61 protein-coding genes and 3 tRNA genes (1 of these 64 cut by a window edge) are annotated in these 82,552 nt (G+C 71.3%); 39 read left to right on the top strand and 25 right to left on the bottom strand.

Annotated features, from left to right (window positions below; all coding sequences use genetic code 11):
• The 6 genes from FK529_RS15070 to nirD all read left to right on the top strand — a co-directional run.
• Positions 1 to 1,101 (top strand): ABC transporter ATP-binding protein (locus FK529_RS15070; protein WP_269432098.1); only part of this gene is annotated, 1,101 nt, incomplete at its 5' end.
• Positions 1,098 to 1,973 carry an ABC transporter permease gene (locus tag FK529_RS15065; RefSeq protein ID WP_146562653.1) on the top strand — a complete coding sequence of 292 codons (876 nt, stop codon included), beginning with the start codon at positions 1,098 to 1,100 and terminating at the stop codon, positions 1,971 to 1,973. The genes FK529_RS15070 and FK529_RS15065, both read left to right, overlap by 4 nt.
• Before the next feature lie 173 nt (positions 1,974 to 2,146).
• Positions 2,147 to 6,052 carry a bifunctional nitrate reductase/sulfite reductase flavoprotein subunit alpha gene (locus FK529_RS15060; RefSeq protein ID WP_146562651.1) on the top strand — a complete coding sequence of 1,302 codons (3,906 nt, stop codon included), beginning with the start codon at positions 2,147 to 2,149 and terminating at the stop codon, positions 6,050 to 6,052.
• Entirely contained in the window at positions 6,039 to 7,715 is a 1,677-nt protein-coding gene (locus tag FK529_RS15055; RefSeq protein WP_158635131.1) for an NTP transferase domain-containing protein, read from the top strand. Before FK529_RS15060 ends, FK529_RS15055 begins: the two co-directional genes overlap by 14 nt.
• Before the next feature lie 124 nt (positions 7,716 to 7,839).
• The gene (nirB, locus tag FK529_RS15050) at positions 7,840 to 10,377 is read left to right on the top strand and encodes a nitrite reductase large subunit NirB (RefSeq protein WP_146562647.1); all 2,538 of its coding nucleotides are present in this window, start codon (positions 7,840 to 7,842) and stop codon (positions 10,375 to 10,377) included.
• The gene (gene nirD / locus FK529_RS15045; protein ID WP_146562645.1) at positions 10,374 to 10,781 is read left to right on the top strand and encodes a nitrite reductase small subunit NirD; all 408 of its coding nucleotides are present in this window, start codon (positions 10,374 to 10,376) and stop codon (positions 10,779 to 10,781) included. The genes nirB and nirD overlap by 4 nt, the downstream gene beginning before the upstream one ends.
• A gap of 232 nt (positions 10,782 to 11,013) precedes the next feature.
• Here nirD and FK529_RS15040 read toward each other — a convergent pair whose 3' ends face one another.
• Positions 11,014 to 11,313, bottom strand: coding sequence for a hypothetical protein (locus FK529_RS15040; protein WP_146562643.1), 300 nt, complete (start codon positions 11,311 to 11,313; stop codon positions 11,014 to 11,016).
• Between the two features lie 25 nt (positions 11,314 to 11,338).
• Between FK529_RS15040 and FK529_RS15035 the strand changes: the two genes are divergently transcribed.
• Positions 11,339 to 11,551, top strand: coding sequence for a hypothetical protein (locus FK529_RS15035; protein ID WP_146562641.1), 213 nt, complete (start codon positions 11,339 to 11,341; stop codon positions 11,549 to 11,551).
• Between the two features lie 6 nt (positions 11,552 to 11,557).
• Here the strand turns inward: FK529_RS15035 and FK529_RS15030 are convergent, their stop codons facing one another.
• The 5 genes from FK529_RS15030 to car form a co-directional block, all read right to left on the bottom strand.
• Positions 11,558 to 12,265 (bottom strand): sirohydrochlorin chelatase, encoded by a 708-nt coding sequence (locus FK529_RS15030; RefSeq protein WP_146562639.1) that lies wholly within the window; start codon positions 12,263 to 12,265, stop codon positions 11,558 to 11,560.
• 1 nt (position 12,266) lies between these two features.
• The gene (locus FK529_RS15025; RefSeq protein ID WP_146562637.1) at positions 12,267 to 13,424 is read right to left on the bottom strand and encodes a uroporphyrinogen-III synthase; all 1,158 of its coding nucleotides are present in this window, start codon (positions 13,422 to 13,424) and stop codon (positions 12,267 to 12,269) included.
• Positions 13,421 to 14,833: a nitrate/nitrite transporter gene (locus FK529_RS15020; RefSeq protein ID WP_146562635.1), complete on the bottom strand. Its 1,413-nt coding sequence runs from the start codon at positions 14,831 to 14,833 to the stop codon at positions 13,421 to 13,423. Before FK529_RS15020 ends, FK529_RS15025 begins: the two co-directional genes overlap by 4 nt.
• Before the next feature lie 145 nt (positions 14,834 to 14,978).
• Positions 14,979 to 15,461, bottom strand: a complete 483-nt coding sequence (locus FK529_RS15015; RefSeq protein ID WP_146562633.1) for a single-stranded DNA-binding protein — start codon at positions 15,459 to 15,461, stop codon at positions 14,979 to 14,981.
• 180 nt (positions 15,462 to 15,641) lie between these two features.
• Positions 15,642 to 18,965 (bottom strand): carboxylic acid reductase, encoded by a 3,324-nt coding sequence (gene car / locus FK529_RS15010; protein WP_146562631.1) that lies wholly within the window; start codon positions 18,963 to 18,965, stop codon positions 15,642 to 15,644.
• A 231-nt stretch (positions 18,966 to 19,196) separates the two neighbouring features.
• Between car and FK529_RS15005 the strand changes: the two genes are divergently transcribed.
• The 4 genes from FK529_RS15005 to FK529_RS14990 are packed head-to-tail and all read left to right on the top strand — an operon-like array spanning position 19,197 to position 23,733.
• Entirely contained in the window at positions 19,197 to 20,315 is a 1,119-nt protein-coding gene (locus FK529_RS15005) for an LLM class flavin-dependent oxidoreductase (protein WP_231703105.1), read from the top strand.
• 18 nt (positions 20,316 to 20,333) lie between these two features.
• The gene (gene sfnG / locus FK529_RS15000) at positions 20,334 to 21,443 is read left to right on the top strand and encodes a dimethylsulfone monooxygenase SfnG (protein WP_146562627.1); all 1,110 of its coding nucleotides are present in this window, start codon (positions 20,334 to 20,336) and stop codon (positions 21,441 to 21,443) included.
• Positions 21,440 to 22,651, top strand: a complete 1,212-nt coding sequence (locus FK529_RS14995) for an SfnB family sulfur acquisition oxidoreductase (RefSeq protein ID WP_146562625.1) — start codon at positions 21,440 to 21,442, stop codon at positions 22,649 to 22,651. Before sfnG ends, FK529_RS14995 begins: the two co-directional genes overlap by 4 nt.
• Before the next feature lie 53 nt (positions 22,652 to 22,704).
• Positions 22,705 to 23,733, top strand: a complete 1,029-nt coding sequence (locus FK529_RS14990; RefSeq protein ID WP_146562623.1) for an Atu2307/SP_0267 family LLM class monooxygenase — start codon at positions 22,705 to 22,707, stop codon at positions 23,731 to 23,733.
• A 59-nt stretch (positions 23,734 to 23,792) separates the two neighbouring features.
• On the opposite strand, the gene FK529_RS14985 is transcribed toward FK529_RS14990, so the two are convergent.
• A complete protein-coding gene (locus FK529_RS14985) occupies positions 23,793 to 24,458 on the bottom strand; it encodes an SPFH domain-containing protein (protein WP_146562620.1) in 666 nt (221 codons plus the stop codon).
• A gap of 369 nt (positions 24,459 to 24,827) precedes the next feature.
• Between FK529_RS14985 and FK529_RS14980 the strand changes: the two genes are divergently transcribed.
• Together FK529_RS14980 and FK529_RS14975 are read left to right on the top strand one after the other, a co-directional pair.
• On the top strand, positions 24,828 to 27,275 hold the full coding sequence (locus FK529_RS14980; RefSeq protein WP_231703100.1) for an alpha/beta fold hydrolase: 2,448 nt from the start codon (positions 24,828 to 24,830) through the stop codon (positions 27,273 to 27,275).
• The gene (locus tag FK529_RS14975) at positions 27,272 to 28,156 is read left to right on the top strand and encodes an ABC transporter permease (protein WP_146562615.1); all 885 of its coding nucleotides are present in this window, start codon (positions 27,272 to 27,274) and stop codon (positions 28,154 to 28,156) included. The genes FK529_RS14980 and FK529_RS14975 overlap by 4 nt, the downstream gene beginning before the upstream one ends.
• On the opposite strand, the gene paaI is transcribed toward FK529_RS14975, so the two are convergent.
• The 3 genes from paaI to FK529_RS14960 form a co-directional block, all read right to left on the bottom strand.
• Positions 28,149 to 28,547, bottom strand: coding sequence for a hydroxyphenylacetyl-CoA thioesterase PaaI (gene paaI, locus FK529_RS14970; protein WP_146562670.1), 399 nt, complete (start codon positions 28,545 to 28,547; stop codon positions 28,149 to 28,151). The two genes, FK529_RS14975 and paaI, sit on opposite strands and share 8 nt — an antisense overlap.
• Positions 28,548 to 28,588: 41 nt before the next feature.
• Positions 28,589 to 30,643: a phenylacetic acid degradation bifunctional protein PaaZ gene (gene paaZ, locus FK529_RS14965; RefSeq protein ID WP_146562613.1), complete on the bottom strand. Its 2,055-nt coding sequence runs from the start codon at positions 30,641 to 30,643 to the stop codon at positions 28,589 to 28,591.
• A gap of 88 nt (positions 30,644 to 30,731) precedes the next feature.
• Entirely contained in the window at positions 30,732 to 31,343 is a 612-nt protein-coding gene (locus FK529_RS14960) for a TetR/AcrR family transcriptional regulator (RefSeq protein WP_146562611.1), read from the bottom strand.
• A 101-nt stretch (positions 31,344 to 31,444) separates the two neighbouring features.
• Between FK529_RS14960 and FK529_RS14955 the strand changes: the two genes are divergently transcribed.
• Genes FK529_RS14955 through paaK form a run of 9 tightly spaced genes read left to right on the top strand, consistent with a single transcriptional unit; the run spans position 31,445 to position 39,052 of the window.
• Entirely contained in the window at positions 31,445 to 32,203 is a 759-nt protein-coding gene (locus FK529_RS14955; RefSeq protein ID WP_146562609.1) for an enoyl-CoA hydratase/isomerase family protein, read from the top strand.
• Entirely contained in the window at positions 32,200 to 33,051 is an 852-nt protein-coding gene (locus FK529_RS14950; RefSeq protein WP_146562607.1) for a 3-hydroxyacyl-CoA dehydrogenase family protein, read from the top strand. Before FK529_RS14955 ends, FK529_RS14950 begins: the two co-directional genes overlap by 4 nt.
• A gap of 31 nt (positions 33,052 to 33,082) precedes the next feature.
• Complete coding sequence (locus tag FK529_RS14945; protein WP_146562605.1) at positions 33,083 to 33,895, top strand: enoyl-CoA hydratase/isomerase family protein; 813 nt, start codon at positions 33,083 to 33,085, stop codon at positions 33,893 to 33,895.
• Positions 33,892 to 34,869 carry a 1,2-phenylacetyl-CoA epoxidase subunit PaaA gene (gene paaA / locus FK529_RS14940; protein WP_146562602.1) on the top strand — a complete coding sequence of 326 codons (978 nt, stop codon included), beginning with the start codon at positions 33,892 to 33,894 and terminating at the stop codon, positions 34,867 to 34,869. Before FK529_RS14945 ends, paaA begins: the two co-directional genes overlap by 4 nt.
• Positions 34,862 to 35,158, top strand: a complete 297-nt coding sequence (gene paaB, locus FK529_RS14935) for a 1,2-phenylacetyl-CoA epoxidase subunit PaaB (protein ID WP_146562599.1) — start codon at positions 34,862 to 34,864, stop codon at positions 35,156 to 35,158. Before paaA ends, paaB begins: the two co-directional genes overlap by 8 nt.
• 48 nt (positions 35,159 to 35,206) lie before the next feature.
• Complete coding sequence (paaC, locus tag FK529_RS14930; protein WP_146562597.1) at positions 35,207 to 36,124, top strand: 1,2-phenylacetyl-CoA epoxidase subunit PaaC; 918 nt, start codon at positions 35,207 to 35,209, stop codon at positions 36,122 to 36,124.
• A 2-nt stretch (positions 36,125 to 36,126) separates the two neighbouring features.
• Positions 36,127 to 36,633: a 1,2-phenylacetyl-CoA epoxidase subunit PaaD gene (gene paaD, locus FK529_RS14925; RefSeq protein ID WP_146562593.1), complete on the top strand. Its 507-nt coding sequence runs from the start codon at positions 36,127 to 36,129 to the stop codon at positions 36,631 to 36,633.
• Positions 36,633 to 37,733, top strand: coding sequence for a 1,2-phenylacetyl-CoA epoxidase subunit PaaE (gene paaE, locus FK529_RS14920; protein WP_146562591.1), 1,101 nt, complete (start codon positions 36,633 to 36,635; stop codon positions 37,731 to 37,733). The genes paaD and paaE overlap by 1 nt, the downstream gene beginning before the upstream one ends.
• Before the next feature lie 29 nt (positions 37,734 to 37,762).
• The gene (gene paaK / locus FK529_RS14915) at positions 37,763 to 39,052 is read left to right on the top strand and encodes a phenylacetate--CoA ligase PaaK (RefSeq protein ID WP_146562587.1); all 1,290 of its coding nucleotides are present in this window, start codon (positions 37,763 to 37,765) and stop codon (positions 39,050 to 39,052) included.
• Positions 39,053 to 39,061: 9 nt separating this feature from the next.
• On the opposite strand, the gene FK529_RS14910 is transcribed toward paaK, so the two are convergent.
• The 4 genes from FK529_RS14910 to FK529_RS14895 form a co-directional block, all read right to left on the bottom strand.
• Positions 39,062 to 40,951, bottom strand: coding sequence for a S9 family peptidase (locus FK529_RS14910; RefSeq protein WP_146562585.1), 1,890 nt, complete (start codon positions 40,949 to 40,951; stop codon positions 39,062 to 39,064).
• A gap of 122 nt (positions 40,952 to 41,073) precedes the next feature.
• Positions 41,074 to 41,733, bottom strand: a complete 660-nt coding sequence (locus FK529_RS14905) for a response regulator (RefSeq protein WP_146562582.1) — start codon at positions 41,731 to 41,733, stop codon at positions 41,074 to 41,076.
• Positions 41,726 to 43,351, bottom strand: coding sequence for a sensor histidine kinase (locus tag FK529_RS14900; protein ID WP_146562580.1), 1,626 nt, complete (start codon positions 43,349 to 43,351; stop codon positions 41,726 to 41,728). The genes FK529_RS14905 and FK529_RS14900 overlap by 8 nt, the downstream gene beginning before the upstream one ends.
• A gap of 67 nt (positions 43,352 to 43,418) precedes the next feature.
• Positions 43,419 to 43,492, bottom strand: a tRNA-Arg gene (locus FK529_RS14895).
• 107 nt (positions 43,493 to 43,599) lie between these two features.
• On the opposite strand from FK529_RS14895, the gene FK529_RS14890 reads away from it, so the two are divergent.
• The 3 genes from FK529_RS14890 (at position 43,600) to cmrA (ending at position 47,166) form a co-directional block, all read left to right on the top strand.
• Positions 43,600 to 44,133, top strand: a complete 534-nt coding sequence (locus FK529_RS14890; protein WP_158635130.1) for a PadR family transcriptional regulator — start codon at positions 43,600 to 43,602, stop codon at positions 44,131 to 44,133.
• A 51-nt stretch (positions 44,134 to 44,184) separates the two neighbouring features.
• Positions 44,185 to 46,215 carry an NADPH-dependent 2,4-dienoyl-CoA reductase gene (locus FK529_RS14885; RefSeq protein ID WP_146562575.1) on the top strand — a complete coding sequence of 677 codons (2,031 nt, stop codon included), beginning with the start codon at positions 44,185 to 44,187 and terminating at the stop codon, positions 46,213 to 46,215.
• Positions 46,216 to 46,359: 144 nt separating this feature from the next.
• Complete coding sequence (cmrA, locus tag FK529_RS14880) at positions 46,360 to 47,166, top strand: mycolate reductase (RefSeq protein WP_146562573.1); 807 nt, start codon at positions 46,360 to 46,362, stop codon at positions 47,164 to 47,166.
• Positions 47,167 to 47,259: 93 nt separating this feature from the next.
• Here cmrA and FK529_RS14875 read toward each other — a convergent pair whose 3' ends face one another.
• Positions 47,260 to 48,807 carry a helicase HerA-like domain-containing protein gene (locus FK529_RS14875; protein WP_146562570.1) on the bottom strand — a complete coding sequence of 516 codons (1,548 nt, stop codon included), beginning with the start codon at positions 48,805 to 48,807 and terminating at the stop codon, positions 47,260 to 47,262.
• A 116-nt stretch (positions 48,808 to 48,923) separates the two neighbouring features.
• Between FK529_RS14875 and orn the strand changes: the two genes are divergently transcribed.
• Positions 48,924 to 49,520 carry an oligoribonuclease gene (gene orn / locus FK529_RS14870; protein WP_146562568.1) on the top strand — a complete coding sequence of 199 codons (597 nt, stop codon included), beginning with the start codon at positions 48,924 to 48,926 and terminating at the stop codon, positions 49,518 to 49,520.
• A gap of 100 nt (positions 49,521 to 49,620) precedes the next feature.
• Positions 49,621 to 49,696, top strand: a tRNA-His gene (locus tag FK529_RS14865).
• A 215-nt stretch (positions 49,697 to 49,911) separates the two neighbouring features.
• Here the strand turns inward: FK529_RS14865 and putP are convergent.
• Entirely contained in the window at positions 49,912 to 51,411 is a 1,500-nt protein-coding gene (gene putP / locus FK529_RS14860) for a sodium/proline symporter PutP (RefSeq protein ID WP_146562565.1), read from the bottom strand.
• A 188-nt stretch (positions 51,412 to 51,599) separates the two neighbouring features.
• Here putP and FK529_RS14855 point away from each other — a divergent pair, with 188 nt between their 5' ends.
• Positions 51,600 to 52,445 (top strand): chymotrypsin family serine protease, encoded by an 846-nt coding sequence (locus FK529_RS14855; RefSeq protein WP_146562562.1) that lies wholly within the window; start codon positions 51,600 to 51,602, stop codon positions 52,443 to 52,445.
• 40 nt (positions 52,446 to 52,485) lie between these two features.
• Complete coding sequence (locus FK529_RS14850) at positions 52,486 to 52,965, top strand: nitroreductase/quinone reductase family protein (RefSeq protein WP_146562560.1); 480 nt, start codon at positions 52,486 to 52,488, stop codon at positions 52,963 to 52,965.
• On the opposite strand, the gene FK529_RS14845 is transcribed toward FK529_RS14850, so the two are convergent.
• Both FK529_RS14845 and FK529_RS20390 read right to left on the bottom strand, forming a co-directional pair.
• A complete protein-coding gene (locus tag FK529_RS14845) occupies positions 52,952 to 54,478 on the bottom strand; it encodes a PH domain-containing protein (RefSeq protein ID WP_146562557.1) in 1,527 nt (508 codons plus the stop codon). The genes FK529_RS14850 and FK529_RS14845 overlap by 14 nt on opposite strands.
• Entirely contained in the window at positions 54,465 to 54,989 is a 525-nt protein-coding gene (locus FK529_RS20390) for a PH domain-containing protein (RefSeq protein ID WP_205124398.1), read from the bottom strand. The genes FK529_RS14845 and FK529_RS20390 overlap by 14 nt, the downstream gene beginning before the upstream one ends.
• Positions 54,990 to 55,059: 70 nt before the next feature.
• Between FK529_RS20390 and FK529_RS14835 the strand changes: the two genes are divergently transcribed.
• The gene (locus FK529_RS14835) at positions 55,060 to 56,229 is read left to right on the top strand and encodes an acyl-CoA dehydrogenase family protein (RefSeq protein ID WP_146562555.1); all 1,170 of its coding nucleotides are present in this window, start codon (positions 55,060 to 55,062) and stop codon (positions 56,227 to 56,229) included.
• A gap of 93 nt (positions 56,230 to 56,322) precedes the next feature.
• A tRNA-Lys gene (locus tag FK529_RS14830) sits at positions 56,323 to 56,395 on the top strand.
• A gap of 89 nt (positions 56,396 to 56,484) precedes the next feature.
• On the opposite strand, the gene FK529_RS14825 is transcribed toward FK529_RS14830, so the two are convergent.
• The 3 genes from FK529_RS14825 to FK529_RS14815 all read right to left on the bottom strand — a co-directional run bounded on the left by FK529_RS14825 (position 56,485) and on the right by FK529_RS14815 (position 59,937).
• Entirely contained in the window at positions 56,485 to 57,198 is a 714-nt protein-coding gene (locus FK529_RS14825) for a DUF2510 domain-containing protein (RefSeq protein WP_146562553.1), read from the bottom strand.
• 483 nt (positions 57,199 to 57,681) lie between these two features.
• Positions 57,682 to 59,208 (bottom strand): serine/threonine-protein kinase, encoded by a 1,527-nt coding sequence (locus FK529_RS14820; protein ID WP_146562548.1) that lies wholly within the window; start codon positions 59,206 to 59,208, stop codon positions 57,682 to 57,684.
• A gap of 84 nt (positions 59,209 to 59,292) precedes the next feature.
• The gene (locus FK529_RS14815; protein WP_146562545.1) at positions 59,293 to 59,937 is read right to left on the bottom strand and encodes an RNase H family protein; all 645 of its coding nucleotides are present in this window, start codon (positions 59,935 to 59,937) and stop codon (positions 59,293 to 59,295) included.
• 185 nt (positions 59,938 to 60,122) lie between these two features.
• Here FK529_RS14815 and FK529_RS14810 point away from each other — a divergent pair, with 185 nt between their 5' ends.
• From FK529_RS14810 to FK529_RS14790, 5 genes are all read left to right on the top strand, one after another.
• Positions 60,123 to 60,323 carry a hypothetical protein gene (locus tag FK529_RS14810; RefSeq protein WP_146562543.1) on the top strand — a complete coding sequence of 67 codons (201 nt, stop codon included), beginning with the start codon at positions 60,123 to 60,125 and terminating at the stop codon, positions 60,321 to 60,323.
• A 222-nt stretch (positions 60,324 to 60,545) separates the two neighbouring features.
• A complete protein-coding gene (locus tag FK529_RS14805; RefSeq protein WP_146562541.1) occupies positions 60,546 to 60,842 on the top strand; it encodes a hypothetical protein in 297 nt (98 codons plus the stop codon).
• A 153-nt stretch (positions 60,843 to 60,995) separates the two neighbouring features.
• Positions 60,996 to 61,304, top strand: a complete 309-nt coding sequence (locus FK529_RS14800) for a hypothetical protein (protein WP_146562539.1) — start codon at positions 60,996 to 60,998, stop codon at positions 61,302 to 61,304.
• Between the two features lie 190 nt (positions 61,305 to 61,494).
• Entirely contained in the window at positions 61,495 to 62,235 is a 741-nt protein-coding gene (locus FK529_RS14795; protein ID WP_146562537.1) for a VIT1/CCC1 transporter family protein, read from the top strand.
• 89 nt (positions 62,236 to 62,324) lie between these two features.
• Positions 62,325 to 63,545 (top strand): L,D-transpeptidase, encoded by a 1,221-nt coding sequence (locus FK529_RS14790; RefSeq protein WP_146562534.1) that lies wholly within the window; start codon positions 62,325 to 62,327, stop codon positions 63,543 to 63,545.
• On the opposite strand, the gene FK529_RS14785 is transcribed toward FK529_RS14790, so the two are convergent.
• On the bottom strand, positions 63,483 to 64,811 hold the full coding sequence (locus tag FK529_RS14785; protein WP_146562531.1) for an NAD(P)/FAD-dependent oxidoreductase: 1,329 nt from the start codon (positions 64,809 to 64,811) through the stop codon (positions 63,483 to 63,485). The two genes, FK529_RS14790 and FK529_RS14785, sit on opposite strands and share 63 nt — an antisense overlap.
• Before the next feature lie 124 nt (positions 64,812 to 64,935).
• Between FK529_RS14785 and FK529_RS14780 the strand changes: the two genes are divergently transcribed.
• Genes FK529_RS14780 through FK529_RS14770 form a run of 3 tightly spaced genes read left to right on the top strand, consistent with a single transcriptional unit; the run spans position 64,936 to position 67,484 of the window.
• Positions 64,936 to 65,802, top strand: a complete 867-nt coding sequence (locus FK529_RS14780) for a LysR family transcriptional regulator (protein ID WP_146562528.1) — start codon at positions 64,936 to 64,938, stop codon at positions 65,800 to 65,802.
• 46 nt (positions 65,803 to 65,848) lie between these two features.
• Positions 65,849 to 66,322, top strand: a complete 474-nt coding sequence (gene bcp / locus FK529_RS14775) for a thioredoxin-dependent thiol peroxidase (RefSeq protein WP_146562525.1) — start codon at positions 65,849 to 65,851, stop codon at positions 66,320 to 66,322.
• Positions 66,323 to 66,338: 16 nt separating this feature from the next.
• Positions 66,339 to 67,484 carry an acyl-CoA dehydrogenase family protein gene (locus tag FK529_RS14770; protein WP_146562522.1) on the top strand — a complete coding sequence of 382 codons (1,146 nt, stop codon included), beginning with the start codon at positions 66,339 to 66,341 and terminating at the stop codon, positions 67,482 to 67,484.
• A 181-nt stretch (positions 67,485 to 67,665) separates the two neighbouring features.
• Here FK529_RS14770 and FK529_RS14765 read toward each other — a convergent pair whose 3' ends face one another.
• From FK529_RS14765 to FK529_RS14755, 3 genes are all read right to left on the bottom strand, one after another.
• Positions 67,666 to 73,119, bottom strand: coding sequence for an ATP-binding protein (locus tag FK529_RS14765; protein WP_146562519.1), 5,454 nt, complete (start codon positions 73,117 to 73,119; stop codon positions 67,666 to 67,668).
• Between the two features lie 63 nt (positions 73,120 to 73,182).
• Positions 73,183 to 73,566 (bottom strand): holo-ACP synthase AcpS, encoded by a 384-nt coding sequence (gene acpS / locus FK529_RS14760; protein WP_146562516.1) that lies wholly within the window; start codon positions 73,564 to 73,566, stop codon positions 73,183 to 73,185.
• A gap of 17 nt (positions 73,567 to 73,583) precedes the next feature.
• Positions 73,584 to 82,552: the 3' portion of a type I polyketide synthase gene (locus FK529_RS14755; RefSeq protein WP_146562514.1), read on the bottom strand. Its footprint extends 325 nt past the window's final position; only the last 8,969 of its 9,294 coding nucleotides appear in the window; the start codon falls outside the window, past its right edge; it ends in the stop codon at positions 73,584 to 73,586.

Raw genomic sequence — 82,552 nt, 5'->3', positions numbered from 1 at the left:
CAGGTCGCGGACGGCCCGCAGGCCCCGGCCGGGCCGCAGCCCGCGGCCGGCCCCTCGGCACCGTCGGCACCGACCGACCGGACCTCGACCCCGCAGGCGCCCCAGCGCCCACCGACGCCGCCGGCACGACCGGTCGCGCCCGTGCTTCCACCCGCGCCGGTCAGGCCCACCGACCTCAGGGCCCCTGGCGGCGGCCCCGGCGCACCGGTCATCAGCGTGCGGAACCTCGTCAAGAGTTACGGCGACGTGCGGGCCGTGGACGATGTCTCGTTCGATGTCGTCGCCGGGGGCACGTTCGCCTTCCTCGGCACGAACGGCGCCGGCAAGTCGACGACGATCAGTTGCATCACCACGCTGAAGTCCACGACGTCCGGCACGATCCACGTGGCGGGCATGGAGGTGGGCAAGCAGGACCTCGATATCCGGCGCGCGATCGGCGTCGTCTTCCAGGAGTCGCTCCTCGACCCGGCGCTATCGGTGCGGGAGAACCTGGCGCTGCGCGCGACCTTCTACGGCATCGACGCGACGACCGCGAAGGACCGGATCGCGGGCCTGTCGTCGTTGCTCGGGCTCGAGGAGTTCCTCACCCGCCGGTACAAGGCCCTCTCGGGCGGGCAGAAGCGGCGCGCCGACATCGCACGGGCGCTGATCCACCAGCCGCGCATCCTGTTCCTCGACGAGCCGACGACGGGCCTCGACCCCGACTCGCGCGACCGCGTCTGGTCGACCATCCTCGACCTGCAGAAGCGGCTGCGGCTCACCGTCTTCCTCACGACGCACTACATGGAGGAGGCCGAGCGCGCCGACCGCGTCGCGATCATCGACCACGGCCGCATCGTCAGCACGGGCACCCCGACGGAGCTGCGGAGCACCTACGCCAAGGACGAACTGCGGGTGACCCTGCGCGATCCCCGCCGCTTCGACGAGGCCGTCGGTGCGCGCGCACAGCGGGCCGGGAAGGAGAGGCGCATCGCGGTCGAATCGAGCCGCGAGGCGATGGCGCTGCTCCGCGACTTCGACGCCGACATCGCCGATTTCGAGTTCCGTCACGGGACGATGGACGACGTCTTCCTCGCGATCACCCGGGGCGGTGCGCGATGACCCTCCTGCATCTGACCCGGCGCAACGTCGTCGTCTTCTTCCGAGACCCGGCGGCCGTGTTCTTCTCGCTGCTCTCCCCGATCATCCTGTTCGTGCTGTTCTCCGCCTTCCTCGGCGGCGTGCAGACCGACGCCCTGCAGAAGTCCCTGCCCACCGCGAGCGCCGACGACGTCGACGCCTTCGTCTACTCCTGGGTGATCGCCAACCTGGTCATGATCACCACCGCGACGACCAGCCTGTCGGCGCTGGTCGTGTTCGTGAACGACCGCGTGGGCAACGTCTTCCGGGACTTCCTGGTCTCCCCGATCAGCCGGCTGCAGATGATCCTGGCCTACCTGCTCGGCGCCTTCGTGGTATCGATCGCGCTGAGCACGACGGTGTTCGTGCTCGCAGACGTCTACCTCGGCGTCGTGTACGGGGCGGCGTTGTCGGTCGGGTCACTTGCTCACGCGTACGCCCAGTTGATCGGGTTCTGCCTGCTGTTCTCCGCGATCTGGAGTTTCGTGGTCACGTTCATCGGCTCCGCCGGAGTCTTCACGTCGGTCGCGACGATCGTCGGGACCGCGGGCGGCTTCCTCGCCGGCGCCTACATCACCGTCGGCGCGCTGCCGAGCGGTGTGGTGACGTTCATGAACGTGCTCCCGCTCAATCAGGCCGCGACGCTGATGCGGGGGCCCTTCACTCGCTCCCCGCTCGACGCCCTCGCCGGAGCGTCCGACCAGGCCCGCACCACGATCGAGGAGGAGTACGGGCTCCTGCCCCACATCGCCTCCGCACAGGTTCCCGAGTGGGCGATCTGGTTACTATTCGCGGGCCTGTTCATCGTCTTCGTGCTCCTCGGCGCCTGGCGCATCGGCCGCAGGATCGGTTGAGCGGCCACGAGCCGGGCGCACCGCGAGCCGGCCGGCCTCTTCGCACGAGGTCGCGCCGGCGCAGTCGATCGCAGGACAGCTCACCGCCTGACGGCACCGCGAACGCGCAGCAGGTGACATCGCCGTAACAATCCGGCCCGAGCCCGGAAACACCGCACGGGCACCGTGGCGGCATGGACGTGGAGACGGTGTGCGGGTACTGCGGCGTGGGCTGCGGTCTCAGCCTGCAGGTGCGCGACGGCGCCGTCACGGGCTCCGTCGGCACGAAGCACCATCCTGCCAACCGGGGACGGCTGTGCACCAAGGGCGCCACCACCGTGGACCTGCTCGCGGCGGGCGGGCGGCAAGCTCGCGCCGAGGTGCGCGCGACCCGGGACGCGCCCCGGGCCCCCGTCGACCTCGCCGACGCGATCGCGGCGACCGGGCGGCGGTTGCGGGAGATCCGCGACGAGCACGGGCCCGACGCGATCGCCCTGTACGTGAGCGGGCAGATGACGCTGGAGGCGCAGTACCTCGCGACCAAGCTCGCCAAGGGCTTCCTCCGCACGAAATGGATCGAATCCAACTCGCGGCTGTGCATGGCGAGCGCCGGCACCGGCTACAAGCAGTCCCTGGGCTCCGACGGACCGCCCGGGAGCTACGCCGACCTCGACCACGCCGACGTCTTCCTCGTCCTGGGCGCCAACATGGCCGACTGCCACCCGATCCTGTTCCTGCGGATGATGGACCGCGTCAAGGCTGGCGCGAAGCTCATCGTGGTAGACCCGCGCCGCACCGCCACCGCCGCGAGGGCCGACCTGCACCTGGCCGTCCGCCCGGGCACCGATCTGGCACTGCTCAACGGCCTCCTGCGGCTGTTGGCCGAGAAGAACGCCCTGGACCGGGACTTCATCGACGCCCACACCGAGGGCTGGGACGCCATGCCGGCCTTCCTCGAGGACTACCCGGTGGACCGCGTCGCCGAGATCACGGGCCTCGCGGCCGCCGACGTCGAGCGCGCGGCCGAGCTCATCGGCGGCGCCACGAACTGGACCAGCCTGTGGACGATGGGGCTCAACCAGTCCACCCACGGCACCTGGAACACGATCGCGATCTGCAACCTGCATCTCGCCACCGGTGCGATCTGCCGCACGGGCTCCGGCCCCTTCAGCCTCACCGGGCAGCCGAACGCGATGGGCGGCCGCGAGATGGGCTACATGGGGCCGGGACTCCCCGGCCAGCGGTCCGTCCTCGACGAGGACGACCGCGCCCGCACCGAGGCCCTGTGGGGGCTGTCAGAGGGAACGATCCGCACCGATGTGGGCCACGGCGCCGTCGAGATGTACCGGGAGCTGGGCGCGGGCACCGTGAAGGCGGCGTGGATCATCTGCAGCAACCCCGTCGCGTCGATGGCGAACCGCTCCACCGTCATCGACGCCCTGCGCACCGCGGAGCTGGTGGTCGTGCAGGACGCGTACACCGGCTCCGAGACCGCGGAGTACGCGGACGTCGTGCTGCCCGCGGCGCTGTGGGCCGAGACCGACGGGGTGATGGTCAACTCGGAACGGACCCTCACCCGCACCGCGGCCGCGATACCGCCGCCCGGCGATGCGCTGCCCGACTGGAAACTGCTGTGCCTCGTCGCCGCCGAGCTCGGGTACGGCGCCGACTTCGACTACCCCGACGCCGCCGCGGTCTTCGACGAGCTCAAAGCCTTCCACAACCCGCGCACCGGCTGGGACGTCCGCGGCGTCGACCACGCGCGGCTCACACGGGGCCCAGTGCAGTGGCCCGCGGCGCCCGGCGGGTCCGAACGGAACCCGATCCGATACCTCGATCCCGAGAACCCCGCCCGGGGGCCCGTCTTCGCCACACCGTCCGGCCGCGCGCGCTTTCTCCCCCGCCCGTACCTGCCGCCCGCCGAACTGCCCGACGACGAGTACCCGCTGATCCTCACGACCGGCCGCCTCGCGCACCAGTGGCACACGATGACCAAGACGGGCCGCGTCGCGAAGCTCAACCGCCTCAACCCCGCGCCCTTCCTGCAGCTCAGCCCCGAGGACGCCGACCGGCTCGGCGTCGCCGACGGCGCGCGGGTGCGGGTCTCGAGCCGGCGCGGCGGCGCGACTCTGCCGGTCGCGGTGGACGACGCCGTCCGTCCCGGAGTCTGCTTCGCCCCCATGCACTTCGCCGATGCCTTCGGAGAGGACGTGGCCGTGAACGCGGTGACCAGCGACGCCGTCGACCCCGAGTCCCTGCAGCCCGAGTTCAAGGTGAGCGCAGTCGCGATCACCCCCCTTCCGGCGGACCCGCCCTCCCCCGTCGAGGCGCCGGAGTCCCCCCTCGCAGCGGCACTGGCACCGTACGCCTCCGGCCCGGGCGAACTGACCGCCGAGGCGTCGGGCTTCCTCGGCGGCCTGCTCACCGGCCTGAGCGTCGCACCCCCGTCGGGCGTGCCGACGGTGCCCCGCGACGCCCCGCTCGCCCCGATCGCCCGGGCCTGGCTCGAGGGCGTCCTGGCCGGCGTGTTCGGCGGGGCCCCGCAGGCACCGGCCGCGACAGTGACTGTCGTCTGGGCGTCCCAGACGGGCACCGCGGAGACGTACGCGACGGACTGCGCCGCGGCGCTGCGCGGCGCGGGCATGACGGCGACGGTCCTCGGCGCCGAAGTGGTCTCGCCCGCGCAGCTGACGGGCACCGTGCTCTTCCTGGTCGCTACGACCGGCGACGGCGAGGCTCCCGACAACGGCGTCGCGCTGTGGGATGCGCTGGCCGCGGCCGAGCCCGGCGACCTCGGCGGTCTACGGTTCTCCGTCCTGGGCTTCGGCGACCCCTCGTACGCCGACTTCTGCGGCTTCGCCCGCAAGCTGGACGCCCGGCTCGAGCACCTCGGGGGCGCCCGGCTCGCGCCCCGCGCCTCGTGCGAACCCGACTACGCCGAGACCGCCGCCGCCTGGCTCGGCGCCGTCGTGACGGCGCTGGATCCGGAGGCCGCTCCGCCGCGGCCCACCGCGCCGGAGCCGACGGGGCACTCCCGGACCAATCCGATGCGCACCCGTTTGCTCGAATCCGAGCTGCTCTCCGGCGAGGGATCGGCGAAGGACGTGCGCCGCTTCACCTTCGCGCTCCCGTCCGCCGCGCTCACCTACCGCGCCGGCGACGCGCTGGGGATCTGGCCGGTGAACTCGGGGGCCGTGATCGAGGAGTTCTGCGCCCGCACCGGCGTGCAGCGGGACGCCGCCGACCTGGACCGCAAGGATCTCACGCGGATCACCCCCGAGCTGCTGCGATTCGTCGCGGACCGCTGCGCGGTGAGCGACGAGCTGCACGCGATCCTCGACGAGCCCACGACGTTCGCCTCCTGGACCTGGGGCCGCCAGCTGCTCGACCTGCTCGCCGCGCACCCGGTCGAAGCCACGCCGGCGGAGTGGGAGGCACTCCTGCGGCCGCTCACACCCCGGCTGTACTCGATCTCGTCGAGCCCGCGCGAGGATCCCGACCGCGTCTCGATCACCGTCTCCGTCGTGGTCTTCGAGCACGACGGGCGACGCCGCGGCGGTGCCTGTTCTACGCATCTCGCCGGTCTCGTCGCGGGCGGCGAGGTGGATGTCTTCGTGCAGCCGACCCGCTCCTTCCTCCCGCCGGAGGACGCCGACGCGCCCGCGATCATGATCGGCCCGGGCACGGGCATCGCGCCCTTCCGCGGCTTCCTGCACGACCGGGCCCGCCGCGGCGCGACGGGACCGAACTGGCTGTTCTTCGGCGAGCAGCACGAGGCCACCGACTTCTACTACCGGGCCGAGCTCGACGCCCTCGCCGCCGACGGGGTGCTCACCCGGGTGGATACCGCCTTCTCCCGCGACACGGACCGGAAGGTGTACGTGCAGGACCGGATGCGCGAGCACGCCGCCGAGCTGTGGGAGTGGATCCGGCGCGGCGCGCACGTGTACGTCTGCGGCGACGCGGCCCGCATGGCCCGCGACGTGGATGAGGCGCTGCGCGGTATCGTCGCCGAACACGGCCACCTGGCCCCGCGGAGCGCGGAGGCCTACCTGGCGGCGCTGTCCGCCGAACGGAGATACGTGCGTGACGTCTACTGACCGCGACTCGGCCGCGTCCTTCGACGCGGCCGTCGTCGTGGCCGGTGGCAGTGCTCGCCGCCTCGGGCGGGACAAGCCCGAGGTCGTGGTCGGCGGACGGCGCCTGCTCGACGCTGCGATCGCCGCGGCCGGCGGAGCCGCCGTCGTAGTGGTGGGGCCGTCGCGCGCGGTGCCGGAGCGCGTCATCGCGGTCCGGGAGGAACCGCCGGGCGGCGGACCGCTCGCCGCGATCGCCGCAGGACTCGCAGCCGTCCCCGCGGAGGCTCGGACGGTCGCGGTGATGGCTGCGGACCTCCCCGAGGTGGAGCCGTCGGACCTCGCCCGGATCGCCGCGCTGCGGTCCGCGACCGGCGCGCCGGTGGCCCTCGCGGAGGATCACCACGGCCACGCCCAGTACCTGCTCTCCGTGTGGGACGTCGCCGCGCTGCGCGCCGCAGTCGCGGACGCCGCCGCGGGTGGCCCCGTCCACGCGATCGTGCCGACCGACGCCCCGCGACTGCGCCTGCCGCTCGCGGACGTCGACACCCCGGAGGACCTGGCCCGAGCCGAGGCATCGCCCCTCGCGGTCCGCCGACTCCTCCGGGCCGCCCTTCCCGCGCTCCCGGCGGCGGGCGGTCCGCCGGTGCCCGGTTCCGTACTCGCGGAGCCGCTCGCAGCCGCCGCATCCTTCCCGCCGTTCGACCAATCCGCGATGGACGGCTGGGCGGTCGCGGGCCCGCCACCCTGGCGCCCCGTCCACGGTGCGGCGCGCGCCGGGCACGCCGCGCCGGCACTGGCGGCCCGCACCGCGATGCGCATCGCGACGGGCGCACGCCTGCCCGCCGGTGCCGATCGCGTGATCCGGGACGAGGAGATCTCGCGGGACGGCACATTTCTGACCTGTATCGATCCGCTCCGCAACGACGTCCGACCGACGGGGTCGGCGTGGGCGCCCGGAGCGGTGCTCGCCGCCGCGGGCACCGCGGTCGACCCGGCGCTGGTCTCGCTGGCCACCGCGGCGGGCGTGTCCGCCGTCGCGGCGCGCGGACCCGTGCGGATCCGGCTGCACTCCTCCGGCGACGAGGTCGGCGCGACGGGCGGCGCGGGCCTACCGGAGACCGCGTGGGGCCCTGTCGCCGCGACCTTCGGCGCCGCCGGCTGCGCCGTCGTGCGCGGCCCGCACCTGCCCGACGCGCCCGCGTCCTTCCGCGCCGCGCTCCTGCCCGACGGTGCCGACGTGGTCGCGATCATCGGCGCCACCGGCCGCGGTGCCGCGGACCTGCTGCGCGGCGCTCTCGCCGGGGCCGGGGCGACGCTGCTCGTCGACGGAGTGGACGTACGCCCCGGAGGCTCCCTCCTCGTCGCGACAGTGCCCGACGGGCCGGTCGTGGTGGGCCTGGGCGGCAACCCGATGGCGGCGATGCTGGGGGCCGCGCTTCTGGCGCAGCCCCTGCGCGCTGCCCTCGTGCGCGAGGCGCCGCGCACGGCCGAGCTGCTCCCGCTCGCCCATGCCAGCCCCGACGACCGCTGGCGCATGCTGCCCGTCGAACCCGACGGTCTGGGCCGCTGGGGCCTCCCGTCGACGGTCGCGACGCCGCACCTGCGGGACGCGGTGGGCCGCCGCGCCATCGCCCTGGTGCCCCCGCTCGCGCGGCCCGGCGACCTGGCCGAACGCCTCGCCTGACTCCTCACACCCGTCTCCTCCGCGCTGTGAGGAAGGCGTGATCGTCGGGCAACACGGCGGCACAACCCCGCAACACCGCCTCCTTAGATTCGGTGCCAACGGTTTCCGGCGAGAGGAGAGGCCCATGGGCACCCAGCGCACCGTCGTCGTGGTGGGTCACGGCATGGTCGGGCACAGGTTCGTGGAGGCGCTGCGCGCGCGCGACGAGACGGGGGCCTGGAGGATCGTCGTCCTGGGCGAGGAGGCCGACGGCGCCTACGACAGGGTGGGACTCTCGTCCTACATCGGGGCGTGGGACCGTACCGAGCTGGCGCTCGCGGGCAACGACTACGCGGGAGATCCCCAGGTGGACCTGCGGCTCGGCGCGGCGGTGACCGGCATCGACCGCGACGCGCGGACGGTGACGACGGCCGACGGAGTGATCGCCTACGACGCGCTGGTGCTCGCGACCGGGTCGTACGCCTTCGTGCCGCCGGTTCCGGGCCACGACCTGCCCGGATGTCACGTCTACCGCACCCTCGACGACCTGGACGCGCTGCGCGCGGACGCCGATGCCGCCCTGGCCCGGTCAGCAGAGCCCGTCGGGATGGTGGTCGGCGGCGGCCTGCTCGGCCTGGAGGCGGCCAACGCGCTCCGCACGCTGGGCCTGCGACCGCACGTCGTGGAGGTCAACCCGCGGCTGATGCCGCAGCAGGTCGACACCGGCGGCGGCGAGCACCTGGCCCGCATGATCGGCGACCTCGGCATCGACATCACGCTGTCGTCCGGCACCGTCGACATCGCCCCCGGCGAGCACGGGCTCGCCGTGACGCTCAAGGACGAGAGCGTCGTGGACGCGGCCGTCGTGGTCTTCGCCGCGGGCGTCCGACCGCGCGACGAGCTGGCCCGCGATGCGGGGCTGACCGTCGGCGAACGCGGCGGCGTCATCACCGACCTGTCCTGCGTCACCTCGGATCCCGCGGTCTACGCCATCGGCGAGGTAGCGGCGATCGAGGGGCGCTGCTACGGCCTCGTCGGCCCCGGCTACGCGACCGCCGAGGTGGTCGCGGACCGCCTGCTCGGCGGTGACGCGCAGTTCCCGGGTGCGGACCTGTCGACCAAACTCAAGCTGCTCGGCGTCGACGTCGCCTCCTTCGGCGACGCCCTGGGAACCACGCCCGGCGCGCTCGACGTGGTCGTGAGCGATCCGATCGGCGGGACCTACGCCAAGCTGGTGCTCTCCGACGATGCCTCGACACTGCTCGGCGGCGTGCTGGTCGGCGACGCCTCCCAGTACGGCGTACTGCGGCCACTGGTCGGCTCGTCGCTGCCGGGCGATCCGGTCTCGCTCATCGCGCCCGCCGGCGACGGCTCCCCCGGGATCGGGATCGGCGCGCTCCCCGACACGGCGCAGGTCTGCTCCTGCAACGACGTATCGAAGGGCACACTCTGCGCGGCGATCGCCGACGGCGCCTGCACGGTCGCCGAGCTCAAGGCCTGCACCAACGCTGGCACGTCCTGCGGTTCCTGCGTGCCGCTGCTCTCGCAGCTGCTCGAGGCCGAGGGCGTCACGGTCTCGAAGTCGCTGTGCGAACATTTCGCCCAGTCCCGCGCCGAGCTCTTCGAGCTGGTGCAGGCCAGCGGCATCCGCACCTTCTCCGGCCTGATCGAGCGGTTCGGCTCGGGCACGGGATGCGACCTCTGCAAGCCGACGGTGGCGTCGATCCTCGCCTCCACCAGTTCCGACCACATCCTCTCCGGCGAGCAGGCCTCGCTGCAGGACAGCAACGATCACTTCCTGGCGAACATCCAGCGCAACGGCACCTACTCCGTGGTGCCGCGAATGCCGGGCGGCGACGTGACCGCCGAACAGCTCATCGTGATCGGCGAGATCGCGCGCGACTTCGGGCTGTACACCAAGATCACCGGCGGCCAGCGGATCGACATGTTCGGCGCCACCGTCGACCAGCTGCCGCTGATCTGGCGCCGCTTGGTGGACGCCGGAATGGAGTCCGGGCAGGCCTACGGTAAATCGCTTCGTACGGTGAAGAGCTGCGTCGGCAGCGACTGGTGCCGCTACGGCCAGCAGGACTCGGTCCAGCTCGCCATCGACCTCGAGCTCCGCTACCGCGGACTGCGCTCGCCGCACAAGATCAAGATGGGCGTCTCCGGCTGCGCCCGCGAGTGCGCGGAGGCCCGCGGCAAGGACGTCGGCGTGATCGCCACGGAGTCCGGCTGGAACCTCTACGTCGGCGGGAACGGCGGGATGACGCCGAAGCACGCCCAACTCCTGGCGGGCGACCTCGACCGGGAGACGCTGATCACGTACGTCGACCGGTTTCTCATGTACTACATCCGCACGGCCGACCGGCTGCAGCGTACGGCGCCGTGGGTCGAGGCCCTGGACGGCGGCATCGACCGGCTGCGGGAGGTCGTCATCGACGACGCGCTCGGCCTGAACGCCGATTTCGAGGCCAGCGTCGAGCGGCACGTCGACGGCTACGGCTGCGAGTGGAAGGGCGTCCTCGACGATCCCGACAAGCTCGCCCGGTTCGTCTCCTTCGTCAACGCCCCCGGCGCCCCCGATCCGACCGTCGATTTCGGCGAGAAGAACGGCCGCAAGGTGCCGATCCTGCTGGGCACCCCCACCCTGTCCATGCCACCGAGGGAGGACCGCGCATGAGCACCGCACCCTTCGACCTGCACCGCTGGACCCGTGACTGGACCGCGGCGTGCCCCAGCACCCGGCTCGAACCCCTCCGCGGGGTGGCCGTGCTGCTGCCCGACGGCGCCCAGGTCGCCCTGTTCCGGCTGGCCGACGACAGCATCCGGGCGATCGGCAACGTCGATCCGCTCGGCCGGGCCGCGGTGCTCTCGCGCGGCATCGTCGGCGATCGCGGCGGCTTCCCCGTCGTCCAGTCCCCGCTGAAGAAGCAGGCCTTCAGCCTGCTCGACGGCCGCTGCCTGGACGTGCCCGGCGTCTCGATCCCGGTGTACGCCACGCGGATCTCGCTCGACGGGACGGTCTTCGTCGCGAACTCCCCCGACGTCCGCTTCGGCTACCGTCCCCGCCCCCGCACCCTCTGATCGCACCACCGCTACTCTGCTCCTGACAGCTGAACAGGAGTGGACGATGGCCGGTCAGGGCGATTCTTCCGAGGGACAGCAGGATCGGGGGCCGCTCGCGGCGGCCGACGTGCGGTCCTTGATCGGCGCGATCGCGCCGATCGTCGACGCCCGCGTCGCCGCTGGGACGCCGCACGGGCGGATCGGTCCTGCGGTACTGCACGCCGACGGTGACGGCGCTATCTTGGCCGAGTCACCGGCTGATCGCGGGAACGAGGCCGATATCTACGCCGCGCCCGAGATCCGCGCCGGCGCGGCCCCTACGGCCCGGTCCGAGGTCTTCGCGCTGGCCGGCACGACGTACACCCTGCTCACGGGGCACCCGCCGAACCTGTACGGTGTCGCGACGGTCCGCCGCGATCGGCCCGACCTCGGGCCCGAGGTCGACGGTGTGCTCCTGCAGGCGACCGCGCAGGCTCCCGAGCTCCGGTTCGCGTCGGCGGGACTTCGCCGCTGCACTCGACGAGGCGCTCGACCGGCCGGTGCCGCCCACGGCAGTCCCCGTCCCGGATTCCGTGATGACGACGTCACTCGCGGCGCCACCGGCGCCACCCACCCCGGCGCCGCCCGCTTCGGCCGCGCCCGCCACCTCGGTGCCGCCGACGCCGCGCCCTCCGGCGGCCGCACGCTCCCGGTTCGCGATCCTCGAGGCGGCACTGCCGTTCATCTTCCTGCTGCTGGTCGCGCTCGTCGCGGCCGGCTTCATGGCGCTCTTCCTCAGCGGGTCGTGAGCCGCGTCACTTCCCGTTCGCCGGCACGCCCAGTCCGGCGTGGCTGCGGCGCAGGCAGGCGAGGCGCACGAGCGAGGGGTGCAGGCCCAGCGGTGCCGCGACGACGTCGGCGCCGGAGTCGCGCAGGCGCTGCTGGAACAGCCCCTCCGCGAGGAGGTAGGAAGCGACAGCGACGCAGGGCGCCCCGTCGGACCGGACGCGGGCCACGACCTCGGGGACCGACGGATACCCCTCGCTCTGCTGGCTTGGCGCGGCGAAGGCGATGGATACGCGGCTGCCCACCAGCGCGGAGAGCGCCGCGGCCATCCGCCGCAGTTCGCCCTGCGCGTGCACGTCGCGGGTTCCGGCGGCGGCCATGACGACAGCGTCGCCGCGTTGCCAGCCCGCCTCCTGCAGGCGCCCGAGCATGGCGCGGGCGAGCTCCGGGGACGGGCCGAGCGCGGGCGTCACCGTGGCGGCACGATGGCCGGATTCGGTGACCTCACGCGGCAGGTCCTGGCGCACGTGGAAGCCGCTGGACAGGAACGCGGGCACCACCACTGTGGGCTCGTCGTCGAGCTCGGCGAGGACCTCGGCCGGGGTGGGACCGAGGACGTCCACGAAGGCCACGCGGACGGTCTCGAACAGCCGCGCGGACATCGCCGCGGCGAGGTCACCGACCATCGCGACCCCGCGCTCGCTGCGCGTGCCGTGCGCCACCAGGAGGGTTGCCACGTCAGTGCTCCTCATCGGTCGCGAGGCGGTAGCCCCGCTTGACCACGGTCGCGACGATCTCCTTGTGGCCCAGCCCCGCACGGAGACGCGCCACGGCGGCCTCGACGGCGTGCGGATCGTCGCCGCCCAGCGCGGCGAGCAGGTCGTCGCGGGAGACCACCGCGCCGGGTTCCCGGGACAGCAGGCGCAGCAGGACGATCGACGTGGGGGTGAGCTCGCGCTCCTCGCCGTCGACGACCGCGCCCCGCGCCCGCAGGCCGAGGCGGTGGCCCGCGACCGGGAGGTCCGGGCGGCGGTCGGGCAGGTCCTGTTCGACGAGCCGCGCCAGGGCACCGAGGCGCATGCGCTCGGGGGTGACGGAGGTGATGCCGGCCTGGTCCAGCGGGGTCGCGGTGACGGGGCCCACGCAATAGGGAACGACGGGCCCGCTCAGGGCGCCCCGGACGGCCCCGTCGAGCCCGAGCTCGGCGGCGCGCTCGAGGACCGACGCCGCGGCGGGAGCGGAGGTGAAGGTGATGGCGTCGACCGCCGAGGTGGCGAGGGTCTCGATGATCCGGTCGAGTCCGCTGACGTCCGCCGGCCGCTCCCAGCGGTAGACCGGGACCTCGACGATCGTCGCACCCAGCGCGCGGAGCCCGTCGAGCAGACCGGGGTTCGGATCCCACTTGTCGGGGGCCCCGTGGAGCTGGACCGCGACGCGCAGTCCCGACAGGCCTGTTCTCGCCAGGTGACTGAGCACCTCGGCGGAGGACTCCGACTCGGGCGACCACTCCTCGCGCAGGCCCGCGGCACGCAGCGCACCGGTGGCCTTCGGCCCGCGGGAGATGACCCGGCCGGCGCCGAGCGCCGCGAGCAGCGACTCCGCGACGCCCCACCCCTCTGCCGCCTCGAGCCACCCGCGGAATCCGATGCCGGTCGTCGCGACCAGCAGGTCAGGCGGGGCAGCGAGCAGGGCCTCGGTCGCGGCGCGGAGCCGTTCGTCGTCGGAGAGCGGGACGATCGCGATCGCGGGCGCCGCGAGTACCGTGGCGCCGCGCCGTTCGAGCAGGGTGGCCAGCTCATCGGCGCGGCGCGCGGCCGTGATGGCCACGGTGAATCCGAGAAGCGGCCGGACGGGCGCCTCGGTCATCGGATCGTGCTCCTTCGCTGCAGCGGTCATCGGGTGTCGGCGACGGTGAGCGCACCGTCGCGCGACGTGTACTCCAGCGTCCCATGCCCACGCGGGGCGGGCGTACGCACGTACACCTTCCAGGTGACCAGCGCGGCGACGACGTAGAAGGCACCGAACACCCAGAACGCGATCGTCGCGGTGCCGGAGGACTGATACGAGGCGCGCAGGACCAGGTTGATCCCGACGCCACCCAGGCCGCCGATCGCGCCGGCGATGCCGATCACGGCCCCCGACATCGCACGGGAGTAGTGCGTCCGCGTCGCGTCGTCCGCGTCGAGCGAGCGGGCCTTCGCCTCGAAGATCGACGGGATCATCTTGTACACGGATCCGTTGCCCAGGCCACTGAGGAGGAACAGGGCGATGAACCCGAGAACGTAGGCGCCGAGTACCGCGCCGGACGGGGCCCCGGAGCCTGCAGTGGTGGCCGCAGCGATGAGGACGCCGCCGGCGGCGACCATTCCGGCGAAGACGTAGAGAGTGACCCGGCCGCCGCCGAGCCGGTCGGCGAGCTTGCCGCCGTACACGCGGGAGATCGAGCCCAGCAGCGGGCCGAGGAAGGCGATCTGCGCGGCGTGCAGCGAGGCCTGCGCGGCAGTCTCGCCGCCGGCCCGGAACGTCGCCTGCAGGACCTGCCCGAAGGCGAAGGAGAAGCCGATGAACGAGCCGAAGGTCCCGATGTAGAGCAGGGAGACGATCCAGGTGTCCCGGTCCTTGGCCGCAGCGCGCATGGCCGCCGTGTCGACAGTCGGGACCTGCAGGTTGTCCATGAAGAGAGCGGCAGCGATGCCGGCCACAGCCAGCAGCACCAAGTACACGGCGCACACCCAGTAGGGCTCGCGGTTGCCAACGGTAGCGATGACGAGCAGCCCGACGATCTGCACGGCCGGGACGCCGATGTTGCCGCCACCCGCGTTGAGCCCAAGGGCCCAGCCCTTGAGTCGCTGCGGGAAGAAGGCGTTGATGTTGGTCATCGATGATGCGAAATTGCCGCCGCCGAAGCCGGTGAGGGCGGCGCAGGCGAGGTACACCCACAGGGGCTGCCCCGGGTTCGCGAGGATCACCATCGTGGCGATCACCGGAACAGCGAGCACGAACGCGCTGAAGACGGTCCAGTTCCGGCCGCCGAAACGCGCGGTGGCCAGGGTGTACGGGATCCGCAGGCAGGATCCCACGAGGGTGGCAGTGGCGCCGATGAGGAACTTGTCCGCGGTGGTCAGTCCGTAGACGTCCTGTGGCATGAACAGGACCATCACGGACCACAGCGACCAGACGGAGAAGCCCACGTGCTCCGCGATGACGGACCACAGCAGGTTCCGCTTGGCGATCTTCTCCCCGCCCGCATCCCACTGCTGCCGGTTCTCCGGATCCCAGTCCGTGATCGTGTGTGATCGGCTCATGTCAGACCTCCCGGTGCGTCGACGATCGCTGTCGCGTCGAAGGTAGGCAGCCGATGTTGCGCCACCGGTTCCCGCGGTGTCCGCCCCGTGAACTCGACCTCACGCTGCCGCACGACCGGGTGTGAGATCCTGCGCCTCCCCGAGCCTAGAGGTCCGGTTCGCCGACCAGCGCCGGTCCGCTGACGTCCGGACCGTCGACCGCCGAACCGTCCGCCGGAACGCCGGCGACCGTCTCCAGGGGCGGCGCGACCTCACGGTACCGCTCCCCCGTGCCGACGTACTGGCTCGCGCACATCCGCAGGTTGAGGCCGATCGCGTCGGCCTTGAGGTCCAGCGAGCTGTGCCGCTGCCCGTCGGCGCCGTCGAAGGTCTCGTGCTTGAGTTCGCCGTGCACGATGACGGGCCGACCCTTCGCGATCACCGCGCGTGCGTTGCGGGCGAGCGCGCCGAAGGCCTTGACGTTGAGCCAGACCGTGCTGGTCTGCTTCCACTCTCCGTTGTCGTCCAGGTAGCCGTTGTTGGCCGCCATCGTGAAGCTCAGGAAGTCGTGCCGCTGATCGCGGGCCGACTCCCGGTAGGTCAGATCGTTCGTGACGTTCCCCGCTGCGAATACCAGAACCCCGGGCATGACGCGCCTCCTCGTCGTCTCGCGCGACCGGCGGTTCCCGGCCGTCGTCGACGAGTGTCGCGCGCAGGGCCCGCCCCGGACGGCGTCCGAAGCGGGCCCTGTGGAGGAAAAACGTTACATACGCTTATCTGTGGATGACGGGCGGTTCGGCGGCGTGCCCGTCCCACCGCCGTGGCAGCCCTAGTCGAGCCACCCCGCCGCCGTGAACCCGTCGAGATACCGCTCGATCAGCCCGCGATCGAGCTGCGGGATGTCGCCCGGCCCCACGTTCTCGGCGCGGACGGACTCGCGGAACCGGTCTGCACTGAGCGCCGCGCCGGCGCCGGCCGCGGCGGGCGTCGTGAAGGAGTGCAGCAGCGGCAGCACCGAGCGGTGACGGTCCTCCGGGGGGAGGGCGCGCAGCGCCGCCTCGAATCGCGTGAGCCACTCGTCGTAGTCCGCGATCCGCTCGATCGGGCGGTCCTCGGCGATCCAGTCCACGAAGTCGTCGAGACCCGCGCCGCCCTCGGCGACGTTGAGGACGTGGAACGTGCGGAAACCGGTCCGGCCCGCGGACCCGAGACGGGTGATCGCCTCGGCGGTGAAGTCCACGGGCAGGCCGTCGTAGTGCGCGCGCGGCCCGCTCGGGTCGGCGGAGAAGGACGCGGGCGCGAGGCCCGTCTCGGCGATGCTCAGCAGTAGCCGGGTGAACTGGTCCACCGGGTTGTACTGCCCGCGGAAGCGGCTGTGGGCCAGGATCATGTTCGAACGGAAGACCCGCACCGGCAGTTCCGCGAGGTCGGCGGCCTCGCGGAGGAGCACTTCGCCCGCCCACTTGCTCAGGGCGTAGCCGTTGGCGTAGGCGTCCGCGCCGATCCTGCGTTCGGCGCCGGCCACCCGGACGTCGTCGTCCTCGACGAGCAGACGGCCGTCGTCCTGCGGGACCACCGCCACCGTCGAGACGTAGTCGATCGATTTGCGACGCACGGTGAGCGCGAGCCGGGCGATCTCCGCGGTCCCGACGACGTTCGGGCCGAACAACTGGTCGTAGGGCAGCACGTGGTTGACCATGGCGCCGCAGTGCGCCACGTGATCCACGCGCTCGGCCAGGCGGTCCCAGGTCGGGTCATCGAGACCCAGCGACGGTGCGCCGAAGTCCCCGGCGACCACCTCCAGGTGGCGCGCGGCGAGCTCCCCGAACTCGGCGGTGAGCTCCGGATCCGAGGTCCCGATCGCATCGAAGACGCGAGCGCGAGCGTCGTCGGCGTCGGCCCCGCGGACGAGGGCCACGACGGTGCCGCCGTGCGGCGCGACCCGGCGCAGCCACTCGAGCAGCAGGAACCGGCCGAGGTAACCGGTGCCGCCGGTGACCAGCACCGTCGCGGGCTCGCCGTGCGGGGCGGGGAGAGACGGTGCCGCCGCCAGCAGGCCCGGGTCGATGAAGCGGTCGAGCCGCAGGTCGGACGCGCGGGCGACGACGGCGCCTGCGCCATGGATCGACGCGGCGGTGGGCGCCTGGACGCCGCCCGACCGGGCCTCCTCGATGTGCGCGATCACGCCGCGCAGCGTCGCGGTGGGACCGACGATCGTCTGCACCGGCACCGGCAGGTCGTAGATCCCCTCGAGCGTGGTGGCGAGGGAGAGCGCCGACAGCGAGTCGCCGCCGAAGTCGAGGAACCGGGTGTCCTCGTCGAGCTCCTCCGGGAGCACGCCGAGGGTCAGAGCGGCGGCCCGCACGACGGTCTCCGTCACGGAGCCGTCGGCGTCGAGGGCACGCAGGCCGTCGCGGCGCCGGTTCTCGGCGGCGTCGTACAGGGCGTTCAGCTCGTCGCCGTATCGGGCGACGAGGGCGGGACGGACGAGCTTGCCAATGCCCGAGCGCAGCCCGTTCTCCTGCGAGAAGGGCTCGCGCTCGATGATCACATCGCGCGGCAGCTCGTAGGATGCGAGGTCGTTCGCGCGGGCGATCGCCGCCAGGCCGTCGAGGACGCGCGCACGGGTGTCGGCCTCGGACTCACCGTCGGGACCGGGCGCCGGTACCACCACGCCGAGCAGGTAGGAACGCTCGCTGGTGCCGTAGAGGAAGATCTGGTGCACGTCGGGCCCGGCGGCGTAGGTCGCCTCGAGCTGGGCGATCGGCACGAACTCGCCCTGCGCGAGCTTGATCACGTTGCTGCGGCGGTCGACGTACTCGAGGCGGTCGGGCGCGAGCTCGGCCATGACGTCGCCGGTGTGATAGAAGCCCTCGTCGTCGCGGATCCGCTTGTCCGAGTTGTAGTAGCAGGGGATCAGCTGGGTCGACTTGACCAGGAGCTCGCCGCGAGGATGCGGCGCATCCGTCACGGCGTAGCCGAGCTCGGGGACGTCGATGAGCTTGTATTCGGTGACCGGCGGGCGGACGATCGCTCCGTCGCGCAGGATGCCGCCCGCTTCGGTGGAGCCGTACCCGATCTGGATCTCGACGCCCAGCAGCCATTCCATGAAGGTCTGTAGCTCCGCGGAGAGCGCGGCGCTGGCGCTCATCACCACCTGGAGGCGGCCGCCGAGGACCCGGTCGCGCAGCTCGGCGCGCGCCGTCTCCGTGTCGGTCTCCGACTCGACGGCCAGGAACCGCTGATGGATCAACTCGCACACCCGGGGAACGAAACCGATGGCGGTCGGGCGGACGTCGGCGAGGTCGTCGAACAGCGTCGACATGTCGGACGAGGCGGCGAAGTAGCCGGTGCCGCCCGAGGCCAGCCCGGCGATGAGCCAGTTCCGGCCGTACATGTGGCTCATCGGGAGGAAGTGCAGTAGCGATTCGGACGGCAGGTCGAAGTCGACGAAGGTATCCACCTTCAGCCACGCGTCGACGACCAGCTTCTCCGTGTACATCGCGCCCTTCGGGGTACCCGTGCTCCCCGAGGTGTAGATCAACGTCACCAGGGGGTCGGTCCCGGGCTCGGCCTCGAAGAACTCCGGTGCGGGCAGGACCTCACCCGCGAGGATGTCGGACTCGATCCCCTCGTAGCCGGCGTGCTCGCCGTCGAACACCACGACCCGGGGCGTCGCGGAGGATTCGCCGAGCGCCTGCTCGGCGAGTCCGACCTGGTCAGCGCTGACGGCGAAGACCTTGGGGCGGGTCTCGTCGAGGATCGCGGCGATCCGGGCGGCGGGGGCTCCGGCCTGCAGCGGCACGTTCGGGGCGCCGAGAAGCGTGGACGCCAGGTCGACGGTGACGAAGTCCGCGCTGGTGAAGCCGAGGATCGCGACGAAGTCCCCCGGATCCAGCTCGCTGCGCCACGCCGCCGCCAGCGCAGTGACCCGGCGCCAGATCTCGCCGTAGGTGACGGTGGTGAAGGGCTCCCGGGGGCCGCCCGCCCGCGTCCCGAACGCCGGACGATCCGCGTACCGGGCGAAGATCCGCGCGATCACCTGGGGAAGCCGCTCGGCCTCCGCCGCGGCGGCCCCTGCCGCCGTAGCACCAGCCGTCGCGGTAGTACCGATCGTCGTGGGGCCGTCGCCCCGCTCCGTCTCGATCGACATCTGACACCTCTTTTCACTACGGAACTCTAACTAACTCCTTTCCTAGGGTAGCTACTGACAGGTAGGTGTGCACGTTCGACGCACCGCGAGTCGAACCCTGGCCCCCGACTACGCGCGGTGATGAACTGGAGCTTCGTAATTCTCGCTCCCCGACGGAAGGCCGATGTGAGCTCGCGCACACCTCTCCACCTGCACTGGTTTCTGCCGACCTACGGCGACTCGCGGAACCTCATGGCGGGCGGGCACGGCAGCTCGATGAACGGCGACCGTCCCGCGAACCTGCATTACCTCAAGCAGCTGGCCCTGGCCGCGGAGGCGAACGATTTCGAATCCGTCCTCATCCCCACCGGGCTGTGGTGCGAGGACTCGTGGCTCACCGCTGCGCTCCTCACCGAGGCCACGCAGACGCTCAAGTTCCTGGTCGCACTGCGTCCGGGACTGGTCAGCCCGCTGCTCTCGGCACAGATGGCGAGCACCCTGCAGTGGCAGTCCGGCGGGCGCGTCCTGCTCAACGTCGTCACCGGCGGCGAGTCCTCCGAGCAGCGCGCCTTCGGCGACACCCTGAGCAAGGACGAGCGGTACGCCCGGTGCAGTGAGTTCCTCGACATCACCACGCAGCTGTGGAGCTCGTCCGAACCGGTGAACGTCGCCGGGAAGTACGTCTCCGCGGAGAACGCGCTCCTCGCCCGCCGCCCCGATCCTGCTCCCCCGATCTTCTTCGGCGGCAGTTCGCCCGCCGCCGGCGACGTCGCGGCGAAGCACGCCGACACCTACCTCACGTGGGGCGAACCGCCCGCGCAGGTGACGAAGAAGGTGGATTGGATCCGTGGTCTCGCCGCCGAGCAGGGCCGCGAACTCACCTACGGCATCCGGCTGCACGTCATTTCACGCGACACCAGCGAGGAGGCGTGGGCCGAGGCGAACCGCCTGCTGAACAACCTCGACCCCGCGACGGTGCGCGCCGCCCAGGCGAGCCTGGCGAAGAGCGAGTCCGAGGGGCAGCGCCTGATGCGCGAACTGCACGGCGGCGGCGCGGCCTTCGACGAGGCCGCGGATGCCCGATCGTTGCAGGTGTACCCGGGCCTGTGGTCCGGCGTGGGCCTGGTCCGCGGCGGCGCGGGCACCGCGCTCGTCGGCTCGCACGACGAGGTCGCCGATCTCATCGCCGAGTACGCAGCGCTCGGCCTCGACCACTTCATCCTCTCCGGGTATCCGCACCTGGAGGAGGCGTACCACTTCGGTGAGGGCGTCCGGCCGCGACTCGCGAAGCGCGGCCTGCTCGGCGCGTCCGACGCATCGTCGGAGCCCGTACGCGGCGCCTTCCTGCCCGACCTCTCCCCCACCTCCTAGCCCAGAAGGACTGCACGGATGACAACCGAGAAGATCGCCGACCAGATCAAGTTCGCCTACTGGGTGCCCAACGTCTCGGGTGGCCTGGTCACCAGCGACATCGAGCAGCGCACCAGCTGGGACTTCGAGTACAACAAGAAGCTGGCGCAGACCGCCGAGCGCGTGGGCTTCGAGTACGCCCTCTCGCAGGTGCGGTACATGGCCAGCTACGGCGCCGAGTACCAGCACGAGTCCACGTCGTTCAGCCTCGCCCTGCTCGGCGCGACGGAGAAGCTCAAGGTCATCGCCGCCGTGCACCCGGGACTGTGGCACCCGGCCGTCCTCGCCAAGTTCGGCGCCACCGCCGACCACCTCTCGAACGGCCGGTTCGCGATCAACGTGGTCTCCGGCTGGTTCGCCGGCGAGTTCAAGGCCCTCGGCGAGCCGTGGCTCGAGCACGACGAGCGTTACCGACGCAGCGCGGAGTTCCTCGAGGTGATCCGCAAGATCTGGACCGAGGACAACGTCGACTTCGGTGGCGACTTCTACCGGATCCGCGACTTCACGCTCAAGCCCAAGCCGCTCAACACCCCGGAGCGCCCCAACCCGGAACTGTTCCAGGGTGGCAACTCCTCCGCCGCACGCGTCAACGGCGGCAAGTACGCCGACTGGTACTTCTCCAACGGCAAGGACTTCGACGGCGTCACCGATCAGCTCGACGACCTGCGCCGCGTGGCTCGGGAAGCGCAGCGGGAGGTCAAGTTCGGCCTCAACGGCTTCATCATCGCCCGCGACACCGAGAAGGAGGCGCGCGACACCCTCCGCGAGATCGTCGAGAAGGCGAACAAGCCCGCGGTCGAGGGTTTCCGGGATGCCGTGCAGCAGGCCGGCAAGTCCACCTCGGACGGCCGCGGCATGTGGGCCGACTCGTCGTTCGAGGACCTGGTCCAGTACAACGACGGCTTCCGCACCCAGCTCATCGGCACGCCGGAGCAGGTCGCGGAGCGGATCGTCGCGTACAAGGAGCTCGGCGTCGACCTCATCCTCGGCGGCTTCCTCCACTTCCAGGAGGAGATCGAGTACTTCGGCGAGAAGGTCCTGCCGCTGGTCCGCGAGATCGAGGCGAGCCGCTCCGAGGCACTGGTGTGACGGTCGCGCCGGACGTCGACTCGCGGCCCGCCGCGGCGATCGACACCGCCGAGGCCGCGGTCGCCGCGGCGCGCGAGCTCGCCGACAGGTTCGCCGACGGTGCGGCCGAGCGGGACCGCGAGCGACGCCTCCCCCACGCGGAGGTCGAATACCTCTCCGACGCCGGCCTCTTCGCGTTGACGGTGCCCGACCGCTTCGGCGGACCCGACCTGCCGCCGTCGGTCGTCGCGGAGGTCTTCCGCATCCTGGCGACCGCGGACGCGTCACTCGCCCAGATTCCGCACAGCCACTACGTGTACCTCACCGCCCTGCGCCTCGCGGGGCCGGAGGCACTGCAGCGCAGGATCTTCAAGCAGGTGCTCGACGGGGCGCGGATTGCCAACGCGCAGTCGGAGCGGGGCGGCAGGACGGTCGCAGAGGTGGCGACGACTCTGACGCGCGCGGCCGATCGCGCGTACCTCGACGGCGAGAAGTTCTACTGCACGGGTTCGCCCTACGCGCACCTCCTCGCGGTGCTCGCCCGCGATCCGGACACAGGCGAGCAGGTCGTCGCCTTCGTGCCGGCCGACACCCCCGGCGTCACCATCGCGGACGACTGGAACGCGCTCGGCCAGCGCACGACCGGCAGCGGCACCGTCCGGTTCGACGACGTCGCCGTACCGCTCGACGCAGTCCTACCGCGCTCGGCCGCGGTCTCCGAGCCCACCGGCTACGGCGCGTTCGCCCAGCTGTTGCACGTCGCCATCGACGCCGGGCTCGCTCGCGGCGCGGTGGAGGCCGCGGCCGACTTCGTCCGGACCAAGTCGCGGCCCTGGTTCGAGGCGGGCGTCGACCGGGCGCAGGACGATCCGCTCGTGATCCAGCGCTTCGGCGAGCTGACCGTGGCGGTGCGCGCCGCGGAGGCGGCGCTGACCGTCGCCGGGCGCGCGGTGGATGACGCTTTCGCGACGCCCGGGCCGGACGCCGCGGCGGAGGCCTCGCTCGCCGTGGCCACCGCCAAGGTGCTCGCGGACCGGGCGGCCACCGAGGTGCCGTCGGCGCTGTTCGAGGTGAGTGGCACGCGGAGCGCCGCGGGCGGGCTGGGCCTGGACCGGTACTGGCGCGACGCGCGCACCCATACGCTGCACGACCCCGTGCGGTACAAGGTGCACCATCTGGGCCGGTACACGCTCAACGAGGAGCGGCCGCCCCTCCACGGCGTCGTGTAGCGCCGGACGCGCACTATGCGGACTGCGGTCCGATTGGGTGTACGATGTCGCTCATGACGATTCCCGAGTTCGGCGTGGACACCTTCGGCGGCGTGACCAAGGACGCCCAGGGCGAGCCGTTGCCCCATCCGCAGGTGATCCGCGACCTCGTCGACGAGGCCGTCGCGGCCGACCGCGCGGGCCTCGACTTCTTCGGCGTCGGCGAGCACCACCGCGCCGATTTCGCCGTCTCCAGCCCGGAGACGGTCCTCGCGGCGATCGCCGGTCGCACCGAGACCATCCGCCTCGGTTCCACCGTCACGGTGCTCAGCTCGGACGATCCGGTGCGCGTCTACGAGCGCTTCGCGACGCTCGACGCCGTCTCGAACGGCCGCGCCGAGATCGTCGCGGGCCGCGGCTCGTTCACTGAGTCCTTCCCGCTGTTCGGCTACGACCTGCGGGACTACGAGGTGCTGTTCGAGGAGAAGCTGGAGCTGCTCGCCGCGCTCCTCACCGAGGAGCCGGTCACCTGGTCGGGCACGACGCGCGCCCCGCTGACCGAGCAGCGGGTGTACCCCACCACGGCCGCCGGCATCCGCGCCTGGGTGGGCGTCGGGGGAAGCCCCGAATCGGTCGTCCGCACGGCCCGGTACGGCTTCGGCCTCTTCCTCGCGATCATCGGCGGGCCCGCGGAGCGGTTCGCGGCGTACACCGACCTGTTCCGCCGGGCCGAGAACGAGTTCGGCGGATCGCCGCAACCCATCGCCGTGCACTCGCCGGGGCTGGTCGCGGAGACCGACGAGCGGGCCCGCGACCTGGTCCACGACGGCTGGCTCCGGATGCGCCGCCGCATGGGCGCCGAGCGCGGCTGGCCCCCGCCCTCGCCCGGCGACTTCGAGCGCGAGGTGGAGACCGGAGCGCTGTACCTGGGCTCGCCCGAGACCGTGGCGCGACGGATCGCCGCGACCGTCCGCACCCTCGGCGTCGACCGGTTCGACCTCAAATACGACCAGCCGGTGACCCACGCCGACCTGGTGGAGTCGATCTCCCTCTACGGCGAGCGCGTCGTCCCGATGGTCAAGGACATGCTGAGCGACGACTGACGCCGGTCAGCGGGCGCCTGCCGGCGACCTGCGCGTCGCCTTGTTGCAGCCGTGCGCGGTCACCGACCCGTGTCGCTGAAGACGATCGTCGCGCCGGGCGGCGTCGCCTCGATCATCCGCAGGCGTGCCAGCGCCGGGGAGCCGTCGAGCATCCGGCCGGCGTTGGCGAGCGCCCGCAGCGCGGCCGTCTCGGCCCGCGCCTCCTCCAGCCGGGCGGCGCCCCGCGCCTTGGCGGTGATCAGGCCGACCGCGGCGCTCCGGATCTCGGCCGGCAGCACCACGTCCTTGACCACCACGGTGAGCACCTCGATCCCCACGGACTCGGAGGCCGGGCCGACGCGCGAGCGGATCGCCTCACCGTCGACGGCCGCCGTGCGGCGCACCAGGTCGTCAATACCGATGCCGCCCAGAACCTCCCGCAGCGCGACCTGCGCCGCCAGGTAGACGACGGCGTCGGGATCGGCGGCGCGCTCGAGGTACGCGACGGGATCGGCGACACGCACGCGCAGCGCCATCGACACCCGGACCGGGACGGACTCAGCGGTGACGACCTCCTGCGGCGCGACGGCCAGCAGCCGCTCGGCGACGACGACGGGGACGACGCTGTGCGCCCGACGAACCCGATGAGGGCCGGACTCGAGGACGCGGGCGACGGCGCCGTCCCGGAACTCGACGGCGCGGCGGCCCACCGGCACGACGATGCGTCGGCCGCGGACTGCGGTCATGATCGACACGGTGGATCTCCTCTCGTGGCGGCCCGAGGGCCTTGATGGGTGTGGCGCCGGCCCGCCGGGCGGGCAGCGGCGGCGGGATGTCCCGGGCCGTGGCCGGGCATCGCAGGGCCGCTGCCGCCCGCGCTTCCGGCGGGACGGTGGTCGAGGGACTCGAACCCTCTGAGCCCTGGTGGGGCCGTGCCACTGGTCGGTTTGCCGGTTCGAACACGCGGAACCGGCCGCGGTATCCCGCGCCGGCCACTCCCCGGTCAGTGCCGGATCCCACTCTGACAGCCGTCGATGGCCTATCGCAAAGTCTTTTTCGCCGTGGGCGGAATCCGCGCAGCGGCGAGCGCGGACGAGCGCACCTATCCTGGTCGGGTGCCCCCACCTCGCGCTCTGCGCGGCGCCACAGCGCGCCCGCTCGTCACCGGTGCGGCGCTGGTCGCCGTCCTGATCATCCTGGCCGCCTGCGGCCTCGCGGGAGCAAGCGGCACGCCGTCGTTCCAGCGCACCGACCAAACGATCGACGGGGCCGGGGTGCGCCTGGACACCTCCTTCTTCCGGCCCGACGGTGCCACCCCCGCGCCGGCGGTGCTCCTCGCGCACGGCTTCGGCGGTTCCAAGGAGGACGTGCGCGACGAGGCCGAACAGCTCGCCGGACGGGGCTACGCGGTCCTCACGTACACGGCGCGCGGCTTCGGGAAGTCGACGGGGCTGGTCGGGCTCGATTCCCCCGACGCCGAAGTGGCCGACGCCCGCAAGCTCCTCGACTGGCTCGCCGCGCGCCCCGATGTGCAGCAGGACCGGCCCGGAGACCCCCGCGTCGGAGTGGCCGGCGGCAGCTACGGCGGCGCTCTGGCGCTCCTGCTCGCCGGGCGCGACCCGCGCGTCGACGCCATCGCCCCGCGCATCACCTACTGGGACCTCGAGCAGGCGCTGTTCCCGGGGGGCGTCTACAAGAAGCAGTGGGCCGGCATCCTGTTCGCGATGGGGGGCGGCTGCGCCCGGTTCGAGCCGGCCGTCTGCGAGATGTACACGCGGGTCGCCCAGGGCGGCGCGGTGACGGACGCCGACCGCGCGCTGCTCGCTGCGCGGAGCCCCGCGACGGTGGGCGCGGACATCCGCGTCCCCACGTACCTCGCGCAGGGCGAGCTCGATTCGCTCTTCCCGCTCGAGCACGCCGACGCGGCGGCACGCCGCATCGCGGCGAACGGCGCGCCCGTCGCGGTCGACTGGATCGCCGGGGGGCACGACGCCGGTAGCGCCGAGGACGCTCGAGTGAACGCCCGCACGACGGAATGGTTCGACCGGTACCTCAAGGGCGAGGACGCCCCCGTCGTGCCCGCGTTCCAGGTCTCCCGGTCCGGCGGGGTGGACCGCGAGTCCGGCGAGCGCACGATCCGCGCCTCGAGCACCGACACCTACCCCGGGCTCGGCGGGACCATCACGCGGACCGTCGAGCTGCCGCGTACCCCGCAGCAGGCGGAGAACCCGGCGGGCGGTGCGCCGCCGTCGATCTCGGGCGTCCCTGGGCTCGGCGGCCTGGCCTCCTCCGCCGCTGCGCTCGGCGCCGCCGGGCTCTCACGCGACCTTCCGGCGCAGGCCGCCATCGTCGACTCCGAACCGCTGAGCGAGCCGGTCACCGTGACCGGAGGACCGACGGTGACGATCAGGGTCGACTCCGCCGCACCCGAGGCTGTGCTCTTCGCCAAGCTCTACGACGTGAGCCCCGAGGGCACGCAGACCCTGCCGCAGCAGCTCGCCGCGCCGATCCGGATCCCGGTGACCGGCGGATCGGCCACGGCGACGATCCGGCTGCCCGTCATCGACCACGAGTTCGCGGCCGGTCACCGGATGCGTCTGGCGCTCGCGACCACCGACCTGGCCTATCTTTCGCCGAACGCGCCCGCGACGCACACGATCACGGCGACCGGTCCGCTGACCGTGCCCGAGGTTCCGGCCCTGAAGACTGCGCCGGCGCCGCTGCCCACCTGGGTGTGGGTGCTGCCGCTCGTCGCGCTGGGGATCGCCGCGGCCGTGCTCCTCGTAAGGCGCCCGCGCGGGGCGCCGCCCGTCGACCCGGACCTGGCCGATGTCGCGCTCCAGGTGAGCGGCCTGTCCAAGAAGTACGCGGGCGGCGACGGTTACAGCGTGCGAGACGTCACCTTCCGGGTGGACCGGGGCCAGGTGCTGGGCCTGTTGGGCCCCAACGGCGCGGGCAAGACGACCACCCTACGCATGCTGATGGGGCTGATCACGCCCGATGAGGGCGAGATCAGGGTCTTCGGGCACGCCATCCGGCCCGGCGCGCCGGTGCTCTCGCGGGTCGGCGCCTTCGTGGAGGGCGCGGGCTTCCTGCCGCACCTGTCGGGCCGGGCCAACCTGGATCTGTACTGGCGCGCCACCGGCCGCCCGGCCGATCAGGCGCACCTCGAGGAGGCGCTCGAGATCGCCGACCTCGGCAGCGCGCTGCAGCGCCCCGTGCGCACGTACTCGCAGGGCATGCGCCAGCGCCTGGCCATCGCTCAGGCGATGCTCGGCCTGCCCGACGTGCTGGTGCTCGACGAGCCCACCAACGGCCTCGACCCGTCCCAGATCCGCGAGATGCGCGCCGCGATCGTCCGCTACGGCGCCACCGGCCGGACCGTGATCGTCTCCAGCCACCTGCTGGCGGAGGTCGAGCAGACCTGCACGCACGTCGTGGTGCTGCGCCGCGGCGAGCTCATCGCCGCCGGCACCGTCGACGAGATCGTGCAGGCGGGCGAGGACGGCGGCTCGCGCACCCTCGAAGACGCGTTCCTCCAGCTGACAGGAGACGAGGCATGACCACCACGAAGGACTCCACCGCGCGCGACTCCGCGCACGGCGCCGCCCCGGGGTACACGCCCGGGCACACCCTGACGGTGCGCGTGGAGCTCGCCCGGCAGCTGCGGCGCCGCCGCACCCTGGTGATGGCGGCACTCCTCGCGGCGCTGCCGATCGTGTTGATCGTCGCTCTCGCCGTGGGCACCGACGACGACGGCCGCGGCAGCGGGCGGCCGTCGATGTTCGACGTCGCGACCACCTCGGGGCTCAACCTGACCGCGACCGTCCTCATTGCGGGCACCGGATTCCTGCTGGTGATCCCCGTGGCGCTGTACTTCGGCGACGCCGTGGCCTCGGAAGCGGACTGGTCGTCGCTGCGGTACCTGCTGGCCGCACCGGTCCCACGGACCCGGCTGCTGGTCACGAAGGCCATCGTCGCACTGATCCTGTCGATCGCCTCGATCGCGCTGCTCACGGCGGTCGCACTGGTCGCGGGCACCCTCGCCTACGGCTGGGGCCCGCTGCAGACGCCCGCGAGCACCGCGATACCGGCGGCCGACGGCCTGTGGCGGTTGCTGCTCGCGGCCGGCTTCATCATCGTCTCCGAGCTCGCCACCGCGGGTCTCGCGCTGTGGCTCTCGACCCGCACCGACGCGCCGCTCGCGGCGGTCGGCGGGGCCGTGGGCCTCACCGTGATCGGCAGCGTCCTCGACCAGGTGACCGCCCTCGGCGGCCTGCGCGCCGCGCTGCCGGCGCACTGGCAGTACGCCTGGACCGACCTGCTGCAGCCGGACATCGAGTGGGCGGCGATGGCGCAGGGCGTCGCGCTCTCGGTGAGCATCGCCGTCGTCTTCTTCGCGCTCGCGGTCCGCGGCTTCCGCACGAAGGACGTCGTCAGCTGAGGTCAGGCCCGCCCCTCGCGGGCCCCGACGGGAGGGTTCGGCTGTCGCCGCGGAACTCCGCGATCACCTCGTCACCGCGCCGCACCGTGACGTCGTACAGGCCGTTGCGGCCGAACCGCTCCCGCTCGATCGCAGTCGCGGTGAGCACGTCGCCGAGCCGCGTGGCGCGCAGGAACCGGATGTCGGCGCGCGCGGCGACGGCGGCGTCGCCCCGCGAGTTGCACGCGAGGGCGAAGGTGGTGTCGGCCAGCAGGAAGACATAGCCGCCGTGGGTGATCCCGTGCCCGTTGACCATGGCCTCCCCCACCGTGACCGTCGTGGTCGCGGCGCCGGCGCGGAGATCGACGATCTCGATGCCGAGGGCCCGGGAGGCCTTGTCGGCGGCGAACATCGACCGGGCGGGCTCGCACTCCCCGCCCCGCGCGATGGCGGTCACCGGCCTTCGCCGCCGTCCCGGGTCTTCGCGACGAGGGTCAGCACGTCGTAGGTGGCGACGGGCGCGCCGTCCTGGTTGACGACCACGGCGTCCCAGCGCACCTCGCCGTAGTCGGCGCCGCTGCGCGGGGTGATCTGCTTGGCGGTGAGGGTCACCGTCAGCGCGTCGTCCGCGCGCACCGGGGTGAGGAAGCGGAGCGAGTCGACACCGAAGTTCGCCAGCACGGGGCCGGGCGCGGGGTCGACGAAGAGGCCCGCCGCCAAGGACACCACGAGGTAGCCGTGCGCGACGATGCCGCCGAACAGAGGGTTCGCCGCCGCTGCCACCGGATCGGTGTGGGCGTAGAAGGTGTCGCCGGTGAAGTCCGCGAAGTGGCCGATGTCCGCGAGGGTGACGGTGCGCGGTCCGCCCTCGATGGTGTCGCCGATCCTGAGCTCAGCCAACGACTTCCGGAACGGGTGCTCGTCGCTCTCCACGCGCGGTGCACCGGTGACCCACTGACCGGTCGCGGCGGCGAGCACCTCCGGGGTGCCCTGGATCGCGGTGCGCTGCATGTGGTGCAACACGCCGCGGATGCCACCGAGCTCCTCGCCGCCGCCGGCGCGACCCGGACCGCCGTGCACGAGCACGGGCAACGGCGAACCGTGGCCGGTGGACTCCCCGGCATTCTCGGCGTTGAGCACCAGGAGCCGGCCGTGGTACGGGGCGACCCCGAGCAGGACGTCCCTGGCGAGCCGCGGATCGGCGGTCACCAGGGAGGCCACCAGGCTGCCCCCACCGCGCGCGATCAGCTCGACCGCGTGGGCGGTGTCGCGGTAGCCGATGACCGTCGCGACCGGCCCGAAGGCCTCGATCTCATGCACCTCGGGCGCCTCGGGATCCGTGCAGCGCAGCAGCATCGGAGGCAGGTAGGCGCCGGTAGCGCGGTCCCCGCCGACCACGGCGACGTGGTCCGGATCGCCGACCACCAGCTCGGCGGCCCCGCGGAGCTTGTCCACGGCCGCGAGCACGTCGGTGCGCTGCGCCAGGGAGACGACGGGGCCCATGGTGACCCCCTCGGCGCCGGGCGCACCCACGACCACCCGGTCGAGGCGCGCCCGCGCGGCCTCGATCACCGCGTCGACCATCGACTCCGGGACGAGCGCGCGGCGGATGGCGGTGCACTTCTGCCCGGCCTTGACGGTCATCTCGATCGTGAGCTGCTTGACGTACAGCTCGAACTCCGGGGCGTCCGGCGTGACGTCGGAGCCGAGGACGGAGGCGTTGAGCGAATCGGCCTCGGCGGTGAAGTGCACGCTGCGCTCCACGAGAACCGGGTGCGCGCGCAGGATCGCCGCCGTGTGTGCGGAGCCGGTGAAGGCGACGGAGTCCTGGCCGCCGAGGGCCTCGAGCAGGGGCGCCGGGTTCCCGCACAGCAGCTGCACGGCCCCCTCGGGGAGCAGTCCGGATTCGATGATCCGGCGGAAGACGAGCTCGGTGAGGTAGGCCGTCTGGGTGGCGGGCTTGACGATGGTGGGCACGCCGGCGATGAAGGCGGGCGCCAACTTCTCGAGGAAGCCCCAGACGGGGAAGTTGTAGGCGTTGATCTGCACCGCGACGCCCCGGCGCGAGGTGTGGACGTGCCGCGCGACGAAGGTGCCCTTCTTGCCGAGCTGCTCGACGGGACCGTCGAGGTGGATCACGTCGTTGGGAAGCTCGCGCTTTGCTTTGCTGGCGTAGCTGAGCAGGGTGCCGAAGCCGCCGTCGATGTCGACGGCCGAGTCCCGCTCGGTGGCGCCGGTCCGGGCGGACTCGGCGTAGAACTCCGCCTTGCCCGCCATCAGGGTGAGGCCGAGCGCTTTGAGCGCCGCGGCGCGCTCGTGGAAGGTCAGTGCGGCGAGGGCAGGGCCGCCGGTCTCGCGGGCGTAGGTCGCCATCGCGGCGACGTCCAGGCCGGTCGACGAGACCCTCGCGACCTCGGCCCCGTCGACGGGGCTGACCACCGCTCGGCCCTCGTCCGTCGCGCGGTGCCACCGGCCGCACGCATAGCTCTCCAGCATCCTGCCGCCCATGACGCTCACTCCTTATTACCGTACGTTTGGTCGGTAATAAGAGTGGCCCGCCACGCCTGCGTGTGTCAAGAACGGCCGTCGCCCTCGCTCAGGTACGGCGCAGCCCGTCGAAGGCGATCGCCACGAGGGCGTTCGCCACCTCGTTCACCGGACGATCGGAACGGGGGCGGTACCACTCGACCAACGAGTTGACCATGCCGAACAACAGCCTGCTCGTGACGGCGGGGTCGGCGTCCGGGCGCACGTCACCCTCCGCGACGGCGCCCGCCACCAGGTCCGCGATCACGGCGTCGAATTCGCGGCGCCGCGCCAGCGCGCGCCGCTCGACATCGGAGTTGCCGCGCACACGAAGTAGCAATGTCACGTACGGGAGCTCCGCGACCAGCACTTCGACACTGCGGCGCAACAGGTACTCGAGTCGGTCGACCGACCTGCCGGCGGTCGCGCCCGCCTCGGTGGTCACGGCGAACAACCCGCTCAGCGCGCGACCCAGCGCGAGCTCGAGCAGCTCCTCCTTGCCCGCGACGTGGTGGTAGATCGAGGACTTCGTCAGCCCCAGGTTCTTCGCCAGCACGTCCATGCTCGTGGCGTCGTAGCCGCGCTCGTTGAAGACGCGGACGGCGACCGCGAGGAGGGAGTCGAGATCGTAACCGGGACGACCAGGGGAGCCAGTGCGCCGAGGGGCGGGAGTTGCAGCCATTGTCGGATTCTCCCATCCCGCAACCCGGAGCCGTCCATAATCTTGTTACCGACCGAATGATCGGTTACTATTTCGGGGCATCGACTGAAGGAGGAAGCGCCATGACCGACCCCGCGCCGGCAACCCTCCCCCGCCTCCGCACCGTCTCCGTACTGCGCACGGACGACCGGTACGTCGTCACCCTCGACCGACCGGCGGCGCGCAACGCCATCAACGCCGCGATGGTCGCGGACCTGCACACCGTCTGCGGCCTGATCGAGTCCGATCCCGCCCCGGTCGTGCTGGCGGGCGCCGGCGAGCACTTCGCCGGCGGCGCCGACATCGGGGAGCTCCGCGAGCGCGGGCGCGATCAGGCTCTCGCCGGGATCAACCGGACGTTGTTCGACCGGTTCGCCGCCCTTCCCCTGCCCACGGTCGCTGCGGTGAGCGGCTACGCCCTCGGCGGCGGCGCGGAGCTCAGCTACGCCTGCGACCTCCGGATCGCTGCCGAGACCGCGGTCTTCGGGAACCCCGAGCCCGGGCTCGGCATCCTGGCAGCGGCGGGCGCCACGTACCGATTGCCGGCGCTGGTCGGCGAGTCCGTGGCCAAGCAGGTCCTGCTCGCGGGCCACTCGCTCGACGCAGCGGCCGCGCTGCGCTGCGGACTCGTGATGGACGTCGTCCCCACAGGCGAACACCTCGCCGCCGCGCACCGGATCGTGGACCGCATCACTGCCTCATCCGGGCTCGCGCTGCGCCTGACCAAGGCGATCGTCAGCGGCACCGGGCGAGTCGAGGACGTCGCGCAGGCCGTCCTGTTCGAGACCTCCGACAAACGGGACCGCATGACCGCATTCCTGGAGAAGAGGAACCGCCGATGACCACAGCACCCTCCACCGTGGGCGTCGTGGGCGGAGGCCGGATGGGCGCCGGTATCGCGCAGGTCTTCGCCACGCTCGGCTCGTCCGTCGTGATCGCCGAGAACGGCGACCGCGCCGCCGCGGCGGAGCGTGTGGCCACCGGGCTGCAGCGTGCCGCCGAGCGCGGAACGCTCGGCGGCGCAGCGCCCGACGAGGTGCTCGCACGGGTCGCCGTCGCCGCCCGGATCGACGAGCTCCCCACCGACGCCGAGGTGGTCGTCGAGGCCGTGCCCGAGATCATCGACCTCAAGCTCGACGTGCTGCACCGCGTCGAGGGTGTCGTCGGCCCGCAGTGTGTGATCGCGAGCAACACCAGCTCGCTGTCCATCGCGGTCCTCGCGGCCGCCCTGGACACCCCGTCGCGCCTCGTGGGGATGCATTTCTTCAATCCCGTGCCGGCGTCGACGCTCGTCGAGATCATTCGCACCCCGCACACTGCCGGCGAAGTGGTGGACCGCGTGCGCGGCTGGGTGGAACTGCTGGGCAAGCAGGAGGTACTGGTCAACGACTCCCCCGGCTTCGCCACCAGTCGGCTCGGCGTGTGCCTGGGGCTCGAGGCGATTCGCATGCTCGAGGAGGGCGTGGCCGACGCCGCGTCGATCGACCGGGCCATGGAGCTCGGCTACCGCCATCCCATGGGCCCGCTGCGCTCCACGGACCTCGTGGGCCTCGACGTGCGGCTCGCGATCGCCGAGCACCTCACGTCGACATTGGGCGAACGATTCGCACCCCCGCAGTTGTTGCGCGACATGGTCGCCCGCGGCGACCTCGGACGCAAGACCGGCCGCGGGTTCCACACCTGGTCCTGACCCGCCGGGTCACCATCGCAGAGGAGAACGCATGGATTCCGTCACCCTCACCGTCACGGACGGCCTCGCCGTCCTCACCCTGAATCGGCCCGCGGCTGCCAATGCGCTCGACCTCGCCCTCAAAACGGCCCTGCTCGACGGCGTCCGCGCCATCGCCTCGGACGGGTCCGTCCGGGCCGTCCTGATCCGCGCCGAGGGCCGCAACTTCTGCGTCGGCCAGGACCTCGCCGAGCACGCCGCTGCCCTCGCAGCGTCGCCGGAACGGTCGATGGACACGGTCGCCGAGCACTACAACCCACTGATCTCGGCGATCGCCGGACTGCCGGTCCCGGTCGTCGCCTCCGTCCAGGGCGCCTGCGTGGGCGCCGGCCTGGGCATCGCGCTCGCCGCCGATGTGGTGATCGCCGCCGAGAGCGCCACCTTCGCCACCGCGTTCACCTCCATCGGCCTCGCGTCCGACTCCGGGCTCACCCGCTCCCTCGTCGACGCGATCGGCGCCGTGCGCACCCGCGCTTTCCTGCTGCTCGGCGAGCGGATCTCGGCCGCACAGGCCCTCGACTGGGGCCTGATCGCGCAGGTCGCGCCCGACCACGACGCGGCGGCCACGGCCGAGTCGGCGGCGCGCCGGCTCGCCGCGGGGCCGACGGCCGCCTTCGCCGCGGCCAAGGCCCTCGTCACCGCCTCGCTCCCCCCGCTCGGCGACGCCCTCGAACGCGAGCGCGCAGCCGCAGCGCCGCTCGCCGCCACGGCGGATCACCGCGGCGCCGTCGCGGCGTTCCTGGACAAACGCAGGCCCGCATTCACGGGCGAAGCATCGTCCGCGGCCCGGAAGGAAGCGACATGACCGATACCATTGACGACCTGGAGAGGCAGTTCCAGCAGATCGTCGAGGCCGACCAGCGGATCGAGCCGCGCGACTGGATGCCCGACGGCTACCGCAAGACGCTGATCCGGCAGATCGCCCAGCACGCCCACTCCGAGATCATCGGGATGCAGCCGGAGGGCAACTGGCTCACCCGCGCGCCGTCCCTGCGGCGCAAGGCGATCCTCATGGCGAAGGTGCAGGACGAGGCCGGACACGGCCTCTACCTGTACTCCGCGACCGAGACGCTGGGCGTCGACCGCGCCGAGCTCACGGAGAACCTCATCGAGGGGCGGCAGAAGTACTCGTCGATCTTCAACTACCCCACCCTCTCCTTCGCCGACGTCGGCGTCATCGGCTGGCTGGTCGACGGTGCCGCCATCTGCAACCAGGTGCCGCTCTGCCGCAGCTCCTACGGGCCGTACGGGCGCGCCATGATCCGGGTGTGCAAGGAGGAGTCCTTCCACCAGCGCCAGGGTTTCGAGCTACTGATGACCATGATGTCCGGCACGCAGGCGCAGCGGGAGATGGTCCAGGAATCGGTGAACCGCTGGTGGTGGCCGTCCCTGATGATGTTCGGGCCGCCCGACGACCGGTCCCCGAACTCGGCGCAGTCGATGGCCTGGCGGATCAAGCGGCACACCAACGACGAGCTGCGCCAACGCTTCGTCGACATGTCCGTCCCGCAGGCCGAGATCCTCGGGGTCACCTTCCCCGATCCCGACCTCCGGTGGAACGCCGAGCGTGGCTCGTACGACTTCGGCGAGCCCGACTGGGATGAGTTCATGCAGGTGGTCAAGGGCAACGGCGCCACCAGCGTGGAGCGCCTGAAGAACCGGCGCTCCGCACACGAGAACGGCGCGTGGGTTCGCGCCGCCGCCACGGCCTTCGCCGCGCGCGCCGCCACGGCCTTCGCCGCGCGCGCCGCCACGGCAGAAGGAGCTGGACATGAGTGAACCGATCCGGGCCGAATGGCCGCTCTACGAGGTCTTCCTGCGTGGCAAGCGCGGCCTCAATCACGTGCACGTCGGCTCGCTGCACGCCGCCGACGACGCGATGGCGCTGCGCAACGCCCGCGACGTCTACACGCGCCGGAACGAGGGCGTGAGCATCTGGGTGGTGCGCTCGGCCGACGTGGTCGCCTCCAGCCCCTCCGAGAAGGACCCGTTCTTCGCCCCCAGCGGCGACAAGGTCTACCGCCACCCGACGTTCTACGACATTCCCGAGGCCGTCCCGCACATGTGACCCCCGGGTCACCGGGACGCCCGCACCGCCGCGAACAGGAATCCAGTCATGATCGATCACGACAGCGTCTACGACGGCCTCGTCGATGCCGACGGCCACGGCCAATGGGCTTTCGGCACCAGCTTCGACGAGCCGCTGGCCGGCGTCGACACGACGGTCCCCGACGACGTCGACCCCCACGACCTCGCCGTTTACTGCCTGATGCTCGGCGACGACGCACTGATCGCCGCGCAGCGCCTCGCCGAATGGAGCACCCGCGCCCCCGAGCTCGAGGAGGAGGTGGCGCTCGCCAACATCGGCCTCGACCTCCTCGGCCAGGCGCGGCTGCTCCTGGCGCGGGCCGCGGCCGCCGACGGCGCCGTCGTCCCCGCGCTGGGCGCGACGTCCCCCGTTCCGGACGAGGACGCGCTCGCGTTCTTCCGCGACGAGCGGGACTTCCGCAACGTGCGCCTCGTCGAGCTCGACAACGGTGACTTCGCCGTGACCGTCGTCCGCCTGCTGGCCTTCGCGACCGCGCGCCTCGCGCTGTTCGACGCACTGCGCGGATCCCGGGATCCGGTGCTGGCGGCGGTGGCCGCCAAGGGGGTCAAGGAACTGACCTACCACCGGGACTACGCGGCGCGGTGGGTCGTGACGCTGGCGCAGGGCACGGACGAGTCACGCCGCCGGACCGAGGCGGCCATCGCGCGGGTGTGGCCGTACGTGCCCGAGTTGTTCGAGCCCGCGGCCGAGGAGGGCGCGCTGGCCGCCGTCGGGATCGGGGTGGACCCGAGCAGCCTGCGGCCGGAGTTCGACGCGGTCATGGAACTCACGTTCGGCGCCGCCGGTCTCCCCGTTCCCGGGCCGCCCGCCGTCGCCCGGGTCGGCGGCCGCGCCGGCCGGCAGGGCCTGCACACTGAGGAACTCAGTCGCATCCTCGCCGAGATGCAGTCCGTGGCCCGCGCCCATCCCGACGGGACGTGGTGACGATGCGCGCAGCTGCCTCCCCCGCCGGGCAGGTGGTCGGCGCCGTGCTCGACCCCGAGATGCCCGTCGTCACGCTGGCCGACCTCGGCATCGTGCGCGCCGTCGCCGAGCCCGGCGACGGCGCGGTCGACGTCACCATCACGCCCACGTACTCCGGCTGCCCCGCCCTGGGCACGATCCGCGCCGACATCGAATCCGCGCTCCGCGCCGCCGGATACCGGAAGGTCACGATCCGCACCGCCCTGTCCCCCGCCTGGACCACCGACTGGATCACCGACGCGGGACGCGCCAAACTGCGCGCCGCCGGCTACTCCACCCCCGGCGCGGCGCCGCAGCGCGGCGCCGGCCCGATCCCGCTGACACTCGGCCCACGCCGACGCGCGGTCACCTGCCCCTCTTGCGATTCCACCGCGACACGGCTCGACTCCGAGTTCAGCGCGACCCCGTGCAAGGCGCTCTACCGATGCCTCGACTGCAGCGAGCCCTTCGACCACGTCAAGGAGATCTGATGACCGCCGCCGCCTCCCCCGCCACGGGGGCCGCGTCCCGTGGCCGGGCGTTCCACCCGCTGACCGTCGCCGGCGTCGAGCCACTGTGCGACGACGCCGTCGCCGTCACCTTCGACGTCCCCACCGACCTCGCCGACGAGTTCGCCTTCGCCGCCGGCCAGTCGCTCACCCTGCGGCGCACGATCGACGGCGTCGAACACCGCCGCTCGTACTCGATCTGCTCGCCGGTGGGCCGGCGCCCCCGTGTCGGCGTCCGCGAGGTCACCGACGGCCTGTTCTCCACGTGGCTCGTGCGCGAGGTCCGGGCGGGGGACACGATCGAGGTGCAGGGCCCCACGGGCACGTTCGCGGCCGATCCCGGGGTCGCCGGAGTGCACGTGCTCATCGCTGCGGGCTCCGGGATCACCCCCGTACTGTCGATCGCCGCCACGGTACTGACGAACCCGGCTTCCCGGGTGATCCTGGTCTACGGCAACCGCCGCGCCCGGTCGGTGATGTTCGCCGACGAGATCGCCGATCTCAAGGACCAGTACCACGACCGGTTCGACGTGATCCACGTGCTCTCCCGCGAGCCGCGCGACGTGGAGCTGTTCACCGGCCGCGTGGACGCCGCACGACTCCGGGAGCTGCTGCGGACGGTGATCCCCACGGCGGACGCCGACCACTTCTGGCTGTGCGGCCCGCACGGCATGGTGGCCGACGCCGTCGCCGTCCTGCGCGATCTCGGCGTCGCCCGCACCCAGGTGCACCGCGAACTCTTCCACGTCGACGACGGCACCCCGCCGCCGCAGGAACGGCACGTCGAGCGTGGGGTCGAGGGCCCGACCAGCGAGGTCACCGTGGTCCTCGACGGCCGCAGCGTCACCGGCACGACGTCGCAGAACGCGACGCTCCTCGACGGCGCCGAGGCCGTCCGGTCCGACCTCCCGTTCGCGTGCAAGGGCGGCGTCTGCGGCACCTGCCGCGCCAAGGTGCTGCGGGGCACCGTCGACATGCGGCGCAACTACGCACTCGAGGACGACGAGGTGGCCGCCGGCTTCGTCCTCACCTGCCAGACCTATCCCACCAGCGACGACGTCACCGTCGATTTCGACGCCTGATACCCCCCGAGCCCGAGGACGTCCAGCCCATGACGACGGCGACCCCCTCCGACGACATCGAATTCGCCTCCCGTGACCGGATCGCGACGCTCCAGCTCGAACGCCTGCGCTGGTCGCTGGCGCACGCCTACGAGAACGTCCCGCACTACCGCCGGGCCTTCGACGAGGCGGGCGTGCACCCGTCCGACCTGCTGGACCTGAGCGATCTCGCGAAGTTCCCGTTCACCACGAAGGCCGACCTGCGGGAGAACTACCCGTTCGGCATGTTCGCCGTTCCGCGCGAGCGGGTCTCGCGCGTGCACGCCTCGTCCGGCACCACCGGGCGCCCCACCGTGGTGGGCTACACCGCCGAGGACGTCGGCATGTGGGCCGAGGTCGTCGCGCGCTCGCTCCGGGCCGCGGGCGTGCGCGCCGGCGACCGGGTGCACGTGGCCTACGGGTACGGCCTGTTCACGGGCGGGCTCGGCGCGCACTACGGCGCCGAGCGGCTGGGCGCCACGGTGATCCCCATGTCCGGCGGTCAGACGGAGAGGCAGATCCAGCTGATCCGGGACTTCGAGCCCGACGCGATCATGGTGACCCCGTCCTACATGCTCACGATCCTCGACGCGATGACCGCGATGGGTATCGACCCGGCAGCGACCACCCTGAGGGTGGGCGTCTTCGGCGCCGAACCGTGGACCGAGAAGATGCGCGCCGAGCTCGAGCAGGACGCGGGGATCGACGCCGTGGACATCTACGGGCTCTCGGAGGTGATCGGCCCCGGAGTGGCGATGGAGTGCGTGGAGACGAAGGACGGCCTCCACATCTGGGAAGACCATTTCTACCCCGAGGTCATCGACCCGATGACGGGCGAGGTGCTGCCCGACGGGGAGCACGGCGAGCTCGTCTTCACCTCGCTCACCAAGCAGGCCACGCCGATCATCCGGTACCGCACCCGCGATCTCACGCGCCTGCTGCCCGGCACCGCCCGCGCGGTGCGCCGGATGGAGAAGGTCACGGGCCGGACCGACGACATGATCATCCTCCGCGGCGTGAACCTCTTCCCCACCCAGATCGAGGAGTTGATCCTCGGGATCGACGAGCTGGCGCCGCAGTTCCAGTGCGTCCTGGACCGTCCGGACCGGATGGATCAGCTCACGGTGCGGGTCGAGCACCGCCCCGCCGGCCGCGTCGACCGCGCGGCCGGCGAGCAGTTGCGCAAGCGGATCAAGGACACGATCGGCGTCACCGTGTCCGTGGACGTCGTCGAGCCCGGCGGCCTGGAGCGCTCGGTGGGCAAGGCCCGGCGGCTCATCGACAACCGACCGAAGGACTGAGCGCCGCGGTCAGGACTCCCCCGCGCGCCCGCCGAGGTGCTCCGCGAGGAAGCGCTCGGTGGCTCGGAACAGGTCGATCGTGTTCTCCGGGTTGACGAAGCCGTGCCCCTCGTCGGCCTTGACCATGTACTCCACCTCGACGCCGCGGGCGCGCAGCGCCTCCACGAGGTTGTCGGACTCGGCCTGCACCACCCGCGGATCGTTCGCGCCCTGCACCACGAGCAGCGGGGTCCGGATCTCGTCGACCTTCGTGATCGGCGAGCGGGCGAGCATGTCGGCCAGCTGCTCGGGGTCGGACGGATCGCCGACGTACCGGAACCAGTTGTTGGCCAGATAGGGCCGGGCGATCTCGGGCAGGGTCGCCATGAAGTTCGGCAGGCTCGAGATCCCGACGTAGTCGATGGCCGCGGCGAAGACGTCCGGGGTGAAGGTGACGCCGACCAGTGCGGCGTAGCCGCCGTAGGAGCCGCCGAAGATCGCGAGCCGCTCCGGGTCGGCGATGCCCTCCGCGACGGCCCAGTCCACGGCGTCGATGAGGTCGTCGTGCATCGCGCCGGCCAGTTCGCCGATCCCCGCCTGCATGTGGGCCTTGCCGTAGCCGGTGGAGCCGCGGAAGTTCACCTGCAGCACCGCATAACCGCGGTTCGCCAGCAGTTGCACCTCGCCGTGATAGCCCCAGGTGTCGCGGGACCACGGCCCGCCGTGCACGAGGAGTACCAGGGGCAGGCCGACGGGGTCCACGCCCTGCGGCAGGGTCAGGAAGGAGGGCAGCGCGCGACCGTCGCGGGCGGTGACGGTGACCGGTTCCATCGGCGCCAGCTGCGCGGGATCGAGGTGCGGGAAGGGCCGGAACAGCAGGCGGGATTCGCCCGTGCCGTGGTCGTAGACGTACGTCGCGCCGGGGTCCCGGTCGTGGACGAAGGACACGACCCACCGGTTCCCGTCGAGGTCGCAGGACAGGGCGCCGACGTCACCGTCGGAGAGGCCCCGCAGTGCCTCGAGCACCTCGCCGAACCGCGCGTCCAGCGCGCGGATCTCCTGTCGCTCACCGAGGTACCGCACGCCGAGCAGCGTGCCGGCGCGCGGGTCGACGATGAGCGGCTGCGGCAGGATCGGGGCGACGAGGCCGGTGGTGTCGAGGTCGAGCGACGGGTGCGCATCGACCTCGGTCTCCTCGCCGGTCACGCCGTCGAGGTGCACGACGCGCGTGCGATCGGTCCCGCGGTTGGAACCCAGCCAGAGCCCGCCGTCGGGCGCCGGCACGATCGGGAACACGCCCAGCGGGTAGTCGAGGCCGTCGAACGCGGCGATCGGTCGGAGTTCGCGCGTCCCGGAGTCCCACCGGCAGATCGCGATCGCCCCCGCAGCGTCCTGGGTCGAGGCGAACAGGGTGCCGTCGGCGCCGTAGACCCAGCCGGCGACGTTGCCGGGATTGCGTTCGATCTCGGTGAGGCCGCCGGTCGCGATGTCGAGCTCGAAGACGTCGAACTCGTCGACCTTGCGGGCGTTGGTGGAGATGATCGCGATGCCGGGGCGGGCGATCGGGAGGTCCATGAGGAAGGTCGTCGCCCCGTCGAACGGGGTGAGGTCCACGGCCGGCGCGCCGGGATCGTCCAGGTCCGCACGCAGGAGGTGCCAACGCTCGTCGCCCCCGTTGTCCTGCAGGTAGATCAGCCAGCGAGGGTCGGTGGTCCAGTAGAACATCTGGACGCTGCGGGTCGCGTCGGCGGTGACGGGCCGGGCGGGCGCATCCCCATCGAGGTCCTCGACCCAGACGTTGAGCCGGTCGTTCGACGGCGCCAGGAAGGCGATCCGGGTGCCGTCGGGCGAGATCTTCGCTGCGGCCCGAACGGGCGAAGCGAAGAACTCCTCGACGGTGATGAGGTTCGGCAGCGGCATGGTGGTCACTCCTTTCGTCGGGATGACTCCAGGAGACACCATGCCGTCGGGGCAGGGTCGACCGCGCCCCGGGGTGCCGCGACGGACGAGTCGGAGGATCGGCCGGCGGGCGCGCGTGGAATTCAGCTCAGCGTGTACCGCTGGCGCGGCCTGCCGGTGGCGCCGTACTGCAGCGCCATCGTCAGCGTTCCCTCCCGCACCAGCTCCGCGAGGTAACGCCGGGCGGTCGCCGGGGAGACGCCGACCTCCGAGGCGAGGTCGTCCGCGAGCATCGGCCCGTCGGCGGTGCGCAGCGCCTCGACGATCCGCCGTTCGGTGACCGAGCCGGACTCGTCGCGCCGCGAGGCGGGCCGCTCGCTGCGGAGCACCGAGGCCGCGGCGTCGACCTGCTCCTGCGTGACCTCGCCGGCGCCGAGGATCCGGCGGTACGCGGTGTAGGCGCCGAGCCTGCGGGCCAGTTCCGTCGTCGCGAAAGGCTTGATGAGGTACTGCAGCGCCCCCGCGGCGAGGCCGGCCCGGACGCTGGCGGCGTCGTCGGCGGCGCCGAGGATGAACGCATCACAGCGCAGCTCGCGGACGAGGTCGATCCCCGAACCGTCCGGCAGGTAGACGTCCACGAGCGCCAGATCGACCCGGTCGCGCTCGAGGATCGCGCGGGCCTCGGACAGGCTGCGTGCGGATCCCGCGGTCGTGAGGCCGACCATCGCGTCCACGATCTTCGCGTGCACCGCGGCCACCCGGAAGTCGTCGTCGACGACGAGGATCCGCAGGTCGTCAGGCATCGTCGCACACCCCCCGGGGCAGTGTGGCCATGACGGTGGTGGGCTCGCCGTCGTCGCCCCGCGCCACGACGGTCACCTCGCCCCCGTGCCCGCGGGCGACCTGGCGGGCGATGACGAGGCCGAGCCCGCGCCCGCCGGGCACCGTCGGATCGGCGCGCGTACTGACCCCCTCGGCGAAGGGGTCGTCGACGGCGAAGCCGGGGCCGCTGTCGACGACGATGATCGCGAGGTCGTCGCCGTCACGGAGCACGTCGAGCTCCACCTCCCGGGGTGCGGGGCCGTCGCCGGCCGCGTCGATGGCGTTGTCCAGCAGGTTGCCGACCAGGGTCGTGGTGTCGACGGGGTGGGCGAGCACGCCGACGAGGGCCGTGTCGGCGCCGACGCGCAGGACGACGCCCCGCTCGCGGGCCCGCGCCGCCTTGGCGGAGACGAAGGCCCGCAGGTGCGGCTCGTCGAGGCGATCGAGACCGGAGACCGGGAGAACACCCGCGCGGCCCGCGATCTCGTCGAGGTACGCCAGGGCCTCGTCGGTACGGCCGTCCCGGAGCAGCCCGGCGACGACGTGGATCCGGTTCGCCGACTCGTGCCGCTGCGCGCGCAGCGCCGCGCTCATCGCCTGCACCGAGTCCAGCTCCCGGGTCAGCGCCTCGACGTCGGTCCGGTCGACGGCGGTGAGCACCGTGCCCAAGTCGGTGTCGCCCCGGATCACCCGCCGCGAGGCGACGAGGACGACGCGCTCGTTCACCGCGGCGGCGACCGGCACCTCGGTCGGTGTCTCGACGACGCCCGCCACCCGGTCCGTCAGGCCGAGGTCGGCGAGCGGCGTGCCCGCCTCGGCCGTGACGCCGAGCAACTCGCGGGCCCGGTCGTTGATGACCCGGGTGACGCCCTCCGCGTCGATTGCGATCACGCCCTCGGAGCCCGAGTACAGGACAGCGTTCTGCTCTCGGATGAGCTCGGCCATCTCCTCGGGTTCGAGGCCGAGGGTGAGGCGCCGCCACCGCCGTGCGAGGAGTCCGGATCCGAGGACGCCGATGGCGAGAGCGAGTGCGGCGAGCCCCACCAGCAGGAGTAGGGCGCGCCGCGCGGCCTCGTCCACGGTCTCCGTCGCGATGCCGACGCTGACCAGTCCGACGACGATGCCGTCGTCCCCGAGCACCGGGGCCTTGGCGCGGACCGATTCGCCCAGCGTTCCACGCTGCTGGGACACCTCAACCTCCCCGGCGAGGGTGGCGGACGGGTCGGTGCTCAGCGGCGCGCCGAGGTGGGACGGCTCCGGGTGGGCGATGCGGTAGCCCGCGTCGTCGGCGATGACCACGAAGAGGACGTGCGTGCGTTCGGTGATGGCGAGCGCCTGGCGCTGCAACGGGGCGGCCGCGAGTTCCTGTTGCGCGGCCGGGCGTCCGGCCCGCCGCGCCGCCGATTGCCCGGCGGCGCCGGCGCGGACTTCGGTGTCGGAGGCGACCGTCTCGGCGATCGCCTTCGCTCGGTAGCCGTACTCGGTGCGCGTGTCGGTGGCGACGCGATGAAGGACGATCCCGAAGCCCACGGTGAGGCTGATGATGATGATCACCACCTGGAGCAGGAGGATCTGCGTACGCAGCCGGATCCTGGGCATCGGCTCAGCGTAGCCAGCCGATCCTCGCTCGGAAGGGGATCCGGCCGAGAAGGTCGCCGCCCGTGAGCGCCCCCGGCAGGAATCGAACCTGCGACATTCGGATTAGAAGGCCGATGCTCTATCCAACTGAGCTACGGAGGCAGTGGTGCGGTGGTCATCTTATCGGCAGCGGCGCGCTCACCCGACTCTTGCCTACCACCCTGTGCAACTTGTTGCATAGTGTCGATCGTCGCGGTACCGTCGCGGGTGTGGCCCTCGAACACGCACTGCTCGTCTCCCTGAGCGAGCGTTCGGGTACCGGGTACCAGCTCACCCGGCGTTTCGACCGCTCGATCGGGCACTGGTGGCGGGCCTCGCACCAGCAGATCTACAAGACGCTCGCACGAATGACGGAGAACGGCCTCGTCGTCTACGTCGAACAGGCGCAGGACGGCAAGCCCGACAAGAAGGTCTACTCCATCACCGACTCCGGCCGGAAGGTCCTCTCGGAGTGGATCCGCACCCCGGGTAAAGACGCCATGGATCGGCGCGAACTGGCCACCAAGATCCGGGGCGCGGCACCGTCGGACCTACCGGACCTGATCGCCGAGATCCGGCGCGTGCGCGAGCTGCACGCCGAGCGGGCGGACCTCTTCCGCTCCCTCGAGGCCCGTGACTACCCGGCGCCGGCCACTCTCACCGGGACCGCCCTACAGCAGCACCTGGTGCTGCGCGGGGGCGTGTACTCCGAACAGAGCACCGTCGCCTGGCTCGACGAAGTACTCACCGCGCTCGCCCCCTGAATCAAGCCCCCCATCAGCCCCAGTCCCTGCTCAACGGAGAAGGATCAGCCAATGTCAGCCAAGTATCCCCACCTCTTCGAACCCCTCGACCTCGGTCACACGACGCTGAAGAACCGCGTCGTGATGGGCTCCATGCATACCGGCCTCGAGGACATGCCATGGGACATCGGCAAACTCGCGGCGTACTTCGCGGCGCGCGCCAAGGGCGGCGTCGGGCTCATCATCACCGGCGGCTACTCCCCCAACATCACCGGCTGGCTGCTGCCCGCCGGCGCGAAGATGTCCAGCCCACTCGACGCGATCCTGCACAAGAAGGTGACCGACGCGGTGCACCGAGAGGGCGGCAAGATCGCGATGCAGTTGCTGCACGCCGGGCGGTACTCGTACAACCCGCTGAGCGCCTCCGCGAGCGCGATCAAGGCGCCGATCAATCCGTTCAAACCGCGCGCCATGTCGGACTTCGAGGTGCGCAAGACCATCCGCGACTTCGGCAACGCCGCCCGCACCGCGCAGAAGGCCGGCTACGACGGCGTCGAGGTGATGGGAGGCGAGGGCTACCTCATCAACCAGTTCCTGGCGGCGCGCACCAACAAGCGCACCGATAAGTGGGGCGGTTCCGCCGAGAACCGTCAGCGATTCCCCGTCGAGATCGTGCGGGAGATCCGCAAACGCTGCGGTAACGACTTCATCGTCGTCTTCCGTCTGTCGATGGCGGACTTCGTCGAGGAGGGCCAGACCCGCGACGAGATCCTGACGCTGGCGCACAAACTCGAAGCCGCCGGCGTCGACATCCTCAACACGGACATCGGCTGGCACGAGGCCCGCGTTCCCACGATCGTGACCTCGGTCCCCCGCGCCGCCTTCGCGGCGTTCACCGCCGATGTGACGCGCGCCGTCAACATCCCGGTGTGCGCCGCGAACCGCATCAACATGCCCGCCACCGCCGAGGAACTGCTCGAGCGGGGCGACGCGCAGCTCGTGCAGATCGCCCGCCCTCTCCTCGCCGACCCCGAGTGGGCGAACAAGGCACGCGACGAGCGGGCCGAGGAGATCAACACCTGCATCGGCTGCAATCAGGCCTGCCTCGACCACGCCTTCGTGCATAAGAAGGTCTCCTGCCTGGTGAACCCGCGTGCCGGCCGGGAGACGGACCTCGTGCTCGCGCCGACCCGCGCCGCCAAGCGCGTCGCGGTCGTCGGCGCCGGGCCGGCCGGACTCTCCGCCGCCGTCAGCGCCGCCGAGTGCGGCCACAAGGTGGACCTCTTCGAGGCGAGCGATCAGATCGGCGGCCAGTTCGGCTACGCCGCGAAGATCCCGGGCAAGGAAGAGTTCAACGAGACCATCCGCTACTTCCGCACAATGCTGGACCGCAACCAGGTGACGGTGCACCTGAGCACCGAGGCGACCGTCGATGACCTGGCCGGCAAGTTCGACGAGGTGATCATCGCGACGGGCGTCGTGCCGCGCGTCCCGTCGTTCCCGGGCGTCGACCACCCGAAGGTCATCACCTACGCCGAGGCGATCAGCGGCGCCAAGGAGATCGGCGACACCGTAGCCATCATGGGCGCCGGCGGCATCGGCTTCGACGTGGCCGAGTTCGTCACCACGGACAAGTCGCCCACCCTGCACCTCGACGAGTGGAACGCCGAGTGGGGCGTCACGCGCCAGGGCGACGTGCCCGGTTTCATCACCAAGCCGGCTCCGGCGCCGTCGACCCGCTCCAAGGTCTACATGCTGCAGCGCAAGAGCACCCCGCAGGGCATCGGCCTCGGCAAGACCACCGGGTGGGTGCACCGCGCCGCCGTGAAGATGAAGAAGGTCGAGCAGCTCACCGGCGTCAACTACGAGAAGGTCGACGATGCCGGCCTGCACATCACCTTCGGCGAGGACCGCACGGACGCGCGCGTGCTGGACGTGGAGACGGTGATCCTGTGCACCGGCCAGGAGTCGGTGCGGGACCTCGACGAGGCGCTCGCCGAGCGTGGCGTGAAGGCGCACGTGATCGGCGGCGCCGCGCTGGCCGCCGAGCTCGACGCCAAGCGGGCGATCCGGCAGGGCACCGAGCTCGCGGCCTCACTCTAGCCCCGCGAGCGTCATAGTCGGACCTGGTGCGGCGGATCGCGGTCCGGACGCGATCCGCCGCATCCGGGAGGCCGCCGAGTCCGGAGGTCACAGTGCGATCTTCGCGATGTCGGCTCGCCCGCGGCCTCCCGTAGCATCTCCCCCATGCCAGTACCCGCACCCCATCAGTCCGCCCGCGCCGTCGTCACCGGCGGCTCCTCCGGCATCGGTGTCGCCCTCGCGACGGAGCTCGCCCGCCGCGGCCACTCGGTCATCCTCGTGGCCCGCAGCACCGGCCCGATGGAGGAGCTGGCCGCGAAGCTGCGCGCCGAGTTCGGCGTGGAAGCCGAGGTCCGGGGCGTCGACCTCTCCGATCACGCCGCCCGCGCCGTGCTCTGCGAGGAGCTCGGCTCCCGCGAGATCTCCATCCTGTGCAACAACGCCGGCACCGCGACCTTCGGCCGCGTCATCGACCTCGACTTCGACTACGAGCGCGCGCAGCTGGAGCTCAACGCCAACGCCGTCCACGACCTGACCCTCGCGGTCCTCCCCCAGATGGTCAAGCGCGGCAGCGGCGGCATCATGATCACCGGCTCCGCCGCCGGCAACATGCCGATCCCGAACAATGCCACCTACGCGGCCTCGAAGGCCTTCGCCAACACCTTCTCCGAGTCGCTGCGCGGTGAGCTGAAGAAGACCGGGGTGCATGTCACGTTGCTCGCGCCCGGCCCGGTACGTACCGAGCTCCCCGACCCCGAGGACCGCTCCACGGTCGAGAAGGTCGTGCCGGAGTTCCTCTGGGTCAACACCGAGTACACCGCGCGCGTGACCCTGGACGCGCTCGAGAAGAACAAGATGCGCGTCGTGCCGGGCCTGCTCTCGAAGGGCATGTCCATGGCCGGCCACTACACCCCGCGCGCGATCATGGCGCCCATCGTCGGCGAGATGTACAAGAAGCTCGCGGGCGACTGATCGTCGCGGCCGGGAGCACCCGCCGCCGCGGAGAACGCCGCCCGACTCGTGGTTGCACGGGGCGGGCGGCGTTCTGCGTCGCGAGCAGAGGCGTCAGCGGCGACGCTTGGTGCCGAAGATGCTGCGGGACAGCTCTCGACCGGCGCTGGACGCCGCGGACCGCAGGAAGGATTTCACGGCGGGGTTACTCATCACGTCCGACACCCAACCGGACTCCTCTTCTTCCCTCTTGGGCGCCGGCGGGGGCGGCGGGGCCTGCTCGGCCGGCGCGTTCTCCTGCTGCGCCTGCTGGGCGTTCTGCGACAACTTCTCGAACGCCGACAGGTTGTCGACGGTCTGCGCGTATTTCGCCCACAGCGGCGACGCCTGTGCGGCCGACCGGACGGCATCGTCGCCGATCGCGGACATCAGCGAGCGCGGGGCCCGCAGGCGGGTCCACGCGACGGGCGTCGGCGCACCCTTGTCGGAGAGCACGGTGACGATCGCCTCGCCGATGCCGAGGCTGGTGAGGGCCTCGTCGAGCTTGTAGGCAGGCGACGTCGGGTACGTCTTGACCGTCTTGCTCAGCGCGGCCTGATCCTCCGGGGTGAAGGCGCGCAGCGCGTGCTGGATGCGCGCGCCGAGCTGGCTGAGCACCGGGTTCGGGATGTCCGTGGGTAGCTGCGAGCAGAAGAAGACGCCCACGCCCTTCGAGCGGATCAGCTTGACGGTCTGCTCGACCTGGTCCTTGAACGCCTTACTTGCGTCCGCGAAGAGCAGGTGCGCCTCGTCGAAGATGAAGACGAGCTTGGGCTTGTCGAGGTCGCCGGCCTCGGGCAGGTACTGGAACAGATCGGCCAGCACCCACATGAGGAAGGTGGAGAACAGCGTCGGCCGCGCGGCCTGGTCGCCGAGCTCGAACAGGGTGACAACGCCCTGGCCGCCCGCGGTGCGGAGCAGGTCGCCCATGTCGATCTCGGGCTCGCCGAAGAAGGTGTCGCCGCCCTCGGCCTCGAGGTTGACCAGGGCGCGCAGGATCACGCCGGCGGTCTGCTTGCTCACGCCGCCGATACCCTCCAGGTCGGCCTTGCCCTCCGCCGAGGTGAGGTACTGGATCACCGAGCGCAGGTCCTTGAGGTCCAGCAGCTCGAGCTGGTTCTGATCGGCCCAGTGGAAGATCAAGCCGAGCGTCGACTCCTGGGTCGCGTTCAGGCCGAGCACCTTCGACAGCAGGATCGGGCCGAACGAGGAGATGGTCGCGCGGATCGGAACGCCGACGCCGTTGGTGCCGAGGGAGACGAATTCCGCCGGAACCCCGGACGGCTTCCAGTCGTCGCCGGTGTCGGTGGCGCGAGCTGCGGTCTTGTCGTTGGCCTCGCCCGGCTTGGACAGGCCGGCGAGGTCGCCCTTGATATCGGCGAGCACGACGGGCACGCCGTTGGCCGACAGCTGCTCGACGATGAGCTGCAGCGTCTTCGTCTTACCGGTGCCCGTGGCGCCGGCGACCAGGCCGTGGCGGTTCATCATGGCCAGCGGGATCCGCACCTTGGCCGACGGGTCGACGGTGCCGTCCACGAGGACGGTTCCGAGCTCCAGGGCGGGCCCCGAGAATTCGTAACCCGCGGCGATCGTCTGCGCCGGGGATTTCGCGTTGTCAGTCACGGTGCAAACCCTAGCCGAGACCTGGGTCGATGGAGGTTCTGACGGGTCGTCGACATCGATACCAGGTTGCGGGACGCGCCCGTCCACGACCGTTGGCGTTGGCTACGCTGATCGGCGTGGACGACAAACTCGTGTGGATCGATTGTGAGATGACCGGCCTCGACCTGACCTCCGACCGGCTCATCGAGATCGCCGCCCTGGTGACCGACGGGGACCTGAACATCCTCGGAGACGGCGTGGACCTGGTGATCCACGCCGACGAGGAGGCGCTCGCCGCCATGCCGCCCGTGGTGCAGGAGATGCACGCCCGCTCGGGCCTGACGGACGATGTCCGGGCGTCGACGGTGACCGTGCGCGAGGCCGAGGAGGCCGTGCTCGCCTACCTCCGCGAGCACCTCGAGGCGGGCGCGGCGCCGCTGGCGGGCAACTCGATCGCCACCGACCGGGGTTTCATCGCCAAGGAGATGCCGGAACTGGACGACTTCCTGCACTACCGAATGGTGGACGTCAGCTCGATCAAGGAGCTGTGCCGCCGCTGGTACCCGCGCATCTACTTCGGCCAGCCGGACAAGGGCCTCGCACACCGTGCGCTCGCCGATATCCGCGAGTCGATCCGCGAGTTGAAGTACTACCGCAGCACCGCCTTCGTGCCCGCGCCCGGCCCGTCGACCGAGCAGATCACCGCTGCCGTGCAGGAGCTCGGCCCGGCCTGAGACCGCAGGTCGCCGGATCGACAGGGTGGGCGTCATACCGATTGGATTCCGCCGGAACCGTCGGGTAGAGTTCTCCCAGCCTGGCGATCCCAGGCACCTGGTGGGTGTAGTTCAGTTGGTAGAGCACCAGATTGTGATTCTGGCTGTCGCGGGTTCGAGTCCCGTCATCCACCCCAAACGGGAAAGCCCGGTCTTGCAACAAGATTCGTTGCAAGACCGGGTTTTTCTTCCCATGCAACGGGGTGTGGCGAGGGCCGTGCGCCCTGTTCCGCGATCCCCGCTCCACTTCTCGTGCATCCACGTCACCCCGCTGGTTGGATGGTGATGCCGGACACACGGAGCGGGCCGGTCGTTCCTCGAGGGGAACGACCGGCCTTCTTCGTCTCTCGGCCTACGCGGGCTGCTTCTCCGCCAGGCGGGCGGCCTCGTCGAATTCTGCGTCGACGGCAGCGTCGGGCCGGTACGTCGCGAGGCTGACACCGACCGCGACCACGAGGTTCGCGAGGAAGCCGGGCACGATCTCGTACAGATCGAAGGGCGGCCACTGACCCCAGACGAAGGCGACGACCGCGCCCACGATGAGGCCCGCGAGGGCGCCCGGCGCGGTGAGCTTGCGCCAGAACAGCGCGAGGAGCACGACGGGGCCGAAGGACGAGCCGAAGCCGGCCCAGGCGAAGCCGACGAGTTCGAGGATGCTGTCGGACGGGTCGATGGCGAGCACCACCGCGATCACCGCGACGACCAGCACGCCCAGCCGACCGAGCCGCACGTAGGTCTTGTCGCTGATCTGCGTCTCGCGCCCCGACTTCTCGGCGAAGATCTTGAACAGGTCCTCGACCAGCGCCGACGAGCATACGACCAGCTGCGAGGACACCGTCGACATGATGGCCGCGAGCACGGCCGCGAGGACCAGGCCCGCGACGAACGGGTGGAACAGGATCTGCGCGAGCACCAGGAAGACGGTCTCGGGGTCACTCGGCGCCTTCTCGGGGTGCAGCGCGAAGTAGGCGATACCGATGAACCCGGTGAGGATCGCCCCGAGGGCGGTGGCGACCATCCAGCTGATGCCGAAGCGGCGGGCGGTGGACGCCTCCTGCGGCGAGCGCAGCGCCATGAACCGCACGATGATGTGGGGCTGACCGAAGTAGCCGAGGCCCCACGCTGCCGCGGAGACGATACCGAGGGCGGTGCCGCCCGCGAACAGGCTGAAGAAGGTCGGGTTCACCTCGTTCACGGTCTCGATGGTGACGGCCGGCCCACCCACCTTGATCAGGGCGACGATCGGCACGGCGACCAGGGCGGCGAGCATGAGCAGGCCCTGGGCGACGTCCGTGAGCGTGGCGCCGAGGAAGCCGCCGAAGAGCGTGTAGATCATCGTCACCGCCGCGACGATGAGCATGCCGTGGATGTACTGCACACCGAAGGTGCTGTCGAAGAACTTCCCCGCGGCCACCATGCCGCTGGAGACGTAGAAGGTGAAGAAGACCAGGATGATGAGGCCGCACACGATCCGCAGCGAACGCGACCGGTCACGTAGACGGTGCTCGAGGAAGCTGGGGATCGTGATCGAGTTGCCCGCGACCTCGGTGTACGAGCGCAGCCGCGGCGCGACGAACTTCCAGTTGAGCCACGCGCCCACCGTCAGGCCGATCGCGATCCAGGACTCGACGAGCCCCTTGGCGTAGATCGCCCCGGGCAGGCCCATCAGCAGCCAGCCGGACATGTCCGATGCCCCGGCGCTGAGCGCCGCGACCCAGGGTTTGAGGCCACGGCCCGCCAACATGTAGTCGTCGAGGTTGTCGCGCGTCTTCCGATACGCACTCCAACCGATGTACAACATGGCGGCGAAATACAGGGTTACTGCAATCGTCTGATATGTCTGGTCAGACACTCCGAGGTCTCCTCAGGTCCAGGAACCGAAACTCGCTGTTCGTACATGATGTATACGACGAGCGAAATCCCATTACGGTGAACTGATCTCACGCGAGGTCAGTCATGCGGAATGGTAGGCTCAGTCACGTTTTTCTGCGGCGCTTTCCTTGAGCGCCCCTCGATCACCCACCCTAGGAGGGTTCGACCTTGACCGACGGGACGCGCATCGGTGCGACACTGCGACGCGGAACGATCGGGGTGATCACCTTGCTGGTGTCCGGAGTGCTCCTGACCCCCGCGCTCGCATCGGGTGCGCCGACGACGCCGGCCCCGTCGCCCAAGCCCTCCGCACCGTCGAGCCCCGCGGCGCCGAGCGCACCCGCCTCCGCGCCCACGCAGGCCCCCGCCCCGAAGTCGGTGGCGCCGGGCGACCGCATCGACATCCTGCAGCGCTCCCTCGGCGGCGGCCGCTTCGAGTCGCTGCAGTGCACCATGGGCTTCGCCGTGACCGCCCCGGGCGGCGAGCGGCTCGGCGTGACCGCGGGGCACTGCGGCGCGCCGGAGCAGCCGGTCGGCGTCAAGAAGTGGATCGTCGGTGAGGTCGTGCAGTCGAAGTCCCCCGCGGTCAAGGAGGACCCGAACCGCCCGGGGCGCTACTCCCCCGTCGATCCGTTCGGCCCCGACTGGGCGACCTTCCGGCTGACCGACCCGCAGGTGAGGCTCCTCGCGTCCGCGCCCGGGATGGCGCCGCGGACGGTGGGCACCGCGCAGGTCGGCGATCCGGTGTGCCAGCTGGGCTCGGTGAACGGGCGCCGCTGCGGCAGGGTGACAAAGGTGATGGGCGACTGGGTCGTGGCCGACATCGTGACCACGCAGGGCGACAGCGGAGGGCCGCTGATCCGCACGTCGGACAACGCCGCGCTGGGCATCATCACGGACGCGGTCACCCTCACCGACAGCGACTCCGGTCGCGTCACGCAGCAGCTCACCCAGTACTACTCGCTGAACGCGGTGCTCCGCGCCGCGGGCGGCGCGCGCCTGGCGACCAACTGATCACGGCCCGGCGGCGGGTCGAATTCACTACACTGCCGCCATGACCGTCGTGGATCACGTCAGATCACGGTTCCTGCAGCTCGGGCGGCACCGCGCGGTGTCGCGCGTCGTGCGCGCCGCCGTGCCGCTCGACAAGGCCGTGACCCGCATCAGCCGCGGCTCGGTGCACCTCATCCCCGAGGCCCTGCTCCCTCAGCTCACCCTCACCACCGTCGGCCGGCGCAGCGGGGTCGCCCGAGCCGTTCCACTGCTCTACGTGCGCGACGGCGAGGACTTCGTGGTGATCGCCTCCAACTTCGGCCAGAAGCATCACCCCGCGTGGTCCTACAACCTCGAGGCGACGCCCGACGCCGAAGTGCTCCTCGGCACCCGGCGCATCCCGGTGCGGGCACGGCGGGTCTCCGAGTCCGATCGGAAACGCCTGTGGCCCAGTATTGTCGCGGTGTGGCCGGCGTACGACGACTACGTCGATTGGGCCGGCGAACGCACGATCAAGCTGTACCGACTCACGCCTCGCTGACGAGGAACCCCGTCACGATCTCGGGCTGGACGGTGCGCGCGAGCTCCGCCGCGCGCTCCGGTGTCACGTCCACCGCGCCGAAGGCGCCTGCAGCGGTCGCGACGGTGAGGGTCGCGACGCCCGCGCGCCGCTGGAAGAAGGACTCCCGGGTCACGAAGCCGGTCACGCCGTCGAACTCGAGGACGGTGCGGGTGCGCGCGAGAGTGGGCGCACCGATCGACACGGTCGATCCGTTCGTGGCCGAACCGAGATGCCGGGCGCGGACGGACGCCGTACCCACGGCCCCCACCAACAGCACGAGAGCGACCGCGGCCGGGACCAACGCCCACCAGTCGGGGATCACGGCGGCCCCCACTGCGAGGGCGGCGAACGCCACTGCGGGCAGTGCCGCCGCCGCCAGCGCGCGGGTGTAGCGGCGCCGCACCGCCACCGGGCCGTGCCCCGTCAGAGGCACCTCCACCGCGCCGGGCCGGCCGAGGATCTTGTCGGCGACCTGGACGGCCTCGGCCCGCGGGGCGGGCGGTAGCAGGGTGGGATTGCGATCCGTGCCCGTGGCGATGGCCCGCAGCTTCGCGCCGCCGGGCAGGCGCATGAGGACGGGTTCGTGCAGTTGCACCCCCCGCACCCGTTTGCGCTCGATCGTCGCCGCCACCGTCGAGATGAGCCCGCGACTGGTGTGCAGCGCCCCGTCGGCCCGGCGGACCAGTCGGAAGCCCCAGAACGCGAGCACGTAGGCGAGCACCGAGACCAGGACCGAGAGCGCGATCACGAGCAGCACGGCGGCCGGGATCACCACGGCCGCACCGAGGTCGAGGATCGTGACGAACCAGGACTCCGCGAGCTGGGAGCCGCGCTCGCGCAGCCCCGCCTCGTCGACGGTGCGGAAACCGATCCCCGCGCCCGCGGCGACGACGGCGAACCCGGTGAGCGAGAACGGGGCGAACCGGATCCACGCCGGCCGGAGTCGCGCGAGCTCCTCCTCGGGCGCGGCGAGTGCGGGCGCCGCCTCGGCCCCGTCCTCACCCGGCACGTCAGCGGTCGACGGTGCCGCGCTGCGACGCAGGAGGTCCCGGCCGAGTCGCTCGGCGACGCCGGCGGGGATCGGGTCGAGGACGAGCGCAGACTCCTTACCGCCCACGCCGGTACCGACCACCACCTTGCGCAGCTTGAGCGCGCGCTCGATGGGCCCGGCCGTGACGTCGACGCTGCGGATCCGGTCGCGGCGCGCGGTGGCGGAGACCTTGCGCAGCAGTCCGTGCCGCAGCTCCAGCTGATCCTCGGTGACCCGCCAGCGCGTGGTGAGCCACGGCAGCAGGCCCACCAGGACGCTGATCGCGACGCCGGCGATCACGAAGAACACAGGGCCCGCGGCGCGCCCGAGGAAGAAGACGCCGATGAGCGCGGGGATGAGCGACGGGATCGACTTGATGACACGAGTCCCGATTCCCCACGGAGAGAGTCGGTTCCAGTCGTCGCTCGTGGCGGGCGCCGCCGGGGGATCAGGTTGCGTCATCGGTGTCCTCCGCGGCGCTGACGGTGAGGCTGGCGGCGATCGCCTGCGCGGTCTCCGTGGGCAGGCCCGAGATGCGCACCGTGCCCGCCGACGAGGCCGTGGTGACAGTGACCGTCGCCAGGCCGAAGGAGCGCTCGAGCGGCCCGGCGACGGTGTCGATCACCTGCACGCGCGAGATCGGGATCAGGACGCGGGTCCGGGTCAGCCAGCCCGCCTGCGAGTACACCGCCACCTCGTTGATTTCCCAACGGTGGAAGGCGTAGCGGAAGCGCGGCATCACGATCAGGTGCGCCGCGGCGGCGGCCGCCAGCACCAGGAAGGCCGCGACGGCGACGTACCAGGGTACGTCCGGTATCACCACGAGCACCACCGTGATCAGCGGGATCACTATGGCCCAGCGGATCGCAGCGCGCACCGTCCACCAGATCTTCGCGCGCGGCGAGACCTGGTGGGCCGGCGGCCTGAGCACCTCTGCGGCGCCCGCGTGGGCGGGGGTTCCGGGAAGGGTCATGCGCCCACCTAAGCACGACATTCGGCTCCCCTGCCACCGCGCCCGGCTAGGGTGGCGCCGAGGAGGCATCATGACCACACATCCCGATGAGCTGGCGGGCCTGAACGGCCTGTTCACCGACCAGGAGCGTGCGATCGCCGACTCCGTGCGCGCGCTGACCGCCCGCGAGGTGGAGCCCTACGTGGCCGACTGGTTCGAGCGCGGAGAACTCGATGATCCCCGCGGCCTGATGCGCAAGCTGGGCGCCCTCGGCCTGCTCGGCATGCACCTCGACGGATACGGTTGCGCCGGAACGACCGCCACCGAGTACGGCGTCGCCTGCCTCGAGCTCGAGGCTTGTGATTCGGGGCTGCGGTCGATGGTCTCCGTGCAGGGCTCGCTCGCGATGTATGCGATCTGGAAGTGGGCGAGCGAGCAGGAGAAGCAGCGCTGGCTGCCCGGCATGGCGGCGGGCGAGCTGATCGGCTGCTTCGGGCTGACCGAGCCCGACCACGGCTCCGACCCGGCCAGCATGCGCACCAGGGCGCGGCGCGACGGCGCGGACTGGATCCTCGACGGCCGGAAGATGTGGATCACCAACGGCTCCCTGGCCGACGTCGCCGTGATCTGGGCACGGACCGACGAGGGCGTCCGCGGCTTCGCCGTACCGACGGAGACCGCCGGCTTCGCCGCGAACACCATCGAGCACAAGATGTCGTTGCGTGCGTCCGTCACGTCCGAGCTGGTGCTCGACGGTGTGCGCGTTCCCGACTCCGCGGCCTTTCCCGAGGTCCGCGGGCTGCGCGGGCCTCTTTCCTGCCTCAGCGAGGCGCGGTACGGCATCGTCTGGGGCGCCATGGGCGCCGCACGCACCGCGCTCGAGTGCGCGCAGCGGTACGCGGTGGAGCGCGAACAGTTCGGCCGTCCGATCGGCGGCTTCCAGCTGACCCAGCAGAAGCTCGCCGACATGACCCTCGAGTACACGAAGGGCGTGCTCCTCGCCGTGCACCTCGGCCGCCTCAAGGACGCCGGGGCACTGCGCGCCGAGCAGGTCTCGATCGGCAAACTCAACAACGTGCGCGAGGCGATCGACATCTGCCGCACCGCTCGCACGATCCTGGGCGCGAACGGCATCTCACTGGAGTACCCGGTGATCCGGCACGCGAACAACCTCGAGAGCGTGCTGACGTACGAGGGCACCGTGGAGATGCACACGCTGATCCTGGGCCAGAAGCTCACCGGCTACAGCGCCTTCCAGTGACCCGCGGTTAGCCCAGAAACCGGCCGTGAACTGCGGATTTCATGTTTCGGCGTACTCCTTGCTAGTGTATTCCAGCACGCAGCGAGCGAGCAGGCGCCATTAGCTCAATTGGCAGAGCAGCTGACTCTTAATCAGCGGGTTCGGGGTTCGAGTCCCTGATGGCGCACAACAAGAAGTCCCCTCCCACCAGCGTCGGAGGGGGTTTCGTCATTCTCAGGGCACGACTCGATCGCAGGAACCTGTGAGGCTAAGAGATCAGTAGGTGCGGGCGCAGTCCTGGGCCTTCACCGCGCCCTCGTCCAGAACGCTGAGGTCCTGGACCTTGCGGGCGTCGGGGAGGTTCGACTCGTTACGCGCGGTCGCCGTGATGGCGCTGAGGACGCCGCCCTTGACCGCGAACACGTCGTCGCGGGAGCGGATCCTGCCGTCGGCCTTGGCGATCTCCCCGGCGATGTAGAGCGTGCCGCCAGCGGTATAGGCGCTGGAGTTAATCAGCTGATAGCCGTTCTTGAACGAGGCGTTGATCAGGGACAGGTAGTTCTCCGGCACGGCCTCGCAGCCTGCGGGCTTCGGCTTGGTCGAGCGACGCGCCGAGGTGGTGGCCGTGGTGCTCGTGGCCGGAGCGGCGGACGGTGCGGCTTGCGCCGTGGCGGTGGTCGCCGGAGCGGATGCGGCGGCGGTCGTCGTGGTCTCGGAGGCGGCGTTCGTGGGCTTCTCGTCCTTGGGCACCACGAGGGTCAGGAGGATCAGCACGACGAGCGCGCCGCCGACGCCGAGGGCGATCTTCTTGCCCCGGCTGATGGGCTTCTCAACGCTGGGCGGCGTCGCGGACGCACCGGCTGCGGACGGCGGCGCGGCGTCAGCGCTGTCGGCGTACTGCTCGGTCCACATGGTGCCGTCCCACCAGCGGAACCGGCTCGATCCGGCGGGGTCGGGGTGCCATCCGGGCGGCGGGGTCGGGGTGCTCATCGTGCGGGCTCGCTCTCTCGATGCGGTGCGGATTGAACGGAATGTGCAGGTTTGAACTGGCCAGACAGGTCGATGCTTCTCAAAAGTCTGTAGACGTATCAGTAGCAGGTCGACACGGTGAACCCGGTATGGATGGCCACTTGCAACGCGCTCGGGCGCAATCTGCGCGCCTACCGCGCTGAGCGAGAGCTGTCACAGGACGGCACCATCGGCACCCCCGTCCCCGCACAGAGGGTCCCGGATCTCGAGGCCGAGGTGAACCGCTCCCCCGACTCGGGTCACGGTTTCTTCCTCAGCTGTAGGACCACCACGTCCAGGCCTCCGTAAGTGACGGCAGTACGAGCCGTGGTTCCGTTGTAGGACCTGCTGCAGATCGCCGCTGGGAGGTGAGCGGGGTTGCGGGCTGCTGATCGATTCAGCTGGAGCGCTGAACCGCGGTCAACGCAGCGAGACTGTTGCTTGAACAGGGCGAAGAAAGTCCGGCTACTGACCGCCCCAAGTCAGGACGCCGCCAGTGTTAAGGATGCAGGTAGTGAGTTCATCGGTACCGGCGATTCGAGCGCGAGCACCCGGTTCGGTGCAAGGCGACCCGTACCTCACTGCTGGCCGCGACTCGTTCGTCCGGTCGCGCCAGAAGCCTTCCCCTAGAGGAACACACACTAGCTTGCCGTCGTCAGAGACCTTTCCGTATTCGGAGGGGTAGCAATAGCTTCCCTCGATCTGTGGCGAGGATGAGCCCGGGACATTCTTATTGACTGACGTGGTCATGGTGGGAGCTAATGTCGCGGCCGTCGTCGGCCTCGCGGTCACGGTCGGTATCGGTGCCGGTGTGCTGACTGAGACCGGAGAGGGAGCGGACGCACTGGAAGGCCTGATGACCGGCGCCGGAGGCACATTGGTCGTCGTGGAACTCGTCACCGCAGCTGGCTCCTCGGCGCCACCCGACCGACTGACGGCCACGCCGAGCACCGTCGCCGCGACCGCCAGCACGGCCACGACCGCGGCGAGGATCGGCACCGCCCGCGACCTCGTCGCCCGCTCAGCAGCCGCGGCCCGCAGGTGAGTGGCGCCGGCGTCGCCGGCAGGCCCGGGCTCAGCTCGGAGCTCGGTGACCACGTCCGGGGCGGTCTGTCGCGACGGCACAACCGGCACGGCAATCGCAAGACTGTCGTCCAGCTGCCCATCGAGGGCACCACGCAGCGCGGCTACGAACTCCCCGCTGCTCTGATACCGATCCTCCGGAGCCTTCGCCAGGACCTTCGCGAACACCGTGTCGAGCCCATCCGGCAGCTGCGGCGCCACCTCACGCACCGACGGCGGAGCCTGCGTCAGGTGCGCGCTCATCAACGCCGTGATCGACTTGCCCGTGTACGGTGGCCGGCCGGTGAGCAGGTGGAACGCCGTGCACCCCAGCGAGTAGATATCCGCACGGTTGTCGAGGTCCTCTCCCTCGATCGCCTCCGGCGAGATGTACTGCATCGTCCCCACGGTGATCCCCGTCGACGTCAACGACGTCGACTCACCCGCAGCCTTGGCGATACCGAAGTCCGCGAGCTTCACCACCTCCAGCTCACCCCCGTCGACGCCGAGCAGGATGTTCGCAGGCTTGACGTCCCTATGTGTGATCCGCTGCTTTCGCCACGCGTAGTCCAGGGCCGCGCCAGCACCGGCGACGAGTTCCAACCCCAAGGTCGGATCCAGCGCGCCGCCCACCTTCACCAGCTCCCCGGCATCGGTACCGGCGACATACTCCATCGTGATCCACAACCGGTCCTCGAACTCACCCCGATCGTGCAACGTCACGATGTTCGGGTGCGACAGCTGGGCGAGCAGGTCGGCTTCGCGCTGGAACCGCACCTTGAAGTCGTCGTTGCGCGAGACACCGGCGTCCAGGAGCTTGAGCGCGTCCTGACGCGGCAGACGCGGATGCTGGACCAAGAACACCTGCCCCATGCCGCCGGCACCCAGCTGACGGACGATTCGGTACCCGGCGATCTCAGCGAAGGACATATCGGCGATTGTGGCAGGTTGTCGGCGCGACGGGAAGCGGCGGACTGGCAGGGCCAGAAGGTGTTTCGGCTAGGGAATGAGAGGTCAGATCGCCAGGCTAAGCACTTCCTCGCTTATCGTCTCCAGCCGTGTACTCAACTCACGCTCGGCCACAGTCCGGCTACCGCGGGTCGCCCGCCGTCCGAGCCAGGCGACGTGATCCGCAGCGTCGTTCAGTTCGTGCCCCGAATGCGCCTTCACCTTCTGGAACTCGATGACCGAGTCGATGCCGAACAACGCCGCCTCCAACCGGTAGCGCACCCTGGCATCGATCCCGCGCGTTCGAGCGGGCGGATATTTGCCCTGAGCGTTGCGGGCGATCGCTAGCGCGTCGTCACTATCGACGAGGACCACCGCTGCCGAGGCCTCAAGCTCCTCGACGAGTTGCACAGCAAGGATCACCGCCTCGAGCTCGGTGGTCCCCACCTCGAACTCCCCCGCTCCGGTCTTCAGGGTGACATCGCCGCGGGAGCTCACCGCAGCCGCGCCCCAATGGCCGCGCGGGTCGATCGATCCGTCGGAGGCGACGACAATCGGCACCTCGACGTCACCATCGCGGCGGACGACCACATTGGGGAACCAGTAGCCTTCGACCGACGTCTCCCCGGCCCAGAACACCGGGTGGAGCTTCGCGCCAGCGAACCCACGCCAGACGGATTCGTCTGGCGGCGGAGCGGTGGCTGAATCCATGGCCGCATCATCCACGCCGGGACTGACAAACTTCGTCCGCTCCAGGCCCCGTAGCCACCACCTCTGCTCGCGCGGAGATGGGCCCACTCGCGCGGGCGACGCGGCGCGAGCGCTCCAGCGCCAGCAGCGCCCGGAGACTCCCCGAGTACCGGCAACTCCCCCGCACACCTGTTAACGTCGCGGCCATGAACAGCATCCGCGGTCTGCTCGTCGGCGCCGTCGTGGTTTTCGTGCTCACCACCGCGGGGTTCGTGTGGCTGCTGAACCCGGAGCAGACGCTCGGCCAATCCGCCATCGACGCGGCCGTGATGACGGCGATCTGGACCGCGCTGATGGGCGCGTGGGCGCTGTGGGAACGGCGCCGGGATCGGTCCCGCTCGGCGTAGGGCCACAGCGTGGAGCGGCGACGAAGGCATCCGCTACGGCATCGTGAACGACGAGCGGTACCCCGCCGACGCCGACGGCCTCTGCCTACTCCAGGCCGGCTTCGAGCACGGGGGCACCCCGACGGTGCGCCGCCTTCCACCTTCAACGGTGACTGGGCGCCCGGCGTCGAGTACTGCTGCTGCCGCTTCGACGTGCCTGGAACGGGTCGGGCACCCCCGATCGTGGACCGCGCGACGCTCGACGCCGCCGCCTGGTACGACCCGCGCGTGCTCGGCTGGGCATTCACGAGCGAGGACGGATGGGCGGAAATTGTCAGACCTCGGATGTATACCGGGGCGATGAAGCTGGGACGCACACAGAAGTCGGCACGCGAAATCGCGGAGGCTGGAATCCGGGCAGCGGAGCTGGTGGCCGCGAACCCTCCCGACGAGGTGTCGCTGCGGGCGGCACGCGAAATCCTTGAGCTCGGCGTCGACGGAGTCGAGCGGCGGCTCGTTGAGCGGGCTCAGTTGGGATGACCATCAGGCGGCTCTGCTGGTGAGCGATGCGGGAGCACGCTGCGCAGCTTTCGTCGAGTACAAGCAGGTGCCAGGTGTCGATTAAGGCGCTTTTGGCATCGTCCTCTGCAGCAAGAAGTCATCACTCCAGCGCAGCTCACGAAAGGCCTCCTCATGACCCGCAAGCTCGTCGCGGCCACTGCCGTATTCGCACTCGGCGCCGCCCTCGCCCCGACCGCCGCGGCGAACGCCGCGCCCTCGTACTGCGGCACCTCCACCCGGGGCGCCGCTGTCTACAGCGGGAACGCCAACACGTCCTGCGCATTCGCGATCAACACCGCGAACACCTACCACGTCAACGGGTCCGGCTCTCGGCCGTTCAAGGTGTACAGCCGGGTCACGAACACCACCTACATCATGACCTGCACGAACGCCGGTTCCGTATGCACCGGCGGCAACGGGGCCGTCGTCTACCTCCGCTGACAGGCCGGGCGGGCACCTGAAGCGAATCGCACCGAAGACGATCAGCGGTGGCGCCGGAACACGCGGAACCAGCTGTCCCAATTCACCGAAGCGGGAGCATTGGCTTGCCTCATTGAGCACTGGCAGCCCTGCGCGAGGGAAGCCTTGGGTACGTTGAAATGGCCACTGACCTGCGCTTACCCTGATCGATGTGACCAGTGACAGGATCGCCGACACCACGAAGAATCACTCCGGACACGAGGGCGAGCCGCACAGCGGCGCGGTGGGCAGCAAGCTGAACTGGCTCCGAGCCGGGGTCTTAGGAGCGAACGACGGCCTGCTCTCCACCGCAGGATTGGTGATAGGCGTGGCCGCTACCGCCGCCACGCCCGGAGCGATCGTCGTCGCGGGTGTCGCCGGCCTGTCGGCGGGGGCTTCGGCGATGGCCCTCGGCGAATACGTGTCGGTGAGCACCCAACGCGACACGGAAAGGGCGTGGATCGCGAAAGAGCGACAGGAACTGCTGGATCGGCCGGAGGAAGAGTTCGACGAGCTCGTCGGGCTCTACACCGCCAAAGGACTCAGTGAGCCGACCGCCCGGCAGGTCGCGACAGAGCTCACTGCGAAGGATGCCCTGGGCGCCCATCTCGACATCGAACTCGGGCTCGACGAGGAGGAGCTCACCAATCCCCTGGCAGCGGCACTGTCGTCAGCGGTCGCGTTCAGCCTCGGAGCCCTCGTCCCCATCGCAGCCTCACTAATCGCGTGGCACCGCATGCTCTGGATCGCGCTCGCGGTCGCCGTCGGTCTCGCCGTCACCGGCTACGCGTCCGCCGCGCTCGGCGGCGCCGACCGACGGACCGCGGTCATCCGGCTGCTCATCGGCGGCGCAGCCGCCATGTCGATCACCTACGCGATCGGCCGACTCCTCGGAACGACCAGCCTCACCTGAACCGGTTTCGCCCCTCGGCGCCCGCTAGAATCGGGAGCAATCGGTCCCGTGGACCGAACCCGACTGATCCGTTTTCCTGGAGCTGAGCCATGCGCAACCGTCCCGCCGTGTACCGACGTATCCCGACGGCGGTGACGGCATTGCTCGTCTCCGCCGCGCTGATCGCCGGCTGCACGTCGTCGACGGGTGATGCGGCACTGCCGGACGAGAGCCAGAAGATCACCGACTCGACCCCCTTCTTCGACCTGCTGCGCCCGCAGATCACCTCGACCGCGCGTAACGGCGCGGTCGACGTGCAGCCCGGCGTCCCTGTGAAGGTGACCGCCAGCGGTGGCACGCTCACCAAGGTCGTGATGACGAACGCGGACGGCAAGGAGGTCTCCGGAACGCTCGCGGAGGACGGCCGCTCGTGGAGCAACTCCGAGCCGCTCGGCTACAACAAGACGTACAAGCTGCGCGCGGAGGCCAACGGCATCGGCGGGGTGAACGTCGCCACCGAGACCTTCAGCACCCAGTCGCCGAACAACCTGACCCAGGCGTACTTCACCACGGCCGACAACTCGACGGTGGGCGTCGGACAGACCGTGGGCGTGAAGTTCGACGAGCGCATCGCCGACCGCATGGCAGCGCAGCGCGCGATCAAGATCGTCACCGACCCGCCGGTCGAGGGCGCGTTCTACTGGATCAGCCCCTCCGAGGTGCGGTGGCGAACGGAGAACTACCTCAAGCCGGGGACCAAGGTCAGCGTGGACGTGAAGATCTACGGCGTTGACCTGGGCGGCGGGACCTTCGGCCAGAAGGACGCCTCCACCCGGTTCACCGTGGGCGACGAGGTGATCACCACCGTCTCCGACAAGGACAAGATCGTCCGCGTCACGAAGAACGGCAAGGTCGTCAAGACGATGCCCACCTCGATGGGCGGCCCGGGCAACGAGACCCCGAACGGCGTCTACCTCATCGGCGACCACCGCGAGAACATGATCATGGACTCGTCGACCTACGGCGTCCCGGTGAACTCCCCCAACGGATACCGCACGCTGGTCGACTACGCCGTGCAGATGTCCTACAGCGGCATCTACCTGCACAGCGCCCCGTGGTCGGTCAACCAGCAGGGCTCCACCAACGTCAGCCACGGCTGCCTCAACGTGAGCACCGAGAACGCCCTGTGGTTCATGCAGAACACCAAGCGCGGCGACATCGTGAAGGTCACCGACACCTCGGGGCCCGTGCTGGAGGGCACCGACGGGCTAGGCGACTGGAACCTGCCGTGGTCCGTCTGGCGTGCCGGCAACGCCAAGGCCGCCGGGTAGCGCCTCTCCCTCCTCCGGGGCTCCGACGGTGACCGTCGGCGCACCGTCGGGCGGCGCCGCTGCGAACCCGGGACGTGCCGTGCCGACGAAGGCGCGCAGCCAGTCCCGGAGCACCGCGACCCGGTTGCCCATGCCCGCCAGGTAGTACAGGTGCACGGCCAGCCAGCCCGCCCAGGCGACGAAGCCGGTGAGGCCGGGCAGGCCCAGCGGCGGCTGGACCACGGCGTGCGGGGTGTCGATCATGGCCATGCTGCCCTTGTCGAGGTACCGGAAGTGGGTGCCGGGCCCCTTCGTGCCGCGGATGACGTCGGCGGCGTGGCGGCCCTGCTGCATAGCGACCGGGCTCTGCCCGGGCAGGCCGTTCAGGCTGGTCATGTCGCCGAGGGCGAAGACGTCGGCCCGGCCGCCGACCGTGAGGTCGCGGCCCACGAGCAGACGCCCGGCGCGGTCGGTCTCGCAGCCCGTGGCCTCGGCGATGACGCCGGCGAGCGGGGTGGCCTGCACGCCGGCCGACCAGACGACAGTGCCGGCGGCGATGTCGCGCTCGGCGCCCTCCGGATCCTTGACGGTGACCACGCCGTCCTCGATGGCGGTGACGACGGTGCCGGTGTGCACCTGCACGCCCGCCTTCTCGAGGGTGGCCCGGGTGTAGCCCGAGAGCGTGCCGCCGTAGAAGGGCAGCACGTCGTCGGCGCCCTCGACCAGGTGGATGCGGATCTCGGCGTCGTCGTGGAAGCGGCGCGCCAGCTCGGCGACCTGCCCGGCCACCTCGACGCCCGTGGCGCCCGCGCCGACCACCACGACGGTGCGCGCGGGGCTCTCGGCGGGCTCCTCGAACGCGGCGCGAAGTCGCGCCCGGAGGTTCTCCGCGTCCTCGAGGGTCTTGAGGGCGAAGGTCCGGTTCTCCCACTCGTCGTGGCCGAAGTACGCCTGCGCGGCGCCCGCGGCGACGATGAGGTAGGTGTAGCCGATCTGCTCGACGCCGTCCTCGGTGGCGTAGGTGACGACCTTGCGTTCCGCGTCGACCGCGGTGACGTAGCCGGTGACCACCTCGACGGTTCGGCGCCGCCGCAGAACCTCGGCGATGGGCGGCGCGATGTGCTCGCCGGCGGTGATGCCGGTGGCCACCTGGTAGAGCAGCGGCTGGAAGAGGTGGGTGCCGTTCGCCGAGATGAGTGTGGTCTCGATGTTCGACTTGGCGAGCTGCTTCGCGGCGGCGAGGCCACCGAATCCCGAGCCGATCACCACGACGTGGGTGTTGCGCATGATCTTCTCCTCCTTCAAGACGTCGTTGTCTACTACCAGATTGGTGCATGGATCAATATGCTTCAACCTGGTAGATCACCTTATTGGTGATGCAATCCATCTTCTTTGTTCATACACTGGAGGGATGGAATTCCGGCAGCTCGAGTACCTCGTCGCGGTGGCCGATCACGGCGGCTTCTCCCGCGCCGCGCGGCAGTGTTTCGTCTCGCAGTCGGCCGTGAGCCACCAGATCGCGACCCTCGAGAAGGAGCTGGGCGTCGAGCTCTTCGAACGCGCCGGGCGACGGGTGCGCCTCACCGACGCGGGCGAATCGCTGCTCCCCCGGGCGCGCGAGTTGCTCCGGCAGCGGGACGAGGCTATCGACGCGGTGCGCCCGCGGCCCGACCGGATCCGGCTCGCCGCGAACATGTCCTTCGCCCGGTCGGCGCTCGCCGCGGCCTCCGACGTGCGCGAGCGGCACCCCGGCGCGGAGATCGACTTCCTCATCAAGCCCTTCGCCCAACGCATCGCCGCCGTGCGGTCGGGCGAAGCCGACCTCGCACTCATCCGCGGCCGCCTGGACGAGCCCGGCCTCTACCTCGAGCCGCTGTGGGTCGACAACCCGCTCATCGCGTTCTCGACACGGCACCCTCTCGCGGCGCTGGGGCGGGCACCGTCGACCGCGGAGCTGGCGGGGTACCCCCTGCTCCTGCCACCTCCGCACCAGCAGGTGCTGCTGCACCGGCTCGTGGACAAGGTCTTCACCGCCGACGGCCTGGAGGTGCGCCTCGGCCCCGAGATCCGCGACGACCACCCCGTCGCCTTCGAGCTGATCAACGATCCCGAGGGGTGGACCCTGCTGTACGAGGACCCGCGCCAGCCCGGCATAGCCAGCCGGCCCGCGCCGGGCTTCACTCTGCCCGTCTCCGCGGTGCTGCGCACCGACGCCACCCCGAACCCGCTGGTCGCGGAGCTGTTGGTCGGGCTGTCGAACGGCTACCGACGGGGCTGATCCGACGGTCCTCGTCCCGCGTGTCGACTACCGATACGGTTACGACATGACGACATCGACGCGGCTCGAGCCGGGAGCTCATGCACCCTCTTTCACACTGCCGGATCAGGACGGGAACCCCGTCTCGCTCTCCGACTTCCAGGGCCAGCGGGTGGTCCTGTACTTCTATCCGGCGGCCATGACCCCCGGCTGCACCAAGCAGGCCTGCGACTTCCGCGACAACCTGGGCGATTTCGCCGACGCCGGACTCACGGTGCTGGGCATCTCCCCCGACAAGCCGGAGAAGCTCAAGAAGTTCCAGGAGCGCGATTCGATCACGTTCCCACTCCTCTCGGACCCCGATAAGCAGGTGCTTACCGAGTACGGGGCCTTCGGTGAGAAGATGATGTACGGCAAGACCGTGACGGGTGTCATCAGGTCGACGTTCGTCATCGGCACCGACGGCACCATCGAGGTGGCGCAGTACAACGTGCGGGCGACCGGCCATGTCGCCAAGTTGCGCCGCGACCTGAAGCTCTAGAGAGGAACCCACAGACGTGGAACGCACCATCTACTCCGAGGACCACCGGCAATTCGGCTCGGCGGTCCGCGACTACCTGCAGAAGCAGGTGCTGCCGCACGCCGAGCAGTACATCAACGACAAGCTGATTTCGCGCGACGTCTGGCGCGGACTCGGCGAGCAGGGCGTCCTCGGACTGGAGATCCCGGAGTCCTACGGCGGCGGCGAGGCGGAGGACTACCGCTTCAACGCCATCGCGCAGGAGGAGCTGGCCGCGGTCTCGATGGCCTTCGCGAGCTCGGTGGGCATCGACTTCGACATCACCACGCCGTACATCGTGCGTCTGGGCACCGAGGAGGCGAAGCAGCAGTGGCTGCCCGCCATCGCCGCCGGCGAGGCCGTGGCCGCGATCGGCATGACCGAGCCGTCCGCGGGTTCTGATCTGGCCGGCATCAAGTCCACGGCGGTGCGCAGCGGCGACGACTGGATCCTCAACGGCTCCAAGACCTTCATCACCAACGGCTACACGTGCGACGTCGCCGTGATCGCGGCGAAGACCAACCCCGACGCCAAGGCCCGCGGCATCTCTCTGTTCGCCGTGGACTGCTCGCTGCCCGGCTTCGAGCGCGGCCGCAAGCTCGACAAGGTGGGCCAGCCCGAGGCCGATACGGCGGAGCTGTTCTACTCCGACCTGCGCGTCCCGGCCAGCGCCCTGATCGGCGAGGTGGATCGCGGTTTCTACCACATGATGGAGAAGCTGCCGCAGGAGCGCGTCGGCTCCGCGGTGGGCAACGTGGCGCACGCCAAGCAGATCCTGGCCGAGACCATCGAGTACGCACGCGAGCGCAAGGCCTTCGGCGCGTCGATCGGCTCCTTCCAGCACAACAAGTTCCTGCTGGCCGATCTCGTGAGCAAGATCGAGATGGTGCAGGCCTACGTGGACCAGGCGATCCTCGCGCACGCCGAGGGCACCCTGACCGCCGTGGACGCCGCCAAGGTCAAGTACATCTCCGCCGAGATCCAGAACCAGGTGCTCGACTCCTGCGTGCAGCTGCACGGCGGGTACGGCTACATGCGCGAGTACCGCGCCGCCCGCGCGTGGATGGACGCCCGCGTCACCCGCATCTGGGCCGGCTCGTCCGAGATCATGAAGGAAATCATCGGGCGCGATCTCGCGCTGTAGGCCGCCGACGGCGACGGCCGGGGTTCGGCCGGGAGCGAGGCGGCTTCGGCCGCGCGACTCTCGTATTCCGTCCGGTTCGGACAGCGCGTCCACAGCGGACAGAATCCGAGAGCGCCACTGCCGTGGTGCCGACTCCTCGTGCGCCGCCGGGAATCCCGGCGGCGCACGTGCAGCGTCAGCCCTACTGCGCGGCCTCGATCACCGAGATGATCTTCGGGCGCAGGTCCGCGGCGGCGATGATCTCGTCGACCGAGCCGACCTCGACGGCACGGCGGATGCTGTGCACCCCGTCGAACTCGGAGGCGACCTCGCCCAGCTTCTCGGCGCGGACGGAGCCCCGCACCTCGTCGAGTTCGGCGAGCAGCGCCGCACGCTCGGTGCCGGTGGCCTCCGCCACCTGCGCCTCGAGGTCCTTGACCCGCGCATCACCGGCGGTGCGCGCATTGACCTCGCCCGAGAACACCACCGCGGCCGCGGGGGCGCCACCGAGCACCGAGGCGAACGAGCCCTCGATGGCCAGCACCGTCATGTTCGGGTTCAGCTGCTTGCTGAACACGACGAAAGCTCCGCCGTGGTACCGCGAGATCACGCAGAACACGATCGGACCCGAGAAGTTGACGATGGCGCGGCCGATCTCGGCGCCGTACTCCAACTGCAGCTTGCGCAACGACTCCGGCGAACCGTCGAAGCCCGAGAGGTTCGCGAGCACGACCAGCGGCCGGTTGTCACTCGCCGCGTTGATCGCGCGGGCCGCCTTCTTCGACGACTGCGGGAACAGCGTGCCGGCCGTGTAGGTATCCGGGCCATCCGTAGCCGGGAAGCCGAGGCGCGGCACCGACTTCGACTCGATCCCCAGCAGGCAGACCGGGATGCCACCGATGTGCACGTCCTGCACGACCGCGGTCTGGGCGTCGGCCATACCGGCCCAGCGCTCGAGCACCCCGTGATCCTGGTCCGACAGTGCGCGCATCACCGTGCGGATATCGAAGGGCTTCTTGCGATCCGGATTCTTCTCCGCGGAGAAGATGTCGCCGACCGTGGTGAAGTCGCTGTCGGCCAGTACATGCGGATAGGTGGTGATGTCGCGGTCGCCCGGATCCGTGGTCGCGGCTCGGCGCGGCGCCACCTCGCCGGGGGCGATGTAGGTGTGCGCGTAGTGCTCCATCAGGATCTTGTGCGCACCCATCAAGTCCGGCGCCCAGTACTGTGCCTGCCCGTTCGGGCCCATGATGCGGTCGTGGCCGCCGATGCCGAAGTTGTCCTCCGCAGAGACACCGCCCGAGAAGTCCAGCGATTGCTTGCCGGTGAGCACCATCGCCGACTCCGGCGTCATGATCAGCACGCCCTTGGTGTGCATGAGCATCGTGGCCTCGGCGTTCCAGTACGGCTGCGCGCCCACGTTGATGCCGGCGGAGACGATGTTGATCTCGCCGCCCTGCTGGGTGAACTCGACGATCTTCTTCAGCGCCGCCGCGACCCAGTCCATGTTCTCGGTGCCCGAGTCCATGGAAATGCGGGCGCCTGCGGAGAGCGCGTACCACTCGATCGGTAGCTCCATCCGGTGCGCGAGGTCGATCGCTGCGCTGATCCGGCGGCACTCCGCTTCGGCGAGCGCGCCCAGCGACTTCGTCGGGTCACCGAGCAGCAGGACTCGCTTGATTCCCTCCGGGTAGAGCTCCGTCGCGGTCGAGATCACGCCGACCACGATGCCCGCGGTGTTGCGCCCCTTCGGCCGGTCGGTGGGCACCAGCACGTCGGCGATATCGCCATCGGCCAGCTCGTACTCGACGAAATCACCGAGTGCGGTGGTCAACTCGTACGGATAGACGGTGTTGCGGCTCGCGGCGCGCAGCACCTTCTGGCGATAGCCGTCGATCGGCTCGACGGTGTCCTCGATCGGCTCCCCGATGTGCAGGTCGGCCCGCCCGGTGGGGCTGAACGAGACCCGCACCTCTGTCTTGACCAGCTCGCCGCTCGCCGCGTCGCGGCGGCGACCGATGAGCAGGACCTCCTCGAGGCCCGCGCCGACCGTCGTCGACTCGATGTGCCCGGCGAGCGCCTCGAGTTCGGCGTCGCTGAGGTCCACCGGCGGCCAGATGTACATGACGATCCGGTTGGTGGGCAGCCGCTTCGCGGTGGGACGAGCGGTCTGTGCCCGGCGGATCGAGTCCACGCACGTGGCGAGGGCGATCTCGGCCGTCGGCAGCGCCAGCAGGCGGCCCTCACGGTCGCGGACGGCGGCGAGGTCGCGGACCTGCGCGAAGGCGACCAGGCGATCGTCGGCCGGGTTCTCCTTGGCGACGGCGCGGTACAGGTACACCTCCTCGTCGTCCGACGACGTGAGGCGCGTCAGATCGAAGCGGCGCAGCCGCTCCAGCTGCATGCGCTGGGCGATGTACGGGTGCAGGCCGCGGATCAGGCGATCCTCTGCGACGCCGTTGGCGGCGGCGCGGAAGGTGAAGTGGTGGTGCATGACCGCGCCGCCGCTTCCCGCGACCGTGATGGTCACGCGCCGGACCTGCGCCGGCAGCGGGTGGGCCGACAGCACGCTGTCGAAGGCGGCCACCATCTCGTCCTGATCCTCGGGCTGCTGCTCCCAGCTGAGATAGATGTCGGCGTCCACCGACGCAGCCCCCTCGGCGACCTGCGCCAGCCCGGCGACCGCGTCGCTGAGGCCGTCATAGGCCACCGCGGCCGAGGCGAGGAGGGCGCCATCGCGCTCGGCGACGACCCACTCCGTGCCCGCGACGTCCTGCGTGCGAACCTCCGTCAGGCCCTTGTTGCCGTAGTAGCGCCGCGTCAGGACCTCGAGCATCACCGCGTTGTCGGTCGGGTGGTCACCCGCCAGTCGCTCACCGAGCAACAGGACCAGCGGCTCGGTGCTGCGCACCATCTCTGCGATCCGCTCGGAACGATCCGCCGCCGTGGGGTTCTCGTCGAGGTGCGTCAAGTGCGCCCGGACCGCCGAGTAGACACCCTCGCGGTTCCTGCGCAACAGCGGCTGGCCGAACCAGGCGAAGACCACACCCCGGGCCAGGTCGGCGATCAGCGGGTAGCGCGACTGCGTCGCGTCCATGAGCCGCTCGAGCACGGCGCGCGCGTCGCCGCCCTCCTCCACCGAGGGGGCCGGCTCGCGGAGCCACTTGCGGAGCAGCGCCGTGATGACGCGGACGCCGACCTTGGGCCGCTGCTGGGCGAGGAAGACACGGAAGACGGCCGACTCGAGCTCCGGCGTGCGGTCGAGTTCGGTGACGCCGTAGTGCCCCAGGGCCGCCGCGAGCTTCGCCCGGTACGAATCCGGCAGGCCGGCACGGTCGGCGTCGAGGCTCCGCAGGTAGGTGTGGAAGTGCTCGCGGGGGCTGTGGACCTCGTCGTCGCCGCCCACCGAGCGGCGCAGGCCGAGCTCGGCGAGGTCGGCGAAGACGCTGGCCAGCGCGAGCTCGGCGGCCGCCGGTGCGGCACCCTCCAACTCGGCGGCCACGCGGTCCACGAGGTACTCGTCGAGCAGGCGGCTCTCGTCCGCCGGGTCCACGTCGTAGCCCAGCAGCTGGCTGCGGAGGGCTTCGCGGCCCGCGGCCGCGCGCTCGACCGCACCCACCTTGTCGGGCTCCGCGGGCAGGTCGATCGGACCCGCTGCGGAGCCGGCGGCCTCCTCGTCACCGTCGCCGAGCGGCTCGAGCCGCAGCAGCGGTGCGCCGGCCTCGACCTGGCTACCGACGGTGACCGCGCACTCCTTGAGGCGTGCGGAGAACGGGGCGCGGAGCACGGTTTCCATCTTCATCGACTCCAGCACCAGGATCGGCGCACCGGCCTCGACCTCGTCCCCGACGGCGAGCGGAACGGCGACCACGAGCGCCGGCGCGGGCGAGCGGACCACGCCGCCCTCGTCGCGGCTGACCCGGTGCGTGACGCCGTCCACGTCGACCACGTGGACGGGACCGTGCGTTCCGGTGGTGAGCCGGTACCGGACGCCGTTGACCACGGCCTGCCCGGTGTGGTTGTCGAAACGTTCCAGGTCGACATCGGCGGTGCGGGTCTCCGCGCCGTTGTCGATGACGAGCCGGAAGGTGTGCGCGCCCGTGCGGGCGACCCGGACGCGGTAGCTCGCGCCGCGCAGCTTGAAGTCGAGCGGGGTGCCGCTCTCGTGCTGCACCTGCGGGCGGCCGCCGGACGCGGTGGTCAGCAGGCGGGTGAGCTCGGTACGCTCCTCGTCCTCGTAGGCGTCGATGGCGGCGGAGGCCAGGGCGACCGCGGTGTGCCTGTCGGCCACCAGCCGCCCCTCGCCGCGGACCCGGTCGATCCACCCCGTGTCGGCGCTGCCGTCGATAACCTCGGGCTGATTCAGCAGGTCGAGTACGAAGCTCTTGTTGGTCGCGCCGCCCTCGATGATGACGCGGGTCTCGTTCATGGCGCGGCGCAGCCGCCCTAGCGCCTGGTCGCGGTCCCGGCCGTACGCGATCACCTTGGCGATCATCGAGTCGAAGTCGGCAGGGATGGTATCGCCCTGGGAGACACCCGTGTCGATGCGGATGCCGGGGCCGGCGGGCAGGTCCAGCAGCGCGATGCGGCCGGGGGCCGGCGCGAAGTCGCGGTCCGGATCCTCCGCGTTGAGGCGCGCCTCGATGGCGTGGCCGCGCTCGACGGGGCGCTCGCCGTCGAGCGTGCCACCCGAGGCGACGTGCAGCTGCGCGCGGACCAGATCGAAGTCATTGGTGACCTCGGTGATCGGATGCTCCACCTGCAGGCGGGTGTTCACCTCGAGGAAGGCGAGAAGGTCGTCGCCGGGGTGGTAGAGGAACTCCACCGTCGCCGCGCCCCGGTAACCGACCTTGATGGCCAGCCGTTCCGCGGATTCCTTGAGACGCTGCACCTGCTCGGGGCCGAGCACCGGCGACGCAGACTCCTCGATGACCTTCTGGTTGCGGCGCTGCACCGAACAGTCGCGCACGCCCAGGGCCCACGCGGTCTCGCCGTCGGAGATGACCTGGACCTCGACGTGGCGAGCGCCGGTGACCAGGCGCTCGAGGAAGACGACGCCGCTACCGAAGGCACGCTCGGCCTCGTCGCGCGTGCGCAGGTAGGCCTCCTCGAGGTCGGCGTCGGAGGCGACCATACGAATGCCGCGACCGCCGCCGCCGGCGGTCGCCTTGAGCATGAGGGGATAGCCGATGTCCTTGGCCTTGGACTTGGCCTCCTCGAGGGTCTCGACGGGGCCCCGGCTCCACGGTGCGACGGGGACGCCGACCTCCTCGGCGATCAGCTTCGCGCCGATCTTGTCGCCGAGCTGGCGCATGGCGTCGGGGCTCGGCCCCACGAAGGTCACGCCGACCTCGGCGCACTTCTCGGCGAAGACCGGATCCTCGGCGACGAAGCCCCAGCCGACCCACGCCGCGTCGGCCCCGGTCTCCTGCAGGGCCGTGCCGAGCAGCTCGTAGTTGAGGTACGGCCGCGCCGCGGCGGGCCCCAGGTCGTAGGCGATGTCGGCCTCGCGGACGAAGGTCGCAGTGCGGTCCACGTCGGTGTAGAGGGCGACGGTCTCGATCTGCTGCCCGGTCTCGGCGGCCAGGTCGCGGACCGCGTGGATGAGGCGCATCGCGGCCTCACCTCGGTTCACGATGGCGATTCGGCTGAACACTCGCTTGTTCCCTTTCGGCTCTATCCGGTGCGCTCGTGCAGTCCGTTCGGACCGCCGCGCTCTTTACGTTCTCTCGATCACCGCGACCGCCGCCGCAGTATCACCGTCGTGGGTGAGTGACACATGGATCGTCGCATCCGGCCCCAAGTCGGCCGCGATGCGGCCGTACACCCGGACCGCCGGGCGTCCCCAGGCATCGGAGACGACCTCCACCTCGCGCGCCCCGACCTCCTGCTCGGCGGGCCGCTGAGCGTAGAAGCCCGACGAGAACGCCTTGAAGACGGCCTCTTTGGCCGCCCACCGGGCGGCCAAAGAGCGGACGTCGCCCGCCGCGTCCCGTCGTTCGGCGGGACTGAACGACGAGAGCATCGTGGTCCCGGGTTGCGCGAGTTGCTCCGCGAACCCGGGCACGTGCACCACGTCGATCCCGACTCCCACCACGGCCATGGCGGAAGCCTAGCGGGCTACCGGCATCCGTCGGCGCAGTACGTGCCGTCGGATCCGAGCCGCACGGCCTCGTCGAGCAGCAGGGCCGCCTCGTTCCGGTCCGTCGCCTCCGCCGTGGCGTCGGCGCCGAAGCGCCGGCCCGCCGGGGGCTTGCGGTACAGGCTCGACCGGCCGCACATCGCGGAGAGCACCGCGCGGGCACCCGCGACCTCGCGCTCGCGCGCCGTCGCGAGGTACGCGGCGCGGGCCGCCGGCTCCAGCGAGGCGAGGAAGGCGTCGCGGTGCACGACCGCGATGAGGCCCGAGACGTGACCGAAGCCGAGCGAGGTGAGCAGGCCCGCCTTGGGGCGGAAGCTCGCGTCGAATCGGTGGGTCTCGCGCAGCCACACCAGGTGCGGGTATTTGCGCATCTCGTCGTCCACGCAGTCGAGGCTGCGGTTCGGCGGTACCACCTGGTCGTTGAGCATCTGGCACATGCCGATCAGCTGGAAGGCGGCGGCGCCGCCCTTGGCGTGACCGGTGAGCGACTTCTGCGAGACCACGAACATCGGTGCGCCCTCGGACCGGCCGATCGACGCGGCGATCCGCTCGTGCAGGTTCGCCTCGTTCGGGTCGTTCGCGTTCGTCGACGTGTCGTGCTTGCTGATGATCGAGACGTCGTCCGCCGCCACCCCCAGCTGCCGCAGGCTGCGCGCCATCGGCGCCTCCGGGCCCCCGGCGGCCACGGACAGCGCACCCATGCCGGGAGCCGGGATGGACGTGTGCACACCGTCGCCGAAACTCTGCGCCCACGCGACCACGCCGAGCACCGGCAGACCCATCTTCGCCGCGACGTCGCCGCGGGCCAGCAGGACGGTGCCGCCGCCCTGCGCCTCGACGAAGCCGGCGCGCCGCCGGTCGTTGGCGCGGGAGAAGCGGCGCGGGCTGATGCCCTTGGACAGCATCTTGGCGCTGTCCGCGGTCGCCTGCATCATGCCGAAGCCGGTGATGCCCTCGATGGACAGGTCGTCGAAGCCGCCGGTGACCGCGAACAGGGCCTTGCCGACCTTGATCTTGTCGACACCCTCCTCCACCGAGACCGCCGCCGTGGCGCAGGCCGCGACCGGGTGGATCATCGCGCCGTAGCTGCCGACGTAGCTCTGCACCACGTGGGCGGCGACGACGTTCGGCAGGGCCTCCTGCAGGATGTCGTTCTGGTTCGGCTCGCCCAGCAGGGTGTTGATGAACAGGTCGCGCATGGAGCTCATGCCGCCCATGCCGGTGCCCTGCGTGTTGGCGACGTGCGACGGGTGCACGTACTCCATCAGTTCGGCCGGCTCGAAGCCCGCGGAGATGAAGGCGTCGACGGTGGCGACCAGGTTCCACAGGGCGAGCCGATCGACCGACTCGATCATCTCGGGCGTGATGCCCCAGTGGGTGGGATCGAAACCGTCCGGCACCTGCCCGCCCACGCTGCGCAGCAGCTTGGTGCGACGCGGCACGCGGATCTCGGTGCCCGCCTTACGGGTGACCCGCCACTCCCCCGACTCCATCGGCACCGCGACGGTGTGCTCCGGGTCCGCGTCCGCGAAGGCGCGGGCCTCGGCCTCGTTCGCCACCACGAAGGACATGTCCTCGGGCAGGAAGACCGACACCAGCAGCGGCGCCGCCTGGTCGACGATGTCGCCGTCGTCGCTGAACGCGCGGATGCCGCAGCGTTCGACGACCGCGTCGTGGTAGGTGTCGGCCAGCTCGGCCTCGGGCACCAGGTCGCCCGACTCTGTGTCGTACCAGCCCGGCTCCGGGTCGTTCTCCCAGGTGATCATGCCGGTCACCCAGGCGAGCTCGGCGACGCCCGCGGCGGAGAGCCGCTCGTCGACCTCCATCTCGAAGCGGGTGCGCGAGCTGCCGTACGGGCCCACCTCGCCGGCGCCGACGATGACGACCATGTCCTCGGGCCGGGCCTCGACGGAGCCCCACTCCGGCTCGCGGAGGGTGGCGACCGGGGCGCCGGGCAGGGCGTCGATGGTGCCCTCGTCCTCGGCCTCGGCGGCCTCGGCCAGGCGGGCCTCCATGGCCTGCTCGGCGAGCGCCTTCATATCCAGGGTGACGCCGCCCAGGCCGCCGGTGAGGTCGTCGAACAGCGGCGCCGTCGCGGCGCGCTCCCGCGCCTCGGCGCTGGCGTTCGCCAGCAGCTTGTCGGCCATCTCGAAGGTGGACCAGGTGCGCACGCCGGCCGCCTCGACGGCCTCGACCAGCGGGTCGTTGCCGCCCATGAGGCCCGTGCCGCGGACCCAGCCGATGATGGCGTGAGCCAGGGTGACGCGCTCGGACCAGGACTTCTCGGCGCTCCAGCGGGTGACGAGGGCGTCCAGGGAGGCCTTCGACTCGCCGTAGGCACCGTCGCCGCCGAACATGCCGCGGTTCGGCGAACCCGGGAGCACGACGTGCAGCCGCGAGGCCAGGTCGGTGTCCTTGCCGATGGCGGCGAGACCGGCGATGAGCCGCTCGACCGACCACAGCAGGATCTTCATCTCGAGCTCGGCGCGCGGGCCGGCGTCCGACATGTCGCCCGAGACGCGGGGCGCCGCGAACGGGAACAGCATCGTCGGGACCAGGGCCTCCTTGTGGACCATGGTGTACGGGCCGACGGTCTCGGCCTGACGCTCCCCGATCCACGCGCTGAGCGCGTCGACATCGGCGTAACTCGCCATGTTCGCGGGCACGACCCACAGCGCGGCGTCGGTCCGGGCGCTGGTGCGGTAGAGCTCCTTGAAGAAGTCGAGCCGCTTGTCGTCGAGCCGGCTGGTCGTCGCGATCACCGTCGCACCGCCCGCGAGCAGGCGCGCGGCGACGGCCGCAGCGATCGACCCGGCGGAGGCCCCGGTGACGACGGCGACCTCGCCGGCGTAGACGCCCGGCTCCGGGCTGCTCGTGGCCAGGCCGGAAAGGAAGGCGTAGGCCCGGGCGTGCTCCGGGCGGCCGGCCTCGGTGGCCTTCTTCTCCCACCACCGCGCCTGGTCCTGCAGCGCCTTGCCTGCGCCCTTGGCGGTCTCCAGAATGTGCTTGCTGTAGGTCGGGAAGGTCGCCGGGTCCATGTTCCACACGCGGAGCAGGTCCTCGCGGGCGCTGGCCCAGCGGTCGTCGATGAGGACGGCCTTGTTGGCGTCGAAGGCCGGCGCGACCGAGGTCGCCCAGTCGTCGCCCAGCTCGGTGGCGATCAGCGCGGCGAGCCGCTCCGACTCGTCGTCGAGCGAGGGCAGGCCCCCCTGCTCGTCCTCGAGACCCAACTTGCTCAGGAGCACGCGGGCCGAGGCGGCCAGGGCGCCATCGGGGCCGGTGATCGCCGAGGTGAACTCGGCGAGCGCCGCCGCGTCGACGGTGGCGCCCGCGCCACCGCCGCCGGCCGACGGCTTGCCGACGGGCACGCCCTGCGCGGCGCCGACCTCGGCGACCGCGCGGTCGATCAGCGCGTCGAGCGCGGCCGCGTTGGAGACGGGGCCGTCGAGCAGCGTCGCCAGGTCGCCGCCGCGGACCGAGGCGCCCTCGCGGGTGCCGGTGGCCAGCGCGAGCACAGTGTGCTGCGCCCAGCCCGGGCCCAGCTCCCAGGTGCCGGTCACGTACTCGGTGATGTAGTTCGGCCGCTTGCCGGTCGAGCCCAGCAGCTTGCGCAGCTGGTTGCCGACGGTCTCGGAGAGCACGGGGCCGAGCGGCTTGTACGTGCGGGCCAGCTTGGTGACGGTGCCGGCCAGGGTCGGCAGGTCGGCCTCTGCGGCACCGTCGATGGCGCCGAGGTTGAGCTCGCTGCCCAGGTCGAGGAGCAGCTGGTTGCGGCGCGAGCTCACGCCGTCGCACAGCGTCTCGATGGTGTCGGTCTTCTCCAGCTGGTCCGGACGCATCTTGGTCCAGATCGCGATCATGGCGCGGGTGGCGTCCGCGGCGTCGAAGCCGAGGTCGGCCGGTCGGGGGCCGCCCGACGGTGCGCTCGTGACCGGCGCGGCGGCCGGGGCCGCCGTCGCGGCGGGCGCCGCGGCCTCGGCGGGCGCGTCGTCGACCTCGTCCTCCGGGACGTCCTCGTCGGTCGCGAAGACCTTCGCGGCGTCGCGCTCGGCGTTGAGCACGGTCGCGGCGGCCCGCTGGTAGGAGGCGAGCGCCAGGGTGCGGCTGGCGAGGTTCGCGAGCGTCGGGGCGGACGCGAGGCCCACCTCGATGAACCGCTCGACGCCCAGGCCGCCGTGGTCGGTGTCGATGAGCAGCTGGTCCTGCGTCTCGATCCACCGGACGGGGCTGGCGAACTGCCACGCGAGGAGCTCGATGAGCAGGGTGCGGGCCGTGGCCATCGGGTTCGCGGCGGCCGCGTCCCAGTCGGCGACGAGCGCGCGGACCGGCTCGCTGGGCACCACGTCGAGGATGGAGAGCGCAAAGTCGGCGGTCAGCTCGAACGGGCGCGCCACCAGGTTCGGGAGGTACTTGCCGACGAGCTTGGTGTAGTCGAACTCGGCGGGCACCAGCTCCTCCAGGCGCGCCGCGAACTCCGGCACGCCGTCGCGCAGGACCGACGAGTGGAACGGGATGTCGATGCCCGGCACCAGCTGGAAGGCCTTCGGGCTGCCGGTGCGTTCGGCGATCGCCTTCTCCAGCGCGTCGAGCCCGGCCTGGTTGCCGACCACGACGTACTGCGCGCCCCGCAGGTTGAGGTTGACGATCTCGGCGAACTCGTCGGCGCCCTCCAGATTGCCCTCGACCCACTCGGCGATCTCGGCGTCGTCGACGTCGAAGAGCTCCGGGCGGAGCGCGGCCATCGCGTAGGGGCTGCGGCCCTGCTCGTCGCGGGGCACCAGCTGCTGCATGATGCGGCCGCGGTGGAAGACGGTCTCGAGGATCGTGCCCAGCGGGAGCACGCCGGCGGAGGCCAGCGCGTTGTACTCGCCCACGGAGTGTCCGGCGATGATCGGGTCGTCGACGCGGGCGCCGATCTCGGTGAGCTCGGCGAGCTGCGCGCAGGCCACGGTGGCCATCGCGACCTGCGTGAACTCGGTCAGGTAGAGCACACCGTCGGGATGGGAGTAGACGGTGCCGTTCGCGCGGATCGACAGGGGGTTGTCGCGGACCACGGCGAGGATCGAGAAGCCCAGCTTCTCGCGCGTGTGGGCGTCGGCGGCGTCCCAGACCTCGCGCGCGGCCTTGCTGCGCGAGCGCTGGTTCAGGCCCATCCCCTTGCCCTGGATGCCCTGGCCCGGGAAGACGTACGCGGTGACGGCCGGGAAGGCCACGGCCGACGCGGCCATCACGAGGTCGTCACCGACCCGCGCGGTGACCTCGAGCAACTCGCCGCCGCGGTCGATGCCGACGCGTTCGACGGTGAACTGCACCTCGTCGCCCGGGAGGACCATGCCCAGGAAGCGGGTGGTCCAGCCGCGGATCTTGCGGTGCATGACGTCGCCGTTCGAGGCGGACGCGACCTGCTGCGCGGCGGCGGAGAGCCACATGCCGTGCACGATCGGGCCGGGCAGGCCCGCCAGGCTGGCGGCGACCTGCGAGGTGTGGATGGGGTTGTGGTCGCCGGAGACGGCGGCGAAACCGCTCATGTCCTGCGGCGCGTTCACCACGGCCTGGCGGACCCGCTTGCGCGGGGTCTCGGTGGCCGTCTCGCCACGCGCGCCGCCCGCGGGCTGCGGGTCGGCGAGCTCGGCCTCACCGGTGCGGCCGCGGATCGCGAAGCGTTCGGTCGTGACGACGGCGGGGGCGTCGGCCCCCGGTGCCCGGACGTCGATGCCGACGGTCACGACGGTGCCGATGTCGGTGGCCGTCACGTCCTCCAGGCGCGCGGTGGCGCGGTAGGCGCCCGGCGTCGGGTTGGCGGCCAGCTCGATCGCGTGGTCCAGATGGACAAGGTCGAGCATGCCCTCGACCACGGGGCGGCCCTCGGCGGTGGTGGCAGCGCCGACCACGGCGAACGACGCGGGCCAGCACAGGCCGACGAAGGCGTCCGGCACGGCCAGCTGCTCGTCGCCGTACAGGGCCGACAGCCCGACGGGGAGGCTGTCCGCGGTGATCGCCGCGTGATCGGCGGCGTCCTCGGCGCGGAAGTCGAACGTGATGGAGGCGGCGGCAGCTCCGTTCTCCACGGTGACGGCGGGCAGGTCGCCCGCGGCGGCGAGCGCGACCAGCTTCGACATCGACTCGCTCGCGGCGCCGAGTTCGACGACGGGCACTCCGCCGTCGGCGCAGCTGTCGGGGACCTGGATCGGAATGACGAGCTCGGCGCCGGAGACCGGGATCTCCAGGACGACGGCGTTCGGGCCGGTCACCCGCAGGCGGGCGCCCGTGGCTTCGTGCAGCGCGGAGTCGCCGTCGACCGTCCAGCTGCTGCCGGCGCCGAGACGCGCGACCGGGCTGTGCACGAGGCGGCCGGCCCACAGGATGTTCGTGGCGGCGAGGGCCCGGGCGAGCGGGACCGAATCGACGCCGGGCACGACGCGGCGGCCGGCGACGGGCTGCGCGACGACGCCCTCGCCGAGGCGGCGGCGGACCAGCTCGGCCTCGAAGCGATCGAGCAGGTCGCCGACGGGCTCGTCGACGCGGGTGATGCCGGCGACGGCCTCCGGGCCGGGAATGATGCACACCTCGTCGGCGGAGTAGCGGGGCGAGTGGGCCTGCCACAGCGAGTCGGAGCGCCACCAGCGGCGGACGTCCTTGTCGACGACGGGCACGAAGTTCACCGGCTTACCGGGAGTGCGGCACAGCGAGACGAAGAAGGGCACGTCGGCCGGATGCAGGCGGGTCGACGTCGCCTCGGGATAGCGCTGCAGCAGCCGCTCGAGCGCGGCGTAGGCGTCGTCGGTCGCATCGACGTCGGCGAAAGCGGTCTCGATGGGGCCGCGGTCCTCCGGCGCGAGACGGGCCTCGGCGCGGTGCAGCATCGACAGGAAGCGGTCCTGGTGCGTGATGTCGAGCCAGCCGTAGTCTCCGAAGCGGCTCGCGTCCGCGGCGGCGACCTGCTCCCGGGTGCCGACCGACAGCTCGAGGTAGCGCTCGAGCCACTGCGCGTAGGTCATCGCGTCGGCGTCGCCGAAGTACGGCTTCGCGGTGCCCGCCATCGCGGCGATGATCTCGTCGCGGCGCTCGGCGACGGCATCGCCGTCACCGGCGACCTCGTCGAGCAGGCGGCCGCACGCGGAGGCGGTGTTGTCGATCTCGTGGATGTCGGCGCCCAGCTGGCTGCGGCCCGACGCCATGCCGCCGCCGGCGTGACCGGCGCCGATCCAGTCGGGAGTGCCGGGGATCTCCGCGAGCAGGCGCTTGACGTCGTCCGACGTGGTCGCCTCGAGAGTGGCCATCGCGGCGGTGCCGACGAGGATGCCGTCGACGGGCATCGCAGGCGCACCGTACTTCCGCGACCACTCGCCGGAGAGGTACTGGGCCGCCAGCTCGGGGGTGCCGATACCGCCGCCGACCGCGAGCACGACGTTGTTGCGGTCGCGAAGCTCGGCGTAGGTCACGAGCAGCAGCTCGTCGAGGTCCTCCCACGAATGGTGGCCGCCGGCCTTACCGCCCTCGACGTGCACGATGACGGGGTACTGCGGGACCTCGGCGGCGATGCGCGCCACCTGCCGGATCTGCTCGACGGTGCCCGGCTTGAACGCGACGTGCCGCATGCCGGCCTCGGTGAGCTCCTCGACGAGGGCCGTGGCCTCCTCCAGCTCGGGGATGCCGGCGGTGATGACGACGCCGTCGAGCGGGGCACCCGCGGCGCGGGCCTTCTGCACGATCCGCTTGCCGCCGAGTTGCAGCTTCCACAGATACGGGTCGAGGAAGAGCGAGTTGAACTGCGCGGCGCGGCCCGGCTCGAGGAGCGCGGTCAGCTTCGCGACGTTGTCGGCGAAGATCGGCTCGGTGACCTGACCGCCGCCGGCCAGCTCTGCCCAGTGGCCGGCGTTGGCGGCCGCGGCGACGATGCCGGGATCGACGGTGGTCGGCGTCATGCCGGCGAGCAGGATCGGGCTGCGGCCGGTGAGTTCGGTGAACCGGGTGGACAGCACCGTGCGGCCGTCGGGCAGGGTGACCGGACGGGGCGTGAACTCGCTCCAGGCCAGCGGCAGCTCCGGCACGCCGCCGGGCGAGAAGAGATTGCGGGCGCCGCGCAGGGTGGTCGCGGGGACGAGGCCGACGCCGCGGCCGCGGGCGGGTGCCGCCGAGAGCTTGGTGGCGATGTCCTCGGGACCGAGGTCGATGAGCCAGCGTGCGCCCTTGCCGATGGCGTCCTCGACCTCGGCGACCCAGTCGACGGGCTCGACGAGGACGGCGGCGGCGAGGCGGGCTGCGGTGGCGGTGTCGAGGCCGCAGCGCTCGGCCCACTCGGTGACCAGGCCGACGCCGTCGGCGAGGGCGGGGTGGTGGAAGCCGATGTCGACCGCGACGTCCTCGAACTTGGGGGCGAAGGCGGCGCCGCCGGTGAGCTTCTCCTTCCGCTGCTCCTCCTCGGTCTCGGCGACGGACTCGCAGAACTCGCGGAAGCCGGCGAGCAACTTCGGGGTGCCCGTGAGCACGAAGGAGTTGCGGTTGTTGCGCACCGCGAGCACCGGGCCGCAGGCGTCGAAGGCGACGGTGGCGGTGAAGTCGGCGAGCAGCTTCTCGAGCTTGTCCTGGCGGACGCCGGCGACGGCCATCATCGGGGTGGCGCCGCCGAGCGCGACGAGGCCCTTGCGGCGGGCGACGACCCGGCCCGCAGCGCCGATGAGGCGCGCGATGGCGAGCAGGTCGCCCTCGTTGCCGCGCGAGGCGAACGCGGAGACCGCGAGCTGGCCCTGCGAGTGGCCGATGGCGGCGACGGGCGGCACGTCCCACGGGTCGAGGCCCTGGGCCTCGAGGCCGTAGAGGGCCACGAGCTGGCTGAACAGGACGCCGGGGACGGAGAAGACGGCGCCGTCGACCTGGGGGGCGAGGAGACGGCGCGAGGCGGGCGCGGCGGCCTGAGCGGCGTCCTCGTCCTCGTCGCCGGTGGTCT

Origin of the sequence: Tsukamurella asaccharolytica (assembly GCF_007858435.1) — a bacterium.
Lineage (GTDB): Bacteria > Actinomycetota > Actinomycetes > Mycobacteriales > Mycobacteriaceae > Tsukamurella > Tsukamurella asaccharolytica.
The sequence above is the reverse complement of the archived record's forward strand: the minus strand, read 5'-3'. Positions and strand labels throughout refer to the sequence as shown.

Coding starts and splice junctions, on each gene's coding strand:
- FK529_RS15065 (WP_146562653.1), top strand. CDS start 1,098: ATGACCCTCCTGCATCTGACCCGGCGCAACGTCGTCGTCTTCTTCCGA.
- FK529_RS15060 (WP_146562651.1), top strand. CDS start 2,147: ATGGACGTGGAGACGGTGTGCGGGTACTGCGGCGTGGGCTGCGGTCTC.
- nirB (WP_146562647.1), top strand. CDS start 7,840: ATGGGCACCCAGCGCACCGTCGTCGTGGTGGGTCACGGCATGGTCGGG.
- nirD (WP_146562645.1), top strand. CDS start 10,374: ATGAGCACCGCACCCTTCGACCTGCACCGCTGGACCCGTGACTGGACC.
- FK529_RS15035 (WP_146562641.1), top strand. CDS start 11,339: ATGACGACGTCACTCGCGGCGCCACCGGCGCCACCCACCCCGGCGCCG.
- FK529_RS15025 (WP_146562637.1), bottom strand. CDS start 13,424: ATGACCGCTGCAGCGAAGGAGCACGATCCGATGACCGAGGCGCCCGTC.
- FK529_RS15020 (WP_146562635.1), bottom strand. CDS start 14,833: ATGAGCCGATCACACACGATCACGGACTGGGATCCGGAGAACCGGCAG.
- FK529_RS15015 (WP_146562633.1), bottom strand. CDS start 15,461: ATGCCCGGGGTTCTGGTATTCGCAGCGGGGAACGTCACGAACGATCTG.
- car (WP_146562631.1), bottom strand. CDS start 18,965: ATGTCGATCGAGACGGAGCGGGGCGACGGCCCCACGACGATCGGTACT.
- FK529_RS15005 (WP_231703105.1), top strand. CDS start 19,197: ATGGCGGGCGGGCACGGCAGCTCGATGAACGGCGACCGTCCCGCGAAC.
- sfnG (WP_146562627.1), top strand. CDS start 20,334: ATGACAACCGAGAAGATCGCCGACCAGATCAAGTTCGCCTACTGGGTG.
- FK529_RS14990 (WP_146562623.1), top strand. CDS start 22,705: ATGACGATTCCCGAGTTCGGCGTGGACACCTTCGGCGGCGTGACCAAG.
- FK529_RS14985 (WP_146562620.1), bottom strand. CDS start 24,458: ATGACCGCAGTCCGCGGCCGACGCATCGTCGTGCCGGTGGGCCGCCGC.
- FK529_RS14975 (WP_146562615.1), top strand. CDS start 27,272: ATGACCACCACGAAGGACTCCACCGCGCGCGACTCCGCGCACGGCGCC.
- paaI (WP_146562670.1), bottom strand. CDS start 28,547: ATGTTCGCCGCCGACAAGGCCTCCCGGGCCCTCGGCATCGAGATCGTC.
- paaZ (WP_146562613.1), bottom strand. CDS start 30,643: ATGGGCGGCAGGATGCTGGAGAGCTATGCGTGCGGCCGGTGGCACCGC.
- FK529_RS14960 (WP_146562611.1), bottom strand. CDS start 31,343: ATGGCTGCAACTCCCGCCCCTCGGCGCACTGGCTCCCCTGGTCGTCCC.
- FK529_RS14955 (WP_146562609.1), top strand. CDS start 31,445: ATGACCGACCCCGCGCCGGCAACCCTCCCCCGCCTCCGCACCGTCTCC.
- FK529_RS14950 (WP_146562607.1), top strand. CDS start 32,200: ATGACCACAGCACCCTCCACCGTGGGCGTCGTGGGCGGAGGCCGGATG.
- FK529_RS14945 (WP_146562605.1), top strand. CDS start 33,083: ATGGATTCCGTCACCCTCACCGTCACGGACGGCCTCGCCGTCCTCACC.
- paaA (WP_146562602.1), top strand. CDS start 33,892: ATGACCGATACCATTGACGACCTGGAGAGGCAGTTCCAGCAGATCGTC.
- paaB (WP_146562599.1), top strand. CDS start 34,862: ATGAGTGAACCGATCCGGGCCGAATGGCCGCTCTACGAGGTCTTCCTG.
- paaC (WP_146562597.1), top strand. CDS start 35,207: ATGATCGATCACGACAGCGTCTACGACGGCCTCGTCGATGCCGACGGC.
- paaD (WP_146562593.1), top strand. CDS start 36,127: ATGCGCGCAGCTGCCTCCCCCGCCGGGCAGGTGGTCGGCGCCGTGCTC.
- paaE (WP_146562591.1), top strand. CDS start 36,633: ATGACCGCCGCCGCCTCCCCCGCCACGGGGGCCGCGTCCCGTGGCCGG.
- paaK (WP_146562587.1), top strand. CDS start 37,763: ATGACGACGGCGACCCCCTCCGACGACATCGAATTCGCCTCCCGTGAC.
- FK529_RS14910 (WP_146562585.1), bottom strand. CDS start 40,951: ATGCCGCTGCCGAACCTCATCACCGTCGAGGAGTTCTTCGCTTCGCCC.
- FK529_RS14905 (WP_146562582.1), bottom strand. CDS start 41,733: ATGCCTGACGACCTGCGGATCCTCGTCGTCGACGACGACTTCCGGGTG.
- FK529_RS14900 (WP_146562580.1), bottom strand. CDS start 43,351: ATGCCCAGGATCCGGCTGCGTACGCAGATCCTCCTGCTCCAGGTGGTG.
- FK529_RS14885 (WP_146562575.1), top strand. CDS start 44,185: ATGTCAGCCAAGTATCCCCACCTCTTCGAACCCCTCGACCTCGGTCAC.
- cmrA (WP_146562573.1), top strand. CDS start 46,360: ATGCCAGTACCCGCACCCCATCAGTCCGCCCGCGCCGTCGTCACCGGC.
- FK529_RS14850 (WP_146562560.1), top strand. CDS start 52,486: ATGACCGTCGTGGATCACGTCAGATCACGGTTCCTGCAGCTCGGGCGG.
- FK529_RS14845 (WP_146562557.1), bottom strand. CDS start 54,478: ATGACGCAACCTGATCCCCCGGCGGCGCCCGCCACGAGCGACGACTGG.
- FK529_RS20390 (WP_205124398.1), bottom strand. CDS start 54,989: ATGACCCTTCCCGGAACCCCCGCCCACGCGGGCGCCGCAGAGGTGCTC.
- FK529_RS14835 (WP_146562555.1), top strand. CDS start 55,060: ATGACCACACATCCCGATGAGCTGGCGGGCCTGAACGGCCTGTTCACC.
- FK529_RS14825 (WP_146562553.1), bottom strand. CDS start 57,198: ATGAGCACCCCGACCCCGCCGCCCGGATGGCACCCCGACCCCGCCGGA.
- FK529_RS14820 (WP_146562548.1), bottom strand. CDS start 59,208: ATGTCCTTCGCTGAGATCGCCGGGTACCGAATCGTCCGTCAGCTGGGT.
- FK529_RS14815 (WP_146562545.1), bottom strand. CDS start 59,937: ATGGATTCAGCCACCGCTCCGCCGCCAGACGAATCCGTCTGGCGTGGG.
- FK529_RS14810 (WP_146562543.1), top strand. CDS start 60,123: ATGAACAGCATCCGCGGTCTGCTCGTCGGCGCCGTCGTGGTTTTCGTG.
- FK529_RS14800 (WP_146562539.1), top strand. CDS start 60,996: ATGACCCGCAAGCTCGTCGCGGCCACTGCCGTATTCGCACTCGGCGCC.
- FK529_RS14790 (WP_146562534.1), top strand. CDS start 62,325: ATGCGCAACCGTCCCGCCGTGTACCGACGTATCCCGACGGCGGTGACG.
- FK529_RS14785 (WP_146562531.1), bottom strand. CDS start 64,811: ATGCGCAACACCCACGTCGTGGTGATCGGCTCGGGATTCGGTGGCCTC.
- FK529_RS14780 (WP_146562528.1), top strand. CDS start 64,936: ATGGAATTCCGGCAGCTCGAGTACCTCGTCGCGGTGGCCGATCACGGC.
- bcp (WP_146562525.1), top strand. CDS start 65,849: ATGACGACATCGACGCGGCTCGAGCCGGGAGCTCATGCACCCTCTTTC.
- acpS (WP_146562516.1), bottom strand. CDS start 73,566: ATGGCCGTGGTGGGAGTCGGGATCGACGTGGTGCACGTGCCCGGGTTC.